Source organism: Aquimarina sp. MMG015 (genome assembly GCF_018100855.1).
Taxonomy (GTDB): domain Bacteria; phylum Bacteroidota; class Bacteroidia; order Flavobacteriales; family Flavobacteriaceae; genus Aquimarina; species Aquimarina latercula.
The window spans coordinates 1-115,343 of sequence record NZ_JAGJEB010000010.1 but is presented as its reverse complement, the minus strand read 5'-3'; the positions used below and the strand labels follow the sequence as shown (position 1 = coordinate 115,343).

The window sequence follows — 115,343 nt, the reverse complement described above, 5'->3', positions numbered from 1 at the left end:
CTGATCAAAAAATAAAAAAATCCGATACTAGCTTTTCCATTGAATTAGAGCGCACTACTGATATCCTTAAATGGATGGGTTCTGTGAAAAAAGATCAATTTTTAGTTGGTTTTGCATTAGAAACAGAGAATGAAGAACAAAATGCAAAAGGCAAACTAGAGAAGAAGAACTTGGATCTAATTGTACTTAATTCTCTTAATGATAAAGGTGCTGGTTTTAAAGGGCAAACAAATAAAGTAACACTGATTAATCATAAATTAGAAATTAAAGCGTTTGAATTAAAGACCAAGACTGAGGTTGCACAGGATATTTTTAATGAAATTAATGAACAACGTAATGCGTAAAATTTTTCCATTTGTTATACTGTTATTTGGTATTATAGTTAATGCTCAAGAGTTTAATGCCACAGTGGTGGTAAATGCAGAACAAACAGGAAATCCAAATTTACAAGTTTATAAGACATTAGAAAGATCGGTTACAGAGTTTATTAATAATACAAAATGGACTGAGTTAGATTATCGAACTGAAGAACGAATAGATTGCAGTTTCTTTATTACCATTAATGGAAATAGCAATGATAGTTTTAATGCTACGGTGCAAGTTCAAGCTTCTAGACCTATATATGGTTCTAATTATAAGACTACTATATTGAATATTAATGATAAACAGTTTAATTTTCAGTACTTAGAGTTCCAGCCTTTAAATTATAATCCTAACAATTTTGAATCAAACCTTATTTCTGTAGTTGCTTTTTACTTGTATACCATATTGGGAGTTGATGCGGATTCTTTCGAATTAAATTCTGGAACTGCATATTATCAAGAAGCTAAAAATATAGTAGGGAACGCTCAAGGAGGTAATACAGTTGGTTGGAACGGTCAAGATGGTCCCCAAACTAGATTTAGATTAAATGATGATTTATTATCTGGTACTTTTGACGGATATAGAACTGCGTTATATTCTTATCACAGAGAAGGACTGGATATTATGAGTAATGATCTTAAAAAAGGTAAAGAGTCTATTTTAGAATCAATGAAAACTCTCGAAGGACTGCATAGAACCAGGCCTAATTCATATATAATGAGAGTGTTTTTTGATGCAAAAGCGGATGAGGTTTCAAAAATCCTTTCTGGAGGACCTTCAATGAATATTGCAGAGACTATGTCGATACTAAGTAGAATAGCACCTACCTATGCTACTAACTGGGCAGAGATAAAATTATAAGTTTTTCTTCTTGAAATTGAAATCTTTTTAAAACTATAGTATCTTTACTTTCTTTAATAAATAATAAAAATATTACTATCCTTTGTTAAGAAGTCTTTCAATAAAAAACTTCGCTTTAATTGAACAACTACAGGTTTCTTTTGATGCCGGTTTAATTACAATTACTGGAGAAACCGGAGCGGGTAAGTCTTTACTTTTAGGTGCCTTAGGGCTTTTGTTAGGGAAAAGAGCCGATCTATCAAGTGTCAAAGATAATTCCGTAAAATGCAGTATCGAAGGTGTTTTCGATATAGAAAAGTATAAACTTAAAACGTTTTTCGAAGAAGAAGATTTAGATTATGAATCAGAAACTATTATAAGAAGAGAGATTCTGCCGTCTGGTAAATCAAGAGCTTTTATTAATGATACACCAGTTACTTTAAATTCTTTAAATAAGTTAGGGGTCCGATTAATTGATATTCATAGTCAGCATCAAACCTTAGAAGTTACTACCAATGATTTTCAGTTTGAAGTACTGGATGCTTTATCAGATTGTGGTAGAGAAATAGAATCTTATAAACGTGGCTTATCTTTATTAAAAATTAAAGAAAAAGAAGAAAAAGCATTAATAGAGAGTCAACAGGAGCTAACAAAAGAACACGATTACAATTCTTTTTTACTGAACGAATTAGAAGAAGCAAAGCTTAAACCAGGAGAGCTGGCTGAGTTAGAAGAGCGCTATGAGACGTTAAATAATATCGAAGAGATACAAGAGCGACTGTCTTCTTCTGTTTCATTAGTTTCTTCGGAAGAAGTTGGGGTTTCTGACCTTCTAAATACAATAAAAGCAAGTCTTTCTAAAGTGGCCCAGTATTCTGGGACTTTAAAAGAGTTATCGGATAGGATTCAAAGTGTTTCTATCGAATTAGAAGATATACATGATTCTTTGCAGAATGAACTTGAAGGTTTAGATGCAGATCCTGTGCAATTAGAAGAACTGAGTCAACGATTACAAATTATTCATAACCTTCAAACGAAACACACTGTATCCTCCATTGAAGAATTGATTGTAATAAAAGAAAACTTACAGGAAAAAGTTGCTAAAACAGAATCGCTTTCTGAGACTATAGAAAATATTAGAAAAGATATAACAACTACACAAAAACAGTTAGACGAGCTCGCAGTTAGAATTCATAATAAAAGAATAAAAGCGTTACCAAAACTAATATCTGAATTAGAAGGTATTTTAAGTGCGTTGGGAATGCCCAATGCCACTTTTAAAACAGCTTTAACCTTACAAGAAAAATACTTCTCTAATGGAAAAGAAGTTTTAGAGTTTCTATTTTCTGCCAATAAAGGAGGTGTATATGGAGAGTTAAAGAAAGTTGCTTCTGGAGGAGAATTATCTAGGATTATGATAGCTATTAAAGCAATACTCTCTAGATATACGCAATTACCGACAATAATTTTTGATGAGATAGATACTGGTGTTTCAGGAGAAATTGCACATAAAATGGCGGATTTGATGATGGCTATGAGTAAAAATCTTCAAGTGTTTAGTATTACTCATTTACCTCAAATTGCGGCAAATGGACAGAGTCAATATAAAGTCTACAAGGAAGATGTAAATGATACTACAGTCACTAGACTTAGATTACTAAATGAAGAAGATAGAGTCCGCGAAATTGCAGAAATGATAGGTGGTAAGGACATTTCTGATTCTGCTTTAACACATGCCAAATCATTGTTAAATAATTAAACTAAAGTTTATAGAGTATGGTTTAGGTTTAGGACGTTTTGTTATCTTTACCATTCATAAATCATTTATAATTGAGTATTAAATGTCTTACAATTTATTAAAAGGTAAAAGAGGGATAATTTTTGGCGCACTTGATGAAAATTCAATCGCTTGGAAAACAGCAGAACGTGTTTTTGAAGAAGGAGGAACTTTTGTGCTAACAAATGCTCCAGTTGCGATGCGTATGGGAGCTATCAAGGACCTTGCGGAGAAAACAAATTCTCAAATTATACCTGCAGATGCAACATCGTTAGAAGATTTAGAAAATCTTGTGGAGAAATCAGTGGAGATTTTAGGAGGAAAATTGGATTTTGTTTTACACTCTATCGGGATGTCAGTTAATGTTAGAAAAGGGCGTCACTATACGGATCTAAATTATGATTGGAGTGAAAAAGGATGGGATGTATCTGCATTATCGTTTCATAAAACAATGCAAACATTGTACAAGAAAGAAGCAATGAATGAGTGGGGTAGTATCGTAGCTCTTACGTATATGGCTGCTCAGCGAGTTTTTCCTGATTATAATGATATGGCTGATAATAAAGCGTATCTAGAATCGATAGCTCGTAGTTTTGGTTATTTCTTTGGTAGAGATAAAAAGGTTAGAGTGAATACAATTTCACAATCACCAACGCCTACTACAGCAGGAAAAGGAGTAAAAGGATTTGATGGTTTTATTGAATACGCCGATAAAATGTCTCCCCTAGGTAACGCATCAGCGGATGAATGTGCAGATTATACAATTACGTTGTTTTCTGATTTAACAAAGAAGGTAACATTACAAAATCTATATCACGATGGAGGGTTTTCTAACATGGGAGTGAGTCAGATGGTGATGGAAAAATTTGTCGACGAAGAATAGTATTGATTTACGTTTAAATATAACAAAAAGCTTGATTCATTATGGATTAAGCTTTTTTAATTTTAGTATTATCCTTGATAGATCAAAATCCTAATTTCTATATTACATAGGATGTTTTGTTTACTTACCTTTGCCTAATGAATATTTCTTTTTCTTTTGTTATACCTGTATATAATAGGCCTAATGAAATAGACGAGTTGTTAAGTAGCATGATCGAATTAGAATACGATCAAGCTTATGAGGTAGTAATTATAGAAGATGGTTCGTCGGAGACGTCAGAGGAGGTAATTAAGTCTTATGACAGTCAATTGCAAATTAGTTATTACCAAAAAAATAATACGGGGCCTGGTGATTCTCGCAATTTTGGGATGAGAAAAGCTAAAGGAAATTACTTCCTTATTTTGGATAGTGATGTGATTTTACCAAAGAATTATTTACGTAAAGTAAAAGATTTTTTGTCTACAAATTTTGTGCATTGTTTTGGTGGTCCTGATGATGCCCATAAAAACTTCTCGAATTTACAGAAAGCAATAAGTTTTAGTATGACTTCTTATCTGACTACAGGAGGTATAAGAGGTAGGAAAAATACGTTGGGTAAGTTTCAGCCCAGAAGTTTTAATATGGGGATATCCAAAGAAGCTTTTGAAGCTTCAGAAGGTTTTGGTAATATCCATCCTGGAGAAGACCCAGATCTTACAATTAGACTTTGGAAATTGGGGTACGATACGGCATTGATACCAGACGCTAAGGTATTTCATAAAAGAAGAATCTCTTGGAACAAATTTTATATACAGGTCAATAAATTTGGATTAGTACGTCCAATTTTAAATTTATGGCATCCTGAGACTTCTAAAATTACCTATTGGTTTCCTACGTTATTTGTTTTGTATACCATATTTGCTATGATTACAGCTTTGTTAGGATTCTGGTATTTCATTGCATTCTGGATACTATATTTTGTAATTATTTTTATAAATGCCACTATTAATTACCACAGTCTTTCTATAGGAATTCAATCAGTTATGGCTGTTTGGGTTCAATTTTATGGTTATGGAAAAGGTTTCTTGAAATCTTATTATTATATTCATCTGCTCAAAAAAAATCCTGAACAAAAATTTAAGAAGTTGTTTTTTTTAAAGTAATCACCTATGCCTAAGACCAAATTGAATAGATTTTCTTTAAAAAGAAATAATGTCAAAACATTCCTGTTTTTTTTGGCATTTACCTCTATTTTATGGCTTTTTATACAATTTTCTAAAAATTACACACAAGAAGTAGAGGTTGATATCGAATACACAAATATTCCAAATGATAGAATTCTACATGAAGATAGTGACCAAACATTAAAACTTACTTTAAATGGAAATGGTTTTAGGTTAATTAATCATACATGGAGTAAACCTAGATTAGAATTAGATATTACAAGTGCCGTAGAAACGGAAAGTAGTAATGATTATTATTTTTATGTAGATAAGGCAAATCAGTCTTTAAAGAATAAATTAAATTTTAAAGGAAGAATACTTTCTGTGCAAAAAGATACTTTAAAAGTTAAGCTAGATATTAACCTAGAGAAGAAAATTCCTATACGAATATCCAAGAAACTTTTATATGCACCAGGATATGGAAGTGATAAAGGAGTTGTTCTTTCTCCTGATTCAATAACTATTAGTGGTCCAAAAAGAATAATAGATACTATAAGTTATGTTGTAACGGAGAATTTAGAGTTAGAAGGTTTAAATACTGATTATAATACTACATTGTCCATTAAAACAGACAGTTTACCTTCTAGAATTGGTGTTGTTCCAAAGGAAATAGAGGCTAATATTTTGGTAAGTAAGTTTACAGAAGGAAGCCAAGAGATACCTATAACATTAATGAATATACCTGAAGATAAAGAGGTGAAGATCTTTCCTAAAGAAGTAAAAGTAGTTTATAGAGTTGGTTTGGATAAATACAATGAGATTAGTTTAAGAGATTTCAGGGTTATAGCTGATTATAATAAGGTGTCTGCCGATAGTCCATTTTTAATTCTAGAATTGGTAGATATGCCAACATCTATTCATGATGTTCGTTTACAAGATAAACAAGTACAATTTGTTATTTTAAATTAATGTATGAAAGTAGTTGGTCTTACGGGAGGAATAGGAAGTGGGAAATCTACGGTGGCAAAAATGTTTGCCGAGCTTGGGGTTTCGGTTTATATAGCTGATGATGAGGCTAAAAAATTGATGAATGAAGATTTGGGGGTTAAGAATCACATAGTAAAATTATTGGGAGAGAAATCTTATATCGATGGGAAATTAAATAGACCATTTATTGCTGATAAAGTTTTTAATGATAAGGAACTCCTAAAACAACTGAACAGTATAGTGCATCCAGCTGTTGCTGATCATTTTATTAAATGGAAAAATGAGCAGAAATCCGAGTATGTTATAAAAGAAGCAGCTATATTATTTGAAAATGGTGGATACAAGCAATGTGATTACACAATTCTGATAACTGCTCCTAAAGAAACCAGAATACAGAGAGTTTTAAAGCGGGATAATACTACAAAATCGCAGGTTCTTGCACGACTTAAAAATCAATGGGAGGATTCAAAAAAGATTCCATTGGCAGATTTCGTTATAATTAATACGAAATTAGAAGAAACATGGCTTCAAGTTAAAAAAATCCATAATAAAGTTATCCTTTAATTGTGTTATTTTCCTAATCTTTCATTTTGTTAACATTTGGTTAAACCCTAAAGTAGCTAAATGTTAAAGTCTTACTTTTGACCTATGAATAAAAGGTTATTCGCATTGCTGATCCTATTGATGAGTTTGTCTTTAATTGGGATTATTTTTGTTCAGGGATATTGGATACAGAATACAGTAGAGAATAATAGAGAACAATTTTCTTTTAATGCTAAGCAAATATTGATTTCTGTTTCTAATAAAATTGAGTATCGTGAGTTTGAAGAAATGTATTATCCCTTACAAGAGATATTAGATAGTATCAAACAACCGGATAACAAAACAATTCAACAGCTCTTAAACATAGGTTTTGATAAAGGATCGTTTGCTTTTGGTGATGGCGTTTTAGAAGAAGATTCTAAATTGTTTTCGTCATTTATAGACTTTAATATAGATACGGTAAGGCTTAAAGATATATTGAATAGGAATGCTGAATTGATAGATAATGAGAAAGAAAATTATCAGAAAAGATATAGATCCAAGTCTAAGTTAGATAGGTTGAGTACGCTTACAGATCTACAGAGAAGAGATTATGAAATTGTAATAGATCAGTTAGCAAACTTTATCCCTATTCATCGAAGAGTGAAAAAAGAAGAAGTAAGAAGATTACTTAAAAAGGAATTAGCAGAACGAGATATGAAAGTAGATTTCGAATATGCAATTTATAGTAATGCATTAGCTACGAGAGTACGTTCTGATGATTTTAGTGCGAATGAAAGTGATGGGAACACTTTTGCAGTGCCTTTGTTTGTAAATAATGAAGATGGTTCTAGCTTGTATCAGTTATATGTGAACTTTACAGGTAAGAATAGATATATATTATCGACTATAAAAGGGATGGCGATTTTGTCAATTATTTTTACGTTAGTTATTGTGGTAGCGTATTCGAGTGCTTTATCTCAATTATTACAACAAAGACAGATATCGCAGATAAAGACAGATTTTATAAATAATATGACTCATGAGCTTAAAACGCCCATAGCAACTATTAATCTGGCGTTAGATGCAATTAAAAACCCCAAAATTGCAAATGATGAAGATAAACGTAAGCGATATATGACGATGATTCGTGAAGAGAATAAGAGAATGTTAACACAGGTTGAGAATGTCTTACGAATATCGCAGTTAGAAAAAAATGAATTAAATATAAAGAAAGAACCACTCGAATTACACGATATTATTGAAGATGGAATAACACATGTGTCTTTAATTGTCGAGAATAGAGAAGGGTATATAAAAACACATTTAGGAGCATTGAAATCTTCTATTTTAGCCAATGATAGTCATATGACTAATGTAGTAGTAAATGTTTTAGATAATGCAATTAAGTATTCCGAAGGAGCACCTAAAATTGATATCTATACAGAAAATGTGAAGAATAGTATAGTGCTTAAGATACGTGATCAAGGAGTTGGAATGAGTAAAGTGGCTCAGAAAAAAATCTTTGAGAAGTTCTTTCGAGAGCATACTGGTGATCTGCATAATGTAAAGGGTCACGGACTTGGATTAACCTATGTAAAACGAATTATAGATGACCATCACGGTCAAATATGGGTGGAGAGCGAACGGGGAAAAGGCTCCACATTTATAACTAAATTACCGTTAATATCTTAAAATATGGAAACAGAAAACAAAAAGATTTTGCTTGTAGAAGATGATCCTAATTTTGGAACAGTACTAAAGGATTACCTTGTTATGAATGATTATGATGTCGTACATGCTAAAAATGGTATGGAAGGCTTCGAAAAATTCAAAAAGGATGATTATGATATGTGTATCCTGGATGTAATGATGCCTTATAAGGACGGTTTTACACTAGCAAAAGAGATAAGAGATAAAAATGAAGAAGTTCCTATCATTTTCTTAACAGCAAAAGCTATGAAAGAAGATGTTTTAAAAGGATATAAAGTTGGAGCAGATGATTATTTAAATAAGCCATTTGATAGCGAAGTCTTGTTAATGAAGATACAGGCAATCATGCAGCGCAAAAGCACTGAGTCGGTTGCTGATAGTAAGCAATTTGAATTTAAAATTGGTGGATTTCATCTAAACTCAAAATTAAGATTTTTGACTTTTAGAGAAGAAGATCCTATAAAGCTATCTCCTAAAGAGAATGAATTATTACGTTTGCTAGCATTACATCTTAATGATTTGATGCCTAGAGAACTAGCCCTTACAAAGATATGGAGAGATGATAATTACTTTACGTCTCGAAGTATGGATGTGTATATCGCTAAACTTAGAAAATATTTAAAGAAGGATGAAAATGTGGAAATTTTGAATATCCATGGAGAAGGATTCAGACTTGTTGTACGTAGTGATGAGTCGTAGATAACGGTAATAATATATTAAAAGTCGCTACAAGCCAAGCTCAGTAGCGACTTTTTTGATATATGATAATATGTTATCAAGATTATATAGATAATCAAACCATACTATTTTCTCATCTTTTTTAAACCAGGTAAGTTGCCTCTTAGCAAAACGTCTGGTATTTTTTTTGATTTCAGAAATAGCAAAATCTAAATCAGATTTACCATTCATATATTCAAATATTTCTTTATAGCCCACTGTATTTAGTGCATTTAAGGATTTATCGGGATACAAACTTTTCACTTCTTCTAGTAGACCTTCATTAATCATTATATCAACTCTTTCATTTATTCTGTTGTATATGATTTGCCTTTCTGCAGTAATACCAATTTTAATAATATTAAAAGATCGTTTTTTTGGTGTTTTGGTGATGAAAGAAGAATAAGGTTTTCCACTACTAATACAAATTTCTAACGCTCTCATTACACGATGTGTATTATGGATATCAACCTTTTCATAATAGAAAGGATCTAGCTGCTTTAGTTTTTGTTGTAAACTTTCGATTCCTTCTTTATGATATTGTTCCTTTAAAGCTTCTCTAATAGCTCCCGATACTTTAGGAAAACTATCTAGCCCCTTAGTAACTGCATCTACATACAATCCAGAACCTCCTACTAAAATGGCATATTTATTTTCTTTGAAGAGTTCCGTTAATTTTTCTAAAGCTTCTTTCTCAAAATCTCCAACAGAGTAATTTTCGTGTATACTTTTATGTTGTATAAAATGATGCTTTGCTTGTTGCAGTTCTTCGGAACTAGGAACTGCTGTACCAATACACATTTCTTTATAAAACTGTCTACTATCTGCAGAAACAATTTCGCAATCAAGATTTTGAGCTAGTTTAATGCTTAAGCTAGTTTTTCCTATGGCAGTAGGACCTACAACTACAATCAGGGTATTAGTCATTGAATAAAGTATGTCCACAATTATGACAGAATTTAGATCCATCTAGATGATTATCCGTATTACAATTGGCGCAATGTTGTGTATTAAGATTTATCTTTTCATCTTTAGTCTGTTGACTGTATTCCGCACTTACTATTCCTGTTGGGACGGCTATAATACCATAACCTAATACCATAACCATTGATGCAATTAGTTGACCTAAAGGAGTTTCAGGAGAGATGTCACCATACCCTACAGTAGTAAGAGTAACAATACACCAATATACACTTCTTGGGATACTATTAAAACCGTGTTCTGGACCTTCAATTAAATACATGACAGTACCTAAAATAATGGCAACAATTAAAACAGCAAATAGGAAAACTGAAATTTTGGCTCTGCTAGCTTTTAAGGCTTTTACTAAATTGTTAGATTCTCCAATAAAACGAGCTAATTTTAAAATTCTAAATACCCTTAGTAAACGTAAAGCTCTTAATGCAACTAAAGCATGAGTTCCTACAAATAGAATAGATAGATATTTTGGAATAGTGGATAAAAAATCAATAATACCATAAAAACTAAAGATGTATTTTCTCGGCTTGCTAATTGCAATAATTCTTAAAAAATATTCTATTGTAAATACAATCGTAATTACCCATTCTAGTATATTAAATAATGATGCGTATTTTTCATTTATATAAGATACACTTTCTAGCATTACTAGCACAATACTTGCTAGTATCATGGTAAGAATGATTAAGTCAAAAGACTTACCTGCTCGTGTATCAGCTTCATAAATCACTTCGTGCAATTTATGTTTCCAGCTTTTGTTGTTTGAATGATGCTCCAAAATCAATTATTTTAACTAAAATACTAAAAAATTAACTGTTCTTTTTTATTGTTATAATCGTGTTATTTTCAATATCAACTATTAAATTGAAAAATTCCTTTAATGAATCATAGTATTCGGTAGGATAATATGATGATAAAAATGTAATCGTATGATTGATAGTTAGCTTCTTACCGTGATGCTGAAAAATTATATTTAGTTTTCCTGCATTCCCAGGTAGTTTATAGCTACGGTTTTTAGGGATGTCTAGAAAATCATAGTTTTCGGGAATATCTAAAAAAACAATATGTGAATAATAGTCTTTATAGCCAAAATCAACAGGATACGTTCTTTCGTTTAAATTAAAAGGATTCTTTGTGAAAAAAGTTTTTGTAAAAGGTTTTAAATAAATAATATTGTCAATACTTTCTGCAATCTTGGTAAAACCTATTTCCTCAATAAATGGTTTTTCTACATCATTTTCATTTTGTATACTTTGTTCAAGTATAGTGAGGTTTTCATCCTCATTAAGAATGTTATTGAAGAAACTTTCTTCTGATGTTTTTTGAAACGCTTTTCTTTTAAAATAGGCGTGATATCCACCGTATAAATATTTTGATTCACCTTTAAATACTAACTCATCCGTTAATATCAGCTTTTCTCTATAATTATGTGCTGAGCGTTTTTTTGGTGCAATACCTATCCAGAAACTTCCGTTTTTAAAGTCAAGAAGTCTTCCATATTTGTTTAAGCATCTAAACGGTAGCTGACCAAATGCTAATGTTTTTTCTGTTGCATCTAGCAGGTAAGTTTTTTTATCAATAGTTAATTGCACTATTAAGTAATTAAAATCAGTAAGTACGGGATGTATCTTTGTTGCATATCCGTTTTTTCTAGTTGATAATATTACAGGTTTAACAGAAAAACCTTGCTGTTTATATAGGTTATGCAATAGGATATTCAATTCCGCAACGTTACCTACGTTAGAGCTAATAGTATTTTTTATTGAAACGTCACGGAAAATGCGATATTCTTGATTCCAGGTATATTGATCGGTAAAATATCGATATATTTCTTTGGCTTTATCTAAACCAATTGGTTTCTTTTGAATAGTATCTGGAAGAATATTTTTGGTAGCATTGATTTTTTTTAGCTGTACTCCAATTGCTTTTTCGTTTTTCAGTTCTTTATCTACATTTTTCCAAGTTTCGGTATATTTTTTATTTGTGCCATCAAACCTTTTCAATTCTTTAAGTTCATATTCGACTCGAGAAAAGTAGTTCTTTTTTGCAGTCATATACTTTTCTTCCTTAAAGGGAGGAATATCTCTCATAATATATTGATTATGAGAACAATTAGCGGAGCCTCCACGACTAACTTCTATACAATCTCTTATTAAACTAGATTCGTTAACGTCTAGTTTTAAATTACCAACAAGCCTAATGTTGTATACATAATTTCCAGGAAGATCAGTCACATATTCACTATATAGTTTAGGAATTTCATCCTGAAATTCCCATCCTTTAAAATTAAATATAAAAGGAGATTCTACTTGATAAGTATATGTAATAACTGAACCTGGTTTAATATTTGGAAAAGTGAATTTAACTAGAGTATTGTGCTCGTCATATTTTTCTTGATATATTTGGTCTTCTTCCAGTTTTGTCTTTATGATTTTGCCATCTTCTAGATTGTATGTATAAGCAATGAGGTTTCGAAATAACTCTTTTCCATTTTTACTTTTATATAAGAATATTGTTACTGTACTTTTTTCAAACCCTTCTTTATTTAGGATTTTTATTTTTGCACTGTAATCAGTGAGCAGGTTATAATTTCCACCATTTTGTATTCGACTAAATCCTTTTTCATAAATATAAAAGGCATTAGCGGTAGTATCTTTTTCGTAACGAGTTCCTTTTAAATCATATTCACTTACTACTAGGTTTTTGTGATTGTAACTTTCTTGAGATATTCCTAAAATTGAAACTAATAAAAATAGAATAGATAAAAAAGACTGATGCATCGAAAATAATTTGTGTATAGTATTTAGTGTCTGTTATAACAAAAATGTTACTCCTCAGAATTTATTTTGTTTTTATTTAATAATACAACTTTTAATCTTTTGTGCTGTCTTACATAGCTCTGTATAATGTGTTGAGCATCTCGATTATGGTTCATAGGAGTGATTATAGATTTTAATATATCGATATTATTAATCTGATGGTTTAGATTAAAATACCCGATTCCTATAAATTTACCCTCTTCAATTAAAATTACGCTTTGCTCATCAATCTCTCGACCACGATCAATAATCATCATACTTTTCTCTTCAAAAGAATTGAGAGATATAAGTTCTTGAACCCTAGTATTATAATCATCAGCTGGTTCTTCTAATAAACAAGCACCATTACATTTCTCTATACTATAGTTAAAACAATTCCCTTTACTGCTGTCCAGATCCATTAATTTAAGACACAACTTAAATTCTTCGGTCCAACGATGCATAAATGATTTGGCTTGTTGTCTGTTTGTAAAAGTGGTAATGCTTTTTTTATTCCGATCTACTTTTTTTACCACGAGATTTTTATATCCTTTTTCATCTGTAAATTGATATAGTGCCTGATCAAATTTATTTCTTTTTAAAGCTCGATTGTATTTTGGGCGGTTAAGTTTTATTTCTTCATTTTCTTTTAAAAGAGCAAGTAATTCACTTCCTGTAATTTCATACGTTACATTACTTACTTCATCCTGAATGTTTTTGGATTTTCTGTTGTCGTTAGTAAAATGTTGTGTAACTCGTTTTTTGATATTTTTACTTTTTCCTATATAAATAATAGTACCATCCTCTCGATGCATGTAGTAAACTCCGGTTGAAGCTGGGACAATTTCTATAAGCTTAAGTAGTTTATCATCTACCTTTCTTTTGGTTTCTAACTTTACTGTTTCTTTAAGAATGTTTTTTTCTAGATCTTTTGATAATAGTAATTTAAAAAGCTTTACGGTAGCTTGTGCATCTCCAGTAGCTCTATGCCTATCAGAAATGGCAATCCCTAGGCTACGAACTAGTTTACCTAGGCTATAAGACTTTTGATCTGGAATAAGTTTTTGGGATAATTCTACTGTGCACAGGGATTGACGCTCAAAATCAAAACCAAGTCTGTTGAATTCTGTTTTTAGAATGCGATAATCAAAAGATGCATTATGAGCTACGATAATACAATCAGTTGTTATTTCTACTATTCTTTTAGCTACTTCATAAAATTTAGGAGCATTTCTAAGCATTTTGTTATTAATCCCTGTAAGATTTACAACAAATGGTTGAATAGGTCTTTCGGGATTGATTAGACTAATGAATTGATCAACAACTTTATGACCATCAAATTTGTAGATTGCAATTTCCGTAATTCCTTCTTCATTATACTTTCCTCCGGTAGTTTCAATATCTAAAATCGCATACATCATAGGTTTCTGTGGGGTAGTCTTTATAAATTCATTTATTTTTGATCTAAAGTACTATTTTTTAATGACTATAATTTCTAGCTCCAAAAATAGAACTTCCGATGCGAACCATAGTACTACCACAGTCGATGGCAAGTCTATAATCTCCGCTCATACCAATCGATAATGTTTTAAAAGTAGGATTGTCGGTCGTAAGGTCATTAAAGAGAGATTGAATTTTTTTGAATTCGTTTATGATTTGTTCTTTGTTATCGGTAAAAGTTGCCATTCCCATTAATCCTTTTATGTCAACATTGGTTAATGGTTTAATATCATCTGATTTTAATAGTGCTATTACATCTGCTTCGCTAAGTCCAAATTTACTTTCTTCTTTCGCTATTTTGACCTGTAAAAAACAATTAATATTCCTATTGTTTTTAAGAGCTTGCTTATTAATTTCTTTTAGAAGTTTTAGGCTGTCTACAGCATGGATAGTATCAACATAAGGTGCCATGTATTTCACTTTGTTGGTTTGTACATGACCGATCATATGCCAAGAAATATCTTTTGGTAACTCTTCCCATTTCTGAGTCATTTCCTGGATCTTATTTTCTCCAAAAACTCTTTGGCCGGCTTCATAAGCCTCCATTAAGTCAGATATTGGTTTGGTTTTAGATACAGCAACAAGAGTAACTCCTTCTGGAAGTGTTTTTTGGATGTGTTTTAGGTTCTCCTCAATAGAATTCATAAGGTACAAAGATACCTAAAATTACAAAATTAAATAACAATTAGTCTCTATCTAGTTATAACTTTATACAGCAGGTTAGAATTCATAAATAGTAATACCACTCCTTAGTTTTGGCTCAATATATGTACTTTTTGGAGGCATCTTTAAACCTTGATCTGCTATTTTCTTCATTTGATTTACAGTGGCTGGAAATAACCCAAAACCTACCTCGAATTCTCCTTGATCTATTTTACTTTTTACATATACAATATCATTTTTTCCGTGAGAGTATTCTATTCTGGTGTCTGTCCTAAGATCATGAATACCAAGTATAGGAGCTAATACTGTTTTAAACAAAATCTGCGCATCTAGTTCCTCTAGTGCATTTGTAAATTCATAGATAGTTTTTCTAAGGTATAGTGAATAGAATTCGCCATCTAAATACATACTAAAATGATTTGGTTTCGATGGTTTATATACTTCAATACCACGATTTTCTATCCTAAACCATTCGTCTAAACGAATTAAAAACTCTTCTTTGGATAATCCATTAAGATCTTTAATTAATCTATTGAACTCATAAATTCTTAGATCTGATTCAGGTATTAAATAACTCATAAAGAAGTTATAAGGCTCAGCACCATTATGTTTATCGTTAGTTGATGCTAAATCTTTTGAAAGTAAATATGAAGAAGCAGACCTATGATGTCCATCAGCAATATATATGGTTTCCATTTTGTCAAAAGTCGACTGAATTTGCTCAATACTTTTTTTATCTTCTACTTTCCATAAATAATGTGTGTCACGATAGGTGGTTGTAAATTCGTATTCTGCTCTTTCCAGAATGACTTTTTCGATTATTTCTGTAATGGTATCGTTGTCCGGATAGGTTAGGAGTACTGGCTCTGCATTAAATCCTACGGTTTTTAGATATTGCTTAAACGTAGTTTCTCTTTCTGTTAATGTATCTTCATGCTTTTTGATGATGTCATTTTCATAATCCTCGGCACCAGCAGCGGCTATAATCCCGCAAAAGGATTCTTGCTCGCGATTCACAATTTTATATACATAGAAACATGGAGTTTCATCTTGCATAAAGATCTCATCTTCTTTAAATTCTAAATACCTGTTACGAACAAGCTTATATCGTTCTTCTCCTGAGATTTCTTTATGATATTTATATCCGGGATTAACAATGTGTAAAAAAGAGTAAGGGTTATAATCCATTCTAGAATCCCTTTCCTCTGGAGTATAGCTTTGGTAAGATCGCGATGCAATCAAACTTACCTTATCTCTTGTAGGACGAACTGCCTTGAACGGGTTTATTTTTGCCATTAATTATTGTTTATAAATTTAGTAGGGTCCAAATACCCTTTTGTATCTTCAGAATATCCACCACCAATGTCCATAAAGATATCATCTCTTATCTCCAGATGCAAATGCGCGTAATACATACCATCAGCATTTCCAATAGTTGCAATTAATCCTCCTTTTTTAACAAGGTCTCCTTTTTTTACTTTGAGGGTTTGACAATGGGCATATACAGATTCGTAATAGTTGCCTTTGTACTGATGAATAATACGTATTACATTTCCCCAGCCTCCACCAATATTATCAGCAAAAGAGATATATCCATTTCCTATAGAAAAGATGGCATCTCCAAGATCAGAATTACCACCCCCAACACCATTCCAATCGTCACCTAAATGATTATTTTCTGTGAACTTCTGAGCGTTGTAATATCCTCTAGCATTCGGTTTACCTACAGGAAAATCAAAGTCTTTGGAAATAAATTCTTCATGCTGTTTGAATAATGAATCGTATATCTCATATTTATTTTGAACCTGAATCTTAGTTTTTAGATTATTTACAGATGAAGTATCTTTAGAAACTACTATATGTTTTTTTTTACACGATAGTGATAGCAATACGATTAAAGTAATTGAAAGATATTTTTTCATAAAATAATCATATCTTTTACTTCCAATTTATACAAACTGCTTTGCTACATTTTCTGCTTTTCTGCTTTCTGAGTAATCATAGAAACCTTCACCACTTTTTACTCCAAGTTTTCCTGCCATTACCATATTAACTAACAATGGACAAGGAGCATATTTTGGGTTTTTAAAACCATCATACATTACATTAAGGATAGATAGGCAGACGTCTAATCCTATAAAATCAGCTAATTGTAAAGGCCCCATTGGGTGAGCCATTCCTAGTTTCATAACTGTATCGATCTCAGATACTCCAGCAACGCCATTATATAAAGTCTCAATAGATTCATTGATCATAGGCATCAAAATTCTATTCGCAACAAAACCAGGATAATCATTAACCTCTACAGGAACTTTGCCCAACGTTTTAGACATTTCCATAATCGTACTAGTTACTTCATCTGATGTGTTGTAACCTCTTATGATCTCTACCAATTTCATTATTGGGACAGGATTCATGAAATGCATCCCTATGACCATATCTGGTCTTTTTGTAACTGCTGCAATCTGAGTAATAGATATAGAAGAAGTATTTGTAGCTAAGATTGTGTCTTCTGGACATGCTTCACTTAGGTCTTTAAAAATTTTTAGTTTTAAATCAACATTTTCAGTAGCTGCTTCTACCACAAGACCAGCATATTCTACACCTTCTTTGATACTAGTATATGTCGAAATATTACCAAGAGTAGCTTCTTTATCAGCTTCAGAAATTTTTTCTTTAGCAATCATTCTATCGAGATTTTTCGTAATTGTTGCCAATCCTTTATCTAATGACTGCTGAGAAATATCAATTAATTGAACTTTAAAACCTTTTTGTGCAAAAGTATGGGCAATTCCATTACCCATCGTTCCAGCACCAATTACTGCTACGTTTTTCATGAATTATAGTTGTTGTGATTCACCTTTATGGTGTATTTTTGTTTGTTTATGCTTTTTATTGTTGGTCGTCTTTAAAACATCCAATAATCTGTAATGCTACTTCTAGTGCTTTTTTACCTTGAGTCAAGGATACAATAGGAGTCGTATCGTTATTAATAGCTTCGGCAAAAGTATCTAGTTCATCTAATATTGCATTATTCGAAGGAACTTCTGGATTATCAAAATAGATTTGTTTTTTTATCCCTTCTGCATTTTGCAAGATCATATCAAAATCACCAGGTTTTTCTGGCGCATCTTTCATTTTTACTACTTCACATTTTTTCTCGAAGAAATCAACAGAGATGTAGGCATCTTTCTGAAAAAATCTTGCTTTTCGCATGTTTTTTAAAGATATGCGACTTGCAGTAAGGTTAGCGACACAGCCATTTTCGAATTCGATACGAGCATTTGCGATATCAGGAGTTTCGCTTATTACAGATACTCCACTGGCACTGATATGTTTTACATCAGAATGCACAACACTTAGTATTGCATCGATATCATGAATCATTAAGTCCAAAACAACAGGAACATCAGTGCCTCTTGGATTAAACTCAGCCAATCTGTGTGCTTCGATAAACATTGGATTATCAATCTTTTTAGAAACGGAAGTGTATGCTGGGTTAAAACGTTCTACGTGGCCAACCTGACCTTTTACATTATGAATATTAGCAAGCTCAATTAGTCTTTCAGCTTCTTCAACCGTATTGGTAATTGGTTTTTCTATAAAAACATGTTTTCCAGCTTGTATGGCTTGTTTGGCTACTTCAAAATGAGCAAAAGTTGGTGTTACAATATCTACAACATCCACAGCTGCTATCAACTCTTCTACAGAATTGAATAATTGATAACCAAATTCTTCTGCAATAGCTTTTGCTTGTTTTTCACTGGCGTCATAAAAACCAACCAGTTCATAATTTTTAGATTGTTTCAGGAGACGTAGATGAATTTTTCCAAGATGTCCTGCGCCAAGTACTCCGGCTTTGAGCATAATTCAAGATTTTACACAAAAATAGTATTATTTATAAATTAAGCGATGATCCATTTTGAAAATCGCAATTTTAAATTGTTAAGATTTTGATAATGAATTTAGAGTATTCTTTTTTTGAAATATCGTAAACTATAAAAGTATCAATGAATTTAAATTTTGAAAAGATTAAAAATTATGTTATTATTTAAAAAAAAGAGATGAAAAATAGAAATGTATTGTGCTTCTTTTTATTCTCAATGATTTTTTGCTTACATGTAATAGGTCAGGATGCATTGAGTAATTTAATAGAGGTAGGGGAAAAAGATCTTCAAAATGGAATTGATTTTAAGAAAGATATAGAAGATGTATCTTTTTATGATTTGCAGGGAAATCTCATAAATATGAAGCAAGCCGATTCATTTTTAGCATCTAATAATTATTTTCCACAGTTTTATACAGATAAAAATAATGAGGTTGTTGCGATCATGATTAAAAAAATGTCCAACAAAACTCCTTCAGCTGGCGCTAAGTTTAAGAGTCTTAGGATTCTAAAAGCTAAGAAAAAGAAGAATCTGAGTAAAAAGTTTATTGATTTTTCTGCAGTAGATATGGATAATGAATCATATGTTTTATCCGATCTTAAAGGTAAAGTGGTAGTTATGAATTTTTGGTTTATACGATGTAAACCCTGTGTCTACGAAATGCCAGGTTTGAATAAAATCGTCGAAAAGTATAAAAATAATCAAGATGTAGTTTTCTTAGCTTTTTCCTTTGATCGAAAATCTGATATTGAATCTTTCTTAGAAAAACACAGTTTCTTGTATCAGATTATTCCACAGAGTAAGAAAATTATTTCCAGTTATGATGTAAGTTCGTTTCCTACGAATATGGTCATTGACAAAAATGGAAAAACTGTTTTAAGGAAATCAGGTTTCGGACCAAATACAGTTCCTGAGTTAGAAAATAAAATTGCTTCTTTGGTAAAAGAATAAGAAACATTATATACGTAAATAATCAAAGAATTTATCTATTGTGATACCATTTGTTTATGTAACTTTGAGGAGTTAATCTACCCTAATGAAATCTAAAGATACATTAAAACACGCTGGAAAAAGAAAACAGCTAGTCGATGTGTTAATCGACAAAGGAATTAAAGATGAATCTGTTCTTACTGCTATACGTAAGATACCTAGGCATTTATTTATGGATTCAGGTTTTGGTGATCACGCTTATCAGGATAAAGCATTTCCTATTGGGGCTGACCAAACTATTTCTCAACCATATACTGTTGCTTTTCAGTCAGAATTGTTGGAAGTCGAGCGAGGTGATAAAGTATTGGAAATAGGTACAGGGTCTGGTTATCAGACTGCTGTTTTGTGTGAATTGGGCTGTAAAGTTTATAGTATAGAAAGACAACAAGAGCTTTTTAAAAAAACGAAACTGTTTTTACCAAAACTAGGATATCGCCCTAAACATTTATCTTTTGGAGATGGATATAAAGGTTTGGAACAGTTTGCTCCTTATAAGGGTATTATAGTAACAGCTGGTGCTCCTTATGTCCCTAAACCATTATTGGCTCAATTAGAAATAGGAGGTAGGTTAGTAATTCCTGTTGGTAACGATCCACAGGTAATGACTTTATTTATACGTAAAAGTGAAACCAAGTTTGAAAAACATGAATTTGGAGAGTTTCGCTTTGTACCTTTGTTAGAGGATAAGAATTAGTACAGGATAATGAGAAAATTAGAACTCTATATTTTACCTATTACTATTAGTATTGGTTTTTTAATTTATTTGCTTGATTATCCTTTTGGGAGTACCATCACAATTATTTCTTTATTAGGATTTTCTTGTCTATATTTTTATTTCGGTTTTGCTATTTTTAATGAAGTACCTTTTCGAAAAGTTTTTAAAAAGGAATCTTACCAAGGTATTTCGATCTGGACGATAATTGGAGCGATATTAACTGGAGTTTCAATTTCTATTTTATTAATAGGATTGTTATTTAAAATGTTTCGTTGGCCATTTGGTAAAGAAATGCTGATTATTGGAGTTAACTTACTGAACGTTATTTTTATAATAGGGTTTATTAAAATTATAAAGGAAAAAAGACCTTTTTATCAAAGGTTGTTACCTAGAGTTATCGTTTTTCTTCTTCTAGGGTATTTGTTTTTATCGTTACCTTCTTATGCTTTCTTAAGTTTAAAGTATAGCGATCATCCAGGTTATATTGAAGCAGTAAAACGTTTAGATCAAGATCCTGAAAACCTTAAATTGCAGTTAGAGGAACAGAGAGCATATGGTGATATGATGAGTGAATAAGGTTGTTACCTAAAAAGATTACTTATAATCCTTTTTAATGCGATCTAGAGCACGTTTATTGTCTCGATCTTTAATAGTTTCACGCTTGTCATAAAGTTTTTTACCTCTAGCAAGGGCGATGTCTAATTTGGCTAAACCTTTATCATTTACAAATAATCTAGTAGGTATAATGGTAAGACCAGAATTTTTAACTTCTTTCTCTAGCTTTTTTAATTCTTGCCTGTTTAGTAATAATTTTCGTTCACTTTTAGGATTATGGTTAAAGTAGGTGGCGTGAGAATATTCTTCAATATTCATATTGATAACAAAGAGTTCCCCATTATTATGAAACTCACAGAAGCTTTCTGCAATACCTGCTTTTCCTTCTCTAATAGCTTTTATTTCTGTCCCTACTAATTTAATTCCAGCTGTATATTTGTCTAAAAATTCGTATTCGAATTTAGCTTTCCTATTAAGTATATTGATTTTATTCTTATTCATAATCTATATGTGCAAAAAGTTTGCAAAGACTACAAAAATACAAAAAGCTTTCCCTAAAGAAAGCTTTGTTATTTATATTGTAGTAAAAAGTTTTAAGGTTCTTGAAATTGTATGGTAGCAATTTTACCGTCAGAATTTAATTTTAATTCCATCACTAAACTAATATTGTCAAAAGCTGCTGTATAACTATTGATTCCTTCAGCAGACTCAATAAACGTTAGCGTATTTAAATTACCAAATTGTGAGTGACATCCTTTTATAAAACGAGTGACACCTTCTTTGGTCATTTCTTCCTGCATTTCAGCAGAATACAAGTCGAAAACTGCGTCTATGTTCTGCGCGTTAAAATTTTCCTGGAAGGCTTTAGTTGTCTTCTCATAAGTGGCAGTATCTTGAGCTAATAAGGGCTGCGAAGCGATACAAACCAAAAGCAATAATATATATTTCATAGTATTTATAAGATTTAGGGATTGCAAAATAATTATCTTTTTGAATATTTAAAAAAAAATAAACTTAAAATTGAAGCATTCGATGAAAGTTTTGTGCTTAGAATTCGCCTAATACGACATTACTATTTATGAACATATAGATGGTACGATTATGTCTTTAGTTTAACAAAATTATTGGAATTATTGATAGTGTAACAACTATTTTAGTCTTTAAGTTAATAAAAAAATTATGAAGAAATTTTCATTTTTATGCGGGATATTGTTTTTACTTTCTTTTACAACACCTACGATTCAATATAATGCCCAGCAAATTGTGGATAAAGCTATAGAGAATGCAGGAGGTGCAAAATTTGATAATGTCATGATTAGGTTTTCTTTTAGAGGAAAAGAATACAGGAGCGCACGTAGTAATGGACAGTATCAACTAGAAAGAGTAGTGTTTAGCAATGATGGTATGACTCATGATATTCTTAGCAATAAAGGTTTGTCTAGGACTATTGAAAGTTGTAAAGTTAAAGTTGTGGATTCGATGGTAACTAAAATTAGTGATGGTGTAAATTCGGTGCATTATTTTGCAAACTTACCATATGGATTAAATGCCCCAGCTGTTCATAAGAAACTTGTAGGCGAATCTAAGTTAAAAGGCTCGGCTTACTATAAAATTAAAGTTACTTTTGATCAAGAAGGTGGAGGTACTGACTATGAAGATGAATTCATGTATTGGATTCATAAAGAAAATTTCACAATTGATTATTTAGCATATAAATATGCAGTAGATGGAGGAGGAATTCGTTTTAGAGAAGCATACAATGCTAGGGTAGTTAATGGAATTAGATTCGTTGATTATAATAATTATAAGGCTGGCAATTTATCGACACCTTTATCAGAATTAGATTCCATGTTTGATAAGGATCAATTAAAACTGTTATCTAAAATAGAACTAGATGATATTTATGTTTATGATGACAATGATTGTTGTTAATTAATATTAAGAACAGTATCTGTTATTACATCCCCTGTTACTTTAATAATAAAAAGCTTACTATAGTTCTTTTCATCAATAGCGCTGTATTTCTCAACTCCCATAATTTTATTAACAAAGGTTGGAGTTGAATTGCTATGGCCAACGATTATGGATGTCTTTCCTAGTGTTTCTTTTTGAAATTTATCATTATACAGTTTTCTAGGGTCGTAGATGGACACTTCAATATTTCGGTCTTTTGATATAGGATTGGCAGTTTGCAAGGTTCTGGCATAGTCCGTACTGTATATTTTATCAATTTTAAAATCGGCTAGTATACTAACAAGGTTCTCAGATCTTTTTTTTCCTTCTTCAGTTAAGTTTGGGTTTCTATTGGTTGGATCACTAAGATCTTTTTCGGAATGTCTCACCAAAATATAAGTAGTGGTACTAACATTTTCAGATTTCTTTTGAGCACAGCTCGAAAAAACAATACCTAGTAATAAAATAGCTGTAGAGATGTATTTAGTTTTCATGATTATTTGTTTTTCAGTACTTCAAGTAATATCAATTGATTGATCTGTTCCGAAGTTGGATTAAAATTATTGTCTGAAATTAACAATAACGATTGATTTCCATTTGCTAATATAGGGCCAAAAGTAATACCTTCTATATTATCAACAATCTGATTTGTTAGTTGATTTCTAATAGTTTCGAAATCAAAAAGTAGTTGTTTAGTTGCTAATTGATATTTTTTATTCTTTAAAAATTCAAACGCCGCGGTATTAGTAGCGTCTTTTATATTTGCTAAATATATTCTTACCGTGTTACCTTGTGTACCATAACCTGCGGCATACCCTCGTTCTATAATTATAAATTGAGATTTATTAAGTTGTAATAAGCCTGTAACTCCATTTACACCAAATTTTCCTTTAGGATCTTTCGCTAGTTTATCTAGTGGATAAGTGAATTGAAAGTCAGCTGTTTTTGTTTTTACATTAAAATGAGTAATTCTTACGGGAGCTCCAGATTTATCAAAAGTTGGTTCATCGCCATCAAGTTCTAACGGAAGCTCCATTGCGGCCCAATACCCTTTGTTATTTATATCATTGACAAGTCCTTCAAAAACTCCATTATGTCTTGGTTGATTTCTAGAATTATCACCTGTTAAAAAATAGGAGGGAAGTTGTAATTTACTTTTGTAATTCCCATCAATATCTGTTATAAAAATGGTAGGATCATATTTGTTTTTTATAGATCCCTCGCTACTTAATATAAATTTATTTTTATCATATATCCTGATAGCTTCTAAGTCAGCCACATTGTTTTCCAGAAATTGATTTTCTTGATCTTTTATTTTGATTAGTTGATTTATATCAATTTTATCAATAATATTATTATCAAGAGAAATTTTTGCTTTGTAAAATCTTGGATTTTTTGCGTCATCACAGACAAGGTAGTAGGTGTCTTCTTCTTTATGATATTCTATAGCAGAAAGCCCTCCAATTTTACTTCCTTCAAAAATAGAATCATTATAAATTACGTGTTCATCCAGATATTTTATTTTTAGAGAGTTACTAACTGTGTTGTTGGGTATACTAGCACAAGAAACTAGAATTTTTGTAATTAGAACTATGAAAATAAAGCGCAAAATAAAAGTATTCATTATAAAATTAGTAAAGCCCCTAAGATAGTTCTTAGAGGCTTTACAAGTAAAATTTTTATAAGTTATTTAATAAAACTAGTGTTTTACAAATTTTGTGGTAGTCGTATTGCTATTAGAACTTACTTTTAAAATGTAATTACCTGAATTTAGAGTATTAATATTAACTTGAGGATTGTTCTCATTTGTATCCTTATGAAAAACAGATCTTCCGTTCATATCATAAATGGTTAGATCGTCTATTACGGTATTGGAATTAATAGAGAGAATTTCGTTTACTGGATTTTGATCCAGTGATAGTTTTTCATTGTTAATAGTAAAATCATCAACACTTAAGGTTGCTGCTCGTGCTAGTAAATGATTTCGAATAAAAATACCCGATGTTGTTAGGTTTCCATTTATCAATCCTTGTACTCCCATATTAGGACTTACAACGCAAGAATCTTCTGGTTTATGAGAAACTGTCCAATTGACATAACTTATGTAGTTTTCAATCATAAAGTCTAACCAGACCTGGGACTCTTGTGGATTGTATCCACCATTTCCACTAGCATCGGTAGTACCCCATTCTGTTACAAATAGTGCAATCCCACTGTTCATTGCAGCTAATGCTCGATCTCTTAAAAACTGTTTATGAGTATTAGCGTAAAAATGTAAAGTATAAGCTAGGTTAGGATCCCCAGTTATAGGGTTGGCAGCAGCCTGATCTACATCCTGCGACCAAGTTGGGCTTCCAACGATAATTAAGTTATCTGGATCTTTAGAGCGTATTCCGGCAATTACATCATTAGCATAATTTTTAACATCATTCCAAGATTGATTTATAGGTTCGTTATAAATCTCATAGATAACGTGATCATTATTCCCGTATAATTCTGCCATTTCTGTAAAAAATGCTACAGCTTCATCTTTATACACTTCCGCAGCGTGTGTATGCCAATCAATGATTACATAAACCCCTTTAGCAATAGCAGCATCTATAACAGTTCTAATTTTAGCTTTTTGGGCTGCAGTATTATCTATATAACCAGTACCTCCATCCCAATCTTCTTTAACACCAAGAGCTGCTCTAATGATGGGGTTTTTCCAATCATCGGCTAAATGGTTTATTGTTTGACTATTATAAAAATCGCCACCATCACCAGCATTACTCCAGAATAGACTCATACCGGCTAGACTGATTTTTTCTCCATTTTCTGCAGTAACGTGGCTTCCATTAACTTGCAGCCTACCATATCTTTCGACTACTGTTTGAGCATAGCTAAAAGAATTAAAAATTAAAAAGAGAATTAGGGTAGATAATTGTTTTTGACGTGTAAAGTTAAGTTTCATAATTTGTTTTTGAGGAGTTGAATATATTTAATTGTTGCTGGTTAACCAGATTTTAGCGAAACGATAGAAACTATTATTTAGTATAGCGAATATTAGCTTTTCGATGAAATAATAAGTTATTAGGATTAAAAATTAAATGTAAGATCTGCAGGAGAGAATTTTCTTCTATTTTAAGGATGTAATAAAAGAGAATTAAAAATGGCTCTGTTATCATAGCAGAGCCATTTTTAATTTCTTTACTTTTTTTGATTAATATTATATAATGGGAGTATTTGAATAACTTTCTAAATTATTAGAAAGTTATTCAAATACTCCTAATTTCCACGCTACTATTGCCATAGAAAATATTGCAATTACAAAAAATGCAATAAAAAAATATGAACTTCTCTTCTTGTGAGAGGAGCCAAGATCATCGGAAGTCTTCATAATGGTTAGATTTTGTTGATTGATGTATATATAAGACTCCTTAACTAACTATATGTTACACTTTTTGTGGTTTTAGTTCTAAAATTCTTTGATTAAAGGTATTAGCCTCTAATGGATTTAATACAGAATTAAACAATTCCATCAGCTCTGGAGTGTGATTCCAACGCTTTTGTTTTAATAAATTAAAATGCACAAAAGAACTCCACATAACGGCTTTTAGTTCAGTTTTGTTATGATTCCACATGCGTATTTCAACATGTAATTCATTTTCTGAGAATGATATAAGTTGAGAGTTAATGATAACATCTTCCATCAACAATGCGGGGCGTAAATATGCGATTTGATTACTCCCTACAACCCAACTTACACCTTGGGTTTGTGCCATTTTAAAAAGATCTAAATCGTAATAGTTAATTATTTGGTCTTCTCTAGCATTAATCATATAGTTAATATATTCTGCATTATTAAGATGGTTGAATGGATCGCAATGTTGAAATCTGATTTTTGCTTTACTTTCTAAGGTTTTTGGTAATGTTGTCATAATGTTTTTAATTTTATACCAATTGGTATATTTTGATTTAAAAAAAATGTTTATAGTTTCAATTCATTAAGAATCATAGTGTCTATTTGGTCCATAGTTTGTAATAAATAACTATTATCTTCCATGGTATGTGTCATAAATATCGCTCCAATTATCATGGTATATAATCTTTTTGAATAGATTATAGAATTTATATCAAATTTAATTTCTTTTGATTGTTTTCCTTGGTCAATGAGTAGTGCAAGATTATTTTGAATTTTATCTATTGTGTACTGCACATATTTAAAGAGAGGACTATTTTGATGTTTTGCGTCCACTCCCATATTAAGTACAGGGCATCCTCCTAATTCTTGACTATAATTATAATAGTTTCTGTAGAAATCTGTAATAAGAAATAGCTTTTCAATAGGGGAATTACTAAGTGTCTGATGATCAGTTATACGTCTTAGCATGTTTTTGACGGTCATCGTAAATGCTGCAATAGCTAATTCTTCTTTATTTTTAAAATTTCCGTAAATGGCACCTTTGGTTAAACCAGTTGCTTTAGTAATATCACTCAAACTAGTGGCCGCATATCCATTTTTGTTAAAAATAGGGGCAACCGTTTGAACTATAAATTCTGAAGTTTTTTCGGCTTTGGTAAGCATGTAAAGAAGTTTAATATGTCAAATATACTTAAAATATACCATTTGGTATATTTTAAAACTTTCTTTTAACATTACATTTTAGTTTTATTGTTTCTAGAGAATCAAATTTTTAATATAAAGATAACTTAGTACACTAAGTATTATGCCTATATTGCTATGCTAATTTTTACGATTATGAAAAATCTTTATGCTTTCTTTGTTATACTGCTTTTCGTACAACTTTCTTTTGCTCAGGTTGTAATTAACGAGCTAGATGCTGATACACCTAGTACAGATACTCAAGAATTTATAGAATTGAAATCCGATGCTCCAAATTTTTCTTTAAATGGGTTTGTTGTTGTTTTATTTAATGGTTCAACAAGTGGAGGAGATGCAAGTTATTTTACATTGGATCTTGATGGATATACCACAGATGCTAACGGGATTTTTTTAATTGGTGGCCCTGAAGTTTCTCCGGTACCTGATGTTTTGTTATCAGAGAATATTATACAGAATGGGGCAGATGCAGTAGCTATTTATATAGGAAATGATACAGATTTTCCCGAAGGAACTATTGCAACGACTACTAATTTGTTAGATGCACTAATTCATGACACGGATGATGCTGATGATACAGGCCTTATGACTTTATTGGGGGTTATGGAACAAATCAATGAGGATGAGAATAATAATAAAACTACAGAATCCATCCAACGTAAGGATGATGGCACATACGAAGTAAAAACTCCTACTCCAGGAGCACTTAATGATGGAAGTGGTACTCAATTTAATGGTATTTCAATAACTACTTCTTTTGATCAATATAATGAAGGAGATAATGTTGATATGGTATTTACGACAGAAACAAATGTAACGAGTGACCTTACTTTTGATGTTACTATTACTAATGAAAGCTTTACCATGGCAGATTATTCAGGTAATACTTCCGTAACTATTGCTGCAGGAACGAATACAGTGACTAATACAATTCAACTGATTGATGATGTCGATGATGAAGGAGATGAAGTTATGAAAATTACTTTTGGTACCATTCCATCGGGTTTTATTCGTCTGAATGATAATAAAGAACTACGAGTTATAGATAACGATTTCACTGTTGCTTCTTGGGGAACACCTTTAAATCCTACATTTGGTATTGTAGCCAGTAGGGCACCATTAGATTATTATAATTCTTTAGAAGGTTTAGCAGATGCGGCTTTGGTTCAGGCTATTCAGGATATTATAGCTGATCCGACTACAGTAAGAACACATTCGTACGCAGATATTGTAGAAATTCTAGGTAGCGCAGATCAAAGTCCAGAAAACAGTAATCAAGTTTGGCTTTTATATACAGAACAACAACGCCCTAAATTAGATTTTGCAGGATTAACCGATATAAATGAAACTTGGAACCGAGAACATACGTATCCTAGATCTAGAGGTGAGTTTCAAGATTTTAGAGAGTTTGATGATATAGCGGATGGTATTTCTGGTTTTGTTACAACAAATGCAGATTCATTACGTCACGCTAATTCTGATGCACATGGTTTAAGAGCTACAGATTCTAATGAGAATAGTTCTAGAGGAAATCAGCATTATGGAGAATACAATGGCCCAACAGGTAATCTAGGTAGTTGGAAAGGTGATGTAGCTCGAGGTATTTTTTTCCTTGTAACTAGGTATAAAGCGCTACAAGTTGTTAATGGTTTTCCGGACGATACGGATAGTACGATATCTGAACTTGGGGATTTGACTACCTTGTTAGATTGGCATAGAAACGATCCTCCAGATGATTTTGAAATGAATCGTAATAATGTTATTTATAATTGGCAGTTCAATCGTAATCCATTTATCGATCAACCAGATCTTGTAGAATATATATGGGGTAACAATATAGGAGAAGTTTGGTCTAATACCTTATCTATAGATGAAAATGAAGTGTCAGAGTTCTTATTATATCCTAATCCAGCTAATGATTATATTATGGTGTCTGCCAAAGGGAAACAAGGAGATTTAGAAATATATGATACTTTAGGTAATATGTTAGTTACTCAATCTTTTAATGAAACAACGAAGGTTAATTTAAATATATCTTCGGGGTTTTACTTAATGAAGTTTCATTATAATAATACTTCTGTGATCAAAAGAATTATCGTGAAGTGATATAGTCTTAATTCTTACCTAAACTGCTATAAATAATATCATCAGACACAATTTTCGAAATACTTCTTGGTAATGCACAAGCGTCCACAATATCGAGATCTTGATATTCTAGTAGGATGTAATATTTTTCGATTATTCTACTCGATTGATCACAATCCGTAGTTTGATTTCTTACGTAGTTGGTTTTAGGATTTTTTATTCGATTACTTCTAGTTTCAAAATCCTTGAATTGGCATTTTATAGGAACGAAATTATCGAAATAAAATCGTTCTTCTAATGTAAGTACAACATCCACTTTTTCTATTCTCTTTTTTCTATTCTTTTCATAATCTTTATATTTTACTTTATGAATAGAGAATTCAAAGAATAACTGATCATCCCAAATATAGTATTCATCTTTATAAGAAACGTGTCCCTGGGTATATTGATGAATAATATGCTTTAATTCACGACTATTATAATAGAAAGTAATGGCACCTTTTTCTAAGGATTCTTCGCAGGTATAATCTGTATGATATTGTCTAAGCGTATTATTATCCACAAGTTCTCTAATAAGAGAATATTTACTCTTTATATCAGCGAGAATTTGCTTTTGGTCTTGACCAAAAGATAGGGTAAAAGAAAGTACACAAAAGTATAATACAAAAGTTGGTTTCATTAGGGAGCAATTTACTTAAAAGTTTGTTTTTTGTAAGAAATACTTATCAACCGTGTAAGAATACATCTGTTAATAACTACGGTAAAACCATAATAAATTGACACTGTGATAGGTTATGCTATTGTTCTTTTTCTTAAAAAAAAGAGAAAAGAGCCAGTTTTCAACAGAAAACAAGCTCTTTTCTTTATGATTTAATTAACATTTCAATCAATTATAGTACAAGATCTGTTTGATTTCTAAATACTAAGTTGTTGTCAAACTCATCAAGAAGTATAATACTTTCTGTGGATATTTTACCGGCTAGAATTTCTTTGGATAATGAATTCAACACTTCTTTTTGTATAGTACGTTTTACTGGTCGAGCACCAAACTCTGGTTGAAAACCTTTTACAGATAGAAAATTAATAGCTTCATCAGTTGCATCAAGAGTTATGTTTTGTTCCTTTAACATCTGAGATACATTTCTTAATTGTAATTTTACAATTTCTTTTATGTGTGTCTCATTTAATGGCGTAAACATGATAATATCATCAATTCTATTTAAGAATTCTGGACGTACTGATTGCTTTAATAATCCTAAGACCTCTACTTTAGCACTTTCCATAGCGATATCGACATCTTTTACAGCTTCAAATTTTTGTTGAATGATATGGCTCCCCATATTACTAGTCATAATTATGATAGTATTTCTAAAATCAGCTGTTCTACCTTTATTATCGGTTAATCGGCCTTCGTCTAAAACTTGTAATAATATATTAAAAGTATCCGGATGTGCTTTCTCGATTTCATCTAATAATATTACAGAATAAGGTTTTCTTCTCACGGCTTCAGTTAATTGTCCACCTTCATCATATCCAACATATCCAGGAGGAGCACCCACTAATCTGCTTACGGAATGACGTTCTTGATATTCACTCATATCAATTCTAGTCATTGCGCTTTCATCATTAAAAAGATAATCAGCTAATGCTTTTGCTAATTCGGTTTTACCAACTCCTGTTGTTCCTAGAAATAAGAAAGATCCAATAGGTCTTTTTTGATCTTGCAGTCCTGCACGGCTTCTTCTTACAGAATCGCTTACTGCTTGTATAGCTTCTATTTGCCCAACAACTCGTTTTTGTAATTCTTTTTCTAAAACTAAAAGCTTTTCACGATCACTTTGTAACATTCTAGTTACTGGAATTCCAGTCCATTTAGCAACTACTTCTGCAATATCATCATTGGTAACCTCTTCTTTGATTAAAGAAGATTTACTCTGCTGTTGATTGAGTTGTTCTTGTAATATTTCTAAATTTTCCTGAGCATCTTTAATTTTTCCGTAACGTAGTTCGGCGACTTGTCCATAGTCTCCGTTTCGTTCAGCTCTTTCTGCTTCTAACTTATATTCTTCTATGTTTGTTTTAGTGTTCTGAATAGCATCTACTACTTCTTTTTCGCTTTGCCATTTAGAAAATATCTCATTTCGTTCTTCCTTAAAATTGGCAAGATCCGCATTTAAAGATTTTAATTTTGATTCATCATTTTCGCGTTTAATAGCTTCAATTTCTATTTCTAATTGCATAATCTTACGATCTAATACGTCTAACTCTTCTGGTTTAGAATTAATTTCCATTCTCAATTTAGACGCAGCTTCATCCATAAGATCAATGGCTTTGTCTGGCAAAAATCTGTTGGTGATATATCTTTGAGATAATTCTACTGCTGCAATTATTGCTTCGTCTTTGATTCTTACTTTATGATGTGTTTCGTATTTTTCTTTAATTCCTCTAAGGATAGAAATAGCACTTTCGGTATCTGGTTCATCAACAACAACTTTTTGGAATCTTCGTTCTAAGGCTTTATCTTTTTCGAAGTACTTTTGGTATTCATCCAATGTGGTTGCTCCGATAGCTCTTAATTCTCCGCGTGCTAAAGCTGGTTTTAAAATATTAGCAGCATCCATTGCTCCTTGTCCACCTCCGGCGCCAACTAAAGTATGTATTTCATCAATGAATAATACGATATTTCCATCACTTGAAGTTACTTCTTTTACGACTGCTTTTAATCGTTCTTCAAACTCTCCTTTAAATTTCGCTCCAGCAATTAAGGCACCCATATCTAATGAATAAATCTGTTTTTCCTTTAGGTTTTCTGGAATATCACCTGCAATAATGCGATGTGCTAGCCCTTCAGCAATAGCTGTTTTACCAGTACCAGGCTCTCCAACCAGCATGGGATTGTTTTTTGTTCTTCTGGATAAAATTTGCAAAATCCTACGAATTTCTTCATCTCTTCCAATTACCGGATCTAATTTGCCATTCTCTGCTAATTCATTAAGGTTTTTAGCATATTTACTTAAAGACTGATATGTTTCCTCAGCACTTTGCGAAGTTACACGTTCTCCTTTTCTGATTTCATTTATGGCTTCTTTTAAATGTTTTTCGGTAACACCTTGATCCTTTAAAATTTGACCAATTTTGCTTTTAGATTTAAAAATGGCAATTACTAAATGTTCAATGGATACATATTCATCTTCCATGGATTTAGCAATAATGTTGGCTTCATTTAAAGATTTTCCCGCCTCACGTGATAATTGGATATCTCCGCCACTTACTTTAGGAAAGCTTTCTAATGTACTATCTAATACTTGTTGTAATATATTGATATTTACATTCAATTTTTTCAAAAGAAAAGGGAGTACATTTTCATCTACATTAAATATGCCTTTAAAAATGTGTTCGTTCTCGATTTGTTGATGGCCATAACCTTGAGCAAGCTGTTGAGCTTGCTGGATAGCCTCTTGTGATTTTATAGTGAAATTATTAAAATTCATGAGTAATCTTTTTATTTTGATTCAGTAGGATCAAATAGTATTCCGATGAAAAAAAGATGTCAAAATGTCTTTAAAACTATTGTTTTTGCTGACTTTTTGACTTATTGTAAAGTTACTGATTCTGTTTCGACAAAAAAGCATAATTATCAATTAAATAGAAATCATTTAATTAAGTTTGTAGCTGTATTAAGAAAAGAAATGTATGGGATTATTTGGTAAAATATTTGGATCAGAGGACAAAGAACCTAAAGAAGAAAAGCAAGCACTACCTTGGCAAGAGTTGAAATCATTAGAGCAGTTAGATACGATTGCTAAAGCCTCTGTGACTAAAACACAAGCGATTTTTAAGCATTCTACTAGATGTGGAATTAGTAGAATGGTTATTAAAAATTTTGAAAGTAGTTTTGATCTTTCCGAAAATGAGGTTGATTTATATTATTTAGATTTATTAAATCACAGAGATATATCTTCAGAGATTTCGGCTAAGTTTCAGGTATTTCATGAATCTCCTCAATTCATAATAATTCGTAATGGAATAACAGTACACCATGCTTCGCATAGTGCTATTACACCACAAGTTTTACATCAATTTGTTTAAGAAATGCCGTTGTTCTTTTCGTTAAGAAAAGGACATGTAGTTTTTTGTAATATTCTGGATTCATACATTTTTATATACAGGTGTGTCGACATTTTCCTTGCTCTTCTTTTAGCAGTTTGGGCCTTTTCTCCGTAATACAATTCATCAATTGTTGCAAACCATAAATTTAACCAGATACCAAAATGTTTTTCTGTTATATTCCCATGAAAAGTTGCATCAACTTTTTGATGCACTCGGATAGGATTTCCTTTATATTTGGCTACAAATAATAGATTAGTTTCCCAGAAATCAGTTAATATATTAAGGTGTTCATCCCAATTACTTATTACTTGATTAAAGATTGGGCCTAATATATTTTCCTTTCTTATTTTATCATAGAACTGTGATACTAGGTTAAAAATATCTTCTCTGGTTTCAATATCTCTTTTTTCTATTTGTTTCATAATATTATCTTATTAAGAATAATACCCAAAGTTTAGTAGTACTAAAAGTGTATTGATTGTTAGACTAGCGATTAGTAAATTAAAAACGAGTTTTGGTTTCATTTGAGCAAGAATAGATGCATTAAATGTCATGCAAATAATAACACAGATGGTTAATTCAATTACTTGCATTGAGGATCGTTCTTGCATTAAGATATACATCGCAGCTACAGATCCTAAACAGCTAGATAAAATGATCATTAATGGTATATAGGCCATATACATTTCTCTGAAATCTTTTAATAATTTGGAATACATAACGTATTGTTTTAAAGTTATGTGTAAAGTTATTTCAGGAAAGGAGCTCCAATTTATGATCTCAATCATAAAGGGAAGAAGATTATCGATATATTTTTCGTTCTATGATTACCAATTCTTCTTTTTGTTCTAATTTTTTAACAGCTCTAATCACAGTTTCAACTCTTAGGCCAGTTAAATCTGCCAATTGTTGTCTAGTGAGCTCTATTTTGTAAAGAGAAGAGTTTGTAGAACCATCCTGATTATTTTTTTTGAAATGGTCTAAAATTCTTAGAATTCTGTGTTCCGGTTCTTGGGTTGAAATTTCGGACACCATCATAGCCTTATAATAAAGACGTAAAGCAAGTGTGCTCGTAAATTTATGATGAATAGATGGATTGTTTTCTAAAACTTTAAGAAATGTATCTTTCGGCAATAGCCATACTTTTGCATCTGAAATAGCTTCTGCATTCGCTGGGTAGCTGAAATCTGCAAATAATGGAGGTTCTCCAAAACTTTTCCCTGTATCAAAAATACCTTGTATGTATTCTTTACCATCATCATTATAATTATTCATTTTGATTTCTCCGGAGAATACTTGAAAATAATAACGCGCATTATCACCTTCTTTAAAAAGCTGTTCACCACGGATATATTCTTTTAAGGTGGCTCCAGCTTCTAGTAAGATGTCCTTTGATATCATTCGCTATAATTATTTTAGATCAATTAAAACGATACCTTGTGATAATACCTTTTAACTTATTCTTTAGGTCCTGTCCAGAGTCATAAACCATCTGTTCATTGGTAGGAAATTGAACTGCTTGTAATCCTAAATAACGAATTAAATCATCATCTAGAGCTCTCTTATCTCCATTATAATTGGCGTACACATGTTCAAAAACATAGGTGCTAGATAGTGGGAAAGCATCTAGTAGTTGTTTTGTTTTTAAATTTTTATATTGAACATTACCAGCTACTTGCGCTTCTTTAAACTGTATGAATTCGTAGTATTCACATCGTACAGTAACCATTTTGTCAACTTTGATTTTATTACCTTCTTCATCACGCACAAATTCATCATTTTCGTCTAAAAGATATTCCCATCCATCTTTTATCAATTTTTCTTTTTCTAATTGTCTTTCCCTAATTTGCTCAGGTGAAATGTTTATTTCTCTAAAAGAAACTTCCATTAAATAATCATATTGAATAGAATTTTGCGGTTCATTATGATACACTGTCCAAAGGTCATTTAATCCGTAGGTACTAAAATTTAATAAGTCATCTTCTAGTCTTCTAGGTATAATAACATTGGTGTTGTTTTTCATAGCTACTTTAACAAAATCAGTTCCTTTATAGTGCGCTTCTTCTATTAAATCATTTGTGTTTTTATAATTTGGGCTTATCTTATTTAGATATATTAAATCATTATAAACATTACGATAGTCTGATTTTCTTCTTGCTTTAGATAACAATGATTTCGCACTATCATATAAATAGGTAGATAATTTTTCTTTAGTATCTAAAATTCTTTGATCATAATTATCAAAAGTAAAATTAGCGTTACGTCCTTGTTCTACGTGATAAAGAGGTAATAATGGACGAATTCTTTCTTGTCTATTTTTTAATGTATTATAACAATTATAAATTTTTTCTAGATTAGCTGGATTTCCTTCTTTTTCAAGAAAAGTAATAGCATTTATATCACGATCAACAGCTCTTACGAATGCTTCTTCTAGTATAATAACGTAGTCTTGTCTTCCTTTTTTATTTTTATTTCCTCTCAGTTTTTTTATAGAAGTATTAATTGCCTGATCATAATTACCAGAGTCAAGGTTTTCAAAAGCACCTTTCTTAACTCCGCAAGAAAATGTAAAAACTGTAACTAAAAATAAAAGTAGAATTCTTTTCATAATGTAATACGTTTGGGGGACACCTATTCAATTTTGATGCCAAAAGGTAATAAAAAAACCTCAAAGTAAATTTTGAGGTCTTTTATCTAATGATAGTTTTTTCTATTTCTTGAATACAGGAAGCAGTTTTGTAGATACCTCGCCAAACCCAATTCGGACACCATCTTTTTCGCAATGTCCTCTCATAATAACGGTGTCATTATCTTCGATAAACTTACGGCTACCACCTTCTTTTAGTTGTACAGGTTTTTCTCCTCTCCAGCTTAACTCGAGCATAGAACCATAAGAATCTGAAGTAGGACCTGATATTGTACCACTACCCATCATATCTCCGGAGTTAACAGGACATCCGTTTATCGTGTGATGTGCTAATTGCTGAGACATATTCCAATACATATGTTTAAAATTACTTTTAGAAACAATTGTTTCTTTAGCTTTTTCTGGCTGTATCGCAACTTCTAGATTAATGTCAAAACTTTTATCTCCTTTATATTGTAAATAAGGAAGTTGTTCTTTAAGAGGTTTTGGTCCTGCAACACGATATGGTTCTAAAGCATCTAAGGTTACGATCCAAGGTGATATAGACGAAGCAAAGTTTTTAGCTAAGAAAGGACCTAAAGGAACATATTCCCATTTTTGAATATCTCTAGCACTCCAGTCATTAAATAAAACTAAACCAAAAATATAATCTTCAGCTTCTTCAATCGGAATGGGTTCTCCAAGATGATTAGCATCTGTAGTAATAAACGCCATTTCTAATTCGAAATCAACTAATCTGGATGGCCCAAAAATTGGTTTTTCTGTTCCGTTGATTAATTTTTGACCTTGTGGTCGGTGTACCGGAATTCCTGAAGGAATAATAGAACTACTACGACCGTGATATCCAACAGGTATATGTAACCAATTAGGAAGTAAAGCATTATCAGGGTCTCTAAACATTGTGCCTACATTAGTAGCGTGTTCAATACTACTATAGAAATCTGTATAGTCACCTACAGTGACCGGCAGTTGCATTTCTATTTCATCTAAAGTAAAAAGTACAATTTTACAATGTTCTTTATTTGTTTTTAATGCATCATTTTCAGCATCAAAAATTTCAGCTATTCTATTACGAACTAATCTCCAAGTTTTTTTTCCATCGGAGATGAAATCGTTTAGAGAATCCTGTAAAAATATGTCATCGGTCAATGGAATTTCATCAAAATAACCAAGTTGATGAAGAGCGCCAAGATCAATAGCAGTGTCTCCGATTCTGGTTCCTATAGTTATTACATCATCTCTGGTAAGAAAGACTCCAAAAGGTATGTTTTGAATAGGAAAATCCGTATTCGTTGGAGTTTTTATCCAGGTTTTTCTATTTGGGTTATTTGCAGTTATGGGCATTGTCGTTTTTTTAATAAGTTGTTGGTACTTCTTATGATCAAATATATAATTTTAGAATGTTTTAGATATGTTATTTATGTGAAAGTTAATTAAAAAATGTGATATTTCTAATTGTGAAGAAAATGTTCATATTTATTAATATTCCATTAACTTATTTTAAGGAATGTTCCTATTTTTGGGCATCTATTTTATAAAAGAATAAACATGCAACGCGACGAACAAATTTTTGATTTAATACAGGACGAAAAAGAGCGTCAGATTAATGGATTAGAATTGATTGCTTCAGAGAATTTTGTAAGTGAACAAGTTATGGAGGCTGCCGGTTCGGTATTAACAAACAAATACGCAGAAGGGTACCCTGGAAAACGATATTATGGAGGATGTTCCGTAGTAGATGTAGTAGAACAAATTGCAATCGATCGTGCGAAGGAATTGTTCGGAGCCGAATATGCAAATGTACAACCACATTCTGGATCACAGGCAAATACAGCAGTGTATCACGCTTGTTTAAAACCTGGAGATAAAATACTAGGATTTGATCTTTCTCATGGAGGACATCTTACTCATGGATCTCCTGTAAACTTTTCTGGTAAATTATACAATCCTGTTTTTTACGGAGTAGAGAAGGAGACAGGAAGATTAAACTATGATAAAATTCAGGAAATTGCTACTGCAGAGCAACCTCAGTTAATTATCGCGGGAGCTTCTGCATACTCTAGAGAGATTGATTATAAAAGATTTAGAGAGATTGCAGATAGTGTAGGTGCAATTCTATTAGCAGATATAGCACATCCAGCGGGTATGATTGCAAAAGGAGTAATTGCAGATCCTATACCTCACTGTCATGTTGTGACAACTACTACACATAAAACATTAAGAGGACCAAGAGGAGGATTGATATTAATGGGTAAAGATTTTGAAAACCCATTTGGATTGACCTTAAAAAGTGGTAAGAAGAGAATGATGTCTTCTTTATTAAATAGTGCAGTATTCCCAGGAAATCAAGGAGGTCCTTTAGAGCATATTATTGCTGCTAAGGCAATTGCTTTTGGAGAAGCATTGACGGATGAGTTTTTACATTATATTATCCAGGTAAAGAAAAATGCTGCTACAATGGCAGAAGCATTTGTTAAGAAAGGATATCAAGTAATTTCTGATGGTACTGATAATCACATGATGTTGATTGATCTTAGAAATAAGAATGTAACAGGAAAACAAGCAGAAGAAGCATTAGGAGTTGCAGAGATTACTGTGAACAAGAATATGGTTCCATTTGATGATAAATCACCATTTGTAACTTCTGGTATCCGTATTGGTGTTGCTGCTGTTACTACACGTGGATTAAAGGAAGATGATATGCTGGCAATCGTAGAATTGATTGATAGAGTTATAAATAATGTAGAGAACGAAGAAGAATTGCACAATATAGCAAATGATGTAAATGCAATGATGGCTGATAAACCATTATTTGTGGTATAATATAATTCTTAAAAAGATGTATTTTTAAAATGCGTGGCTAGATGTCACGCATTTTTTTGTAAGAGTGATTTTAAGTTTCTTCTTCCTGCAGGAACAGACATATACTATAGGAAGTGAAAGTATTCTTAAATTTTAAGGTGTCCAAGAGATCCTTAATACTTATTTTGTAATTTCAGATCCGCTTCTTTTCAGCAGCATATTTTATTCAACTAATAAAACCAAAATAACTCACACAAATGAATCTTTTTTTCAAATTCATTATGCTTTTTGTAGTAACATTTAGCATAACTTTTAATGTACATTCTCAAGAAAAACTTAAGGAGAAATCCAAAAATCCATTTAGTGGATTAGCATTTAGAAATATTGGTCCAGCAATGACCTCAGGAAGAATAGCAGATATAGCTATTCATCCAGAAAATGAAAACATATGGTACGTAGCTGTAGGATCAGGTGGTGTATGGAAAACTTCAAACTCTGGAACAACTTGGACTCCTTTATTTGATAAACAAAAGGTATACTCTATAGGATGTGTCACTATTGATGCTAATAATCCTAATACGATCTGGGTTGGTACCGGAGAAAACGTTGGTGGACGTCATGTTGGTTTTGGTGATGGTATTTATGTAAGTCATAATGACGGTAAAACATGGAAAAATATGGGTTTAGAAAACTCTGAACATATTTCTAAGATCATTATTCATCCTGAAAATTCTGATATTATATGGGTTGCTTCCCAAGGTCCACTTTGGAGTAAGGGTGGTGATCGAGGTGTTTTTAAAACAAGTGATGGTGGAAAAACTTGGAAACGTACACTTGGAGATCAAGAATGGGTTGGTGCTACCGATATGCTTATAGATCAAAATAATCCAGATGTTTTGTATGCAGCAACTTGGCAAAGACATAGAACAGTCGCTGGTTATTTAGGAGGTGGTCCTGGATCGGGGCTTCATAAAAGTACCGATGGAGGAGAAACTTGGCAACCACTCAAGAATGGAATTCCTAAATCAAATCTTGGTAAAATAGGATTAGCAATGTCTCCATTTAATGCTGAAGTTATTTATGCAGCTATCGAATTAGATAGAAGAAAAGGAGGTGTATATATGTCTGCTAATGGAGGTACAACTTGGCGTAAACAATCAGATGCTGTTTCTGGAGGTACTGGACCTCATTATTATCAAGAATTAATTGCATCTCCTCATCAGGAAGGAACACTTTTTATGATGAATAATAGTGCTTTGATTTCAACAGATCACGGGAAAACATTCACGAATATGCCTAGATCTAATCAGCATAGTGATAGTCATGCTTTGGTTTTTAAAAAATCTGACCCTAATTATTTATTAATCGGAACTGATGGTGGTTTATATGAAAGTTTTGATCATACCAAAAGTTGGAAATATGTTAGAAATTTACCAATTACGCAATATTTTAAAATAGCGGTAGATGATGCTCTACCTTTCTATAATGTTTATGGAGGTACTCAGGACAATGGATCTCATGGAGGACCATCTAGAACTATTATTTCTAATGGTATCGCAAGTGCAGATTGGTGGAAAACATTAGGGGCAGATGGGGCGCAGACTGCTACGGAACCTGGAAATCCAGATATAACGTATGGAGAATTCCAACAGGGTGCTCTGTGGCGAATAGATAGTAAAACAAGAGAGACTGTCTTTATTCAACCTCAAGCGAGAGAAGGTGATCCATTTGAACGTTTTAATTGGGATGCTCCTATCGTAGTAAGTACACATAATCCCAAAAGACTTTATTTTGCTTCTCAACGTGTCTGGAAATCAGAAAATAGAGGAGATGGTTGGGAACCTATATCCAAAGATTTAACGCTGAATCAAGAACGTGTTACTTTTCCGTATTATGATAAACCACAGAGTTGGGATAATGCCTGGGATGTTTATGCAATGTCTAATTATAATACAATTACCTCATTAGCAGAATCTCCAAAACAAGAAGGATTGTTGTATGCAGGTACAGATGATGGTTTAATTCAGGTAACAGAAGATGGAGGTGCTTCTTGGAGAAAAATTACACTAAATACAATTAAAGGATTACCTACGACTCCTTTTGTTAATGATGTACGGGCAGACCTTTTTGATGCTAATGTAGTTTATGCTGCGTTGGATAATCATAAATATGGTGACTATAAACCTTATATTATAAAAAGTAGTGATAAAGGAAAAACTTGGACATTAATTAATGGGAACTTGCCAAATAAATTACTGATTTGGCGATTAGTTCAGGATCATGTTAAGAAAGATTTATTGTTTGCTGCGACTGAGTTCGGAGTTTACTTTACTTCTAATGGCGGTGTTAATTGGACTAAATTAGAAGGAGGGATGCCAACAATTCCAATTAGAGATATCACAATCCAAAGACGCGAAAACGATTTGGTAGCAGGTTCATTTGGTAGAGGAATATTTATTTTGGATGACATTACGCCATTACGTAATTTTAATAAAAGTATGAATACTACAGAAGCTACTTTATTCCCTGTTAAGAAAGTAGATTGGTATCGACAAGCAAGTAGAGTTGGCAGTCAAGGAGATGCAGAATGGATTGCTAAAAATCCACCCTTTGGGGCTAATTTTACGTATTATATGCCAGCTAAAATCAAGTCTAAAAAAGAGATAAGAAAACAAAAAGAAAAAAAAGGAAATGCTAAATTTCCTGGATGGAAAGCTCTTGAAGATGAAGAAAGACAGGATGGTCCTTTATTGCAATTGGTTATCAAAGATGAAAATGGAAAGATAGTAAATACTGTAAAAGGCACGAACAAAAAAGGTTTTAATCGTGTTAACTGGAATTTAACCTATCCTCGTAAAAATGGAGAACGTTTGAGAGCACCACGAAATACTCGTGGTGGATTTCGTAGAGGAGGAATTATGGTTACACCAGGAAATTATACGGTGACATTATTAAAGCGAATTGATGGTGTCACTACCGTATTACAAGGTCCGGAATCATTTAATGTAACTCCTTTGTTTGAAGGGGCATTACCTAGACAACCATATGAAGAAATGGATAAGTTTAGAGAAGCTACCTTTGCATTCCAACAGGATTTAACCGCAACCAATATCTCATTATCAAGGAGCCAACAAACAGTTGCTGCTATGTTAAGAGCTTTCAACAAAGCAACTACTTCATCTGATGATTTGTATAAGAGATTAAATGAAACTAAAATAGCTTTACTAGACATTGATAAAGAACTTAACGGTGATAAAATAAAGGATCAAATTGGAGAACGATCTAATCCTACGGCTAGTAATGGAGGTTCGTTAGGAAGATTTTTAGGTAATACATATGGTCCAACAGAAGAACATAAGACTTTCTTGAAAACAGTGCAGAGTCAGTTAAAGAAAGTGAAAGCTAAATTACAACCCATTATAGATTCTACGTTACCAGCGCTTGAGAATGAGTTAAAAATTGCTGGTGCACCTTGGATAGAAGGCCAAGGATTAATTAAGAATTAAGTAATAGTTGCTTACATTTCAAAAACTTGGACTTATTTCCATTTTGTTGATGTAATTAAATTTTTAAATAAGAATATCCCCCTTTATTTTTTCAATTTAGGGGGTTTTTGATAGAAGAATTACCCATTAATAAGAAACTAATTATACAATGACCAATGGATAAGGTTAGATATATAGGTTAAATATCCGTAATATTACATTTGTAATACTATTGTTAAAATTATGATGACTAAGGAATATTTTGAAGAATATGCTGAAAATTTAGGTCAATCCCTTCGTTCAGTTGATTCTATAATGAAATTTACCAAAAACACTGCCTTAATTGGACAGTACACTGAAAAAGTTGTTATGGAATTCATTGAAAAATCAATATTACCCTTAAAATTATGTACAGGTGGAATTATTTCTCCTGAATCTTTTCAAAAGGATAAATTACCTCAATTAGACATTATTATATATTCTTCAAATCCATTACCTCCAATATTTAAAATATACGATTTTGCCCTAGTACCTAAAAATAGTGTTTTTAGTATTATTGAAATAAAAAAAACGGATTATGATAAAGGATTAGACGATCTTAAAAAAAAACTTACCAAGCTCAATAAAATAAAACCAAGCCACTGTGGAAAACCCTTAGGTATTATATGTGTTGTAGAAAAGAATAAACCTAGTGGAGAGAATAAATTAACAGAATTAATTAAAAATGAAAACTGTATATATTTAATTGAAAAAAAAGGTGATGAATTGATAATTAATCTTAAAGGAATATTTGAGCTTATAAATTATATAATTGATTGTAGAGTATTGCATTCAAATAATATTAACAACAGTAAAATTTCTGTTGATCATTTATAAAAGTTACTTAACGATAATTAAACTTAATGTAGTTTTTAGAATTTCTCTAAGTTTTATTTTTTTTACTTTGTCTATTTAAACTTATTTGATTGGTTCTAACCTAACGAACTTAAAAATATAAGATAAGCTTAACCAAACACGATAGTTATATAAATATTTAACATAAATTAATTATAAACACTAACTAGATTATCTAATAATGATTATTGTACCATTTCAGTTTAAAGAAGCGAACAGATATTTACTACACATTGTATTTGTCGGTTTGGGTATTGGGACAGCTAATTATATCATGAATGGTAATTTAAATTGGATTCAATGGAGTATTCAGGCTTTAGCGACAAGTTTTATAGTAGGATATACATTAGTAGTTATCATATTGAATAAATCGTGGCTTAAACATTATTTTAAATCAAAAAGTAAATTATATATATTTATACTTATCACTTTTTTTCTAATTGGTGTTTTAGCTACAGAGATAGAACATATTATCAGATCATTAGTTTTTCAAAGTCAACAATTTCTACTCTTTTCTTCAGGTAAAATGTATTTGTATAATGGAATTATCTCTTTGGTTTTAGGTGTTAGTTTTTTTAAAAATAATTTAGTAAAAAATAAAAGTTCCAATTTTGTTGAAAATCAAGTGCCTTTAGATACTTTGAAAAGCAAGGAAACTGAACTTTTAGATTCTGAAAACTGTATTACTAGTATTCCTGTAAAACAAGGAGATAATATTCTTTTATTTCCAATCGAGGATGTGGTTTATTTTGAAGCCTCTGATAATTACTCTTTTGTGTATATCTCAACAGGAGAAAAAAGGCTTTGTGATTATTCGTTACTTTTTCTTGAAAACAGATTAAGTAAAAATTTTTCTAGAGTGCATAGAAAATATATTGTTAATGAAAGTCATATTAGAAAAATAAAACCTCATTTAAATGGTCGGTATATGATCATATTTGAGAGTAAGTTAGCTTCCATTATAAGTAGCAAAGGATATTCGACAACAATTCGAAAGTTAATTAAAATTGAATAACAAGATTAAAAGAAAAAAAATCTCTTTGGTGAGATATTATTAATTTTATTAAAATCGTTCACCCAACTTTATCTATCACTCACCAATAATTTCGACCATTCACCATATTTAACTTTTACAACTGTTTATATTTTAGTTGTTTAGACTCAGTTTAACATTGAAGACGAATTAGTCTAATTAAATAAGTTTAAGATATGGATATATTACACAGGTCAAACATTCTGCTTCATGTCGTAGCAGGCTCAATAGCGTTGTTACTGGGGATTATCGCTTTAGTAACGATCAAAGGAGGTAAGAGGCACAATACAAGTGGGAAGTATTTTTTAGGATTTATTTCTATAGTTATTTTTACTGGTTTGATTGGAGTCTTCGTTTTTGGGAGAAACACATTCTTACTTGTTGTAACGATATTAAGCGGCTATGTTTCTTTTTCTGGATATAGAATATTGCTATTAAAGTCAAATACTCCTAAAATAATTGATGTTATAGTTGCCATAGTTAGTGTTTTGGTTTTGGCTTATTTTCTATATTATTTTAAGTCAATTGGAATGATTTGGTCTCCAATCATAATTTATAGTACAGTAGGAGCATTATTATTTATCGTTACTTATGATTTCTTACGATATCTAATTCCTAAGAAAAAATATAAGAAACATCGAATTTGGGTATATGAACATATTTATAAAATGACGAGCGCTTTTGCAGGGATTTTATCAGCGTTTATCGGAACAGTATTCGAAAAATATCAACCACATAGTCAGTATATTCCATCTGCTCTGGGAATGTTGATAATAATTGGATTTATGGCGTATGTTTATAAATACGGGTTAAGAAGACTACCTAAACAATGAAATTATAATGAAATAGTAAACTGAAATAGATGTTAATAGCCTAAATAACTTCATTTAACTCTATGTTGTAATTTCCTGTTAGAAAAACACGTATAAACACTCATAGCTTCTCATATACCTGTTTATTACCTTGGATATCACTAAAAAAATATAACTACTGATTACCATAATTTGTGAAATATAAAACTGACTTTATGAATTATCAAAATCTATATATGATATTGATATTACTATTTTCTTCGAGGATCATTGCTCAGAATACTCTTCCATCTAAAACCACAGCATATGTAAATTTTAATGTTGGTGCTTCGGAAATTATACCACAAGAAAAATATAAACAACAAGGAGTAACCTTATTAGGATGTAATACTATTATTTCAAATGAAGATATTGAATACTGGAGTGATGCTCCAAGCGGTTTAGAGTGGAACAAGAAGGATCAGGTATTTAAGAACTTACCTTATGGGTATCAAATAGATAAAAAAACAAATGCACCCTATTATGTTTCTAAATATTACATCGCTTCACCACCAGTTTTTCATAGAGATGAAAATGGAAAACCTACAAAAAACACAGAATACGACATTGGTATTGTGACACCAGATCAATTTGTTTTTGAAGGAGAGAAACCGGTACAGCAGGTATATCTAGATTATAATATTCTAAAACTTGTGAAAATAGTATATATTCCTGTTGTTTTTGATGCTTCTTTTGATTTGTGGAATGTTGATGTTGTACCTTTTACGGTAACGTGTAAGGATTTTCCTTGGCTAGATAAAAAACTTTATGAAGATGCTAGGAATGCTTCTGGGATTGGCTCTTTGAACAGGCAAATATCTGAATTAACAAATTTGTTTTTGCCTTATTATGAAGATAATTTTATTACTAATCAAGAGAAACATTTTTTAGATTTTGAAGTGACAATTTTGAATGATATTCTTTTTCATCACGAAATATATTTTAAGGTTGATGGAGAAAAAAGGTATTCTATTAATTTAAAAGAATTTTATAACAAACACAAAAAGGATAAAAAAATGTATATCACCTTATACTGCGATTATCGCGACGAATTGCCATGCGGGTGTAAAGAACCTAACTTAAGTAAACTAGTAAAAAAGACCGAATAGATATATAATTAGGGTAAATCTAGTTGATAGACGGAAAATATTTTTTCTAGTTAAACGGAACCTTGCAAAACGCTATATATTTTTACGAATGTCCCCAGTTTTCTGGATCATCATTATCATTAGGAGATAAACCAATGATATCTCCTGTTGTATTTACTCCAAGCCCAACTACGGTTCTATTTACATAATTGAAATAACTTACTACTTGATTAATTTCTAATATTTCTCCATCTGTTAGTTTATGATTCCTAAGATTTTCGATATCAGATTGGGTTATAGTGCTGTGCGATAATGTCAATTTGTAAGCATATCGTATTCCTTCTAAATACTGATCACTAAATACAAGATCCATTTGGTTCTTTTTAATAGAATCAATCACCATATCGTATTTAGCGTTATCCTTTAACAAACGTTTTAAACCTGCAGCATGATGCTCTACGCAGTACTCGCATTGATTTAAATTACTTACATATACGCCTAGTGTTTCTAAATACCACTTTGGCAAGGTATTATTGGCATTGTGCAATACATTTTTGTATAATCCCATATGTCCAACTAGTGTATGAGGTCTTAGACTATGTATTGATAGTACATTATCAATATTATTATTAGGTCCTTTGACCCGATCATATATTCGTTTTAACTGACCAGTAGCATTTTCGAATGAGATTTCTTTAATCCAACTCATATTAATTGTTTACTTCTTTAAAAAAAGAACTTTGTTTACTAAAAATGGATACGATAATAATGATAAATGATCCTATCATTATAGAAACATCTGCCATATTAAATATTTCAGTTTTTATAATACCCAAATCCATAATCATAAAATCGGTAACTGATCCATATACAATGCGATCGTACAGATTACCAATACCACCACCAATAATGAAGGTGAAGCCTAATATAGTCTCTTTAGAATAGGTAGTCTTGATTAGTATTAATCGCAATAAAAAAACTAAAACAAGTATTGGTAATAGTTGTAATAGAATGACTTTTAAAAAAGGAGCTAAGTCGGATCCAAGACTATAAGCTGCACCACTGTTTTCTACTTTAGTTAAAATAAAATTATCTTTAAACACTTTAATTTTTTGATCAGAAGCAATGGTTTGTCTTACCACGGTTTTAGAAATTTGATCACAACCGATGTTAAGCATTACTAATGATAGTATAAGTAGGATTCTTATTTTTCGAGTAATATTTTTCATACTATAAATAACGATATAAATTATTACATGTATCAACAAGAAAATATCAATCCTTGATTTTCCAGTATTTTTGATAATCTGAAAGAGAAAAAGCAGCATCGTAGGATTGCTTGTTTATAGTACCTTTTTCATCAGAGTCATAATCGATTAGTATCTTCCAAGTATTATTTTCTAGTCGTAGTAATACATGAAACTTTCCATAGAAAAATTTCTTTTCGTTTTTGTCATTGGTATATGATGCTCTATATATTCCACGATCAGAAACTAAAGTATCTGAAGTTATCCTTTCTAACAGTCTAAAATTTATAATTGAAACAGTTGTTTTTGGATTCTTCCATCTTTTTTTATAACCATTTAGGTAATCTTGCACTTTTTTAATTTCTCCTCCACTTCCAGATATTCTGATCATTTCTTTACTATGAATAGAAGCAAATAAAGAATAATCTAAATTTTTAAAGGCTTCAGAAAAATTACCATACATATCTTGATTAATCTTTTGATGGAATATTTCTTCTTGTCCATAGGAATAAAATGTTAGGAATAGAAATGTAAGACAAGTTATTAGGTGTTTCGTTTTTGGCATAACTTTATTTTTTAATCAATTAAAGCATATTTAAGGAATAGTATGAAGCTTTCTTTTATAATATTACTAAAATTATCTACTGGACGATTCGCTAACATTACATAAGTAATTTCTTTTTCTGGAAATGAAATATAGAATGCCCTAAAGCCTCCTTGAGATCCAGTATGTGAAACAATAGGAGTGGTAATTTCTTTATCGATATTAGATCTAAGAATTCCATTTAATCCTAAAAACCAACTATAACCGACATTAGGAGTTGTGGTATCATTCCAATTTGGAGGATTAAAAACGGTTCTAGATTGTTTCACTGTTTCTGCTGATAAAAAAACTTGATTCTGTAGTGCTTTTTCATAATTAACTAATTCATTAATATTACTCCATATTCCACCATTACCAGATGCAGCAAAAGTAGGTACTTCACCATAATCAGATTCTTGGTAAACCCCTTTTTGGTCTTTGTTATAAGCATGAGCAACTCCTGTTTTTGGATGATCTCCATCCGTAATCTTACTGGTATTCATTCCTGAAGGAATAAAGATATTATCAATTATAAATTGTTGCCATTTTTGTTTTGCTACCTTTTCTATGATTAATGCTAATCCGTTATATGATGGGTTGGAATACTTGAATTTTTCGCCTGGTTCAAATAATAGGTTATCTGCCTGCTTTATAGGTTCAAAATTAGCTGTGTCTTTAGCGGTAATGAAATATTCTGGATTTTCTCTAACGTTTCTTAGGTCCGGTAATCCTGAAGTATGTGATAGTAAATGTTTTATTGTTACTTTTTTTGCAATTTCAGGGTTTACGAAATCAGGAAAATATTTATGAATAGGGTCATCAATAGATAATCCTCCTCTTTCTTGAAGTATCAAAATTCCATTAGCTACAAATGTTTTAGAAATAGAACCTGTATTAAATACTGTATTAGGAGTAATTTTTTCCTTTGTTTTTATATCGGAAATACCATATGCTTTCTCAAATATTTTTCGTTTTCCTTTTATTAAAAGTACAGCGGCACCTGGTTCGTTAGTAGGAAACTCCTTAGAGAAAAGAATATCTAATTCCTTACTAATACTATTATCATCTAATAATTCTTCTTGTCCATAGGATTGAAAAACAATTGTTAGAAAAGTAATAACTAAAAATAAGGAGTAGTTTTTAGAAGACATAATAGAATAATTTATGAAGTTACAGAAAACAAAACACAAGATACTAAATCAGGATAGTTAACTAATTTGGGATGATCAAATGTTTTAATTTGTTGCATTCCAATTTTCTTCATTACAGCAATGGAGTTTATATTTGTCTCAGAAGCTACCGAATAAATTGTATTCAACCCTAGATGCTTAAAACCGTATTGTAAACAAGCTACTGCACCTTCTGTAGCATATCCTTTTCTCCAAACTGATTTTTTAAGCCTCCAACCAATATCAACAAAAGTTCCTAGTTCTTTTATGTAAATTTGTTCGCTAAGACCGATAAAACCAATTAATTCTTTAGTTTCTAATAAGTCTACTGCGAAATAACAAAAACCGATTTTACTATACATATGTTGCATACGTAAAATAAATTCTTTTGTTTGTTCTCGTGTAGGTTTAAACGGGAAGAATTCCATGACATCGTCATCGTTATTGATTTCACTAAAAAAAACATCTACATCACTAACATCCCAGTTTCGGAAACCAAGTCTCTCTGATTGAAATAAATATGAATTCATGGGCACTAAAAATAAAGAATGAGAAGGTACATATAATTTAGATAATTGAGAATAAAAGATATTATATTTGATAATTAACGGTTATGGAAAAGAAATATTTAATAAGAACATATTAATGAGAAAATTACAATTTGTTACTTGCTTCTTTCTATTTCGAATTATATGTTTCGCGCAAGTTGATAAAAAAACATCTATTGCAGAAGTTATTAGTGCAGGAGGTCAACTAACCTCTTTATATCTCGATTGCAATGAGTTGGAGGATTTTTCTACGAAAATAAAGAAATTAGAACATATACAATCCTTATATCTGACTGACTGTAATCTAGCGCAAACCCCAAAGCAGATTGTACGATTGAATACGTTAAAACTCTTAAACCTAAAAGGTAATAAGCTTTCTACGATACCCATAGAATTTAGGCAATTACATCAGTTGTCAGTATTAAATTTAAGAGCAAATAAATTAGAACAATTACCTGAATTCTTGATTCAGTTATCGAATCTTAGAGAAATTGATTTGGCTAATAATCCGGATTTAGACATAGCGCAAGCTACTGAAGTTTTAATAGGGCTAGAAAATCTTGACTTTCTATATTTAAGCGAAAATAAGTTAAAGAATATCCCAGACAATTTTATAAATTTAAATAAACTTACAGAATTACATCTTAAAAAAAATCCAGATCTAGATTTAGAGCAAGTATTCAGTGTTTTAAGTGGTATTAATTCGCTTAAAGTTTTGGCATTATCTGAAAATGATCTTACTGTAATTCCTAAAAAATTAAATTCGTTAAGCAGTCTTGAAGGTTTGATGTTAGACAATAATCCTAATCTTTCTATTTCAAAATTAGTTACTGTTTTAAAAGACTGTCCAAATGTTAAAGTGGTATTACTTAGAGATAACAATTTGAAGTTTTTGCCAAAAGATTTAAAGGGATTTTCTTCGCTTAAGGTTTTAGAATTAAGTAAAAATAACTTTTCCCAAACGGAAAAAGAACGTATCAAAAATGAATTATCAGATACTAAAGTTATTTTTTGAAGAATATCTATTATCTCCAAAAACACTTAATGTTATTCTTTTTCTTGATGCTTGTTTTTTAATATTGTTTAATTCTCATCCATTTCAAAGATAACACTTTCATAGGCTCCAATATCCGGAGCGGTAGCACTACGCATAGTTCCTAAGATATCTGTACCCATAGTAGGAGTAGAAGCTTGCCCATTAGCAGCAGAGTCTTCTCCAATATTTAATAGATTATCAAATGGATCTTTAAAGTCAGGATTTTCACTAAAAATAGTATTTTCATATAAACTATTGTTTGTGAAATCATACAACGGGTTATCTAAGAATTGTCCTGTAGGATCTTCAAAACGAATAAGAGAATTGGTAAAGTTGTAATTAAAAATTGTTCCTTCAGCTCTAGTGATACCTAATTCAATATTTTCATTACCATAAATAATACAATTAGTAAAGTTTGCTTCTAAAAGGTTTTCTGTACGAATATCCGTTATAGTTCCATTTTCATCTGTGACCACAAATATATTATCAAATGCTACTGCTGGAGTATCCCTAAAACTAGTATTCCAATAGTTGGCAAATGTACAGTGATTAAAATTATAAGTACCACCAAAAGATGCGTATAATGAATTTATTCCTGAGTTGTTGATGACTAAGTTCTCTCCCGAAATATTAGCAGTTCGTGCTAATATTCCATATGCGGAATTATTGTAAATCTGAGAATTAGTGATAGTAAGTGTAGGATCTGCTCCTCCATCATTAGAGTCCATAATAATACCTGCAGAGCCATTCTTTATAGTTGCATGATTAATAAGGTGTCCAGTACTTCCAGCAGTGAGCCAGATAAATGCCCATTGACCAGGAATATCACTAAAACCAGGCTCTAATCGATCACTTTCGAAAATTACTTCGTTTTCTAATAAATCAGGATCACTACTCACATCTCCATTTACCAATAACGTAGAGTTATTGGCTGCTATTATTCCAGATTGATCATGAAAATGTATTCTTGCTCCTGCATCAATAGTTAAGGTTCGATCTGGAGGTATAGCTGCGAAACCATAAATCACATAAGGCTTTTCGTTAGTAAAATTTAATTGATCATCTTCTAGGAAAAAGCCTTCTATCCTTATTTCTTCCATATTATCATCTTCTCCTAAAAGCAATGTCTCTACAATACCGTTTTCATCTCTAGATGGAAATAGAAATACAGCGTCTTTAACTAAAGTAACTAGATCTACGTCTTGCTGACTTCCATTAGGGTCAAAAAGAATACGATCTGTATATATAAACTCTAAATCCCCTGTCTGTTGTGCTATATCTGTTGTGGTTTCTACAAAAACAAAAATACTGTCTTTAGCTAAAACCTGAATGTCTTCAAAAGACTTACCAGGAATTCCATCTACATTTAATCTATAATTGGAAGTTTCTCCACGTTCTAAAGCAATACTAGGAATCGTAAAATCATCATTAGTTCTATTATATACTTTAAAACTATATGTACTAGATCCAATATTAGTAAAAATAGTATCTAGAAATAGAGTATCTGTAGAGAATTGTAGATTTCCAGTACTTGGTCCAGATTCAAAATCTTTACGACAAGAACTCCACAAAACTATTATAGCAAGAAGAAAAAGAGATGATAAGTAGCGCATTATTTAATAGCTGTTTTTTATTAAAATTTGATTGACAAACCTACTCAGAGAAATTACTAATTTCTAATAAGTTTATCAATGGACTAAATGTATAACTTTTTAATCACTACTAATATTGCTTTTTTAATAAAAATTTGACAAGATCTTCGCTTCTGTAAGAAGCAAAACATTTGTACATTTGTTATTCGAATTTAATATGCCAACGTAAAAATCTCTTATGAGTACATATGATGTAGCCGTAATTGGCTCTGGACCTGGTGGGTATGTTGCAGCTATCCGTTGCGCACAACTGGGAATGAAAACTGCAATAATCGAAAAATATTCAACACTTGGTGGGACTTGCCTTAATGTAGGGTGTATTCCTAGTAAAGCATTACTAGATTCTTCTCATCATTATGAGCATGCGGTAAAGCACTTTGCTGATCATGGAATTGAAATTCCGGGTGATGTAAAGATCAATCTTGAAAAAATGATTGCTCGTAAGCAAGCTGTAGTTGATCAAACCACAGGTGGAGTTGATTTCTTAATGAAAAAAAATAAGATTGATAGGTATGAAGGTGTTGGATCTTTTAAGGACGCTACACACGTAAATATTACGAAATCTGATAATTCTGTAGAAACAATTGAAGCTAAGAATATAATCATAGCTACTGGTTCTAAACCATCTTCTTTACCTTTTATCAAGTTAGATAAGAAACGAGTGATCACTTCTACAGAGGCTTTAAAGCTTAAAGAAGTACCTAAACATATGGTTATTATCGGTGGAGGTGTAATCGGATTGGAGCTAGGACAAGTATATCGTCGTTTAGGAGCTGAGGTTTCTGTTGTAGAATATATGGATAGAATTATCCCTGGAATGGATAAAGCATTATCCAGAGAACTACAAAAGGTAATGAAAAAACAAGGAGTGAAGTTTTATACATCGCATAAGGTTACTGGAGTAAAGGCTACAGCAAAACAAGTAACGATTACTGCTGATGATAAAAAAGGAAATCCTGTAGAGTTTAAAGGTGATTATTGTTTGGTATCTGTTGGTAGAAAACCATATACCGATGGATTAAATACTGAAGCTGCAGGAGTAAAGTTAACGGATAGAGGACAGGTAGAAGTAAATGATCATTTACAGACTTCTGTAAGTAATATCTATGCCATTGGTGATGTAATAAAAGGAGCAATGTTAGCTCATAAGGCAGAAGAAGAAGGAGTTTTTGTTGCAGAAATATTAGCTGGACAAAAACCACATATTGATTATAACCTGATTCCAGGAGTAGTATATACTTGGCCAGAGGTTGCTGCAGTTGGTAAAACTGAAGAAGAACTTAAAGAAGCTGGAATTAAGTATAAATCTGGACAATTTCCGTTTAGAGCATTAGGTAGATCAAGAGCAAGCGCCGATTTAGATGGGTTTGTGAAAATTCTTGCAGACGAGAATACAGATGAGGTATTAGGAGTTCATATGGTTGGTGCACGTTGTGCTGATCTAATTGCCGAAGCTGTTACTGCTATGGAGTTTAGAGCATCTGCAGAAGATATTAGTAGAATGTCTCATGCACATCCTACCTTTACAGAAGCTATTAAAGAAGCAGCATTAGCTGCAACAGATAATAGACCATTACACGTTTAAAAAGAACTTTTTTAAATCTTATATATCATCCCACTTTTAATTAGAAGTGGGATTTTTTTATATGTTCTCTAATCTATTTAGAACTTCAGTTTTATAATTTCTACTAATAGGAATTGATTTGTTATTAAGAACTAATTCTTCATTAGAGAAAGAATCTATTTTTTTAATGGAAATAATAAATGATCTGTGGGTTCGCATGAATTGTTTTACGGGCAGTTTAGCCTCTATGTTACTAATAGTTTCTCTGGTAACAATAGTTGCATTATCGCAATGAATTTTTAGATAATCATTATAACTTTCTATATAAATAATCTCTGAGAAATCTATTTTTTTCATTCTTCGGTCCGATCTTACAAAAATGAAATCGTTTACTACTGTTTCTGGAGTTTTTGTTAAAGATACTTTATGATGAGTTTCAAAATAATTATTTACTGCATTTAATAATCGTTCGAAAGAAATTGGTTTTAGTAAATAATCTACTGCATGTAGATCAAAACCTTCTATAGCATATTCTCTATAAGCAGTGGTAAAAATAATCTTAATTTCTTTATTGATAGATTTAGCAAATGAAATTCCAGATATTTCAGGCATATTAATATCCAGAAAAATAAGATCCACTTGTTTCGAATTAATGTGATTAAATGCTTCTAAAGCGCTATTACATATGGCAACAACTTCTAAACGATCGATTTTTGCTATATGACTTGCAATAATATCTCGAGCGGTAGGTTCATCATCTACTATGATGCATGATATTTTAGAACTCATTAGTAGGTGCTTTTAAGTTTTTTAATATTAATTGTACGGTATACCAGTTCTGATTCTCTAAAATGGTAAGTTCATGATTATCTTTATATACTAATAATAATCGCTTTTTTATATTATTTAACCCGATTCCTTTTTGGCTTTTTTCTGTAAAAGAGTGAATAGAATTTTTTATTAAAAAATGAATTTCATTATCGATATATTTTAAATGGATATAGATAGATAATTTTTGATCTACAATTTGGCCGTGCTTAAAACTGTTTTCTACAAATGGAATTAATAGCATCGGAGCTATTTGTATAGTGTTTTTTATGTTTTCTACCTGTAAAGAAATGTCTAGAACATCACTAAATCGCATTTTTTCTAAGGCTACATAGTCTTCAATATGATTTATTTCTTCTTGTAATGAAACCAAAGGTTTGTCGGATTGATACAATAAATAATCTAATAAATTAGATAGTTTTAGTATCATTTCTGGAGTGTCATCGGATTTCTTTAGTGCAAATCCATATAACGTATTTAAAGTGTTAAATAAGAAGTGAGGATGTATCTGCATCTTTAGATAATTCAATTCTTGCTCCTTTAGTTTTAGTTGAGCTTCTAGAATTCTGTTTTTAAGTTCTTGATTAGCTGTTCTGGACTTATAGTTATGTTGCGCTAGATTTAATGCACTTGCTATAAAAACAACAAAATAGACTGCAATAAATAGGAAAAAAGGACTTCTGGTCATAGGTGCCATTCCTTCATATTTTAGTGATGATAAAAAAATCAATCCATAAAAAAAGGAAATTACTATAAAAAAGGTAGAAATGATAATTGTATAAATACAATAAATTATAAATAGAATATATTTTTCATTAATTAAATATTTAGGTATTAAGATGTCTGTTACAGCATATGTAGTTCCTATTGTTACTGGCATTAGAAATAGAGAAAAGGAGAAAACATAACTGATATCATCAGTGTTGTAACCAAAAAAATAGGTATAGGAAAACAATACTACCACCCAGAAAATAACGTGTAGTAATATGGAAGCAATTTTTTTAAGAATTGTATCTTTAGAGATCATATTGGAGTACAATATCAGTATTTTTTACTTTTCATAATGTATTTTTGGGCGAATAACCATTTTAATGACCGTTATAACATAATAAAAATGGATGTTTCTCTAGTAAGTATTGATTATGTTAAAAACACAACAAATTTGGTAAACAAGCGCAAAAAAAATATTTCAGAGAATTTAGATACTAGTTTTGAGTATGTTTAATTTAAAAAAATATACACTATGATATCATTATCCATTATTCAATCACAAAATCCAATTCTTTTTTTTCAATTTTTCCAACGTTTAGAGGAAGGAGGGATGTTTTTTATGTTTCCAATTTTAATAATGTTATTACTAGTATTTTTTTTAATTGTTAAAGCAATCATTTCGATTCGTAAAAATCATGTAGGACTTAATAAGAATATTCAATTACTAAATTCGATTGGTCTTTTTTCTGTAGTATGGGGTATGCTTGGACAACTTATCGGTATTGTTGGTATGTTTGACAAAATGGAGGCAATTAGTGAAATATCTTCTGATGTTTTTGCAGGAGGATTAAAAGTATCCGCACTTCCTCCAATTTTTGGTTTTTGTGTATTTATAATTTCTAGAGCGGCTTCTATAGTATTTACTTGGATTAGTAAAGAATCCGAATAAATAACAGTAACCTTACCTACCAAAAATAGTATAACCTCACTAGGTTATCAATATCAAAAACACTTAATAAACATGATGTTATTATAGATCAAAATGTTTTTTGATCAGGTATTAACGTGTGTTATTTTTCAAACAAATAAATAAGATAGATATGATTAGAAAAGTAATAATAACAGTTCTTTTGATAAACATTGTGACCATACAGGCACAAACATTTAATAAATCTACATTAGACAGTTTTTTTGAATTATTGGATGCTAATGATAAAGGTATGGGAAGCATTTCTATTTATAGACAAGGAAAAGAAATCTATAAAAATTCCATTGGTTATCTTGATTTAGCACATAAAACAAAGGCAAATTCTGAGACGATATATAGAATTGGGTCTATTACAAAAACTTTTACAGCAACAATAATCATGCAATTAATAGAAGATAATAAGTTGGATTTAGAAACCTTATTAAGTGATTATTTCCCAAAAGTTTCTAATGCTGATAAAATAACAATTGGACATATGTTGCGTCATCGTAGCGGTTTATTTAATTTAACAGAGGATGAAGATTTTATGAAATGGATGATTGTACCTAATACTAGAAAACAGATGATAGATAGATTGTTGAAAAAAGAAGGGAGTTTTGAACCTGGAGAAAAGACAGCATATTCTAACACGAATTATTTGTTACTCTCGTACATCGCCGAAGAAATTGAAGGTAAAACATATTCAGAAATTTTGCAGTCGAAAATAATACAACCTTTAGGTCTAAAAAGAACTGCTTATGGAAAAAATATTGATACAAGTAACAATGAAGCTCTTTCTTATGTTAAGAATGGTAATAAGTGGGTTAAAATAGAAAAACATACAGATATGAGCGTACCGATAGGAGCTGGAGCAATAGTATCTACACCAACAGAGGTTAATATTTTTTACAATAGTTTATTTTCTGGGAAACTAGTATCAAATGCCTCTTTAGAAATTATGATGGATACATCTACAGGAATGGGAATCGGTCTAGGAGGAGAGACCTTTTTTGGAAAACAAGCCTATGGTCATAATGGAGGTATTGATGGTTTCCAATCCCTTACAATGTACCTGCCAGAGGAAAAAATAGTGGTTTCTTATATAGGTAATGGAGTAGTAATGTCACCAAATAATTGTATTGTAAATGTATTAAAAAGCTATTATGATCAGGATTATAAACTTCCAGTGTTTAATGCACCATTAGAGTTTGCTACAGAAGAATTGGATGTTTTTTTAGGGGTTTATATTAGCAAGTCCTTCCCTTTTCAAATTACTTTTACAAAAGAAAATACAACGTTGATTGCCAGTGCTAAAGATGGTCCTACATTTCCATTAGTTGGATATCAGAAGAATGGATTTAAATCAGATAGAGCAGGAGCGACTATTAACTTTAATACAGATGAAAGTACAATGGTATTAGAGTTAAATGGAAATAAAGTATCTTTTAAAAGAAAATAAATAATATAAAAAAAACCTCTGTTTCTCTAGTTACAATAATAAACAGAGGTTTTTCTATTATTTATGTGATCCATCGCAATATGGTGGGTTACTAGTTAATTTACAGGTACATAAATATGCTTCCTTTGCTTCTTCCACAGTGAAAATAGTTGGAGGAGTGCCTCCAGTTGTTTTATGCGCTCCGTTACAAAAAGGTTGGTTTTCACTATGACCACAGGTACACCAGGCGTAATTTTTATTAGCTTCTAATTGACAAGGAACTGGTGAGTCACCACCTCGTATGTTATTCTCCATAATCTTAATTATTTTGATATTAAAATTATTAATTCCTAAATTAAGATTGATTTTAAATTAAGAATGTTTAAATAATCTTCTTTTAATGCTGTTTTAGGAGTGTCATCAGATTATTTAAAGTATTTTTATGTAGAATTAAAGTTCTTTAGATAAAATTTTATATCAACCAATATAGGTTTTGCTTAATTGTGAATTAATAGGGAATCGTGTGAGAATCACGAGCTGTCGCGCAACTGTAAGTAACCATATAGTTTTTATCAATTTATATCCACTGTTTTATTATAAAAAATGGGAAGGATGATAAAAATGTTATAAGTCAGGAGACCTGCCTATTATTGAATTGACTATGCTTTCGCGAATTGAAGTTTTGGTTAAGTTTGATGCACACTAAAAGGGTTTTTAACTTTTTTTGGTGATATAACTATATGCATTATTTTAATTCTCTTCATTTCTATAAGCACACTAATTTATACAAAGAGCTTTAAAAATTAATATTAATTTTTAAAAGTTTAAAGTTATGCTTACACACAATCTTGGCTATCCGCGTATTGGTAGCGAAAGGGAATTAAAAAAAGTTTCAGAACAATATTGGTCTGGAAAAACTAGTAGGAAGAATTTACTACAGGTAGGAAAAAACATCCGAAAAGAGAATTGGTTATTACAAAAAGAAGCAGGTATAGATTTAATACCGTCTAATGATTTTTCATTTTATGATCAAGTTTTAGATATGTCATTGATGGTTGGAGCGATCCCCAAAAGATATCAGAGCCTATTAGTTAATAAGCTTAGTTATTTAGACTTGTATTTTGCAATGGCTAGAGGATATCAAAAGGATAGTTATGATATTACAGCGATGGAAATGACAAAATGGTTTGATACTAACTATCATTATATTGTTCCAGAGTTTTATAAAAATCAAGAGTTTACCTTGTCTTCTACGAAAGTAATTGATGAGTTTTATGAAGCAAAAGAAATTGGTATACAAACAAAACCAGTATTAATTGGTCCTGTGTCTTATCTGTTATTAGGAAAAGCAAAAGGAGAAAGTTTTGAAACAATTGATCTAGTGGATAAGTTAATACCAGTATATATAGATTTAATAAAGAAATTGGTTTCTTTAGGGGTTGAATGGATACAATTCGATGAGCCTTTTTTAGCACTTGATCTAACCAAAAAAGAGAAAGAAGTATACAAACAAGCATATCTTAAATTAAAAAGCTCTTTTCCGGATTTAAAAATAATGATAGCAACCTATTTTGAGAGTATCCAAGATAATTTAGAATTAATAGCAAATAAACTTCTTATTGATGCGATTCATATTGATTTAGTCAAGTGTCCAGAACAATTAGATAGTGTATTGGATAGTATTCCCGAACGGATACATCTTTCATTAGGGGTTGTAGATGGAAGAAATATATGGAAAAACAATTATCAAGAGTCATTATCATATATAAATAGAGCGAAAGAAAAGAGAGAAGAAAACACTATTTTGATAGCACCTTCTTGTTCATTACTTCATTCACCATGTGACTTAGATTTAGAAGCAAATAATGAGAAATTATCCTTAGAGGTTAAAGACTGGTTATCTTTTGCAAAACAAAAATTAAAAGAAGTAGTTACTTTAAAGGAGGTTACTCTTTTAGAAAAAGAAGATAAAGTATTTGAAGAATTAGAAAAAAACATAATTTCTCATGCGAATAGGAGTAGTTCAGAAAGAATTCATAATTCAGAGGTTGATGAAAAAGTCAAAGCAATTTCGAAGCAGGATATAGTAAGAAAAAATTCTTTTAACCTTCGTAAAGAAGTGCAACATAAAAATTTAAACCTACCTGTTTTCCCAACTACGACTATTGGATCGTTTCCACAAACAAAAAAAGTAAGAAGTTGGAGATATCAATATAAAAAAGGAAATATTTCTTTAATGCAGTACGAAGAATACATAAAAGAAGAAATCATAAAAGTAATTCGTTGGCAAGAAGAAATAGGGTTAGATGTTTTAGTTCACGGGGAGTTTGAGCGTAATGATATGGTAGAATATTTTGGAGAAAAGCTAGATGGTTTTACTTTTACTAAATTCGGTTGGGTCCAGAGTTATGGATCTCGTTGTGTAAAACCTCCTATTATTTATGGTAGTGTAAAGAGACCAAATCCAATGACGATAGATTGGACTTTATTCGCACAATCATTAACTTCAAAACCGGTAAAAGGCATGCTTACAGGGCCTGTAACTATTTTGCAATGGTCTTTTGTAAGAAATGATCAACCTGAATCTATAACTTGTAATGAGATAGCTTTAGCGATAAGAGATGAGGTAAAGGATTTAGAAGATAATGGGATTAATATAATTCAGATTGATGAACCAGCATTAAGAGAAGGTCTTCCTTTAAAGAGTAAATATCATAGTGATTATTTTGAATGGGCAATTCAATCATTTAAAATTGCCTCATCTATAGTATCCAATACTACACAAATACATACCCATATGTGTTATTCTGAATTTAATGATATTATTGATCAAATAGCAAATTTAGATGCAGACGTAATAACAATTGAATGCTCTAGATCTCAAATGGAGTTGTTGGATGCTTTCGCAGATTATAAATATCCTAATGAAATAGGACCAGGCGTTTATGATATTCATGCGCCAAGAGTTCCTCATAAAGATGAGATTATAGAATTAATGCATAAAGCACAAAAATACCTTCCTGTGGATCAATTATGGATCAATCCAGATTGTGGATTAAAAACCCGTGGTTGGGAAGAAACAGAAAAAGCTCTTAAAACTATGGTAGGTGCTGCTAAACAATTGAGGAAAGAAGCGTTACAAGCGGTTTAGTTCTTTTTAGTCAGAAGTAATCTTAATCAAAAAATGGCCTCCTAAAAAAGGAGGCCTTGTTATTTAATCAATTTTGTATCGGGAAAAGCAGCTTTGTATCCAAACCAAAACGCATTATGTGTAGGTAAACGATATGCTATTTCTTTAGTTTTATTATTTTCTAAACGATCTTCATATATGGTCCAGGTATTTCCCTTTTGATCGGTAGCGGTAGATTGCTTATTATAGGAGATAAATTTAGTTTTTGCTGTGAAGTATACTCTATGTGATCCACTTTTATCCGTAAATACAGTAATGTTTTTATTATTAATTTGATTTTGATATATGTTGTTTTTCTTAAGAAATTTAGAAGAAATTGCAATGTTTTCATCAGTTTCAGTAGGTAATCTTATTGCTAGTATTTCTTGTTTGTTTTTTAATCGTTTATCTTTTTTGGGAACGGAAAACATTAGTTGATCTGTTGAAAAATAGTTTTTATAAGCAACACCTTCTCCATAATCTCTTTTATGGCCAGTTTGTAAAGATAAAACGGTAGTATTAGGATGTCGCTTTTTCCAAGCTCCCCAGGTTGTAGTAACTACACTTAAGTATTCTAGTTCAATTCTTTTTTCTACTAATGGTCCTATAACAGGCTTTCCCCAAAGAGTATTCCAAAGAGATTGTGTTTTTTGATCATACATTAGTTTGTTTGATCTATAGAGAAAGCCACTGGTTCCCATTTGATATTGGATACCATCTTTTTCGGTTTTGTATAGAATAACAGTTCCGCAAAGTGTACAATATACCCCAGCAACAGGAGTATCTCCAACTGTGTCAGTAAACATTTCATGCCAAGCTAGAATGCGTTTAGGATATGCTCGGACATCTCCATTAACAGAAATACCAAAAACAATATCATTGTTGTTAAGATATCTTGCGTTATTTGCACTAATCATTTTAGGGTTTCTAAGTGGCGGAATTCCGTCTTGTATAACACCTCCCCATCGAACCTCATCTAATCTAATAGTAGATAAATTTTCACGATTTAAAAAATAAGTATTAAATCGACTATCTAATGATTTGTGCAATGCTGCTTTAAAGGAATAGTATTCTTTGGTATATGTAGGTTTTTTATTCCAGATATATTGATACCATTTATTAAAATCATATCCATAATTTTTTCTAGTTTTTTTATTTAGAATATTAAATAATTTAAAAGTAGTTGATTGATGGTTAAGGAAATAAAGAGATTCTATAGCTAGAATCTCAAAACTTTCTGACCAGTTAGTTTCAATATGTTTTATAGCAAGCTTGTGTACTTTGGGGTTTGTTGATGTAAACAAGTCTAAAAAATATTGATGATCCTCTTTGGGAACTTTCTTTAGTGTCCTTTGTTGAGATATTAGAATGTTATGACTTAATAAAACAAGTAATATTATAAATATATTTTTCATCGGACCAATTTTCTAAATCAGTCGCATGAATTAGTTAATCACGACAAGTTTTGATAAATTTTAGTATTTATGTTCTTATGTATTATATGTTAGATTATCAATAGGTGTATTTAGACACTTTTTAATGCATCGGAGGCAAGTATATCTAATGTTCTCTTTGTGCCTAATAATGTAAGCCTATACAGGTAATAATATTTAGCGTTTTATATGTAATATTTTAGATTCTAGCCTGATAAGTGTATAAATCAAAATATCTTCCTTCTGCTTGGATAAGTTCTTCATGAGTTCCTCTTTCTGCAATACCTCCTGATTCAATAACCAAAATTTGATCCGCTTTTTTGATAGTACTTAATCTATGAGCTATTACAAATGTCGTTCGACCTTTCATTAATTCGTTTAAACTTTTTTGAATCAGCGCTTCACTTTCAGTGTCTAAATTGGATGTAGCCTCATCTAAAATAATGATTTTTGGATCTGCAAGAATAGCACGTGCTATAGCTATACGTTGTCTTTGACCACCAGATAATTTAACTCCTCGTTCGCCTATCAACGTATCCAGCCCGTCATCAAATCGATCAGTAAACTCATTTACATAAGCAGCTTTTACCGCTTGCTGTAATTCCTCTTCAGTAGCATTAGGTCTCGGAAAAAGAATATTATCTCTAATACTACCTTCAAATAAGAATTCGTCTTGCAATACTACTCCTAGGTTACGACGATAACTGCTAAGGTTCACTTTAGAAATATCGTGACTATCTATTGTGATAAGACCAGATTTTGGATTAAGGAAAGTAGCAGATAAGCCCGCAATTGTAGATTTACCAGAACCAGAGCTTCCTACTAAAGCGGTAACCGAACCAGAAGATGCTTTAAAACTAATGTTATGTAGTACCTCTTTTCCTTCTTCGTATGAAAAGGATACATTATCAAAAATAATATCTCCTTTTATATTTTCGAGTTTGATCGTTCGATTTTTTTCATCTTCTTCAGGGTCCATATTCATTAACTCTTCCGTTCTATCCAAACCTGCTAATGCTTCTGTAAGTTGTGATCCTATGTTGCTCATTTGAACAATAGGAGCAATCATAAAAGCCAAATACATAGTGAAAGATAGAAATTGACCAGCAGTCATAGTTCCTTCCATCATATAATAACCACCAATACCCATAATTCCTGTAGAGGCAATACCAGCTAACAAAAAAGTAGAAGAACTGGTCATTAATGCAGTTGCAGTCAAACTCTTTTTTACATTTTGAAACAGTCGATCAACACCTTCTTCGAAAACCTTACTTTCTTGTTCTTCTGCACCAAAGCCTTTAATAACTCTAACACCAGCAAGTGTTTCTGTTAATCTTCCTTTCACTTCGGCATTAATAACACCTCTTTTCCTGAAAATAGGGCGGATATATTTAAAGGCTTTTAGAGCTACAATACCAAATAAAGTTATAGGAATAAGAACAAAAAGAGTCATCCATCCGTTGATGTCAACAAGTAAGACTACAGATACAATTGCTGTAAATATACCACCAACTAGTTGAACCAAACCAGTTCCGATCAAATTACGAACCCCTTCTACATCACTCATTATTCTAGATACTAAAGCACCGGATTTAGTATTGTCAAAGAAGCTGATTGGTAGGGAGAGTACTTTTTTCTGAACCTGAGCTCTAAGCTCAGAAATCAGATATTGAGCCTGTACACTTAAAACTCTAGTTAGTAAAAATGATGTAGTTGCCTGGATTAATATTGCAGAACCCACAATGATAAGTAATTCATACAATTGTCCCATATCTTTACTTGGAACGACGTCATCTAATAAAGTTTTACTTTTCCAGGGTAATATTAAACCGGCAACTCGATTAAAAAAAATTAATATTAACCCTATAAAAACTAAACCACGTCTGGGCCAAATAATAGTTTTAAATGCTTGTAAAATAGTAACTTTTGGTTTCTTTTTATCGTTGGAAGTGTTATTGCTTTGGAATTCTCTCATAAGTTAGTTTTCGGCATTAAAAAGGGAAATAGTATAGTCCAAAAGGCTTTGGTCTCCATATGAACCATGTCCAGGAATTACAACTTCGATATTAGGATACGCTTTTTTTATTTTACGAACAGTGTTTGACCATTCTGAAACATTGGCATCCAGAAGGTTTCCTTTCGAAGCTTTCAGGCTTTTTATCATACATCCACCAAAAAGAATTTGATCTTCAGGAAAATAGGAAACGATATTGTCTTTGCTATGCGCTTCACCAAAAAAGGTATTTACAATTTTTTTGTTTCCAACGTTTAAAATCAATTCATTTTCGAAGACTTCGTCCGGTTGATTATATTTCTTTTCTAACATTAAATTAGCTGTCTTTTTTGATGCAATAGATGGAATACCATATTTCTTAAAGACATCCATCCCTTCATTACAATCTCTATGAAAGTGATTAAAGACAACTCCCTTTATTGTTGTGTTTTTTTCTTTTTGTAGCCAGTTTATTAATTGTTTAGAAGCAACGTCATTAGCAGGAGTATCAAATACGTATGCTTCGTCATCATTTAGGAATATAAAGCCATTGCTATCATATTGCTTGCCATTATCTAGAAAAATTTTAGAAATATGAACATAGCTATGATCATTTATTTTGGCAAGCTTTAAGTTATCAGAAACTTTTATTAGATCCCCTTCTTCTTTAGGCTTACAGGACATAATAAATACAAGTAATATATAAGTGATCGATTTTATATGCTGTCTAGTCATGTATTTAAAAGGACTTTTTTCTTTTTAAAAAACGCATAGCTAATATATAAATACCTGACGGAATTCCGATCCATACTAATTCACTTAACAATACTTTAATGCCCCAAGTACTAAAGAATTTACTAGCTCCAATGGGTGATACTTGTATCGGTTTCCATGGTAAAAAGTATCTTGTATTATCAAAAGGTGAAAAGAAAGCAATACCTAAACCACCAGAGGTCATAGCATCCAAAACTCCATGTGAAGCAGTACAAATAGTAAAATAGAGTATAAGAAATATTCCAGTTCTGGAGTTTAGTTTTTTATTATAAAATAGTGCTGTTATTAAAAAGCCAAGGATTAATGCAAATACAAGCGAATGGGAAAACCCTCGATGCCCCCAAAAATCTTCATAGGCTATTCCGAATTTAAAACCAACTACATCAGCGTCCGGGAGTATAGCGCAGAGCATACCTAATCCCCAAAGCTTAAATGTTCCTAATTCTTTATTGAAACTTTTTCCAAAAGCATAGGCTGTTAATGCATGTCCAAATACTGAAGCCATTAATTATTTGTTATATATTGAAAAGGGATATTCCATTTGGAGTTATGTTCTTTGTCTTCGTAGTTTTTTTTAATTGTAATTATCTGTTCACCTTCCTCAATATCTGAAAGCTTTATATAAGCCAAAACACCAAATTGATTTGTTCGAGGGTGATAATATTTTCGATATTTCGGAGTAAGTTTTATGTTATTTAGAAAAACTTCATTGTATAAATGATAACAATTGAGATAATTAATCTTGTTGTTTAAACTGTTTTCTTTTTTTGAAATACTATCATTATTCTCAAAGTCAGGGCAAGTATTTTTTCTTATTGTTTTTTCGTGTTCAAATATTGGGATAAACAATTTTAAAACTTTTTTTTCTATGATATCTGATTTAATTTCTGGAGTTAATAGAAAGTCTATATTTTTATTTTCGGTTTCATAATAACCGGCGTAGTTTTTTGTACTATCGAAATAATAACTTGTTTTGGCCAGATATAGAATATTAGTATTAGAAATTTGATAAGAAGCAACAAAAATTCCGGATAGTACAAACAAAATAACATAGCGAATTAGCGCTTTATTTTGTTTGAAATTAGAAGCAAAACTCATGGTGATCTGCAATAGATACTTATAAAGTGGCCCTAATATTATGATAGAAGTTAGTTTCACAATTTTGAAAAGCCATATTTGCATTTTTTCATTTTGCTTATATTTTTTTAAATTGGCAACCATTACAAATATTGATTGAAATAATGCTAAAAAAAGTGAAGCTATTGCTGGAATTAGAGCGATACTAGGAGGTATGAATTTTACAAGAAAGTTATAAAGAAATAAATAGAAAGTAGTGAGTACTGCCAAATAGGTATAGATGAGTAAGATTGCAAAAGCAGCAGAAAAGGTTACACTACATAAATCATCTATTTTTTGAATAGAATCCTTTAATTTAGGTAGAATAGCTAATATTCTTTTAGTGTAAATTTCTGAATATACACTATCTTTTAGACTATAATCTGGGAATACTGAGTTTAATCCTACTAATCCAATCCAATAAGCTCTTAGTAAAAAATGAATTACAAACATGGATACTAGAATACTCACGGCTAAAAGTCCCATAAATGATATGAAATAACCAACAATATATTGTTCTGGGACTAACCAATCAATAAACATATTTGTTACCCAATTAATAACTTTAAATAATTGGAATGTACCAAAAATTGCTATTGCAGAGACTAATAGCTCAGCTTCCCAACTTTCATCTTTTAATCGTTGTAACCAATTATTAGGATTTTTAGGAGGCAAATTTTCACTGTTAGTTTCATTCATACAATCATCATTTATTTAATCATATTGGTTTATAGGAATTCATTAATTTTCTTTCAAGAAATTATTTTTTCTTTTTTTTATGTTTCAGGTTAAAAGTTTTATCACCTTTCGTTTTCGGTTTTTTATACTTCTTTTTGATTTCTCTTTTATACTTTCCTCCTAAATTGACTTTACTATTTTTTGCAGATTTCTCGTGAAATGCAGCACCAGCTTCATCATCATTAGGACGTTTGTGAGGATTGTATATTTCTTTAACTTTAGGTTGTTCTTCAGGTGTCAATTGATCGGATACTTCTATCGAATCAGGCAGAGGTAGTTGTGCTATTTCCATCTCCATTAACCCTTCAATTGCATCTAAGAACTCTTCTTCTTTTTCTGTAGTAAGAACAAAGGAAACTCCTTCTTTTTCTGCTCTACCAGTTCTACCAATTCTATGCATATAGTTTTCTGGATATTCAGGCGTATCTAAGTTGATTACTTGACTTACATTCTCTATATCTAATCCTCGGGCCATTACATCCGTAGCAATAAGAATTCTATTTTCACCCTTTCTAAATTGCTCAATACTTCTTAGTCGATAGTTCTGTGTTTTATTAGAGTGTATGATACAAATTTCTTCTTTGTATTTTTTTTCTAATGCTTCGAATAAACGATCAGCTATCTTTTTATACCCGACAAATATTAATGTTTTATGGTAAGTTTCTTTATCAGCTAATAAGTGTTCTAATAGGTTTACTTTGGTATAGAAATTTGGAACTTTATATCCAAATTGTTTAATATTTTCTAAAGGAGTACCACTTTTGGCAACTGATATTTTTTTAGGATCTCGGAATATCTCAGAAATCATTTTATCCACTTCTTCCGTCATAGTCGCGGAAAACATGATGTTTTGACGCTGTTGAGGTAGTATATCGAAAATATTCATTAATTGATGTCTAAAACCAAGATCTAACATTACATCGACTTCATCTATCACTATTTTTTGAATAGATTTTAGCTGTAATGCTCTACTTACTGCTAGATCATATAAACGTCCAGGCGTAGCTACTACGATATCTAAACCTTCTGATACTGCTTGTTTTTGAGTATTAATATTTGTCCCTCCATATACTCCGGTAACTCTAACATTAATATATGTAGAAAGTTTTTGAATTTCATCAACTACCTGAACTACCAATTCTCTTGTTGGAACTAATACTAAAACTCGTGGATTTTGTTGTACCGAATATTTTAGCATTCTTAAAATAGGTAACATATAAGCATATGTCTTACCAGTTCCCGTTTGTGCAATTCCTACAACGTCTTTTCCTGACATTACTACAGAAAATGCTTGCTCCTGAATAGGAGTAGGGGTTTTAAACTCCAAGTCATCCAATGCATTTAGGAGTTGTGTACTTAAATTTAGATCTCTAAAAGTCACTATTATACTAATTTTATACGCGAAAGTAATTTATTTGATATCAATAAATAACAATACACGAATAATATAATATTTTTAATCTTATAATTGGACTTAAAATTTTGTATTTCGTGCCCTTAGGATAAACGACTCAGTTAATATATACAAGTATTTTGAGATAGTGATTTCTTTTAAAACCGTATCTTTATCTACTTTTTGGTAATATGGCAGAACTAATAAAATTATATAACGAGAATCCTCATCCTCGTGAAGTGCAAAAGGTTGTTGATAGCCTAAGAAGTGGTGGATTAGTAATTTATCCTACGGATACAGTATATGGTTTAGGTTGTGATATTACGAATAATAGAGCTTTAGAGCGTATTGCAAAAATTAAAGGAGTTAAGCTGGCTAAAGCGAACTTTTCATTTATTTGTAGTGATCTTAGCAATTTATCGGATTATGTAAAGCAAATAGATAATAGCACATTTAAATTGTTAAAGAGAACACTTCCAGGTCCTTATACATATATACTTCCCGGAAGTAATAACTTACCTACAGTTTTTAAAAAGAAAAGAACCGTTGGGATTCGAGTTCCAGATAATAATATTTGTAAAACTATAGTAGAAAATTTAGGGAATCCTATAGTATCTACATCTATTTATGACGAAGATGAAGTTATAGAATATACTACTGATCCAGAACTGATTTTAGAAAAATGGGATAATCTAGTAGATGTGGTTATAGATGGTGGATATGGTGGTAATATGGCATCTACCGTTATAGATCTTACTAGTGGAGAACCTGTTCTTGTACGAGAAGGAAAAGGGGCAATTGATATTATTTAAGAAACTACATATTTTAACTCATTTCTATAAGTACTAGGTGTTTTTCCTGAGAATTGTTTGAAAAGTTTATTAAAGTGTGAAAAATTACTAAATCCACTTTCATAACAAATATCTGTAATACTAGTTTGTTTTTCGTGTAACAACTTTGCAGCGTGTACTAATCTATATTCATTTACAAATTGAATAAAAGTTTTTCCAGTGTTTTTTTTGAAATATCTACAAAATCCTGGTACACTCATACTTACTTTATCGGCAATTTCCTCTAGTGGAATTGGTCTAGTAAATTCTTCTTGTACAAAATTAAAAATTAGATTAATCCGATTATTATCTTGCAAAGAGGTTTCAATTACAAAACCCTCTGCATTAAGAATAGAGTAGTCCTTAGTTTGTTGCATTTCTTTAAATACCTTCAATATCCCTAATAACCTATCAAATGGATCTAACATTTCTAAAGCTTCAATGCGGGCACCAATTCTACGTTTAGTATCTCCATGAAATACAATACCTTTTTTTGCCTGTTCTAGTAATTGATTTACTCCAGCCATTTCTGGGATATTAAAAAAAGAGTTTCCTAAAAAATCGGGTAACATTTGTATAATTGTTTCGCTCTTATTTAGGGTTAGACTGTCTGTAAAACCGCAATGAGGTAGATTAGAACCAATGAGCATTAAAGCTCCATTCCTATAGTAGGACATATGGCTACCTATTTGACGTTTTCCTGTACCCCCATTGACATATACAATTTCAATTTCGGGATGGTAATGCCAAATAGGGGCTTTGTTCATTTTTTCTTGAGAGAAGTTTTCATAAAAAAATGAACTACCAAACTCAGGAAGAATTTTTTCTAAAGAAGGTTTAATACTTTTTTTCATTTCGAGGGAATTTTCTCCGTATTAGATTTTTGTAAATATAAGATATTTAAAGTATTAATTTATTGTTAAATATGTAAAATCATATGTTAAATTAGCTTTAAGGGGGTTTTTATGATTTTTATAGGTTAATATAGAACATATATATGCAAAAATAGATGTATTTATAGACATATTCTCTGTCATATATTTGCAGTGTAAAATATTAACAACAACAAAAACCTTAAGTTATGAAGAGAGTTATTAACCTATGTTTGATTGCACTAGTAATCATTACAAGCAGCGTTGCTAACGCAGCAGGAAGAGTTTCAGTTGAGATCACTAATTCGTCGATGGTTAATGTATCATTGACAGAAGTTATAAAAGGAGAAAAATTATTCCTTAAGGATTACCACGGTGAAGTATTATTCAATGTTACTTTAGAAGCAACACCAAGTTATCAGAAGTACTTTAACCTAGGAAATGTACCAGATGGAGTGTATTTTGTAGAAACAGAAGCTGAATATGAAATAAAAGTAACCCCTTTATTAAAAAACCAAAAAGGAGTTTCATTGATTAACACGTCAGCAGTAACAGTATTTAAACCATTGGTTCGCGCAGAAAGTAAATTTATTAAAGTAATGTTTAATAATACTGAAAAGTCACCAGTTAATCTTACCATCTATGATAACGAGTTTAGAGTATTGGAAGAAGTAATAGGAAATGAAGAAGAAGTATTAAAAAGAACATATGATTTTTCTAAAATGCCTAAAGGAGAATATCAGTTTTACTTCGCATTAAAGGACAGAACGTTTATAAAGAAAGTTAGTATTTAATTGTTTTATTATTAACTCAACCACTTGAAAAGCAGCACTAACCACGCTGCTTTTTTCATTTTATATTTTGGTTAAAATAGCATAGATAATGGTCAATTTTGATGTTTTTATTCTATGCTATATAAAGTACCTTTAAAAGATAAATGAATCGATAAAAACGTATAATTATGAATAAAGTAGTAGAAGTTTATTTAGTAGTAGCAGCAATTTTTATAGTTTCTTTTTCTAATACAGTAAATGAGTTCTCTTTTGAAATAGAAGAGTTTTCTTTAGAAACGGATGAATTTTTAAATGGATAATACCTAATTTAAACCTAGTATTTTTAAAAGTATCCAAGTGTTTCTTTTACTGATTCTCTGTAGTTTCGACCTACCGGAATTTTGATGCCTTTAATTTCAATTTCAGTAGTAGAAAAAGCGTCGATATTATCAATAGCAATGATAAAAGATCGATGTACTCTTAGAAATTTTTTACTAGGAAGTGTATTTTCTATGGTACTAATACCTTTGTACGCTATTATTTCTCTCTCAGAGGTTTTAATTTTGATATAGTTTTTTAGACTTTCTATATAAAAGATATCTTTTAGAAATATTTTTTGCATTTTCTTTTCCACCTTTAAATAAATAAAAACATCTTGATAGTCAATTTCTTCTGTATTGTTAATTGTTGGAGGAATGTTATTAGCAGAGTCCAAACGTTTTAATACTTTATTAATTGATTTTAAGAATCGTGAAAAATCTATAGGTTTTAATAAGTAATCTATAGCTTCTAAATTAAAAGCATCTACTGCATAATCACTATATGCTGTTGTAAAAATAACTTGAGTAGAAGGAGTTAGATCTTTTAAGAAATCAATTCCCGTTACTTCGGGCATTTGGATATCTAGAAAAATTAAGTCAATATTCTTATTAGTAATAATATTAAATGCTTCTAATGCATTAGCGCAAGAAGCTATATGTTCTAAATGATTAATTCTAGAGATATAATTTTCAATTATTTCTCTAGCTAATGGTTCGTCATCGACGATAAGACATTTTATTTTGGTATTCATCTAGAGATTTTTAGTGAGATTTAATTTTAAAATAACTTCATATGATAATTCGTTATCATCTATTTTTAATGAGTATTGATCAGGGTATAACAATTGTAATCTCTTTTTTACATTATTAAAACCGATACCTCCAACTGAATCATGATCTGTATTGGTATCGCTAAATTTAGAATTTTCTACTTGTAATATGAGTTCTTTTTTCTTGGTAAATATATTAATGACAATCCAGGATCCTTTTGAAGAAGAAGTTCCGTGCTTAAAAGCATTTTCTACAAATGGGATCAATAAAAACGGTGATATTTGATAATCTTTGTCAGATTCAGAGTTAAAACTAATATCTATAGAATCTTCGAACCTTAATTTTTCAAGATCTATATAATTTTTTAAATATTCTATTTCTTTTACTAATGAGACTTTAGGGGTATTGGCCTCGTATAACATATATCGCATGAGTTTCGATAATTTTAATACTGCGGTTTCTGCTGTATTCGATTTTTTTATGATTAATGCATATAAAGTATTAAGTGTGTTAAATAGGAAATGCGGATGTACTTGATTACGCAATTGTATAAGTTCGGTTTCAATTTTTTCTTTTTCTAGAGTTAAGGTTCTTTGTTGTGAGTTATAATAGAATTTAAAAAAACTAAAACCTAAGGGAATGATAGCGGCAATATTAACATCTAAAATTGTATTCATTAATTCTGTTATTGTAAAATAGCCTTCACTGTTCCAACTAGGAAAGTAGATAGGTTCTACATAAAAATAAATTATAGGTCTTTGGATGCAAATACTAGTTACTAATAACAAAATGAGGTAAGAAACTATAAAAGAAATAAACTTTCTTTTTAATAGAAATTTGGGGATTAGCATGTATATAGATATGTAGACAAGTACCATTCTTGCTGGTAAACCAAAAGTTTGAATAGTAAATGAACGAACATAATCATTATCATATGTTCCCCAAGTAATTCCAAAAAATATGATGAGGCCTACCCAGTAAAGTATATGCTTAGATAATCTGTGAGAAAATATATTTTTAAAAAATGTGTTTGTCATTAAGTTGTTTACGAAGAGCTAAAGTCTCAAAAATTTTAATGAAATAACAAAGTTAAGGACGAATTACGTTCAATTTATTACGTACAACATTAATTATTCTTCGAAAACGCTAAAAATTTATATTTCAATCATTTGTTTAATTCTTAACTGTTTATACTTTAGATCACGCTTTCTGTATAATGAAGTTGTCATTTTTTTTGAAGCTTGGTAATTAGCTGTTTATTAATTAAAAAAATGATATTTATGAGTACATACTTGATAAAAGTGTTTTTACGTTTATTTCTTTTAACCCTAGTTTCCTTTTTAGGGCAAGCACAGAAATCGGAATTATTAACTCACGTAGAACCGCCATTTTGGTGGGTAGGAATGGAAAACCCTGATTTACAATTATTGTTACATGGCGAGAATATTAGTGCTTATAACGTTACAATTCAATACCCTGGAGTTCAATTAAAAAAAGTCAATAAAGTAGAAAACACAAATTATTTGTTTATAGATCTTGGCATTTCTAAGAATACTCAGCCTGGAACTATATCCATAAAATTTGAAAATAAAGATCAATTTTTTAGTTATAACTATGAACTAAAACAAAAGGTAAAAGATAGAAAAGTAGGACAAAAAATTACACCTGCTGATGTGATTTATTTAATTACACCAGATCGTTTTGCAAACGGAAACACTTCGAATGATTCTACAAAAGACACCAAGGAAAAGATAAAGAGAAATAATGAAGATGGTAGACATGGAGGTGATTTGAAAGGAATACTTGATAATTTTAATTATTTAGAAGAACTGGGAGTTACTACATTATGGTTAAATCCATTTTTGGAAAATGATCAGCCAACATATTCTTATCACGGATATGCAATTTCTGATTTTTATAAAACAGATACTCGTCTAGGATCAAATGAAGAATACAAAACCTTTGTTGATGTAGCGCATGAAAAAGGTATGAAAGTAATTATGGATCAAGTTTTTAATCATTGTGGTTCCGGACATTGGTGGATGCAAGACTTACCATCAAAAGATTGGGTAAACCAATGGGATACGTTTACTAAAAGTAATTTTACAAATATAGCCGCTTCTGATCCTTATGCTTCTGAAAGTGATTTTAATTTACTAACAAAAGGGTGGTTTGATATTAATATGCCGGATCTAAACTTAGAAAATGAATTTCTAGCTACTTATATGATTCAGAATTCTATTTGGTGGGTTGCATATTCCAAAATAGATGGAATTCGATTAGATACATATCCATATCCTAATAAACAAGCAATGTCTAAATGGATGAAAGCGCTTACAAAAGAATATCCTGACTTTTATATGGTAGCAGAAACCTGGGCAGAAAGAGCATCTTATTTATCTTATTGGAATAATGATAGAGCTAATAGAGATGGATATGTTTCTAATGTAAGCAGTGTTAGCGACTATGCTTTATATTATTCAATGTTAAGAGCTTTTGGAAAGAATGGAGATATTTCTGAGTTGTATAAAACGCTAGCAGAAGATTTTGTATACGGAAACCCTGAAAATAATAAAGTTTTTAATGGTAATCATGATGTAGATCGTTTATTGGCTTTATTAGATAATGATGTAAATAAACTGAAGCTAAGTATGGTGTTTACGCTTACTACTAGAGGAATTCCCCAGATATATTATGGAGATGAGATTCTTATGAAAAATAGGAGACCAGATGGTAAAGTAAGACAAGATTTTCCTGGTGGATGGAAAGAAGATGATAGAAATGCTTTTACTAAAGAAGGTCGAACTACAGAAGAAAATGATCTGTTTGAATATGTGAAAACAATCCTTAATTGGAGAAAAAATGCATCATCTATTCATAACGGAAAACTAGTGCATTACCAACCGATTGATAATATATATGTATATTTTAGATATACAGATACAGAAAACACAATGATTATTATTAATAATAGTGATAAAGATTATAAGAGTTTTAAGTTAGCTCGTTTTCAAGAATCATTAGAAGGCTATAGTAAAGGAAAAGATATTTTATCAGGAAAAAAGTTTGATACTTTAGAACAAATAAATTTAGCTAAGCATACCGCAATGGTTATTGACTTAGCTAAATAATATAAGTTTTAGTTATAGAAGACCTTTAGGTATAGATTATTCAGATTCAATTTCTTCTAGATCTCCTTCGATCTCTTCAAGTTCATTTTCTATTTCCTTAAGTTCTTCTATAGCTTCTTCTTTACTTTGTTCTTCTTTTTGCTCAAATTCTTCATCAACAGCAATTTCATCTTTTACCCATAATGATTTAGATCCACTAGCTACAATTACTAAAACTCCAATAGTTAAAAATAGGAGTGATAGTTTTTGTGGTTTTTGTTTCTTCTTAGAAATATAAAAAGCTCCAATACCAGCTAACAAAGAAACAATACCAGGCAATACACCTATAGTTCCAAATGGCAGTATTGCCATTATAATTCCTAAAAGAGCAGCTATGGCAGCTATAGATATTAGTACAATTCTCATATGATTTAATTTTTTAATCCAGAGGCTTGAGTTAGGCTTAGTTGTCCGGTTCCGGCTGGAATACTAAATTTAATTAATACAGGAACTTTATTATTATCCGCAGTAAGGTAAACAATGTTTTTATTAGTTCCTTTAAGGGAGTTATTATTGACTGCTATTTTATAACATTCTTTATTTCCCATTGTTTTCGTGCTAATAGTTTCTTTACCCAATAGTTTTAGATATGCAGTTTGAGGTTTTCTATCAAATAAAATTGTTATTTTTTGGTTGGTACCTACCGGTGCTTTTTCTATGTCCATATTACGAATATGATATAAAGTAGAGACTACATCATACGTACTACCACTCATTTTTAAAACCTTTGTATTCGGTTCTTTTTTCTTTTGCATAGTAGCTTTTATAGTCTTTTTTTTATGACTATAAACATATTTTTCCTTCTTTATATATCCACCTTCATTGATATCTCTTTTATATAAATAAGGTGTAAGATTAGCTGGGTTTACATATGCTTCATATACATCTCTAATTTTAAAAAAAGAGTCCCATTTAGAATAAGTAGAAGCGCTACATTTTAACCTAAGATAATTGCTTTTTCCTGTATTAACACGAGTGGTTTGCATGGTTACTTGTGCCAAATTAGTTAATAAGCCAGACATATTATAGGAAGCGGTGTATACAAGTTTTTCATTTTCACCGATAGAAGTGTTCGAGTTCTTCTGAGCTTTTATGGTTGTAAAACAAAGAAGAAGTGCGACAATAAATAATTTTCTCATTATTTTTTATAAATATTAATAACTAATAAGCTCAAGGGCTTTTTTATTCACTAAAATTCAATTTTCATACCATTCTTAAAATAAAGAATAAAAAAAGGGTTAATAGTAACATTAACCCTTTTCAAAAATACTTTATATTTTTTTAATTACCGCCTTCGGTTGCTTTTTTCATTCCATCCTCGATCATATTATAGAATTGATCTAATTTGGGAAGTACAACAATTCTTGTACGTCTGTTTTTAGCTTTATTAGCTGCACTATTGTTATCAGCTATTGGCACATAATAACTTCTTCCTGCAGCAGTCATACGTTTTGGATCTACACCAAAATCTTTTTGTAAAACTCTGACTACAGAAGTAGCTCTTTTTACACTTAGATCCCAGTTATCAAGTAAAACTTTGTTCTTAATTGGCACATTGTCTGTATGACCTTCTACTAAGAATTCGATATCAGGTTTATCATTTACTACTTTAGCAACTTTACCTAATACTTCTTTTGCTCTTGTAGAAACATTGTAGCTACCGCTCTTAAATAATAATTTATCAGAAATAGATACATAAACTACACCTTTCTCCACATTTACTTCAATATCTTCATCAGCAAGGTTTCCTAAAGCTCCTTTTAAACTAGTAACCAATGCTAATGTTACAGAATCTTTTTTATTCAGTGCATCATTCATTGTTTTTATCTGTAGATCTTTTTCTTTAATACTTTCTAAAGATCTCTCTAGGTTCTCAGCCTCTTTGGTAGATAATGTAGCTAAATTACCAACATTATTTAAAAGGGCTGAATTTTGATTTTTAAGATTACTTACTTGATCTCTTAAAACTTTTAATTCAGAACTTTCACTTGCTTTCTCTTCTAAACAATTATTTAATTTAACTGTTGCGGTATTTAAAAGATCTTGGGTTTCTTTTTGCTTGGCTTCTAGATCTGTAAATTTCTTCTGTGATACACAAGAAGATAATAATACAGCCATTGAAGCTCCGATAATCATTACTTTTTTCATTAGAAAATCTGTTTTTAGTCTTATTCTGGTTATATAACTCAAAATTATTAAAATTGTGACGCATTATCGTACCATTAACAATAATTTAATGAATATAACCCTACAAATGGTTAAATAGTTTTTTGTTTAAAATATAATACTGCCATACAACGGAAGAAACGGAATAATATTTCCTTGTAGCCCTTGATTTTTTACGTTTTTTAACAAAAGTTGGCAAATTTTTGTAAAAGCTGAAATGAGCTTTAAGAATTGCTAAACAATGTGAGGGTTTTCCTTCTAATAAAAATTTAACACCTGCAATTCCATCTAACAGTAATCTAACTAAAATAATATACCAACTAAAAACTCCAGAAGTGTTTTTTACTATCATAAGTAAACTATTTCTGAAGTTAAGAAATGTTTTTTTTGGATTCATAGCGTTTAGTGTAGCACCACCGAGATGGTATACTTTTGATGTTCCTATATATTTAATTAGGTAGCCATTATTTTGTATTCGCCAACAAAGATCGATTTCTTCTTGATGCGCAAAGAAATCTTCATCTAGTTTGTCAACTTCTTCAAAAACTGATTTCCTAATAAATAAACAGGCGCCACTTGCCCAAAATATATCTAAAGTATCATCATATTGACCTTTATCTTCTTCAAGTGTATCAAAAATTCTTCCTCTACAATAAGGGTACCCGAATTTATCAATAAACCCTCCTGCTGCACCTGCATATTCGAAATAGTTCATCTTTTTATAATCTAAAATTTTTGGCTGTATTGCACCAATTTTTTTAGAATTTTTAAAAGCTTCAGCAATAGGGGTAAGCCAATTTTTAGTAACCTCTACATCGCTATTTAGCAGGCAATAAATATCAGCATCGACCTTGCTTAAAGCATCATTATATCCTTTAGAATATCCTCCATTGCTGTCATTTTGGATAATTTGTACTTCAGGAAATGATGTTTTAATATATTCTATAGAATCGTCAGTTGATGCATTATCAGCAACATACACTGATGCTCCTTCTGAATGGTTTACAACAGATGGTAAGAATTGTTCTAATAACGAACGCCCATTCCAATTTAATATGACAATAGCTATATTCACTGATGCAAATAAAAAGCAAATAATAATAAATAGCTATTTATAATCAGGAATATCTTTTAGAAAAGTGTAACATTTTTCTTGATAATTCATTTGACAATAATAATGGTCCAGACCATTAGTGATCATAAGATATTCTGAGTTCAAGACTAAGTTGTATCTGGCTATTTGATCAAACACCTCTTGCGTAATTCTTACAGAATGTGATTTACATTCAATAATCAAATAGATACTGCCATCTGGGTTAAAAACAATAATATCATAACGCTTGTTAAGATCATTAACTTTGATCAGCTTTTCTACATTAATAAGGCTTTCTGGATATTTCTTTTCTTCAATTAAATAATGAATTGTATGCTGTCTTACCCATTCTTCCGGAGTAAGAATGATAAATTTTTTGCGTATTCTGTCAAAAATAGAAACTTTATTTTCGCTACTTTTGAACCTGAACTGATATGCTGGAAAGTTAAGGTTTTGCATAGCACAAATTTGATGATTTTTTCTGAATGGATGAAGTAAAACAGATAGTAAGCGATATTAAGAATGGAAATATTAAGCCTATTTATTTTTTAATGGGCGAAGAACCATACTATATTGATAAAATTTCAGAATATATTGATAAAAATGTGCTTGCAGAAGAGGAGAAAGGTTTTAATCAAATGGTTTTATATGGTCGTGATGTTAGCGTAGAAGATATCGTTTCTAATGCTAAGCGATATCCAATGATGGCAGAACGTCAAGTAGTTATTGTAAAGGAAGCACAAGATCTTTCTAGAACCATTGAGAAATTAGCGGATTATGCAGAAAACCCTCAGCCAACTACAGTTTTAGTAGTTTGTTACAAATATAAAAAGATAGATAAACGAAAAAAACTATATAAAATAGTTGCTAAGAATGGTATTATCTATGAAAGTAAAAAACTATATGAAAATCAGGTAGCTGATTGGATAAGAAGAGTTTTAGCTGGATCAAAATACACTATAGAACCAAAAGCGTCTCAGATGTTAGTGGAGTTTTTGGGGACAGATCTAAACAAAATCAATAACGAGTTAGAAAAACTAAAACTGATTATTCCTAAAGGGCAACCTATTACAGCTGATAAAATCGAAGAAAATATTGGAATAAGTAAGGAGTTTAACAATTTTGAATTAAGAAAGGCGATAGGTACTAGAGATGTTATGAAGGCATTTAGAATTATCAATTACTTTGCCCAGAACCCTAAAGATAATCCATTAGTAGTTACCATATCATTGCTTTATAGTTTTTTTTCTCAGGTTTTACAGTATCATGGATTACCGGATAAATCTCAGCGTAGTGTTGCCAGTGCACTAAGAATCAATCCATATTTTGTAAGTGATTATTCTGATGCCAGTCGTAATTATCCTATGAAAAAGGTGAGTCAAATTATTGCGCTATTAAGAGAAGCAGATGTTAAAAGTAAAGGAGTAGGAGCTACAGGTCTTCCTCCAGGAGATATTCTGAAAGAATTACTTGTAAAAATAATGAATTAAATTTTTGCTCGTTTATTAGAAACGGTATGCGATATTAAATGTACCATATCCATGATTTTCTGTACTATTTAATACTCCTGTTGACCAGTGATAAATAAAATTGATTGATATTTTATTCAAGGAATAATACAACCCACTTCGTAGATGCCAAGAAATATTATTTAGATCATCTATACCATAAGCTTTTTCATCGAATAAATTACCTTGTATAGTTGCATTATATGCAATAAAACGTGTTTCTGCATTAAATTGAAAGAATAATTCGGAATGTTTTTTAGGTAATAATAATGAGTTTTGAAAACTACTAGATTTAGTAATACTTTCAAATTCTCCAATTCTAAAACCAGCCTGAGGAGTAGCTCTAATGTATAGATTTCCTAGATAAGCATTACCACCCACGTAGGTACTAAACCATTTAGAATTAGGGTGTAAGTCATAGGTGAAAGAGCTTTTTAAATTAAATATGAATTGATCTTCTAATTGAAACTGCCAACCATCATACACGGGATCATCAGTAATATTTTCATGAAACCAAGTTTGTATCTCTCCAGCTTGTGATGACGGCCCAATGATACCGGTCAAAATTTCAGATTTTAAGAAAGATCTTTCAAAGGTATACGTTGTTCCTAATGATACATATAAGAGTCCAGCAAATGGACGATCAAAATCATCTCTATCTTCTATTTCTGGAGTAGCAGCAAATATTCTTACTAGCGACGGAGTGTATCCTTCAATTTTTGCACCCAGCGAATAAAACACATCTTTTTTATTTTTAAATAGTTTTTGTAGTCCTAAGAATTTGGTAGTGTTAAAACTATATTCTATTCCCATACCATAAGAATAGTATCGATCAGAATCACGAAAAACTGCAAAAATATCGTTGTCTACAATCACTTTTAATTCTGATTTAAAAGCTTCTTTCTTAGCCTGGGATAATAGGTTAGAAATAGTTATTAAAGAAATTAAAAATAGAGATATAGTAATTTTTGAATTCATTTAGACTTACTTTTTATTCTTTTACCTGTAAAAATAAAAAATCAGTCTTTTTGAGTATGTACTTTTTAACTTTTAAAATTATCCCAAACAATTTTATGTTTTTTAGTATTCTATTTTCTGATCTTTTATGAAACATACATATTAATACTAATTAATGGTATTTTAACTAAATTAGGAATTGAATCAATTACATTTAATAAATGAAAATGTTTCGTTTCTTTAGGAAATCAATTTTTCCAATACTCTTAGTTAATTTCATAGGAATATTAGGATATAGTATTGTCATTCCTATTCTTATATTTATCGTTACGGATCTTGGGGGCAATGGATTTGTTTATGGAATTTTAGGTGCTACGTATCCTTTTTTTCAATTTATTGGAGCTCCAATTTTAGGTAGACTTTCTGATAAAATAGGAAGAAAAAAAGTATTAGTAATTAGTCAAACAGGAACCTTTATTGCTTGGTGTCTATTTTTGATCGCATTAATACTACCTGAGACTAAGTTGTGGTCATCTAATTCAGAATTTACGGGTAATTATATTATGACACTTCCTTTGATATTACTCTTTCTAGCTAGAATTTTTGATGGTTTTACAGGAGGAAATGTTTCCGTGGCGAATGCTTATTTATCTGATATTTCTACCGATGAAGATAGGGATAAGAATTTTGGGATGATGGGTGCTTCTACAAGTTTAGGTTTTGTTTTGGGACCTGCTGTTGCAGGAATATTAGCTTCAACAATTTTAGGAGAAATATTACCAATTCTTCTTGCCGCAATCATTTCATTAATAGCAATTTTAGTGATTGTTGTTAGATTACCAGAGAGTAACCCTTGTATGGTAGATACAGGGAGTTTAAATCTTAAATCTTTTAGAAGGTTTTTTCAAGTAGAACATAAAGATTGCTTTTCTGACGAGACTGTTGTTAATGATACTTCAAAAAACATAAATACTTTTAGAGGTGTATTGAAACAAAAAGGAGTTTCGTTATTATTCTCAATTTATTTTTTGACTTTTTTAGCTTTTAGCCTGTTTTATGCTGGTTTACCGATATATGCTTCTACTATGTTAGAATGGACCGCAGTTGATTTGGGGATTTTTCTAGCATATTCTAGTTTTATAATGATTCTTGTACAAGGACCATTATTATCCTTTTTATCGGGTAAGGTTTCCAATATTATGTTAATTACATTAGGTGTATTATTGTTGTCATTAAGTTTTTTCTTACTTTCTTTTAATGACCTTATTGTACTCTATATAGCGAATACAATACTATCACTAGGTAATGGATTAATGTGGCCAAGTTTTTTGTCACTTTTATCGAGAGCAGGAAATCGATCTATACAAGGAGCAATTCAAGGATATGGGAATAGTATGGGAAGTTTAGCAAGTATATTCGGACTTGTTCTAGGAGGAATTATGTTTGAAAGTATAGGAGTAATTATTTTTATTATAGGTTCTTGGATATTTTTAGTGATTCTACTTTTGTTGTTTATAAATTATATCCGAACTAGGAATACTAAGACAATAGAGAATCCTACTGCAGAGGTATTATAGATGCTTTTTCTAAGGAATTGGTAAAAACGAAAAATCTTTTACTTCAGTCATCACAAACGAGCTTTGTACTTTAGAAATATTTTCTAGTGAAGCTAATTTATTAGAAAGAAAATACTGATAGCTTTCCATATCTTCTGCATATATCTTAATTAGATAATCAAACATTCCGGCTACGTGGTAGCATTCTACAACTTCTGGAAATTGCTGAATGTCTTTTTCAAATTTTTTAAGATAATCTGTTTGGTGAAGGTTTAAAGTTACATTGCAAAACACCATAAGTTGTAAACCAGCTTTTTTTCTATCGAGAATCGCTTTATACGATTTGATAAATCCTTCACGTTCTAATTTTTTTACTCTTTCAAAAATAGGAGTGGTAGTAAGGTTTAATCTTTCTGCAATCTCTTTGATTGTTATTTTTCCATCTTTTTGTAATAAATTTAGAATAGATCGATCTGTTTTATCCATAATATTTTTCTTTTTCAATTGTCATAAGTAATCAAAAATAGAATAAAATTCTTTTTAAGTTATAATAATGTGTTTTATTTCTAAAATTTGACATTAAAACAGTTTTTATTTCTTTTATGACTAATTTTATATAGTTATAAACGCTAATTATTTCTTCTATAGAAATTCATTAGAACAATTAATAAATACAGTAAACCAAAGAAATGAAAGATCACAATTTTAATCCAGAGAGTTTAATGATGACATATGGTTATAAGCCAGAGTTGTCTGAAGGAGCCATTAAATGTCCAATATTTCAAACATCAACTTTTGTTTTTAAAACAGCAGAAGAGGGGAAAGCATTTTTTGAATTAGCTTATGGTCTAAGAGAGAAATCAGAAAAGGAAGAATTGGGATTGATCTACAGTAGAATTAATAACCCTAATCTAGAAATTTTGGAAAACCGATTATGTCTTTGGGATAAAGCAGATGATTGTGCTGTATTTGAGAGTGGAATGTCTGCTATTAGTACGGTATTATTAGAATTCTTAAAGCCAGGTGATTTATTGGTATATAGTAATCCAGTTTATGGAGGAACGGATCACTTTATTCATCATTTCTTAGATAAAATAGGAGTTGATACTATTGGGGTAATGCCAAACCAGAGTATAGAAGAAGTGGAGCAAATGATAGAAGCTTCGGGTAAGGCAGATAAACTTTCTATGATTTATTTAGAAACCCCGGCAAACCCAACCAATGATATTGTAGATATAGAAAAATTTAGTCAGATTGCTGCTAAATATAGTACAGAGGATCGAAAAGCACTGGTTGCTGTTGATAATACATATATGGGGCCTTTATGGCAACATCCATTGCAGTGTGGTGCGGATCTGGTATTGTATTCTGCTACCAAATATATAGGAGGTCATAGTGATCTTATTGCTGGAGCGGTTTTAGGAAATGCGGAATTAATGATCCGAGTTAAAACTTTACGTACTTTTTTAGGTAATATGGTAAGTCCGCATACAGCTTGGTTATTGTTAAGGAGCTTAGAAACACTAAAAGTACGTATGGATCAGCAAACTAAGAATGCTCAGATTGTAGCTGATTATTTGGATAAACATCCTAAAGTAGAAAAAGTGTATTATTTAGGATTGTTAAAAGAAGGAACAGAGGCGCATAGTATTTATACGAAACAATGTTCTGCTCCAGGAGCAATGGTTTCTTTTGATATTATCGGTGGTGAGAATGAAGCATTTATGTTTCTTAATAATCTTAAATTAATGAAACTAGCAGTAAGTTTAGGGGGGACGGAAAGTTTATCAGAACATCCTAAAACTATGACACATGCTGGTGTAAACGAAGAACAGCAACAACAGATGAATATTACGGATCAATTAGTGAGATTGTCTATTGGAGTAGAAAGTGCTAAAGATTTGATATGGGATCTAGAGCAAGCATTAGAAAAGGTTGATATAGCCAATGCTTTAGAAGTAGAAACTGTTTAAAAATAGTTATCCAAAGTTAAAAAGCCCAGGTACAAAGTGTCTGGGTTTTTATATTTTACTGTTATTCTGAAAATTTCTCATTTAATAAATCCCATAATTCCGTATAACCATCATCATATCCTAGTGCCCAAATACCAACGCCTCCTATTTTATTGCTTTTTATCCAATCATATTTAATCGATAGCGATGTAGTGTCTTCGAAAAATAATTGTCTGTATTTTTTGCTGCTATCTTCAATAATCAGGTAACTTGAAGAACTTTTTTTATCAAACTGAACTGGTATTTTTAGTGAGTCCATATATATATTCTTTATCGTATGATACCTTGGATGGGATTTAAATTTATTAACTATTGCACCTATTTCAGAACTATTAGTATACCACTCAGCTCCGTAGTAAGGCAATCCAATAATTAGTTTACTAAGGAGTATCCCCTTCTTGTTATAATAATCAACAGATGTTTCTAAGCCATTTCCAAATAGTTGACTTGTTTTAAAAGGAGTTACAGGTCCTGTCGTTTTACTAAAACTACCATAATAATCATATCCCATTAATGTATAAAAATCTATATATGGATCAATAGCTTGTATGTCAAAAACATCATTCCAGTCAATTGCATAAAGACATAGAGATATCATGTAATTAGGATTATCTTGTTTTAGGCTTTTAGAAATTTCGATAATAAAATTAGTATAGTTTTCTTTATCTTCTTTTGATACTCCTTCAAAATCAATATTTATACCATCTGCAGATCTAAAAGCGAGTAAACTTGATATACTATCTATTAGTGTTTTTTGAGCTTTTGGATTTTTTAAGAATGTACCGTTGTTTTTACCACCAAAATTAGAAACTGATAAGAACACTTTACAGCCTTTTGTTTTAGCACTATCAATTAGCGGTGTAGTTTTCCATTGATGAATACTTTTGTAGCAGCCCGTTTCTGGTTGTATCTCATAAGAAAAATAGGAGAGCCCCCATAACATGGAAAAATTATAATTTTTATAGGAAGAGCCGTTAGCGTATATATGCCAGCCAAATGTTTTTATATCTGGATGCACCTTTCCTTTTTTGTGAATTATTTTTTTGTGTACTCTTTTATGTAAACTATCCCATTGTGATTCTTTTTTAAAGCTATAATTTTCGAATTTCTGATTTTGTAATTGACGATCACTAATGTAACTACTATTATTAGATTGTATTGGGCTTCTATTCTTTTGCTCAGGTTCGTTATTAGTATTACAGCTGATCAAAAGAATAAGTGTGCTAATGATAAAGAATAGTTTCTTCATAATATTTTAGAATTACTTACATAATAAATAAAAATAGCTTTATGTTTTTCATTAAAACACCTGAAATTATAATAGATTTTATAAAAATGATGCTATTTTAAATATTTTTTTAATACAATAAAACAACGTAAACAGCTGTTTGTTAGTGTTTTGGTTGTTGTTAGGGGATATCTCACTATGCATTTCGGGTGTTTTCCCCCATTGCGCTGTTTGTATTCCTGAAGTATATTTGTACCGGAAATAATTAATAAGGACAAACTAATAATTTTTACACATACAGCATTATGAACTTACTGGGCATTAACTTTCGTTTTATTTTAGATTTTTTACAAGAACTACCTAAAGCAAGCAGTCACGCTATTCATAGATAATATAATAGCTAAATATGAAATAATAAATAATATCATTATTTCATATGATTAAAAAGACCACTTAAATTTATTTTTAAATAAAAATTCAGATCATATAAAACAATTTTACACAAAATATTATGAAACCATTTCGTATAAATTTCAAATTTTTAAAAAAATTTTTAAAAGAACTTCCGAAGGCTTGTAGCCATGCGATACACAGATAGGATGTGATTGTCAATTGGAAGAAACAGTATATTAGAATTTTGGGGGAAATTCTAATACTTAGTTATAATAATGGGGACAAAAACCGGATGTTTATACATCCGGTTTTTTATTTATTTTCTTCAATTCTTAGATCACTGAATGATAAATTTCCTACTAGTTTTATCCGATTTAAGGATGTATAGTCCGCTAGATAGTTCTGATATGTCTATGTTTAGTTCTTGAGAATTTACATCTAATTTCATTATTTTTTTTCCAGTAATATCATACAATCTTAGGTATAGATTTCCTTTTTGATATATAGTAATATTTGATCCAGTTGCAGGATTTGGAGTAACCATAATAGCTCCTGTATTATCTTTATCAAATCCTGCATCTCTTAATGCTGTTGGTAATACATTAAGTACGATAATTTTTTTAGTTCTTTGACCTGTATTATCTATGGCAACTACCTTAATTCTATAACGGCCCTCAGTAACATTTTGTAAGGAAGAATTACCTCCCCAACTATAAGGAGCTTCAGTGTCTATTCTTATTAGCTCACCGTTAACATATAATCGGACTTCTTTTATTCCATCTGGATCATTTGCCTCGGCTCTGACTATCATATCATCTCCAGCGAATAGTGTGGTTGCTTCCGTAGGTTGCAGAACAGTTAATTCAGGCTCATCACCCGTTCGATAGTCTTCAGCATTAAGCCCTATAATGTTAATCCTAATATCTATACCAAAAGTTTCCCCGGTTGCTCTATCCGATATAAATTCTGTTATTGTAGTGTAAGTACCTCTAGAATCTTCTGCAATACCGTATTGTCTTACATAATTTTCTAGAGTTTCCTTATTTGTAAAGTCATATGTTCTGTTTCTTATAGTAGGAAATCTATCTGTATATCCATGCCCAAAAGGGTATGTTCCTAATCTATCTGTAATCATTCCGCTCACTAACACAGTGTAGTCGTTAGTGTTTACATCAATTCGAGTATCCATATCACTATCACGTGAAAAGGTTACATCTACACTTGATTCTAATACAGAAGTATCGAATACATTTTCATTACTTCGATCCAATTGTCCATAAATTCTATTTCTATTAAATCCTGGAATACGTACATTCACAAAATTCAATTTATGATCAGGGTTAAAATTGGTTCCACGACCATCTGTAAATCCATCACCTCTCCAATTATGGAACGTAGTATTTACTAAACATAAATTGTCCATATCACCACCTACAAGTCCAGCACTATCCCCATTGTAATAATTTGCATTACGAATCATATAACCAAAATTGGTGGTTATATACATTGCTCTACCAGTATTCCAAGTGGTGTGGTTGTCAATGATAGATAAATTGTGATGAAATGCTTGAGCAGCTCTATCTTTAGATCTGAATCCGCTACTACAACCATAGGCTTCATTGTTGTTAAATTCTAATAATGGTGCAGCTGCAGGATCTATGTATTCTTGCAGTGGAAAGATATCTTCAGGGTACACATTAGTTCTTACTTTATCTCTTAAGCTTAAAACCGTTCCACCTCCATCATAAGCGTAGGCTTCTCTGGATGAGGCAGCTACATTATTTATCATTCGTACGGCTCTTCCTTGTAAACCATATGCTTCTCCAATTCTAAAATCATCATCTAGGAGGTCTGATACTATTGAGTTAAGCGCACTTGGAGCATCTCTATCCATATCGGCAAAATAATAGTTTCTTCCATCTGGTCTAGCGGTGGTAACCAGATTGTTCTCCCAAATTCCCGTTTCAGAACCACTTTCTGCTACCATACCGGATCCATCCACAAAGTACACAACATTATTAGCAAAAGAAGCATGGCTGTCATGATGTACCATACCCCAACCAGGAGAGCCCCAGACGGCTAATCCATGTGCTTCGGCCATTTTGGTTTGTGAGTCTTTCATTCTATGAAAATGCATTGCATATCGACCCCTTTGATTTTCGATATCTGTAGAATCTGCTTTTTCTTCAACAAAATCTCTTATTTGAACAAATGGTTTTCCATCTTCATCTACTCTGCCTGTTCTTCTTAATCCATATTTAAAATCATCGAGTATATTATGTTTGTTACTTCTACCAAGATCCTTGAAGGCTGTAAAATGAATTTTAACATCTGTTGTTCGCATAAACATGGTATGGCCTCTGCGAGTAATATCATCATTTACATTATTATTACCATCGGTAAAATCTATTGATTTAAATGTAATGTTTCGGGTTAAGTTTGATAAATGACAAAAAAGATTTTTTTCTGGGATTCCTTGGTGCGAATTTCTTGTTTGTGCATTAAAAGTTACTTCATTGGTTTCTTCATTGATGGCTTCTATTACGAATTCTTCGTCCTGTGTTCTGATACCATCATTTCTAACTCTAAATATACCTTGAGTACCTGATAAAACCACATCATCTCCTATATTCCAATTTGTAGGAGTGCCTTCAAGAGTTGTTTTATTTCTTCTTCTAGGTGTAGGTCCTGTAGTTCTTAGGAATGGTGTTTTTTCTTGCCCAAGAATAGTTACTTCATTCATAGTCATCAATCCTAATGTGGCTTGGGTTGGGTCCCATTGATATCTGCCCAATACACCTGGACCATCGCTAAACAATCGATTTCCAAAATGATCATTCATCCGTTTTTCATCAGAATAATGACTTCTAGCTTGTGCATTCCATCGATTTCCTCCGATTTCACCTCTTTTCTTTTTTTCTATGTCAAACGCTTTAAAATGGATATCAATAGTACCATCTGTTGGTCGATTTGCTTTAATATCTAAATTAGACTTCATACCACAAAAGAAGGTGTCTACAACTAATTTTCTTGTAGCGCCTCCTGGGGCTCTAAAAACCATTGTACCTTCGTTACGTATTGCGAATATATGAGCATTACTATTTACATTGTATGTTATAGTGTGTTCATTTTTGATTACTACAATGGCTGCTAAACCAGGGATTGATCCTGTATTCCAAGTGTTTGGATCGTTCCAGTCGCCAGTTTTCATAGAAGTATGAGTTGCAGTATTGTCAGGAATAATGTCCGACATAATTATCATTTGTGCATATCCTGAAGGTGAGAAATAGATTAGGGTAAGTAACAGATAGAAATATCTATTGAGATTAGTTTTTTTCATGATTTTGTAAACGTTAGTATTAATGTTAAGATCCTTATAGGAAAGGACTAGTGAATTTTGAAAAGAACAATCATATTAAATGAATAGAAACATAGCAATTATTTAAGTTTAACTATATCAGATTGTTCAATACTTTTTAATACTAGAGGGAGAAAAGATTGTATTTATAAGCTTTAAATTTTTTTTACATAGGCATTATTTTATAGTTAAATGATGTAGAAGAAATTAACTGAAATTAATTCTGGTTTTAATAATAGATAATTACTTGAATTGTAAAACTATTTGTATTTAAAAGAAAATCAATTATTAAAAGGTTGATTTTGTGTAATCAGAATGATTCATTGGAGTTGATAAAAGGTAAACAAAAGATTGTTTTTTAGGATGTAAAATATTGTTTATCAGTGTGTTGTTGGCTGTTAGTTTTGTTTTGGTGTTTTTTTTGAAAATAAAAATGACTTTTTTACCTTATTAATATAGAACAAGGAATATCTTCATAAAAAGATAATTCGAAAACTAACATACTATCAAAAAGAAATATCATTTAAATAAAATAACAGGAGATAATGGAAGATTGAGAGTGATTTTCTTTCTGTTTTTTTATGCCACTTTTTCGTTTGCACAAACAGGAAATAATATTATTAAAACTAATGAAATTGATAGTTTGATATCTGTACTAGATAAAAATTATAATGAACCAAAAAAGTTATACAATATTCTTGATGCTAGCACTAAAATAGATTACCCTAGGGGAATTAGTAAAATGCATCTAATACTAAGTTTTTATTATAGAAAGTTGAATGAAATTGATAGTGCTTTTTACCATATCAATAATTCTATAAGAATCAGCAAAAAAAATAACTTAGATAAACAACTGTACAATTCCTATTTATCATTAGGAAGTATATATGGTAGAATTAAAAATTATAAAAAATCATTAGAGTTTTATCTTAAATCATATAATTATTATAAGAAACAGGGTAATGATAAACATAATGTCATACTACGTGCATTACAAATAAATATTGCCTCTACTTATAGTTTGTTAGGAGATTATGAGCTAGCTAACAATTATTATATGCAAAATCTTATGGATCCAGATTTTGAAAAAAGTTCTATTCATTATTGTCAATTACATCAAAATATTGCTTTGAATTTAAAGAGACAAAAAAAATATGAAGAAGCTTTAATCTGGTTAAATAAAGGTTTGGTGATTTCAGAAACGTATCAGCATCATCTTATTAAGAATAATGTTTTAATTAGCATTTGTGATGTTTATTTACTTATGAATAAAAGTGAAGAAGCAGAAAGAGTTTATTATTTAGTTGATAATGATTTTAATTGGGACAAAGATTTCTATTTAGGTATGATTTACTTAGGTATGAATAGGTTGAAAGAATCGGAGATACTATTTTTAAAGCATATAGAAAGAGAAAAAGATGACCGGAAAAGCATGGAGAGCTATCTAAAGCTTTCAGAAGTTTATTCTAAAGGAAATTTTTGGAAAAAGGCTAAAGAAAACAAAGATAGATATTATGCTATTAAGGATAGTTTAACTTCATTAAATAATAAAACTGTTATCAAAAATAATGAGATCGGTTTTAAACTTATTGAAGAGGAATTACTAAACAAACAATTGGATATAGAGAATAAGCTTTTAATTTCAAAAAATAAAAGACAGAGCAATATAATTACAGGAGTAGCAATTATATCATTAATAGGAGTTTTATGTTTTTTCTTATTACTCAAAAATATTAAAGTCAATAGAGAATTAAAGGAGACAAAAAAGAACGAGAAACAACTTTTAGAAGATAAGGTTGAATTAAGAGAAAATGAGTTGCATATGACTTTAGTCGCAATAGCTAACCGTCAAAAGATGTTTGCAGAGATCAAAAAAGAAATTGATAAGTTTGATAAATTTGACCCAAATACAAAAATTTTAAAAAAGAAAGTAAAGGACTTAATGGTGTCTGGAGATAACTTATCTGCTATTAGTGATAGAATAGAATCGAGATATCCAGGTATGGTTACTCGTCTTAAAAGTGTTCATCCTCAACTTTCAAATACAGAGATTAAATATTGCATATTCACAAAACTTAATTTAACCACCAAAGAAACAGCAAGTATTCTTGGCGTATCTGCTGATACAGTAAAGACTTCTCGAAGTAGGATTAAGAAGAAAATGAACGTGTCAGAATCTTTAAGCCTGAAAGAATATTTAGATCAGTTAAACAGTACTTAGTAAGCCGATTAGAAAAAAATGATATTTATTTTTTCTGAATCTTTATACTAGTGTTTCCAATATTTAAAAAGTAAATAGTAGACGATACAAGATGCGAAACATCAATGGTGTTATTCGTAATTGATATAGTTCCTTTAGAAGTTAGTTTTCCTTCAATTGTGAAAATAGAATAATCTAAAGGTTCCTGTATTTTAAGATCTACTGTAATAATAGAGCCTACAGGATTAGGATGAATACGTAATGTTCTATTATCACCATTAACTTCAGCAATACTCAATGTTGTAATTTCACCATTTATATCATATTTCGAAAAGAAATCCCAAATTAAAGCAGAAGCATCAATGTCGTAATTAGTTCCGGATGAGTTGAAATTAGAACCGGGCCATTTGTGTCCGCCATTATTTATTTTATAATGTTCAACACGTGCTCCATTATCTCCATTTTTAAATACTTGATATTCTACAGTAGAACCATCATTGGGAGCAGTATCAGGAAGGTTAGTAATTTCTGCTGAGGTTTCGCAATTATTAAAATTTGCCCAGAAACTCATTACATCCGGAGTAGATTCTATCCAATTAGCTCCTTCATAAGGTACCGTTGGATCTGATGTCCCATGAATTTCCATTACAGGGATTTGATGTGATGGATTACAGGTAGCAGGTTGGTTTTTATTCATTGTACCTGTAACCGAAGCTATAGCTGCAATACGCTCACTAAGCTCGCAAGCTAATTTATAACTCATAAAACCTCCATTAGACATTCCGGTACTATAAATCCTACCAGCATTGATAGTATAATTTGAAGATATTTCATCGATTAATGCTTCAGTATAGCCAACGTCATCAATAGCACTGGTTCCCCAACCTACATTAAAATGAGTATTTCCGGAGTTATCGACCGTACCCATAGGATGGACAATTAAGAATCCTTCTGTATCTGCAATAGATCTAAAATCTCCATAAAACATTTGATCATTTGCATTCGATGTATATCCATGAAAATTAAACACTAATGGAGCCGGTTTATCTGAAGAGTATATTGCAGGAACGTATAAAATATAATCACGAGTTAGACCATCGTGTTCTATGCTTCCGTTAATGGTTTGTTGTGCATTTCCAGTTATTGAAACAATAAAAAGCAGCCAACTTGTAATAAGTATTATTCTTAAAAACTTTTTTCTATTTACGGTATTGTCGGTCATAATATTTGAGTTTGTGTAAATCCGAGTGTGCAAGGTAGATTATTTTATGCATAGGCAATGTTTCATTGGGTTAGTGTAATGTTAAAATCTCTTAACAAAATCAAAAAAGTAATCTATAAAAGAACCTATTATGAGCATAGTATCTTTATTTATATAAAATTATTACATAAAAAAACCAGATGTTTTAGCATCTGGTTTTTATTATTTATGTTGGTTCTTATTATTTTAAGGCACCAACCATATCTTCTGGTTTAACCCATTGATCAAACTCTTCTTCTGTTACATAACCTAAGGCAACCGCTTCCTGTCTTAATGTAGTTCCATTTTGGTGAGCAGTATTTGCAATCTCTGCGGCTTTGTAATAACCTATTTTGGTATTAAGAGCAGTAACTAACATTAATGAATTATTCAATAACTCTGTAATCCTCGCTTGATTTGGTTCTATTCCTTGCGCACAATGAACATCAAAAGAAACACAAGAATCACCGATTAATTGAGCACTCTGTAATAGATTTGCGGCCATAACAGGTTTAAAAACATTTAATTCAAAATGTCCTTGCATTCCACCAACATTAATAGCAACATCATTACCTAATACTTGTGCACATACCATAGTTAGCGCCTCACATTGAGTAGGATTTACTTTTCCTGGCATAATAGAACTTCCTGGCTCATTCGCTGGAATAATTAGTTCTCCAATTCCACTTCTAGGCCCTGATGCTAGCATACGAATATCATTTCCTATTTTATTTAAAGAAACAGCAATTTGTTTTAATGCTCCATGTGTTTCTACAAAAGCATCGTGAGCTGCTAGTGCTTCGAATTTATTTTCTGCAGTTATGAACGGTAATCCTGTAAACTGAGCAATGAACTCAGATACTCTTTTAGCATATCCTTTTGGAGTATTTAAACCGGTACCAACAGCAGTTCCACCTAAAGCGATTTCTGCTAAATGTGGTAATGTGTTTTCCAGAGCTTTAAGTCCGTGATCTAACTGAGAAACATAACCAGATAATTCTTGTCCTATTGTAAGTGGAGTAGCATCCATAAAATGAGTACGTCCAATTTTTACAACATTTTTAAAAGTTTCTGATTTCTTTTTAAGTGTATCTCTTAATTGAGTAATACCAGGTATTGTAACTTCTAGAATTTTTTTATAGGCAGCAATATGCATACCTGTTGGAAAAGTATCGTTAGAGGATTGAGACTTATTTACGTCATCATTTGGCTGAATTGTTTTTTCACCTTCTCCTATTGTTTTTCCAGCTATTTGATGCGCACGATTAGCAATAACTTCATTGACATTCATATTACTCTGTGTGCCAGAACCAGTTTGCCATATTACTAAAGGAAATTGATCATCGTGTTTTCCTTCTAGAATTTCATCACATACTTGTGCAATAAGATCCCTTTTTTCTATGGGAAGTACTCCTAATTCACAATTGGTAAAAGCAGCAGCTTTCTTTAGATATGCAAAACCATATACAATTTCTAATGGCATTGATGAAGGTGCCCCAATTTTAAAATTATTTCTGGAACGTTCCGTCTGTGCTCCCCAAAGTTTATCAGCAGGCACTTTTACTTCGCCCATTGTATCTTTTTCTATTCTATATTCCATAGCGGTGATGATTTGTTTTTCGAACGGCAAATTTAAGAATTTGTAGAGCTTTTTCTGAATAAAGAATGTACTTTTTAAAAAGGAAATTGATTAAAGTTTTAGTTTTAAAAATAATTTATATTAATGCTATGAGATAAAAAGAAGAGTTGTTATCTTTGGCAAAAATTGAAATTAGATTACTATTATGTTCGAATTTGATCAATACCTTGGTTTCTTAGCATTTTTAACAATCCTTACTATTGGATTTTGGTTAATGATATTCTTGTTAACATTTGTTGTTCCTTATTGGATTTTTGGAGCTACTATTGAAAATTTTAAATTAAAACAAGAAGCTAAAAGAAAAGCTAGAGGAGAAGCTTAGATAATAGTTTTAGTTATATATATTAAAAAGAGGGAAATGATTTAATCATTTCCCTCTTTTTAATTTTATCGAGTTCTAATTTAATTTATACCTATTAAGAATCCTTTTAAACAAAGTAACTATGGTTTACCTTCAAATTCTTCACCGCCACCATTATTAAAGTTATTCCTGGATCGTTGTCTTTTCTTTTTTTGATTAAATCTATATGTAAAAGACATGGTAAAACTTCGTTCTCTCCATTGAAATTCACTGTCCGTAATAAAAGTTTCTGTAGTGGATACGCTTTGACGTTTTCTACTATTAAATAAATCACTTACATTAAATGTTAAGGAGGCTTTCTCTTTAAAAAGGTCCTTGCTAAATGCTAAATTTACACTTAGTAATCCTTCGCTTTTGGTTTGTGCATTTTCATTAGGTCCAGAATAAAAAGCAGTGGTTTGCCAATCTATCTTAGCAGGTAACGTGATCTTATTATTTAGACGAGCAAACCAACTAAAGTTATCTGCATCAAAATTTTGCCCATTAAAATCTCCTTTTATATTATTCTGAAAAGCATTAAAATTACCATTAATTCTCCATTTTTTAGTTGGGTTATAAGTTAATGTAAATTCAAAACCATAACGATCAGAACTAGATAAGTTTATAGGAGTTCTTCTAATAACAGGAACTATAGTTCCATCTCCGATAGTAGCGGTGTCACCAGTATCTTCTGCGATAAAAGTAAATATTTGGGTAGAACGATTGTAATAAATAGATGAATTAAGAGTAAGTTTTCCCATTCTATTTAAATACCCAAGATCAAATACATTGGAATAACTAGGATTTAGATCCGAATTTCCTTGAAATATGTTGGTAGCACTGGACCTAGAGGGGAAAGGATTGATAAATCTAGATCGAGGTCTTCTTATTCTTCGGTTATAACCAAGTGTTACACTCTGTTTTTCTGATAATTTATATCCTAAATTTATGGTAGGGAATATATCGGTATATATTTTTTTATTAAAATCACCACTTGTTTGTTGATCGATAGTTATTCTTGTGCTTTCTAATCGAAGTCCTAGTAAGTAAGAAAATTTTCCTGCTTTACTTCCAAATTGAGTATAAGCAGCATTTACTTGTTCTTTAAAAATTAGATTGTTAGATAAATTAGTATCTGTTGTTACAATACCATTATCATCAAATTGAACCAAGAATTCAGTGTCTAATTCATTAAAGTTTCCTCTATAACCTAATTCAAATTGACTTTTCTTTCCTATAGGTAATACGTAATCGGATTGGATAAGAATACGATCTTGTTTTTCTAAAGTATTTACCAATTCTATGGTAGAAATATTTTGTTGAGTAATTCTAGAGTCTTCCTCTTCTTCACTGTTTTCTATCTGAAAATCAAAAGTTAATTTATGACCACTGTCATTAAAATTTTTGTTGTAATTAATAGAATATTGTTTAGTGATGTCATCTTCTACCTCAGGATCAAAACGCAGGTTACTGCTTAAAATATTACCATTAGCATCAGGTTCTGTTATTAAATTAGATGTGTTACTTTCATTATCACTAGAACGATATAAAAAGGACCCTGTAATGGATGAGCTATCATTTATATACCATTCTAATCCTACATTAGTGTTAAGACCCTTACGTATTCTGTCGAAATCTCTTTTTTCATTTAAAAAAGTATCGGGTTCATCAACCTGAGTATCAGAATCAAAATTGAAAAATTGTGTCTCAGATAATGAATTACCAGGAACTTCACGATAATTGTACCCAGAAGTCGTGAAAAAATTTAAGTCTCCTGTCCTATAATTTAAATTTCCCGAAACACCAGCTTGTAAAGGATAGCCAGTGTTAAATGTAAGAGCTCCATTTAATCCTTGTAATTTACTTCGTCTTAATATGATGTTTAAGATTCCTGCAGTCCCTTCGGCATCATAACGAGCAGAAGGAGAAGTTATAACTTCTACACGCTCTATAGATTCTGCGGGTAGTTGTCTTAAAGCATCTGTGCTATTTAATCCTACTAAACCAGATGGCTTTCCATTAATCAATATCCGTACATTGTCATTTCCACGCAGAGCAACATTTCCTTCTACATCAACGGAAACAGAGGGAACGTTGTCTAAAACATCACTTACAGTACCTCCGCTAACTGTAAGATCTTTACCAACATTATATATTTTTTTATCAAGTTTTATTTCGACTGTAGTTTTCTCTGCGATTACGACAACATCATCTAAAGCTTCAGTATCGAGTCCTAGACCAATTGTTCCTAGAGCAGTGTTTTTAAAGACTCTTTGCTTTAGTAGTGTTTCTGTTTTGAATGAGATAAATTCTATAGAAATATTGTATATTCCTGCTGGTACTTGAATATTAAAACTACCATTGGCTTGAGTAATTCCACCTGTGACAATTTTATTCTCTTTAATACTAAAGAAAGAAATTGTTGCATATTCTAAAGGTTCATTAGTTTCTTTATCAATGACTTTTCCTGTTACTTTTACTTCTTTTTGTTGCGCAAAAGACGAAAATCCTAAAAATACGACTAATAACACTAAAATATATTTTCTCATACTTTCTGTTTTGATTGGGTGCCCAAAAATATAATTAGGCTATATGCATAAGGGTTAAATACGTGTTAAATAATGTATATTATTTATAATCAAAGCATTATGAGTTATAATAATTAAGTTAATTTAACAAAAAGTTGATTATAGTGCATATTTATTGGGATTTGAGCGAATTTAGTTACAATAATGAGGCAATAATTATAGTGTGAAATACGTTAGGGTTTTTTAGTTTTGTAAACAAATTTTGCTAAAAAAAAAGCTAAATAGATAGTAATACAAATTAATAAATTAGGGTTTATGAAAAAACTTTTGACGAATAAGTCTCTATTGGTAGTAGCGTTTATTCTTAGTTCTTCGATTTCAATGTATGCTCAAAGTCATAAAATGGCGCTGTCTTTAACAGGTGGTTATGTCGACGGAGGTTTTGGAGGTTTAGTAACGTTGGATTATAAAGTAAATGAATTCGATTATTTACAATTTGGTGTCCAAACCAACTTTACAAATTTAGATTTTAATGAGATAGAAATACCGGTAAACCTTTACGCATTTAATGCAGGTTTCTTTTTTGATGTTCTTAGGAATAATAAAAGAACATTCGCACTTTCATTAGGAGCAGGAGGTACTGTAGGTAGTGAAGTTATTAATAATGGTGATGAAGATTTAGAAACCGGAGAAAAATTAAATATAGAACCTAGTAGTGTAGTTTTCGGGGCTTATGCAGGTTTGGATGCGGATATTTTCTTAATTCCTACGGTAGCCATTAACATAAAAATTCAGGAAACATATCATTTCAATAGTGAAATAGGGGAGCTTACTCCATACTTTGGTGCTGGAGTGAAATTAATATTGAAATAAGTATTTAGAAGATTTGTTTTAATAAAATTGTTTAAAATTATAATATAAATAAGAGATGAAAAAGTCTTTACAATATATAGTATCAGGACTAACCTTTGTATTTTTAGTATTTGCTTGTACTAAAGAAATTACTGAGGATTTAGTTGTTTTTTTTAAAGTTGAGTTTAGTGAAACTAATATCGATGCTTTCGTTGATACTAAAGAAGAATCAAGTTTTTCAATTGTTGGTGCTGGAGATATAGAGGCAGGAGATTATCAAATAAAATATAATGTAACAGAGGGTACAGGTTCTTATTTTTTAAATACTATTGAAGTAGTAGAAAATGAATTTGTAGACTTGCCTGAAGGACCTGAGTATACCATAGAATATCTTGCAACATCAATAGGTACGAATAAAGTTACAATTACAATTAAAGATGGGTTAGATAGGGAAGAGGAATTTATACTAACATATAATGTAAATGATACTGATTTTACATTTGATGTAGTACCTTCTTCTGAAGGTACATATGTAAATGGAGAGATTGACTTAAATTTAAGTATAGCAGAAATTAGCGAAGCTACTTATGAAGTACAATATGTCTTTAAAGCTCCTGTAGATATAAGTACACAGGGGACAGGTAGCATTGGTGTTGATGGTACATCAATAGAACCAGAAACCTTAGTAGAAATTCCTGTAGGTGATACCTCATGGCAATTTACGGGTCTTACAGTTGGAATGGTAGAAATAGAATTTACTGTAACCAGCAGTTTAGGTGTTTCTAAGACTAAAACGCTTCAAATTGAAATTGGAGATACACCAGATTTTACGTTTACCGCAACATTAGATAGTGATACAGTATATACAACAAACTCAGGTGCTGTTATAAATTTTGTTATTACAGAAACTACAGGTACATCTAGTTATGTAATGAATTATAGAACTTCTAATACAGGTAATATAATGTATAATGGAGAAACTTATCAAGCTGGAGATAATATTCCAATTCAAGCTGGTGCAAGTATTGGAACTTATATAGGAACTTCAGAAGGTGAGCATACCTTGGATTTTAGAGTTGATAATTCTAATACTGTAACAGTATCAAGAGAAGCATCTTTAATTTTGAATTTCAGAGACCCTGATGGAACTCCTCCGGTTATAGAATTAATTGGTGCTAGCGAAATAACGGTTAATATTGGAGATTCGTTTACAGATCCTGGAGCTACAGCAAGTGATGATATTGATGGTGATATTTCTGCGAACATTACAGTTTCTGGTTCGGTTGATACAAATGTTCCTGGTTCATATACTTTAGTGTATAGTATAGAAGATTCATCAGGAAATACAACTTCAGTTGAACGTATTGTTAATGTAGTGGATAATATTCCTCCTGTAATTACAATTATAGGGGATAACCCTTTTGTGGTTAGGTTAGGTGATGCTTTTAACGATCCTGGAGCTACAGCAACTGATAATGTGGATGGAAATATAAGTTCTGGTATTACTGTAACAGGTTCTGTTAACGTAAATGTTGTTGGTGAGTACGTGTTAACCTACACGGTTAGTGATACTGCTGGTAATGAAGTTTCGGAAACAAGAACGGTTAATGTTATTAGCGATAATCCACCAGTAATTACTCTTGTAGGTGATAATCCTTTAGAATTAAGTTTTGGAGTGGCTTTTAGTGATCCTGGAGCAACTGCTTCAGATGATATCGATGGTGATATTACTGATCAGATACAAACTTCTGGAACTGTTGATGTTAATACACTTGGAGGGTATATTATCACATATAGTGTAAGTGATTCTTCTGGTAATACTACAGAAGTAACGAGAACCGTAAATGTTGTGGATAACACAAGTCCAGTTATCACTTTAGAAGGTACTAATCCTTTTCTAGTAAATATTGGTAATGTATTTAATGATCCAGGAGCAAATGCAAATGATAATGTTGATGGTAATTTAACAGCGGATATTACAGTTTCAGGAACTGTTGATGTTAATACACCGGGAGATTATGTATTGACTTATAGTGTGGAGGATTCTTCTGGAAACTCTGCTACAATTACAAGAACCGTAAGAGTTATTGATAATATCCCTCCAGTTATTACTTTGGTAGGGGCGTCTACTATTACAATATTACAAGGAGGTAGTTATACCGATTCTGGAGCAACTGCTTTGGATAATGTTGATGGAAACATAACTGCTCAAATAGTTACAACAGGTAGTGTTAATGTAAATATTCCAGCTTCTTATACAATAGAATATAATGTACAGGATGCAGCAGGAAATAATGCGATAGAGGTAGTTAGAACAATAATAGTAGAATCTAATATTAATTTTAATAGATTAACAGGTGTTCTTACTGCGCCGGCTGGAGCAACGGTCCAAGTTTCAATGAACTCTGGTGGAACCGGAAGTGGTAATGCGGTAATACAGGCTCGTAGTACTACTAATACTAATCTAGGTGTAGGAATCACTTGTTGGGGACTTACAGGAGGAGTTCAATGTTTAGATTCTGATGGAGATGGTGTAGATGAAACAAGTGGATTTACATTTATAATGCCCACAGACGGAATAGCAAATTTCACAGGATCACATACTCCAGATGGAACAAGTATAAATAGTGGAACCAGTTTTAGTATTCAGGTAGCTGGAGAGACATTTAATGAAAACATGGGGCCTGGAAATGAAATACCCCAATAATGATATAGTTGAATAATTCAATAAAAAAATGCTGAAAACTTATGTTTTCAGCATTTTTTTATTTTATAAGATCTGGATTACATTTTCGGGTGGTCTCCCAATAATCCCTTTTTTATTTTTTATTACAATTGGTCTTTCAATTAGTTTAGGATTCTCGCACATAATTCGAATTAATTCAGAATCTGTCAAGTCTTTATTTTTAAACTCCTGTTTCCAAATAGCTTCATTTTTTCTTACTAAATCAATAGGCTTTATTCCCAAAAGGGTTATTATTTCGGTAAGCTTTTTTTCAGTTATTGGAGTTTCTAAATATTTGATAATTTCTAGATCTTCTTTTTTTTCCTCAAGTATTGCAAGACATTGTCTAGATTTACTACATCTTGGATTATGATAAATTGTTGTCATAGTTTTAATTTTTAGTCTTCATTTTTTTGCCCCATCATCATAAGATATGCTTTTAAGAAAGCGTCAATATTACCATCCATTACTGCATCTACATTCCCAGTTTCTTCTGCAGTTCTTACATCTTTAACTAGTTTATAAGGATGCATAACATAATTACGAATTTGAGATCCCCATTCAATTTTCATTTTAGAAGCTTCAATTTCATCACGTTGCGCTTGTTGTTTTTTGAGTTCAAGTTCAAAAAGTTGTGATTTAAGCATTTGTAATGCTTTTAACCTATTTTCTTGCTGTGATCTAGTATCTGAACAAGATATCTGAATTCCGGTAGGAAAATGCGTAAGCTGTACTTTTGTTTCTACTTTATTTACATTTTGTCCTCCAGCACCACTTGATCTAGATGTTATGATTTCATAATCGGCAGGGTTAATGTCAATTTCAATTGTGTCATCTGCTAATGGATATACATATATAGAGGCAAACGAGGTATGTCTTTTGGCATTACTATCAAAAGGAGAAATTCGTACTAAACGATGTACTCCATTTTCACCTTTTAACCAACCAAAAGAATACTCTCCTTCAATTTCTAATGTTACAGTTTTAATTCCAGCAACATCTCCACCTTGGTAGTTAAGTTCTCTAATTTTGTAACCCTGCTTTTCTGCCCACATCATATACATTCGCATAAGCATGCTAGCCCAATCGCAACTTTCTGTCCCTCCTGCACCAGCTGTAATCTGAAGAACAGCACTCATATTGTCTCCCTCTTCACTTAACATGTTCTTAAACTCAAGATTTTCTATAAGATCTAAAGCTAAGGAATGACGTTCATTAACTTCTGTTTCAGTAGCATCCCCTTCTTTATAAAACTCGTATAGTATTTCTAAGTCGTCAACAAGAGTAACGCTCTTTTCGTACTCAGAGACCCATTTTTTTTCAGCATTTAATGCTCGCATTAGCTTTTCCGCTTCTTGAGCATTATCCCAAAAATTAGGAGCATATGTTTTTTCTTCTTCGTTAGCTATTTCTATTAATTTGGCATCAATGTCAAAGATACCTCCTTAACGCAACCAGGCGCTCCCTAAGATCCTGTAAAGTCTCAGTATTAATCATATTTTAATTATTTTTGACAAAAATAGGATTTAACACTTCAGTAGGAAATAATTTTACTATTATTTTATAGTTTTAATGCTTTTGCAAATCACATAAATCATTTTCAATGAAAATAAATATCACCTGCTTGTTTTTAGTAGTTAGTCACTTTCTCTCCGGACAATTTTTAGAAAAACAAAAAGATTTGAAACCGTTTAAGGGTTATTTTAATTTTTACTATAATCAAAGTAAGGATGAAATATACTTAGAGGTAAATAAATTGGATTCTGATTTTTTGTATGTTCATTCACTTGCTACTGGTTTAGGATCTAATGATATTGGTTTAGATAGAGGGCAGATAGGAGATGGGGTTATAGTAAAGTTTAAAAAGGCAGGAAACAAACTATTATTGGTACAGCCTAATCAAAGATACCGAGCAATTACAGAAAATAAGTTAGAGAAAAAAAGTGTTGAGCAAGCATTTGCGAAATCGGTTTTGTTTGGTTTTCCGATAAAAGAAAAAAAAGGGGATAGTTATATTATTAATTTAACACCTTTTTTATTGCAAGATACGCATGGGATTGTAAATCGATTGAAAAGTCAAAATGAAGGCTCTTATAGCATAGATAAAACCAAAAGTGCATTAAGTCTAGAAAGAACTAAAGGTTTTCCTAAAAATGTAGAGTTTGAGGCATTGATAACTTATAAAGGATCCCCAAAAAGAGGTAATATTTGGTCAGTAGCACCGGACTCAAAATTACTTACGGTAACACAACATCATTCTTTTGTAGAATTACCTGATAATAATTATAAGAAACGCAAATTTGATCCAAGGAGTGGTGCATTGTCTATATCTTATTTAGATTATGCAACTCCAATACAAGAACCAATAGTTAAAAGATATATTAAAAGACATAGGTTAGAGAAAAAAAATCCTGAATTACCAATTAGTGAAGCAAAAGAACCTATTGTTTATTATTTGGACCCAGGAACTCCGGAACCAGTAAGATCTGCTTTGTTGGAAGGTGCTAGATGGTGGAATCAAGCGTATGAATCGATTGGTTTTAAAGATGCTTTTCAGGTAAAAATGCTTCCCGAAGATGCCGACCCAATGGATTTAAGGTATAACGTGATTCAATGGGTGCATAGGTCTACTAGAGGATGGAGTTATGGAGCAAGTGTAGTAGATCCTAGAACTGGAGAGATATTGAAAGGTCACGTAAGTTTAGGTAGTTTAAGAATTCGTCAGGATTTTTTGATCGCTCAGGCGCTATCTAATAAACCTTATGCGAACGGAGATAATAATTATCAACCAATGTTAGAAATGGCTTTGGCTAGAATTAGACAGTTATCTGCTCATGAGGTTGGGCATACTATTGGGTTTGCCCATAATTTTGCGGCTAGTTCAAGTAATAGAGCTTCTGTAATGGATTATCCTCACCCATTGATAAAAATTAATGATGATGAGATAGTTTTCTCCGAAGCTTATGATACTAAAATTGGTTCGTGGGATAAGGTAACAGTGGCATATAGCTATTCTGAATTTAAAGAAGATGCAGATGAAGAATCAACATTAAATAGAATTTTGGATAATGCTTATGCTTCTGGATTGCGTTTTATATCAGATAGTGATGCTAGACCGCAAGGGGGAGCTCATGGTTTAGCTCATTTATGGGATAATGGGAAAAATGCTTCTGCTGAATTAGAGAATCTCTTGTCAGTAAGAGCAAAAGCAATTGATAACTTTTCTAAAGATAATATAAGAACTGGTGAACCATATTCGGTTTTAGAAGATGTATTCGTTCCGCTATATTTTTTTCATAGATATCAAACAGAAGCGGCAGTAAAATTAGTAGGAGGACTAAATTATAATTATACTATCAAAGGAGATCAACAAACAATTGTAGAAACTATTTCTGCAAAAGAACAGAAAGATGCCCTAGAACAAATATTAAAAACTTTGTCGCCGGAAGTATTAGCTATTCCAGAGGATAAACTAAAGTTGTTTCCTCCAAGAGCTTTTGGATATAATCGTACCAGAGAATCCTTCGGAAGTAAAACAGGAGTTGGATTCGATGCATTGAGTGCAGCTTCGACTGCAAGTGATATGAGTTTATCACTTTTGCTACATCCAGAAAGAATTTCTAGATTGATTCAACAAAAAAGCTTAGAATCCAATAGTTTAGGTGCTGAAGAAATGTTCGATAAAATTATTAATACAGTTTTTGAAACTGCATCCAAAAATAATTATCACAATGAAATTAGGTATGTTGTAAAAAATAATGTACTTAAACATTTAATGAATCTTACAAATAGTAAGAATACTTATCCGCAGGTGAATGCGGTTGCATTTGGAACTCTAAAGAAAATAAGAACTTTGCTTAATTCTGAAAAACAAAAAGGGATAAATAAAATATATAATGATTATTATATAAAGCAAATTGATGATTTTATTTCTAGACCTGAAAAATTCAAAGCATTACCTTCACCAAAAATCCCAGACGGATCTCCAATTGGAAGTTTTCAATGTAGTTTCTAAAAAAAACAGGTGTTAATAATAAAATAACAAAATAATTACAGTAGTACATGATAATAGACCTTAGAAGTGATACAGTCACTAAACCTACTCCAGAAATGCTTAATGAAATGATGAAAGCCGAGGTTGGTGATGATGTGTATAAGGAAGATCCAACGGTCAATGCTTTAGAAGAAAGGATAGCAACAATGTTTGGTATGGACAATGCACTGTTTTTTCCAACAGGAAGTATGGCTAACCAAGCAGCAATTAAAATGCACACGCAACCAGGAGAACAGTTAATCGCTGATAAGTATGCGCACGTATATAATTATGAGGGGGGAGGAGTGTCTTTCAATAGTGGAGTTTCTTGTAAATTAATTGATGGGCATAGAGGTATGATTACTACTAACCAGGTTTTAGAATCAATTAATCCGCCGGATTTTTACCACAGCCCTTTGACCAGTTTAGTGTGTTTAGAGAATACTACTAATAAAGGAGGAGGAGCTTGTTATAATTTTGAAGAAATAAAAAAAATAAAAAAGATTTGTGATGATCATAATTTGGGCTATCATTTAGATGGAGCAAGGTTATGGAATGCTTTGGTAGCTAAAAATGAAACTCCAAAGGATTATGGACAATTGTTTGATACTATTTCTGTATGCTTAAGTAAAGGACTCGGTGCTCCTATGGGATCTGTGTTGATTGGTAATGAAGAAATCATGCAAAAAGCAATTAGGATTAGAAAAGTTTTGGGCGGTGGTATGCGTCAAATAGGATATATGGCAGCAGCGGGATTATATGCCATTAATAATCATATAGATCGATTGCAAGAAGATCATAAAAAAGCTCAAGAGATTGGTAAAGTTCTAGAAAAATTATCTTTTGTAACCAACGTAGAGCCAATAGATACCAATATTATTATATTTACTATTGATGGAAATGAAGAAGAATTTATTACAAAAATGGCGGAAAAAAATATTCATTTCTATGGAATGGGACAAGGTAAGTTAAGGTTTGTTACCCATTTAGATTATACTCAGAAAATGCATGAGTATTTTTTAGAAGAATTAAAAGCAATATAAAAAAAGCCACTCATAATAAATGAGTGGCTTTTTTATGTTTATTTAATAAACTCTATACCTCTTTAGTATCTGCGCCAGGAGCATTTTCTTTTACTGAGTTGATGCCATTTTCCATTCCAGATTCAGAAGAATACATCTGACTACTTCCTATAACCTGACCATTCATTGCTTTAAGATTAAAAAAGAACCTACCGTCTTTAGCAGTTTTTCTTTCATATCTACCATCTTCAGCAGCATTTTTTTGTACGGATGCAATTCCATTTACAGCGGCAGCTTTACTATTGTAAACCTCACTACTTAAAATTACTTGCCCATTTTTAGCTTTTAAAGTAAAATGGTAACTATTTCCCTCTTTATTTTTGAGTTCAAACATATTGTCGAGTTTTTTAAAGAATATTAGAATGATTTTGATAAAAATATAGAATAATACGCAGAAAGAAAAATAGATTAAAATTCAAATAAGTTTTTTTAAGCCTTTTATCGAGAAAAAAAACAGTACGTCGAAAAACGGATAGTTTTTCTAAATGATCATTTTAACATTTCCTTTTGATATATATAATTTCGTAACTTTAAGTGTAACATAATAATAACCACTAAATCATCAAAACATGAAAAATCGTTTTTTATTAGTACTTCTTGCAATCGCTGGAATTTCTGCTCAGGCTCAAGATTTGCCTGCTAACCCTGAACCAGGAAAGTGCTATGTACGTTGTACGACACCTGATGTTTACGAAAATCAGAATGTACAAGTTCAAATTACACCAGAGTATAGAAAGCTAAAAACTTATCCTGCTACTTTTGAGACAGTAACTGAAAAAGTATTAGTTAAAGAAGAATCAAAGAAGTTAACTGTAATACCTGCAAAATATAAAACAGAAACAGTAACTTTTATCAAAAAGCAAAAAGCATCTGCATTAAAAGTAATTCCTGCTAAATTCGGAACAGGAGCAGAAACGGTAGAAATTAAGCCAGCGTATGCTCAATGGGAACTTGGATCTCCAGCACCTGATTGCGCATCAAGTAATCCAGATGACTGTCGTTACTGGTGTTATAAAGGATATCCTGCAGAATTTACTACAGTGCCAATCAAAACATTGAGTAGTGATGCAAGTACTACCAGCAGTGCTATAGCTGAAAAATCTAGTTCATATACAAAAAGAGTAGTTTCTGAGCCAGCTAGAACAATTGAAGAAGTTATACCAGCAGAATATGCTACAATAACTAAGACTGTTATGGTTAAAGATGCTTATTCTGAAGAAGTTGTAGTTCCTGCTACGTTTAAATCGGTAAGTAAAGAAGTGTTAACACAAAAGGGAGGATTAACTACTTGGAAAGAAGTAGAGTGTTCTTTAGTTGAGTATTCTGCATTACCAATTAATTGGAATCTAGGTAGTGCTACCTTAACTTCTCAAGCTAAGAGTATTATTGATACTAGGTTAATGCCGGTATTAGCAAATAACCCTGGAGCTAAAATGGAAATCGCTTCTCATACAGATGCTAGAGGATCTAAATCAAGTAATAAGAGTCTTTCTGAAAGAAGAGCACAGGCCGTAGTTACTTATTTATTATCTAAAGGAATAAATGGAAGTCGTTTGGTAGCTAATGGTTACGGAGAAAACAGATTAAAAAATAGATGTGCAGATGGTGTTTCTTGTACAGAGCGTCAGCATGCAGCTAACCGTAGAACTGAGTTTAGATTAATTAATAACTAATAGGTTCTTTATTAATAAGCACAAAAAAAGGAAGCAAATTGCTTCCTTTTTTTGTGCTTATTATGTTTTATTTAAACATATCCAGACCAGGAATATCGGGCATTCCTTCTTTTGCTACTGCTGCTAATTCAGCTTCGTTTACAGAAGTTGCCTTGGCAATAGCTTTATTTAGTGTAAGAATTAAATAGTCTTCTAACTGCTCCTTATCCTTTAGTAGCTCGTCGGCAATAGAAATACTTTTTATTTCTCTGTTAGCGGTTATTGTGACTTTAAGAAGATTATCAGTGCTGTTTTCGTCTACTAAAACAGTGTCTAGTCTTTTTTTTGTTTCTTCTACTTTTTTCTGGGTTTCTTTTAGTTTACCCATCATTCCCATCATATCTCCAAACATTGATATTTTTTTTAATGATTTATTAAGAACAAAATTACTGCTTTAACTGTTAATAAACTAAGAGATTATTGTGAAAACTCTATGAATTATATTGTTACTAACGATTACTTTTGCAACTTTGCGTAACTATTATAAATTAAATACTTTGGAGATAGAAGTTCAAAACCCAACTGCAGATATAAAAGCTACACATCTCGAAAAACATGGAGATATCCGTGTCGACAATTATTTTTGGCTTAATGATAAGGAAAATCCAGAAGTAATTGATTATTTAGAACGTGAGAACGATTACAACGATAGGGTGATGGGGCATACAAAAGATTTTCAAGAAAGTCTTTTTGAAGAAATGAAAGGACGTATTAAAGAAGATGACGCATCAGTGCCATATAAAATGAATGGGTATTGGTATATTACTAGATATGAGACAGGAAAGGATTATCCTATCTATTCTAGAAAAAAAAACACCTTAGAAGCAAAAGAAGAAATATTATTTGATTGTAATGAAGAAGCAAAAGGACATGCTTATTTTAAAATGGTTGGACTAAATATAAGTCCAGATAATACATTAATTGCTTTTGGTACCGATACTTTAAGTAGAAGAAAGTATACAATTCGTATCAAAAATTTAGTGACTGGTGAGATATATCCAGAAGTAATTGAAACTACTTCTGGTGGAAGTACTTGGGCTGCCGACAGTAAAACTTTGTTTTACACTAAGAAAGATGAAGCTACTTTAAGATCACATAAAATTTTTAGACATAGCCTCGGTTCAAATTCATCAGAAGACGTAGAGATCTATGAGGAGAAAGATGATACCTTTAATACTTTTGTTTATAAAACAAAATCTAAACAGTACATAGTAATTGGATCTAGTAGCACATTAACATCAGAATACCATATTTTAAAAGCTGACGATCCAAATGGAGATTTTGTTGTTTTTCAGCCCAGAATTAGAGGGTTAGAATATGGTATAGCTCATTACAGTGGAGATTTTTATATATTGACAAATGCCGATGAAGCTAAAAACTTTAAGTTAATGAAGGTTTCTGAGAAGAATACCTTAAAAGAAAATTGGATAGACCTTATTCCTCATCGTAAAGATGTTTTATTAGAAGACGTCGATATTTTTAAAGATTATCTTGTTATAAGTGAAAGAAGTAATGGTTTGAATAAAATTAATATCAAAAGATGGGATGGCACAGATGATTATTACCTTCCTTTTGATAATGAAACATATACCTCCTATGTAAGTACAAATGTAGATTTCGATACTAAAGTTCTTAGATATGCATATAATTCTTTAACGACACCAAATTCGGTTATTGATTTTGATATGGAATCTAAAGAAAAAGAGGTAAAAAAGGAGCAAGAGGTTTTAGGAGGTAAGTTTGATAAAAGTAATTATGTGTCAGAAAGAGTTTGGGCTACCGCTACTGATGGTACAAAAATACCGATATCTTTAGTCTATAAAAAAGGAATTAAAAAGGATGGAACTAATCCTTTGCTCCAATATGCTTATGGATCTTACGGTTCTACTATAGATCCGTATTTTTCAAGTGTTCGATTAAGTTTGTTAGATAGAGGATTTATTTATGCAATTTCTCATGTAAGAGGAGGAGAATATCTAGGACGTTCTTGGTACGAAGAAGGAAAACTTTTTAAAAAGAAAAATACGTTTACAGATTTTGTTGATTGCTCTAAATTTTTGATTTCGGAAGGGTATACTAATGTAAATCATCTTTATGCTATGGGAGGTTCCGCTGGAGGTTTATTGATGGGAGTTATTGTAAATATTGCTCCAGAATTATATAATGGAGTAGTTGCTGCTGTTCCTTTTGTTGATGTAGTAACCACGATGTTAGATGATAGTATTCCTTTAACCACAGGCGAGTATGATGAATGGGGTAATCCAAATAAAAAAGAATATTATGATTATATGAAGTCGTATTCTCCTTATGACAATGTTACAGCTCAGAATTATCCAAATATGTTGGTGACTACAGGTTTACATGATTCTCAGGTTCAGTACTGGGAACCAGCTAAATGGGTCGCTAAATTAAGAGAGTTAAAAACTGATAAAAACCTCCTGTTATTACATACTAATATGGAAGCAGGTCATGGAGGAGCCTCTGGAAGGTTTGCAGCTCTGAAGGAAGTTGCAGAAGAATATGCATTTTTATTAGATTTGGAAGGTATAAAGAATTAATTAAAAAAATTAACGTAACTTCGTAGCGTTTTTGTGACGGTTTGTAGACTCCCCTTTTTCAGTTCTATAAATTTGTTTAAAACACAACCTTATGAGAGAAGATATACAGGCTTATGATAATGTTTTAGAGCTTATAGGTGATACTCCACTTGTAAAATTAAACAGAATTATGAAAGGCTATCCAGGTAATTTCTATGCTAAAATAGAATCTTTTAACCCAGGGCATTCCACTAAAGATAGAATAGCACTTTATATTATAGAAGAAGCCGAAAAAAAAGGTATTCTAAAACCTGGTGATACCATTATAGAAACTACCAGTGGTAATACTGGTTTTAGTTTAGCGATGGTAAGTGTAATTAAAGGTTATGAATGCATACTTGCAGTTAGTTCAAAATCATCAAAAGATAAGATTGCCATGCTTAAAAACATGGGAGCTAAGGTTTATGTGTGTCCAGCACACGTTAGTGCGGATGATCCAAGATCTTATTACCAAGTAGCCAAAAGGCTTCACGAAGAAATACAAGGTTCAGTTTATATAAATCAATATTTTAATGAACTGAATATTGATGCTCATTATAACACAACAGGACCAGAAGTTTGGAACCAGACAAATGGAAAAATTACCCACTTTGTGGCATGTTGTGGTACGGGCGGGACGATTTCTGGAACTGCAAAATACTTAAAGGAAAAGAATAGTGAAGTTCGAGTACTTGGTATCGATGCTTATGGTTCGGTATTAAAAAAATATCATGAAACTAGAGAGTTTGATGAAGAGGAAATTTATCCTTATCGAATTGAAGGTTTAGGTAAAAATCTAATACCAACTGCTACAGATTTTGATGTTATTGATAAGTTTGAAAAGGTAAGTGACGAAGATAGTGCGCATACGGCTAGAGAATTGGTGAAAACAGAAGGAATGTTTCTAGGATATACTAGTGGAGCAGCTATTCAAGGAGTAAAGCAATTAGCTGAACAAGGAGAATTTGACGAAAATAGTAATATAATTATTATTTTACCCGATCACGGATCTCGCTATATGAGCAAGGTTTTTAGTGATGAATGGATGACCGAACAAGGATTTTTTGATAGTGTTCATGAAGAGGATGCTACAAAAGTTCAGTTTATTAAGTAAAATTATTTAATGTAAAAATATGAGCATCTGATATTTTACAGGTGCTTTTTTTGTGAAAAAATAGGTAGAGGTAGTGATTTAGAATATAATTATGCAATCACATCAATTTTCTGTATTTTCGCAAACTTAAAGAAATCAAATTAGCGGTAGATGAGAGATTTATTTGATAAAATATACGAAGACAAAGGACCTTTAGGAAAATGGGCGGATCAGGCAGAAGGATATTTTGTTTTTCCTAAGTTAGAAGGGCCAATATCAAATAGAATGAAGTTTCAGGGTAGAGAAGTAGTTACCTGGAGTATCAATGATTATTTGGGGCTTGCTAATATGGAAGAAGTTCGTAAGGTTGATGCAGAAGCTGCAGCTGCTTATGGATCAGCATATCCAATGGGAGCTAGAATGATGAGTGGTCATACAGATTTGCATGAGCAATTACAAAATGAATTAGCTCAATTTGTAGATAAAGAAGCCGCTTATTTGTTAAATTTTGGATACCAAGGAATGGTATCTACTATTGATGCATTAGTAAGTAAAAATGATATTATAGTATATGATGTAGATGCACATGCGTGTATTATTGATGGTGTTAGATTACACCAAGGACAACGATATACGTATCGACATAATGATATTGAGAGCATAGAGAAAAATTTAATGAGAGCTACAAGAATGGCTCAAAAAACTGGAGGAGGAATTTTATTAATCTCCGAAGGTGTTTTCGGTATGCGAGGTGAGCAAGGAAGGTTGAAAGAAATAGTTGCGCTTAAGGAAAAATATAATTTCAGATTATTTGTGGATGACGCTCACGGTTTTGGTACTCTTGGAGCAACAGGTGCTGGAACAGGTGAGGAGCAAGGAGTGCAAGATGATATCGATGTCTACTTCGCTACATTTGCGAAATCAATGGCTAGTACAGGAGCCTTTATAGCTGCTGATCAAGAGATAATTGATTACCTTAAGTACAATTTACGTTCTCAAATGTTTGCAAAATCCTTACAAATGCAATTAGTTGTAGGAGCGCTTAAGCGTTTGGATATGTTGCGAACAATGCCAGAATTAAAGGCGAAACTTTGGGAAAATGTAAACGCATTACAAAATGGTTTGCGTAATAGAGGTTTTGATTTAGGAACAACTCAGAGCTGTGTTACTCCTGTTTATTTAAAAGGGAGTATTCCTGAGGCAATGGCATTAGTTAAAGATCTAAGAGAAAACCATGGAATTTTTTGCTCGATAGTTGTATATCCGGTAATACCAAAGGGAATGATTTTATTAAGATTGATTCCCACGGCTTCTCATACTATGCAGGATATAGAAGATACATTAAATGCTTTTTCTGCGATAAGAGAAACATTGGAAAATGGTACTTATAAAAAGATGTCTGCGGCCCTAGCAGAAGCGATGGGAGAATAAAAATACCTTTAAATAGAATAAAAAAACAGCTACTCTTTTAAAGCAGCTGTTTTTTTATGATTTTTATTATCTACAATGATATTCAGGACCTTTAACGCATCTACCATTAACACAGGTACATCGTCCATCAATATTCGTAGAACAATCTAATGTCAATGGTCCAAAACTGCAAAATGGACTACTTCCTCCGTTGATAGATAATTTTTGTTGCTTTTTAAGTTCGCTAACTCCTTGTAAGTTTAAAATTTTTTTGATCATAATGTTATGGTTTTAGAGTAAAAATTAGTTGTCTAAAAATAACAGTATATCGGGGAAATAATAGTTTTTTTTGTATTAAATGTTTGCTAAAAAAGATTTAATATAATTTAAGACTTGTTTTATCTATAGATTTTTTCGGTAAGTTCTGCGCATTTTGTGTTGCTCGTGCTCGTAATCATTCCATAAAGCTTGTATAGCTTTATTTTCTTCTAATTCGGGATTTGTTTCTACCATTTCTATACCATTACGTATAAATGTTTCATTCATTTCCTTGAAAATAAGAGCGGTAACTCCTTTGTTTTGATATTCGGGATCTACTCCGATAAGATAGAAAGCTGCAGTGTCATTTCTTCTTTGTGCTTTAAGAATATGCAAAAATTTTAAAGGATAAATTTTACCATTCATCTTTTTTAAGGCTTTGGAAAAAGAAGGCATAACAATAGAAAAAGCAATTAATTTTCCATTTTTATCAGCTATACATGTGATATATTCAGGATTTAAATATGGTAAGTATTTTTTCTTGTACATTTCAATCTGATACTGTTGTATCGGTACAAATGTTTGTAAACTACTATATGTTTTATTAAGTAAATCAAACATATCATCAGCATATTTTAAAAGTTCTTTACTTTTTTTGAACTTAAGTAATTGAAGTTGATAGCGTTCTTTGATTATTTTAGCGAACTTGATTACTTTATCTTTAGTTTCATTAGGGACTTTTATTTTATATTCTACCCAAGTAGCTGCATCTTCGAAACCTAATTGTTCCATATGTTTTTGGTAATATGGATAATTATACCAAGTAATCATGGTATTAAGTTCTTCAAATCCTTTTATTAAAATACCTGCTTTATCCATATTGGAAAAACCAACAGGTCCTTCCATATACTCCAAATAATTTTGTTTACCAAAATCAACAACTTTTTCGAGAAGAGCTTTGGTTACTTCAAGATCATCTATAACATCAAACCATCCGAAACGGATTTTTGGCTTTTGTTGTTCTTTTACTTCAATCCAATTGATAATTGCCGCTATTCTTCCAACAATTTTATTGTTTTTATATGCAAGAAAATATTTAGCTACGGCATTTTTAAAAACAGGATTTTTAGCCGGATTCATTACATCTAACTCTTCTTTAATAATAGAAGGAACGTAATAGGGAGAGTCTTTATATAATTCAAAAGGAAACTTAACAAATGTAGTTAAATCTGCTTTAGAGGTAATTTCTTTAATCGTAATCATACAACTTCGCTAGTTCGTAACAAATATATAACCCTTTTGTCAAACATCTTAAAGTAAACAGGTCATTTTAATAAATCAATCGATAACTTGATCATTATAATAGTTGACTGTAATGTTTTTCTAAAAAAAATACTCCACTGATCAAACTAATGATCAATGGAGTAAAGGATACATAACAAACAATAATTTTACTTATTATTTATACACACACAACTTTAGTATCCAGGATTTTTACTAATTTTAATTAATTGCATTTATTTCACTAATTGAAGCTTTATAAACTAATTCGACGATGATTTTAAAAGGCTAATTCAATTCATCATTTATCAGATTATATGTCTTCATAGTGGTTATATATTTATAATATTGTGACTTTTATTAATACCCTGGATTTTGCGGTTCTAAGTTTGGATTTCTAGCTAATTCTTCTGATGGTAATGGGAAC

At 31.2% G+C, this 115,343-nt stretch carries 104 protein-coding genes and 1 riboswitch (1 of these 105 running past the window's edge); of the genes, 44 read left to right on the top strand and 60 right to left on the bottom strand.

What is annotated here, in order from left to right; translation table 11 throughout:
- The 9 genes from coaBC to J8L88_RS18125 all read left to right on the top strand — a co-directional run.
- A protein-coding gene (coaBC, locus tag J8L88_RS18165) for a bifunctional phosphopantothenoylcysteine decarboxylase/phosphopantothenate--cysteine ligase CoaBC (RefSeq protein WP_118385880.1) crosses the window boundary here: on the top strand, positions 1-344 show its final stretch. It extends 871 nt beyond the left edge of the window; 344 of the gene's 1,215 nt are visible here — the last part of the coding sequence; its start codon lies beyond the left edge, outside the window; its stop codon occupies positions 342-344.
- Complete coding sequence (locus J8L88_RS18160; RefSeq protein ID WP_027393593.1) at positions 337-1,224, top strand: DUF4835 family protein; 888 nt, start codon at positions 337-339, stop codon at positions 1,222-1,224. Before coaBC ends, J8L88_RS18160 begins: the two co-directional genes overlap by 8 nt.
- Positions 1,225-1,306: 82 nt before the next feature.
- Positions 1,307-2,962 carry a DNA repair protein RecN gene (recN, locus tag J8L88_RS18155; protein WP_211061489.1) on the top strand — a complete coding sequence of 552 codons (1,656 nt, stop codon included), beginning with the start codon at positions 1,307-1,309 and terminating at the stop codon, positions 2,960-2,962.
- A gap of 82 nt (positions 2,963-3,044) precedes the next feature.
- On the top strand, positions 3,045-3,863 hold the full coding sequence (locus J8L88_RS18150; RefSeq protein WP_027393595.1) for an enoyl-ACP reductase: 819 nt from the start codon (positions 3,045-3,047) through the stop codon (positions 3,861-3,863).
- Positions 3,864-4,000: 137 nt separating this feature from the next.
- Positions 4,001-5,005, top strand: coding sequence for a glycosyltransferase family 2 protein (locus J8L88_RS18145; protein ID WP_118385882.1), 1,005 nt, complete (start codon positions 4,001-4,003; stop codon positions 5,003-5,005).
- Positions 5,006-5,011: 6 nt separating this feature from the next.
- Complete coding sequence (locus tag J8L88_RS18140; RefSeq protein ID WP_027393597.1) at positions 5,012-5,974, top strand: CdaR family protein; 963 nt, start codon at positions 5,012-5,014, stop codon at positions 5,972-5,974.
- A 3-nt stretch (positions 5,975-5,977) separates the two neighbouring features.
- On the top strand, positions 5,978-6,556 hold the full coding sequence (gene coaE, locus J8L88_RS18135) for a dephospho-CoA kinase (protein ID WP_027393598.1): 579 nt from the start codon (positions 5,978-5,980) through the stop codon (positions 6,554-6,556).
- An 84-nt stretch (positions 6,557-6,640) separates the two neighbouring features.
- Positions 6,641-8,209, top strand: coding sequence for a sensor histidine kinase KdpD (locus tag J8L88_RS18130; RefSeq protein WP_027393599.1), 1,569 nt, complete (start codon positions 6,641-6,643; stop codon positions 8,207-8,209).
- Positions 8,210-8,212: 3 nt separating this feature from the next.
- Entirely contained in the window at positions 8,213-8,926 is a 714-nt protein-coding gene (locus tag J8L88_RS18125; RefSeq protein WP_027393600.1) for a response regulator transcription factor, read from the top strand.
- Between the two features lie 27 nt (positions 8,927-8,953).
- Here J8L88_RS18125 and miaA read toward each other — a convergent pair whose 3' ends face one another.
- The 9 genes from miaA to J8L88_RS18080 form a co-directional block, all read right to left on the bottom strand.
- The gene (miaA, locus tag J8L88_RS18120) at positions 8,954-9,871 is read right to left on the bottom strand and encodes a tRNA (adenosine(37)-N6)-dimethylallyltransferase MiaA (protein WP_027393601.1); all 918 of its coding nucleotides are present in this window, start codon (positions 9,869-9,871) and stop codon (positions 8,954-8,956) included.
- Positions 9,864-10,700, bottom strand: a complete 837-nt coding sequence (locus J8L88_RS18115) for an ion transporter (protein WP_211061488.1) — start codon at positions 10,698-10,700, stop codon at positions 9,864-9,866. Before J8L88_RS18115 ends, miaA begins: the two co-directional genes overlap by 8 nt.
- A 31-nt stretch (positions 10,701-10,731) precedes the next feature.
- Positions 10,732-12,702 carry a DUF3857 domain-containing protein gene (locus J8L88_RS18110; protein ID WP_211061487.1) on the bottom strand — a complete coding sequence of 657 codons (1,971 nt, stop codon included), beginning with the start codon at positions 12,700-12,702 and terminating at the stop codon, positions 10,732-10,734.
- A 47-nt stretch (positions 12,703-12,749) separates the two neighbouring features.
- Positions 12,750-14,138 (bottom strand): exonuclease domain-containing protein, encoded by a 1,389-nt coding sequence (locus tag J8L88_RS18105; protein ID WP_211061512.1) that lies wholly within the window; start codon positions 14,136-14,138, stop codon positions 12,750-12,752.
- Between the two features lie 61 nt (positions 14,139-14,199).
- Entirely contained in the window at positions 14,200-14,865 is a 666-nt protein-coding gene (locus J8L88_RS18100) for a YggS family pyridoxal phosphate-dependent enzyme (RefSeq protein ID WP_211061486.1), read from the bottom strand.
- Positions 14,866-14,940: 75 nt separating this feature from the next.
- Positions 14,941-16,179 (bottom strand): DUF1015 domain-containing protein, encoded by a 1,239-nt coding sequence (locus tag J8L88_RS18095; RefSeq protein WP_118385886.1) that lies wholly within the window; start codon positions 16,177-16,179, stop codon positions 14,941-14,943.
- Positions 16,179-16,805 carry a M23 family metallopeptidase gene (locus J8L88_RS18090; protein WP_118385887.1) on the bottom strand — a complete coding sequence of 209 codons (627 nt, stop codon included), beginning with the start codon at positions 16,803-16,805 and terminating at the stop codon, positions 16,179-16,181. The genes J8L88_RS18095 and J8L88_RS18090 overlap by 1 nt, the downstream gene beginning before the upstream one ends.
- A gap of 27 nt (positions 16,806-16,832) precedes the next feature.
- Complete coding sequence (locus J8L88_RS18085; protein ID WP_027393607.1) at positions 16,833-17,720, bottom strand: 3-hydroxybutyryl-CoA dehydrogenase; 888 nt, start codon at positions 17,718-17,720, stop codon at positions 16,833-16,835.
- 55 nt (positions 17,721-17,775) lie between these two features.
- Positions 17,776-18,750 carry a Gfo/Idh/MocA family protein gene (locus J8L88_RS18080; RefSeq protein ID WP_027393608.1) on the bottom strand — a complete coding sequence of 325 codons (975 nt, stop codon included), beginning with the start codon at positions 18,748-18,750 and terminating at the stop codon, positions 17,776-17,778.
- Positions 18,751-18,947: 197 nt separating this feature from the next.
- Between J8L88_RS18080 and J8L88_RS18075 the strand changes: the two genes are divergently transcribed.
- The 3 genes from J8L88_RS18075 to J8L88_RS18065 all read left to right on the top strand — a co-directional run bounded on the left by J8L88_RS18075 (position 18,948) and on the right by J8L88_RS18065 (position 21,051).
- Entirely contained in the window at positions 18,948-19,721 is a 774-nt protein-coding gene (locus J8L88_RS18075) for a TlpA disulfide reductase family protein (RefSeq protein WP_211061485.1), read from the top strand.
- An 85-nt stretch (positions 19,722-19,806) separates the two neighbouring features.
- The gene (locus tag J8L88_RS18070) at positions 19,807-20,454 is read left to right on the top strand and encodes a protein-L-isoaspartate(D-aspartate) O-methyltransferase (RefSeq protein ID WP_027393609.1); all 648 of its coding nucleotides are present in this window, start codon (positions 19,807-19,809) and stop codon (positions 20,452-20,454) included.
- A 9-nt stretch (positions 20,455-20,463) separates the two neighbouring features.
- On the top strand, positions 20,464-21,051 hold the full coding sequence (locus J8L88_RS18065) for a hypothetical protein (protein WP_211061484.1): 588 nt from the start codon (positions 20,464-20,466) through the stop codon (positions 21,049-21,051).
- 18 nt (positions 21,052-21,069) lie between these two features.
- Here J8L88_RS18065 and smpB read toward each other — a convergent pair whose 3' ends face one another.
- Positions 21,070-21,531 carry an SsrA-binding protein SmpB gene (gene smpB / locus J8L88_RS18060; protein ID WP_027393611.1) on the bottom strand — a complete coding sequence of 154 codons (462 nt, stop codon included), beginning with the start codon at positions 21,529-21,531 and terminating at the stop codon, positions 21,070-21,072.
- A 92-nt stretch (positions 21,532-21,623) separates the two neighbouring features.
- The gene (locus tag J8L88_RS18055) at positions 21,624-21,980 is read right to left on the bottom strand and encodes a DUF3887 domain-containing protein (RefSeq protein WP_027393612.1); all 357 of its coding nucleotides are present in this window, start codon (positions 21,978-21,980) and stop codon (positions 21,624-21,626) included.
- Positions 21,981-22,209: 229 nt separating this feature from the next.
- On the opposite strand from J8L88_RS18055, the gene J8L88_RS18050 reads away from it, so the two are divergent.
- Entirely contained in the window at positions 22,210-22,962 is a 753-nt protein-coding gene (locus J8L88_RS18050) for a DUF6503 family protein (protein WP_027393613.1), read from the top strand.
- Here J8L88_RS18050 and J8L88_RS18045 read toward each other — a convergent pair.
- From J8L88_RS18045 to J8L88_RS18025, 6 genes are all read right to left on the bottom strand, one after another.
- On the bottom strand, positions 22,959-23,477 hold the full coding sequence (locus J8L88_RS18045; RefSeq protein WP_118385892.1) for a histidine phosphatase family protein: 519 nt from the start codon (positions 23,475-23,477) through the stop codon (positions 22,959-22,961). The two genes, J8L88_RS18050 and J8L88_RS18045, sit on opposite strands and share 4 nt — an antisense overlap.
- Before the next feature lie 2 nt (positions 23,478-23,479).
- Positions 23,480-24,607 (bottom strand): esterase-like activity of phytase family protein, encoded by a 1,128-nt coding sequence (locus J8L88_RS18040; RefSeq protein ID WP_211061483.1) that lies wholly within the window; start codon positions 24,605-24,607, stop codon positions 23,480-23,482.
- Between the two features lie 75 nt (positions 24,608-24,682).
- Positions 24,683-25,936 carry a cellulase family glycosylhydrolase gene (locus J8L88_RS18035; protein WP_211061482.1) on the bottom strand — a complete coding sequence of 418 codons (1,254 nt, stop codon included), beginning with the start codon at positions 25,934-25,936 and terminating at the stop codon, positions 24,683-24,685.
- A gap of 300 nt (positions 25,937-26,236) precedes the next feature.
- Positions 26,237-26,362: a hypothetical protein gene (locus J8L88_RS23690; RefSeq protein ID WP_255411842.1), complete on the bottom strand. Its 126-nt coding sequence runs from the start codon at positions 26,360-26,362 to the stop codon at positions 26,237-26,239.
- A 55-nt stretch (positions 26,363-26,417) separates the two neighbouring features.
- On the bottom strand, positions 26,418-26,903 hold the full coding sequence (locus J8L88_RS18030) for a thioesterase family protein (RefSeq protein ID WP_027393616.1): 486 nt from the start codon (positions 26,901-26,903) through the stop codon (positions 26,418-26,420).
- A 50-nt stretch (positions 26,904-26,953) separates the two neighbouring features.
- Positions 26,954-27,550, bottom strand: coding sequence for a TetR/AcrR family transcriptional regulator (locus J8L88_RS18025; protein WP_027393617.1), 597 nt, complete (start codon positions 27,548-27,550; stop codon positions 26,954-26,956).
- A gap of 174 nt (positions 27,551-27,724) precedes the next feature.
- Between J8L88_RS18025 and J8L88_RS18020 the strand changes: the two genes are divergently transcribed.
- The gene (locus J8L88_RS18020; protein WP_211061481.1) at positions 27,725-29,692 is read left to right on the top strand and encodes an endonuclease; all 1,968 of its coding nucleotides are present in this window, start codon (positions 27,725-27,727) and stop codon (positions 29,690-29,692) included.
- Positions 29,693-29,699: 7 nt separating this feature from the next.
- Here J8L88_RS18020 and J8L88_RS18015 read toward each other — a convergent pair whose 3' ends face one another.
- Together J8L88_RS18015 and clpB are read right to left on the bottom strand one after the other, a co-directional pair.
- Positions 29,700-30,350, bottom strand: coding sequence for a hypothetical protein (locus tag J8L88_RS18015; protein ID WP_027393619.1), 651 nt, complete (start codon positions 30,348-30,350; stop codon positions 29,700-29,702).
- Between the two features lie 211 nt (positions 30,351-30,561).
- Entirely contained in the window at positions 30,562-33,162 is a 2,601-nt protein-coding gene (gene clpB, locus J8L88_RS18010; RefSeq protein ID WP_211061480.1) for an ATP-dependent chaperone ClpB, read from the bottom strand.
- Between the two features lie 45 nt (positions 33,163-33,207).
- Between clpB and J8L88_RS18005 the strand changes: the two genes are divergently transcribed.
- Both J8L88_RS18005 and ytxJ read left to right on the top strand, forming a co-directional pair.
- Positions 33,208-33,381, top strand: coding sequence for a hypothetical protein (locus J8L88_RS18005; protein WP_155839699.1), 174 nt, complete (start codon positions 33,208-33,210; stop codon positions 33,379-33,381).
- The gene (ytxJ, locus tag J8L88_RS18000; RefSeq protein ID WP_027393621.1) at positions 33,365-33,760 is read left to right on the top strand and encodes a bacillithiol system redox-active protein YtxJ; all 396 of its coding nucleotides are present in this window, start codon (positions 33,365-33,367) and stop codon (positions 33,758-33,760) included. The genes J8L88_RS18005 and ytxJ overlap by 17 nt, the downstream gene beginning before the upstream one ends.
- On the opposite strand, the gene J8L88_RS17995 is transcribed toward ytxJ, so the two are convergent.
- The 5 genes from J8L88_RS17995 to fahA form a co-directional block, all read right to left on the bottom strand.
- Complete coding sequence (locus J8L88_RS17995) at positions 33,757-34,203, bottom strand: group III truncated hemoglobin (protein ID WP_051336163.1); 447 nt, start codon at positions 34,201-34,203, stop codon at positions 33,757-33,759. The genes ytxJ and J8L88_RS17995 overlap by 4 nt on opposite strands.
- A gap of 12 nt (positions 34,204-34,215) precedes the next feature.
- Positions 34,216-34,500, bottom strand: a complete 285-nt coding sequence (locus tag J8L88_RS17990; protein ID WP_035085628.1) for a hypothetical protein — start codon at positions 34,498-34,500, stop codon at positions 34,216-34,218.
- An 82-nt stretch (positions 34,501-34,582) separates the two neighbouring features.
- On the bottom strand, positions 34,583-35,182 hold the full coding sequence (locus J8L88_RS17985) for a Crp/Fnr family transcriptional regulator (protein ID WP_027393623.1): 600 nt from the start codon (positions 35,180-35,182) through the stop codon (positions 34,583-34,585).
- 19 nt (positions 35,183-35,201) lie between these two features.
- Positions 35,202-36,389 (bottom strand): hypothetical protein, encoded by a 1,188-nt coding sequence (locus J8L88_RS17980; RefSeq protein WP_118385899.1) that lies wholly within the window; start codon positions 36,387-36,389, stop codon positions 35,202-35,204.
- 102 nt (positions 36,390-36,491) lie between these two features.
- Entirely contained in the window at positions 36,492-37,772 is a 1,281-nt protein-coding gene (gene fahA / locus J8L88_RS17975) for a fumarylacetoacetase (RefSeq protein WP_027393625.1), read from the bottom strand.
- A 204-nt stretch (positions 37,773-37,976) separates the two neighbouring features.
- On the opposite strand from fahA, the gene glyA reads away from it, so the two are divergent.
- The 6 genes from glyA (at position 37,977) to J8L88_RS17945 (ending at position 46,602) form a co-directional block, all read left to right on the top strand.
- On the top strand, positions 37,977-39,251 hold the full coding sequence (gene glyA, locus J8L88_RS17970) for a serine hydroxymethyltransferase (RefSeq protein WP_118385900.1): 1,275 nt from the start codon (positions 37,977-37,979) through the stop codon (positions 39,249-39,251).
- A 236-nt stretch (positions 39,252-39,487) separates the two neighbouring features.
- A complete protein-coding gene (locus tag J8L88_RS17965) occupies positions 39,488-42,736 on the top strand; it encodes a sialidase family protein (RefSeq protein WP_233557639.1) in 3,249 nt (1,082 codons plus the stop codon).
- A gap of 222 nt (positions 42,737-42,958) precedes the next feature.
- Complete coding sequence (locus J8L88_RS17960; protein ID WP_155839700.1) at positions 42,959-43,591, top strand: DUF6602 domain-containing protein; 633 nt, start codon at positions 42,959-42,961, stop codon at positions 43,589-43,591.
- 199 nt (positions 43,592-43,790) lie between these two features.
- Complete coding sequence (locus J8L88_RS17955; protein WP_051336164.1) at positions 43,791-44,624, top strand: LytTR family DNA-binding domain-containing protein; 834 nt, start codon at positions 43,791-43,793, stop codon at positions 44,622-44,624.
- Between the two features lie 194 nt (positions 44,625-44,818).
- Entirely contained in the window at positions 44,819-45,475 is a 657-nt protein-coding gene (locus J8L88_RS17950; protein WP_118385901.1) for a hypothetical protein, read from the top strand.
- Between the two features lie 194 nt (positions 45,476-45,669).
- The gene (locus J8L88_RS17945; protein ID WP_211061479.1) at positions 45,670-46,602 is read left to right on the top strand and encodes a hypothetical protein; all 933 of its coding nucleotides are present in this window, start codon (positions 45,670-45,672) and stop codon (positions 46,600-46,602) included.
- A gap of 82 nt (positions 46,603-46,684) precedes the next feature.
- On the opposite strand, the gene J8L88_RS17940 is transcribed toward J8L88_RS17945, so the two are convergent.
- From J8L88_RS17940 to J8L88_RS17920, 5 genes are read right to left on the bottom strand one after another with little or no spacing between them, the layout of a single operon-like run.
- On the bottom strand, positions 46,685-47,290 hold the full coding sequence (locus J8L88_RS17940; RefSeq protein ID WP_027393630.1) for a carboxymuconolactone decarboxylase family protein: 606 nt from the start codon (positions 47,288-47,290) through the stop codon (positions 46,685-46,687).
- 1 nt (position 47,291) lies between these two features.
- Entirely contained in the window at positions 47,292-47,810 is a 519-nt protein-coding gene (lspA, locus tag J8L88_RS17935; protein WP_211061478.1) for a signal peptidase II, read from the bottom strand.
- A gap of 46 nt (positions 47,811-47,856) precedes the next feature.
- Entirely contained in the window at positions 47,857-48,393 is a 537-nt protein-coding gene (locus tag J8L88_RS17930) for a nuclear transport factor 2 family protein (protein WP_211061477.1), read from the bottom strand.
- An 11-nt stretch (positions 48,394-48,404) separates the two neighbouring features.
- Positions 48,405-49,562: a serine hydrolase gene (locus J8L88_RS17925; protein WP_211061476.1), complete on the bottom strand. Its 1,158-nt coding sequence runs from the start codon at positions 49,560-49,562 to the stop codon at positions 48,405-48,407.
- Positions 49,563-49,573: 11 nt separating this feature from the next.
- Positions 49,574-50,110: a GNAT family N-acetyltransferase gene (locus tag J8L88_RS17920; protein WP_118385906.1), complete on the bottom strand. Its 537-nt coding sequence runs from the start codon at positions 50,108-50,110 to the stop codon at positions 49,574-49,576.
- Between the two features lie 115 nt (positions 50,111-50,225).
- On the opposite strand from J8L88_RS17920, the gene J8L88_RS17915 reads away from it, so the two are divergent.
- The gene (locus tag J8L88_RS17915) at positions 50,226-51,143 is read left to right on the top strand and encodes a leucine-rich repeat domain-containing protein (protein ID WP_211061475.1); all 918 of its coding nucleotides are present in this window, start codon (positions 50,226-50,228) and stop codon (positions 51,141-51,143) included.
- A gap of 68 nt (positions 51,144-51,211) precedes the next feature.
- Here the strand turns inward: J8L88_RS17915 and J8L88_RS17910 are convergent, their stop codons facing one another.
- The gene (locus J8L88_RS17910; protein WP_211061474.1) at positions 51,212-52,777 is read right to left on the bottom strand and encodes a hypothetical protein; all 1,566 of its coding nucleotides are present in this window, start codon (positions 52,775-52,777) and stop codon (positions 51,212-51,214) included.
- Between the two features lie 217 nt (positions 52,778-52,994).
- On the opposite strand from J8L88_RS17910, the gene lpdA reads away from it, so the two are divergent.
- Positions 52,995-54,401 (top strand): dihydrolipoyl dehydrogenase, encoded by a 1,407-nt coding sequence (lpdA, locus tag J8L88_RS17905; protein ID WP_118385909.1) that lies wholly within the window; start codon positions 52,995-52,997, stop codon positions 54,399-54,401.
- A 57-nt stretch (positions 54,402-54,458) separates the two neighbouring features.
- On the opposite strand, the gene J8L88_RS17900 is transcribed toward lpdA, so the two are convergent.
- Entirely contained in the window at positions 54,459-55,169 is a 711-nt protein-coding gene (locus J8L88_RS17900) for a LytTR family DNA-binding domain-containing protein (protein WP_211061473.1), read from the bottom strand.
- Positions 55,159-56,235 carry a sensor histidine kinase gene (locus tag J8L88_RS17895; RefSeq protein WP_211061472.1) on the bottom strand — a complete coding sequence of 359 codons (1,077 nt, stop codon included), beginning with the start codon at positions 56,233-56,235 and terminating at the stop codon, positions 55,159-55,161. Before J8L88_RS17895 ends, J8L88_RS17900 begins: the two co-directional genes overlap by 11 nt.
- Positions 56,236-56,451: 216 nt before the next feature.
- Here J8L88_RS17895 and J8L88_RS17890 point away from each other — a divergent pair, with 216 nt between their 5' ends.
- Both J8L88_RS17890 and J8L88_RS17885 read left to right on the top strand, forming a co-directional pair.
- Positions 56,452-56,868, top strand: a complete 417-nt coding sequence (locus tag J8L88_RS17890) for a MotA/TolQ/ExbB proton channel family protein (protein ID WP_051336166.1) — start codon at positions 56,452-56,454, stop codon at positions 56,866-56,868.
- Between the two features lie 151 nt (positions 56,869-57,019).
- Complete coding sequence (locus J8L88_RS17885; RefSeq protein ID WP_211061471.1) at positions 57,020-58,345, top strand: serine hydrolase; 1,326 nt, start codon at positions 57,020-57,022, stop codon at positions 58,343-58,345.
- A gap of 57 nt (positions 58,346-58,402) precedes the next feature.
- Here J8L88_RS17885 and J8L88_RS17880 read toward each other — a convergent pair whose 3' ends face one another.
- Positions 58,403-58,639, bottom strand: coding sequence for a CDGSH iron-sulfur domain-containing protein (locus J8L88_RS17880; protein WP_118385913.1), 237 nt, complete (start codon positions 58,637-58,639; stop codon positions 58,403-58,405).
- A gap of 156 nt (positions 58,640-58,795) precedes the next feature.
- A riboswitch (cobalamin riboswitch) is annotated at positions 58,796-58,987 on the top strand.
- 169 nt (positions 58,988-59,156) lie between these two features.
- Between J8L88_RS17880 and metE the strand changes: the two genes are divergently transcribed.
- Positions 59,157-61,475 carry a 5-methyltetrahydropteroyltriglutamate--homocysteine S-methyltransferase gene (gene metE, locus J8L88_RS17875; RefSeq protein ID WP_211061470.1) on the top strand — a complete coding sequence of 773 codons (2,319 nt, stop codon included), beginning with the start codon at positions 59,157-59,159 and terminating at the stop codon, positions 61,473-61,475.
- Between the two features lie 59 nt (positions 61,476-61,534).
- Here metE and J8L88_RS17870 read toward each other — a convergent pair whose 3' ends face one another.
- From J8L88_RS17870 to J8L88_RS17845, 6 genes are all read right to left on the bottom strand, one after another.
- Positions 61,535-62,908, bottom strand: coding sequence for a DUF3179 domain-containing protein (locus tag J8L88_RS17870; RefSeq protein WP_211061469.1), 1,374 nt, complete (start codon positions 62,906-62,908; stop codon positions 61,535-61,537).
- A 217-nt stretch (positions 62,909-63,125) separates the two neighbouring features.
- Positions 63,126-64,901, bottom strand: a complete 1,776-nt coding sequence (locus J8L88_RS17865; RefSeq protein WP_118385916.1) for an ABC transporter ATP-binding protein — start codon at positions 64,899-64,901, stop codon at positions 63,126-63,128.
- 3 nt (positions 64,902-64,904) lie between these two features.
- Entirely contained in the window at positions 64,905-65,654 is a 750-nt protein-coding gene (gene bla, locus J8L88_RS17860) for a subclass B1 metallo-beta-lactamase (RefSeq protein ID WP_211061468.1), read from the bottom strand.
- Between the two features lie 4 nt (positions 65,655-65,658).
- On the bottom strand, positions 65,659-66,198 hold the full coding sequence (locus J8L88_RS17855; RefSeq protein WP_211061467.1) for a metal-dependent hydrolase: 540 nt from the start codon (positions 66,196-66,198) through the stop codon (positions 65,659-65,661).
- The gene (locus J8L88_RS17850; protein ID WP_211061466.1) at positions 66,198-67,508 is read right to left on the bottom strand and encodes a hypothetical protein; all 1,311 of its coding nucleotides are present in this window, start codon (positions 67,506-67,508) and stop codon (positions 66,198-66,200) included. Before J8L88_RS17850 ends, J8L88_RS17855 begins: the two co-directional genes overlap by 1 nt.
- Before the next feature lie 61 nt (positions 67,509-67,569).
- On the bottom strand, positions 67,570-68,928 hold the full coding sequence (locus J8L88_RS17845) for a DEAD/DEAH box helicase (RefSeq protein ID WP_211061465.1): 1,359 nt from the start codon (positions 68,926-68,928) through the stop codon (positions 67,570-67,572).
- Between the two features lie 203 nt (positions 68,929-69,131).
- Here J8L88_RS17845 and J8L88_RS17840 point away from each other — a divergent pair, with 203 nt between their 5' ends.
- Positions 69,132-69,752 carry an L-threonylcarbamoyladenylate synthase gene (locus tag J8L88_RS17840; protein WP_027393648.1) on the top strand — a complete coding sequence of 207 codons (621 nt, stop codon included), beginning with the start codon at positions 69,132-69,134 and terminating at the stop codon, positions 69,750-69,752.
- Here the strand turns inward: J8L88_RS17840 and J8L88_RS17835 are convergent.
- On the bottom strand, positions 69,749-70,624 hold the full coding sequence (locus J8L88_RS17835; RefSeq protein ID WP_027393649.1) for an AraC family transcriptional regulator: 876 nt from the start codon (positions 70,622-70,624) through the stop codon (positions 69,749-69,751). The genes J8L88_RS17840 and J8L88_RS17835 overlap by 4 nt on opposite strands.
- 227 nt (positions 70,625-70,851) lie before the next feature.
- Here J8L88_RS17835 and J8L88_RS17830 point away from each other — a divergent pair, with 227 nt between their 5' ends.
- On the top strand, positions 70,852-71,436 hold the full coding sequence (locus J8L88_RS17830; RefSeq protein ID WP_035085634.1) for a hypothetical protein: 585 nt from the start codon (positions 70,852-70,854) through the stop codon (positions 71,434-71,436).
- 167 nt (positions 71,437-71,603) lie between these two features.
- Complete coding sequence (locus tag J8L88_RS23685; protein ID WP_255420148.1) at positions 71,604-71,735, top strand: hypothetical protein; 132 nt, start codon at positions 71,604-71,606, stop codon at positions 71,733-71,735.
- A 23-nt stretch (positions 71,736-71,758) separates the two neighbouring features.
- Here the strand turns inward: J8L88_RS23685 and J8L88_RS17825 are convergent, their stop codons facing one another.
- The gene (locus J8L88_RS17825) at positions 71,759-72,487 is read right to left on the bottom strand and encodes a LytTR family DNA-binding domain-containing protein (protein ID WP_027393651.1); all 729 of its coding nucleotides are present in this window, start codon (positions 72,485-72,487) and stop codon (positions 71,759-71,761) included.
- Positions 72,488-73,543, bottom strand: a complete 1,056-nt coding sequence (locus J8L88_RS17820; protein ID WP_211061464.1) for a sensor histidine kinase — start codon at positions 73,541-73,543, stop codon at positions 72,488-72,490.
- Positions 73,544-73,786: 243 nt separating this feature from the next.
- Here J8L88_RS17820 and J8L88_RS17815 point away from each other — a divergent pair, with 243 nt between their 5' ends.
- Positions 73,787-75,637, top strand: coding sequence for a glycoside hydrolase family 13 protein (locus tag J8L88_RS17815; RefSeq protein ID WP_211061463.1), 1,851 nt, complete (start codon positions 73,787-73,789; stop codon positions 75,635-75,637).
- Between the two features lie 36 nt (positions 75,638-75,673).
- Here J8L88_RS17815 and J8L88_RS17810 read toward each other — a convergent pair whose 3' ends face one another.
- The 5 genes from J8L88_RS17810 to J8L88_RS17790 all read right to left on the bottom strand — a co-directional run bounded on the left by J8L88_RS17810 (position 75,674) and on the right by J8L88_RS17790 (position 79,394).
- Positions 75,674-76,042, bottom strand: a complete 369-nt coding sequence (locus J8L88_RS17810; protein WP_027393654.1) for a hypothetical protein — start codon at positions 76,040-76,042, stop codon at positions 75,674-75,676.
- 5 nt (positions 76,043-76,047) lie between these two features.
- Positions 76,048-76,815, bottom strand: a complete 768-nt coding sequence (locus J8L88_RS17805) for a DUF3108 domain-containing protein (RefSeq protein WP_118385924.1) — start codon at positions 76,813-76,815, stop codon at positions 76,048-76,050.
- Between the two features lie 142 nt (positions 76,816-76,957).
- Positions 76,958-77,824, bottom strand: a complete 867-nt coding sequence (locus J8L88_RS17800; RefSeq protein ID WP_027393656.1) for an OmpA family protein — start codon at positions 77,822-77,824, stop codon at positions 76,958-76,960.
- Positions 77,825-77,924: 100 nt separating this feature from the next.
- Entirely contained in the window at positions 77,925-78,917 is a 993-nt protein-coding gene (locus J8L88_RS17795; protein WP_118385925.1) for a glycosyltransferase family 2 protein, read from the bottom strand.
- 33 nt (positions 78,918-78,950) lie between these two features.
- Complete coding sequence (locus J8L88_RS17790) at positions 78,951-79,394, bottom strand: type I restriction enzyme HsdR N-terminal domain-containing protein (protein ID WP_118385926.1); 444 nt, start codon at positions 79,392-79,394, stop codon at positions 78,951-78,953.
- Positions 79,395-79,420: 26 nt separating this feature from the next.
- Here J8L88_RS17790 and holA point away from each other — a divergent pair, with 26 nt between their 5' ends.
- Entirely contained in the window at positions 79,421-80,425 is a 1,005-nt protein-coding gene (gene holA / locus J8L88_RS17785) for a DNA polymerase III subunit delta (RefSeq protein WP_027393659.1), read from the top strand.
- 15 nt (positions 80,426-80,440) lie between these two features.
- On the opposite strand, the gene J8L88_RS17780 is transcribed toward holA, so the two are convergent.
- Positions 80,441-81,421, bottom strand: coding sequence for a lipid A deacylase LpxR family protein (locus tag J8L88_RS17780; protein ID WP_118385927.1), 981 nt, complete (start codon positions 81,419-81,421; stop codon positions 80,441-80,443).
- 206 nt (positions 81,422-81,627) lie between these two features.
- On the opposite strand from J8L88_RS17780, the gene J8L88_RS17775 reads away from it, so the two are divergent.
- On the top strand, positions 81,628-82,977 hold the full coding sequence (locus J8L88_RS17775) for an MFS transporter (RefSeq protein WP_211061462.1): 1,350 nt from the start codon (positions 81,628-81,630) through the stop codon (positions 82,975-82,977).
- A gap of 9 nt (positions 82,978-82,986) precedes the next feature.
- On the opposite strand, the gene J8L88_RS17770 is transcribed toward J8L88_RS17775, so the two are convergent.
- Positions 82,987-83,442, bottom strand: coding sequence for an Lrp/AsnC family transcriptional regulator (locus tag J8L88_RS17770; RefSeq protein WP_118385929.1), 456 nt, complete (start codon positions 83,440-83,442; stop codon positions 82,987-82,989).
- A gap of 203 nt (positions 83,443-83,645) precedes the next feature.
- On the opposite strand from J8L88_RS17770, the gene J8L88_RS17765 reads away from it, so the two are divergent.
- Positions 83,646-84,929 (top strand): cystathionine gamma-synthase family protein, encoded by a 1,284-nt coding sequence (locus J8L88_RS17765; protein ID WP_118385930.1) that lies wholly within the window; start codon positions 83,646-83,648, stop codon positions 84,927-84,929.
- 61 nt (positions 84,930-84,990) lie between these two features.
- On the opposite strand, the gene J8L88_RS17760 is transcribed toward J8L88_RS17765, so the two are convergent.
- Together J8L88_RS17760 and J8L88_RS17755 are read right to left on the bottom strand one after the other, a co-directional pair.
- Positions 84,991-86,217 carry a glycosyl hydrolase family 18 protein gene (locus J8L88_RS17760; RefSeq protein ID WP_211061461.1) on the bottom strand — a complete coding sequence of 409 codons (1,227 nt, stop codon included), beginning with the start codon at positions 86,215-86,217 and terminating at the stop codon, positions 84,991-84,993.
- Between the two features lie 709 nt (positions 86,218-86,926).
- Entirely contained in the window at positions 86,927-89,929 is a 3,003-nt protein-coding gene (locus tag J8L88_RS17755) for an Ig-like domain-containing protein (protein WP_211061460.1), read from the bottom strand.
- Positions 89,930-90,506: 577 nt separating this feature from the next.
- On the opposite strand from J8L88_RS17755, the gene J8L88_RS17750 reads away from it, so the two are divergent.
- Positions 90,507-92,168, top strand: coding sequence for a tetratricopeptide repeat protein (locus tag J8L88_RS17750; protein ID WP_371813698.1), 1,662 nt, complete (start codon positions 90,507-90,509; stop codon positions 92,166-92,168).
- Positions 92,169-92,193: 25 nt separating this feature from the next.
- Here J8L88_RS17750 and J8L88_RS17745 read toward each other — a convergent pair whose 3' ends face one another.
- Both J8L88_RS17745 and fumC read right to left on the bottom strand, forming a co-directional pair.
- The gene (locus J8L88_RS17745) at positions 92,194-93,369 is read right to left on the bottom strand and encodes a T9SS type A sorting domain-containing protein (protein WP_211061458.1); all 1,176 of its coding nucleotides are present in this window, start codon (positions 93,367-93,369) and stop codon (positions 92,194-92,196) included.
- 220 nt (positions 93,370-93,589) lie between these two features.
- On the bottom strand, positions 93,590-94,987 hold the full coding sequence (fumC, locus tag J8L88_RS17740; RefSeq protein ID WP_211061457.1) for a class II fumarate hydratase: 1,398 nt from the start codon (positions 94,985-94,987) through the stop codon (positions 93,590-93,592).
- A 184-nt stretch (positions 94,988-95,171) separates the two neighbouring features.
- On the opposite strand from fumC, the gene J8L88_RS17735 reads away from it, so the two are divergent.
- A complete protein-coding gene (locus J8L88_RS17735) occupies positions 95,172-95,348 on the top strand; it encodes a hypothetical protein (RefSeq protein ID WP_091412127.1) in 177 nt (58 codons plus the stop codon).
- Between the two features lie 119 nt (positions 95,349-95,467).
- Here J8L88_RS17735 and J8L88_RS17730 read toward each other — a convergent pair whose 3' ends face one another.
- Positions 95,468-97,915: a TonB-dependent receptor domain-containing protein gene (locus J8L88_RS17730; RefSeq protein WP_211061456.1), complete on the bottom strand. Its 2,448-nt coding sequence runs from the start codon at positions 97,913-97,915 to the stop codon at positions 95,468-95,470.
- A 294-nt stretch (positions 97,916-98,209) separates the two neighbouring features.
- Here J8L88_RS17730 and J8L88_RS17725 point away from each other — a divergent pair, with 294 nt between their 5' ends.
- Both J8L88_RS17725 and J8L88_RS17720 read left to right on the top strand, forming a co-directional pair.
- A complete protein-coding gene (locus J8L88_RS17725; RefSeq protein ID WP_118385938.1) occupies positions 98,210-98,767 on the top strand; it encodes a conjugal transfer protein TraO in 558 nt (185 codons plus the stop codon).
- A gap of 55 nt (positions 98,768-98,822) precedes the next feature.
- Positions 98,823-101,453, top strand: a complete 2,631-nt coding sequence (locus J8L88_RS17720) for a DUF5011 domain-containing protein (RefSeq protein WP_211061455.1) — start codon at positions 98,823-98,825, stop codon at positions 101,451-101,453.
- Between the two features lie 63 nt (positions 101,454-101,516).
- On the opposite strand, the gene arsC is transcribed toward J8L88_RS17720, so the two are convergent.
- Entirely contained in the window at positions 101,517-101,858 is a 342-nt protein-coding gene (arsC, locus tag J8L88_RS17715; protein ID WP_118385940.1) for an arsenate reductase (glutaredoxin), read from the bottom strand.
- Positions 101,859-101,869: 11 nt separating this feature from the next.
- A protein-coding gene (gene prfB, locus J8L88_RS17710; RefSeq protein ID WP_108805411.1) for a peptide chain release factor 2 occupies positions 101,870-102,968 on the bottom strand; the annotation gives its coding sequence in 2 pieces (ribosomal slippage) (positions 101,870-102,904 and positions 102,906-102,968; 1,098 coding nt in all).
- A 106-nt stretch (positions 102,969-103,074) separates the two neighbouring features.
- On the opposite strand from prfB, the gene J8L88_RS17705 reads away from it, so the two are divergent.
- Both J8L88_RS17705 and J8L88_RS17700 read left to right on the top strand, forming a co-directional pair.
- A complete protein-coding gene (locus tag J8L88_RS17705) occupies positions 103,075-105,486 on the top strand; it encodes a zinc-dependent metalloprotease (RefSeq protein ID WP_211061454.1) in 2,412 nt (803 codons plus the stop codon).
- 47 nt (positions 105,487-105,533) lie between these two features.
- On the top strand, positions 105,534-106,547 hold the full coding sequence (locus J8L88_RS17700; protein WP_027393673.1) for a low specificity L-threonine aldolase: 1,014 nt from the start codon (positions 105,534-105,536) through the stop codon (positions 106,545-106,547).
- A 52-nt stretch (positions 106,548-106,599) separates the two neighbouring features.
- On the opposite strand, the gene J8L88_RS17695 is transcribed toward J8L88_RS17700, so the two are convergent.
- On the bottom strand, positions 106,600-106,920 hold the full coding sequence (locus J8L88_RS17695; protein ID WP_027393674.1) for a YegP family protein: 321 nt from the start codon (positions 106,918-106,920) through the stop codon (positions 106,600-106,602).
- A 235-nt stretch (positions 106,921-107,155) separates the two neighbouring features.
- Between J8L88_RS17695 and J8L88_RS17690 the strand changes: the two genes are divergently transcribed.
- Complete coding sequence (locus tag J8L88_RS17690) at positions 107,156-108,259, top strand: OmpA family protein (protein ID WP_108805415.1); 1,104 nt, start codon at positions 107,156-107,158, stop codon at positions 108,257-108,259.
- A 67-nt stretch (positions 108,260-108,326) separates the two neighbouring features.
- Here the strand turns inward: J8L88_RS17690 and J8L88_RS17685 are convergent, their stop codons facing one another.
- Positions 108,327-108,650 carry a YbaB/EbfC family nucleoid-associated protein gene (locus J8L88_RS17685; protein ID WP_118385943.1) on the bottom strand — a complete coding sequence of 108 codons (324 nt, stop codon included), beginning with the start codon at positions 108,648-108,650 and terminating at the stop codon, positions 108,327-108,329.
- Positions 108,651-108,795: 145 nt separating this feature from the next.
- On the opposite strand from J8L88_RS17685, the gene J8L88_RS17680 reads away from it, so the two are divergent.
- The 3 genes from J8L88_RS17680 to J8L88_RS17670 all read left to right on the top strand — a co-directional run bounded on the left by J8L88_RS17680 (position 108,796) and on the right by J8L88_RS17670 (position 113,398).
- Complete coding sequence (locus J8L88_RS17680) at positions 108,796-110,856, top strand: S9 family peptidase (protein WP_247666510.1); 2,061 nt, start codon at positions 108,796-108,798, stop codon at positions 110,854-110,856.
- A 91-nt stretch (positions 110,857-110,947) separates the two neighbouring features.
- Positions 110,948-111,988: a PLP-dependent cysteine synthase family protein gene (locus J8L88_RS17675; protein WP_118385945.1), complete on the top strand. Its 1,041-nt coding sequence runs from the start codon at positions 110,948-110,950 to the stop codon at positions 111,986-111,988.
- Positions 111,989-112,138: 150 nt separating this feature from the next.
- A complete protein-coding gene (locus J8L88_RS17670) occupies positions 112,139-113,398 on the top strand; it encodes an aminotransferase class I/II-fold pyridoxal phosphate-dependent enzyme (protein ID WP_211061453.1) in 1,260 nt (419 codons plus the stop codon).
- 66 nt (positions 113,399-113,464) lie between these two features.
- On the opposite strand, the gene J8L88_RS17665 is transcribed toward J8L88_RS17670, so the two are convergent.
- On the bottom strand, positions 113,465-113,656 hold the full coding sequence (locus J8L88_RS17665) for a hypothetical protein (RefSeq protein WP_027393680.1): 192 nt from the start codon (positions 113,654-113,656) through the stop codon (positions 113,465-113,467).
- A gap of 123 nt (positions 113,657-113,779) precedes the next feature.
- Complete coding sequence (locus J8L88_RS17660; protein ID WP_211061452.1) at positions 113,780-114,898, bottom strand: GNAT family N-acetyltransferase; 1,119 nt, start codon at positions 114,896-114,898, stop codon at positions 113,780-113,782.
- Between the last annotated feature and the right edge of the window lie 445 nt (positions 114,899-115,343).

Coding starts and splice junctions, on each gene's coding strand:
- J8L88_RS18160 (WP_027393593.1), top strand. CDS start 337: ATGCGTAAAATTTTTCCATTTGTTATACTGTTATTTGGTATTATAGTT.
- J8L88_RS18150 (WP_027393595.1), top strand. CDS start 3,045: ATGTCTTACAATTTATTAAAAGGTAAAAGAGGGATAATTTTTGGCGCA.
- J8L88_RS18145 (WP_118385882.1), top strand. CDS start 4,001: ATGAATATTTCTTTTTCTTTTGTTATACCTGTATATAATAGGCCTAAT.
- J8L88_RS18140 (WP_027393597.1), top strand. CDS start 5,012: ATGCCTAAGACCAAATTGAATAGATTTTCTTTAAAAAGAAATAATGTC.
- coaE (WP_027393598.1), top strand. CDS start 5,978: ATGAAAGTAGTTGGTCTTACGGGAGGAATAGGAAGTGGGAAATCTACG.
- J8L88_RS18130 (WP_027393599.1), top strand. CDS start 6,641: ATGAATAAAAGGTTATTCGCATTGCTGATCCTATTGATGAGTTTGTCT.
- J8L88_RS18125 (WP_027393600.1), top strand. CDS start 8,213: ATGGAAACAGAAAACAAAAAGATTTTGCTTGTAGAAGATGATCCTAAT.
- miaA (WP_027393601.1), bottom strand. CDS start 9,871: ATGACTAATACCCTGATTGTAGTTGTAGGTCCTACTGCCATAGGAAAA.
- J8L88_RS18110 (WP_211061487.1), bottom strand. CDS start 12,702: ATGCATCAGTCTTTTTTATCTATTCTATTTTTATTAGTTTCAATTTTA.
- J8L88_RS18105 (WP_211061512.1), bottom strand. CDS start 14,138: ATGTATGCGATTTTAGATATTGAAACTACCGGAGGAAAGTATAATGAA.
- J8L88_RS18100 (WP_211061486.1), bottom strand. CDS start 14,865: ATGAATTCTATTGAGGAGAACCTAAAACACATCCAAAAAACACTTCCA.
- J8L88_RS18095 (WP_118385886.1), bottom strand. CDS start 16,179: ATGGCAAAAATAAACCCGTTCAAGGCAGTTCGTCCTACAAGAGATAAG.
- J8L88_RS18090 (WP_118385887.1), bottom strand. CDS start 16,805: ATGAAAAAATATCTTTCAATTACTTTAATCGTATTGCTATCACTATCG.
- J8L88_RS18085 (WP_027393607.1), bottom strand. CDS start 17,720: ATGAAAAACGTAGCAGTAATTGGTGCTGGAACGATGGGTAATGGAATT.
- J8L88_RS18080 (WP_027393608.1), bottom strand. CDS start 18,750: ATGCTCAAAGCCGGAGTACTTGGCGCAGGACATCTTGGAAAAATTCAT.
- J8L88_RS18075 (WP_211061485.1), top strand. CDS start 18,948: ATGAAAAATAGAAATGTATTGTGCTTCTTTTTATTCTCAATGATTTTT.
- J8L88_RS18070 (WP_027393609.1), top strand. CDS start 19,807: ATGAAATCTAAAGATACATTAAAACACGCTGGAAAAAGAAAACAGCTA.
- J8L88_RS18065 (WP_211061484.1), top strand. CDS start 20,464: ATGAGAAAATTAGAACTCTATATTTTACCTATTACTATTAGTATTGGT.
- smpB (WP_027393611.1), bottom strand. CDS start 21,531: ATGAATAAGAATAAAATCAATATACTTAATAGGAAAGCTAAATTCGAA.
- J8L88_RS18055 (WP_027393612.1), bottom strand. CDS start 21,980: ATGAAATATATATTATTGCTTTTGGTTTGTATCGCTTCGCAGCCCTTA.
- J8L88_RS18050 (WP_027393613.1), top strand. CDS start 22,210: ATGAAGAAATTTTCATTTTTATGCGGGATATTGTTTTTACTTTCTTTT.
- J8L88_RS18045 (WP_118385892.1), bottom strand. CDS start 23,477: ATGAAAACTAAATACATCTCTACAGCTATTTTATTACTAGGTATTGTT.
- J8L88_RS18040 (WP_211061483.1), bottom strand. CDS start 24,607: ATGAATACTTTTATTTTGCGCTTTATTTTCATAGTTCTAATTACAAAA.
- J8L88_RS18035 (WP_211061482.1), bottom strand. CDS start 25,936: ATGAAACTTAACTTTACACGTCAAAAACAATTATCTACCCTAATTCTC.
- J8L88_RS23690 (WP_255411842.1), bottom strand. CDS start 26,362: ATGAAGACTTCCGATGATCTTGGCTCCTCTCACAAGAAGAGAAGTTCA.
- J8L88_RS18030 (WP_027393616.1), bottom strand. CDS start 26,903: ATGACAACATTACCAAAAACCTTAGAAAGTAAAGCAAAAATCAGATTT.
- J8L88_RS18025 (WP_027393617.1), bottom strand. CDS start 27,550: ATGCTTACCAAAGCCGAAAAAACTTCAGAATTTATAGTTCAAACGGTT.
- J8L88_RS18020 (WP_211061481.1), top strand. CDS start 27,725: ATGAAAAATCTTTATGCTTTCTTTGTTATACTGCTTTTCGTACAACTT.
- J8L88_RS18015 (WP_027393619.1), bottom strand. CDS start 30,350: ATGAAACCAACTTTTGTATTATACTTTTGTGTACTTTCTTTTACCCTA.
- clpB (WP_211061480.1), bottom strand. CDS start 33,162: ATGAATTTTAATAATTTCACTATAAAATCACAAGAGGCTATCCAGCAA.
- J8L88_RS18005 (WP_155839699.1), top strand. CDS start 33,208: ATGAAAAAAAGATGTCAAAATGTCTTTAAAACTATTGTTTTTGCTGAC.
- ytxJ (WP_027393621.1), top strand. CDS start 33,365: ATGGGATTATTTGGTAAAATATTTGGATCAGAGGACAAAGAACCTAAA.
- J8L88_RS17995 (WP_051336163.1), bottom strand. CDS start 34,203: ATGAAACAAATAGAAAAAAGAGATATTGAAACCAGAGAAGATATTTTT.
- J8L88_RS17990 (WP_035085628.1), bottom strand. CDS start 34,500: ATGTATTCCAAATTATTAAAAGATTTCAGAGAAATGTATATGGCCTAT.
- J8L88_RS17985 (WP_027393623.1), bottom strand. CDS start 35,182: ATGATATCAAAGGACATCTTACTAGAAGCTGGAGCCACCTTAAAAGAA.
- J8L88_RS17980 (WP_118385899.1), bottom strand. CDS start 36,389: ATGAAAAGAATTCTACTTTTATTTTTAGTTACAGTTTTTACATTTTCT.
- fahA (WP_027393625.1), bottom strand. CDS start 37,772: ATGCCCATAACTGCAAATAACCCAAATAGAAAAACCTGGATAAAAACT.
- glyA (WP_118385900.1), top strand. CDS start 37,977: ATGCAACGCGACGAACAAATTTTTGATTTAATACAGGACGAAAAAGAG.
- J8L88_RS17965 (WP_233557639.1), top strand. CDS start 39,488: ATGAATCTTTTTTTCAAATTCATTATGCTTTTTGTAGTAACATTTAGC.
- J8L88_RS17960 (WP_155839700.1), top strand. CDS start 42,959: ATGATGACTAAGGAATATTTTGAAGAATATGCTGAAAATTTAGGTCAA.
- J8L88_RS17955 (WP_051336164.1), top strand. CDS start 43,791: ATGATTATTGTACCATTTCAGTTTAAAGAAGCGAACAGATATTTACTA.
- J8L88_RS17950 (WP_118385901.1), top strand. CDS start 44,819: ATGGATATATTACACAGGTCAAACATTCTGCTTCATGTCGTAGCAGGC.
- J8L88_RS17945 (WP_211061479.1), top strand. CDS start 45,670: ATGAATTATCAAAATCTATATATGATATTGATATTACTATTTTCTTCG.
- J8L88_RS17940 (WP_027393630.1), bottom strand. CDS start 47,290: ATGAGTTGGATTAAAGAAATCTCATTCGAAAATGCTACTGGTCAGTTA.
- lspA (WP_211061478.1), bottom strand. CDS start 47,810: ATGAAAAATATTACTCGAAAAATAAGAATCCTACTTATACTATCATTA.
- J8L88_RS17930 (WP_211061477.1), bottom strand. CDS start 48,393: ATGCCAAAAACGAAACACCTAATAACTTGTCTTACATTTCTATTCCTA.
- J8L88_RS17925 (WP_211061476.1), bottom strand. CDS start 49,562: ATGTCTTCTAAAAACTACTCCTTATTTTTAGTTATTACTTTTCTAACA.
- J8L88_RS17920 (WP_118385906.1), bottom strand. CDS start 50,110: ATGAATTCATATTTATTTCAATCAGAGAGACTTGGTTTCCGAAACTGG.
- J8L88_RS17915 (WP_211061475.1), top strand. CDS start 50,226: ATGAGAAAATTACAATTTGTTACTTGCTTCTTTCTATTTCGAATTATA.
- J8L88_RS17910 (WP_211061474.1), bottom strand. CDS start 52,777: ATGCGCTACTTATCATCTCTTTTTCTTCTTGCTATAATAGTTTTGTGG.
- lpdA (WP_118385909.1), top strand. CDS start 52,995: ATGAGTACATATGATGTAGCCGTAATTGGCTCTGGACCTGGTGGGTAT.
- J8L88_RS17900 (WP_211061473.1), bottom strand. CDS start 55,169: ATGAGTTCTAAAATATCATGCATCATAGTAGATGATGAACCTACCGCT.
- J8L88_RS17895 (WP_211061472.1), bottom strand. CDS start 56,235: ATGATCTCTAAAGATACAATTCTTAAAAAAATTGCTTCCATATTACTA.
- J8L88_RS17890 (WP_051336166.1), top strand. CDS start 56,452: ATGATATCATTATCCATTATTCAATCACAAAATCCAATTCTTTTTTTT.
- J8L88_RS17885 (WP_211061471.1), top strand. CDS start 57,020: ATGATTAGAAAAGTAATAATAACAGTTCTTTTGATAAACATTGTGACC.
- J8L88_RS17880 (WP_118385913.1), bottom strand. CDS start 58,639: ATGGAGAATAACATACGAGGTGGTGACTCACCAGTTCCTTGTCAATTA.
- metE (WP_211061470.1), top strand. CDS start 59,157: ATGCTTACACACAATCTTGGCTATCCGCGTATTGGTAGCGAAAGGGAA.
- J8L88_RS17870 (WP_211061469.1), bottom strand. CDS start 62,908: ATGAAAAATATATTTATAATATTACTTGTTTTATTAAGTCATAACATT.
- J8L88_RS17865 (WP_118385916.1), bottom strand. CDS start 64,901: ATGAGAGAATTCCAAAGCAATAACACTTCCAACGATAAAAAGAAACCA.
- bla (WP_211061468.1), bottom strand. CDS start 65,654: ATGACTAGACAGCATATAAAATCGATCACTTATATATTACTTGTATTT.
- J8L88_RS17855 (WP_211061467.1), bottom strand. CDS start 66,198: ATGGCTTCAGTATTTGGACATGCATTAACAGCCTATGCTTTTGGAAAA.
- J8L88_RS17850 (WP_211061466.1), bottom strand. CDS start 67,508: ATGAATGAAACTAACAGTGAAAATTTGCCTCCTAAAAATCCTAATAAT.
- J8L88_RS17840 (WP_027393648.1), top strand. CDS start 69,132: ATGGCAGAACTAATAAAATTATATAACGAGAATCCTCATCCTCGTGAA.
- J8L88_RS17835 (WP_027393649.1), bottom strand. CDS start 70,624: ATGAAAAAAAGTATTAAACCTTCTTTAGAAAAAATTCTTCCTGAGTTT.
- J8L88_RS17830 (WP_035085634.1), top strand. CDS start 70,852: ATGAAGAGAGTTATTAACCTATGTTTGATTGCACTAGTAATCATTACA.
- J8L88_RS23685 (WP_255420148.1), top strand. CDS start 71,604: ATGAATAAAGTAGTAGAAGTTTATTTAGTAGTAGCAGCAATTTTTATA.
- J8L88_RS17825 (WP_027393651.1), bottom strand. CDS start 72,487: ATGAATACCAAAATAAAATGTCTTATCGTCGATGACGAACCATTAGCT.
- J8L88_RS17820 (WP_211061464.1), bottom strand. CDS start 73,543: ATGACAAACACATTTTTTAAAAATATATTTTCTCACAGATTATCTAAG.
- J8L88_RS17815 (WP_211061463.1), top strand. CDS start 73,787: ATGAGTACATACTTGATAAAAGTGTTTTTACGTTTATTTCTTTTAACC.
- J8L88_RS17810 (WP_027393654.1), bottom strand. CDS start 76,042: ATGAGAATTGTACTAATATCTATAGCTGCCATAGCTGCTCTTTTAGGA.
- J8L88_RS17805 (WP_118385924.1), bottom strand. CDS start 76,815: ATGAGAAAATTATTTATTGTCGCACTTCTTCTTTGTTTTACAACCATA.
- J8L88_RS17800 (WP_027393656.1), bottom strand. CDS start 77,824: ATGAAAAAAGTAATGATTATCGGAGCTTCAATGGCTGTATTATTATCT.
- J8L88_RS17790 (WP_118385926.1), bottom strand. CDS start 79,394: ATGCAAAACCTTAACTTTCCAGCATATCAGTTCAGGTTCAAAAGTAGC.
- holA (WP_027393659.1), top strand. CDS start 79,421: ATGGATGAAGTAAAACAGATAGTAAGCGATATTAAGAATGGAAATATT.
- J8L88_RS17780 (WP_118385927.1), bottom strand. CDS start 81,421: ATGAATTCAAAAATTACTATATCTCTATTTTTAATTTCTTTAATAACT.
- J8L88_RS17775 (WP_211061462.1), top strand. CDS start 81,628: ATGTTTCGTTTCTTTAGGAAATCAATTTTTCCAATACTCTTAGTTAAT.
- J8L88_RS17770 (WP_118385929.1), bottom strand. CDS start 83,442: ATGGATAAAACAGATCGATCTATTCTAAATTTATTACAAAAAGATGGA.
- J8L88_RS17765 (WP_118385930.1), top strand. CDS start 83,646: ATGAAAGATCACAATTTTAATCCAGAGAGTTTAATGATGACATATGGT.
- J8L88_RS17760 (WP_211061461.1), bottom strand. CDS start 86,217: ATGAAGAAACTATTCTTTATCATTAGCACACTTATTCTTTTGATCAGC.
- J8L88_RS17755 (WP_211061460.1), bottom strand. CDS start 89,929: ATGAAAAAAACTAATCTCAATAGATATTTCTATCTGTTACTTACCCTA.
- J8L88_RS17745 (WP_211061458.1), bottom strand. CDS start 93,369: ATGACCGACAATACCGTAAATAGAAAAAAGTTTTTAAGAATAATACTT.
- fumC (WP_211061457.1), bottom strand. CDS start 94,987: ATGGAATATAGAATAGAAAAAGATACAATGGGCGAAGTAAAAGTGCCT.
- J8L88_RS17735 (WP_091412127.1), top strand. CDS start 95,172: ATGTTCGAATTTGATCAATACCTTGGTTTCTTAGCATTTTTAACAATC.
- J8L88_RS17730 (WP_211061456.1), bottom strand. CDS start 97,915: ATGAGAAAATATATTTTAGTGTTATTAGTCGTATTTTTAGGATTTTCG.
- J8L88_RS17725 (WP_118385938.1), top strand. CDS start 98,210: ATGAAAAAACTTTTGACGAATAAGTCTCTATTGGTAGTAGCGTTTATT.
- J8L88_RS17720 (WP_211061455.1), top strand. CDS start 98,823: ATGAAAAAGTCTTTACAATATATAGTATCAGGACTAACCTTTGTATTT.
- arsC (WP_118385940.1), bottom strand. CDS start 101,858: ATGACAACAATTTATCATAATCCAAGATGTAGTAAATCTAGACAATGT.
- J8L88_RS17705 (WP_211061454.1), top strand. CDS start 103,075: ATGAAAATAAATATCACCTGCTTGTTTTTAGTAGTTAGTCACTTTCTC.
- J8L88_RS17700 (WP_027393673.1), top strand. CDS start 105,534: ATGATAATAGACCTTAGAAGTGATACAGTCACTAAACCTACTCCAGAA.
- J8L88_RS17695 (WP_027393674.1), bottom strand. CDS start 106,920: ATGTTTGAACTCAAAAATAAAGAGGGAAATAGTTACCATTTTACTTTA.
- J8L88_RS17690 (WP_108805415.1), top strand. CDS start 107,156: ATGAAAAATCGTTTTTTATTAGTACTTCTTGCAATCGCTGGAATTTCT.
- J8L88_RS17685 (WP_118385943.1), bottom strand. CDS start 108,650: ATGTTTGGAGATATGATGGGAATGATGGGTAAACTAAAAGAAACCCAG.
- J8L88_RS17675 (WP_118385945.1), top strand. CDS start 110,948: ATGAGAGAAGATATACAGGCTTATGATAATGTTTTAGAGCTTATAGGT.
- J8L88_RS17670 (WP_211061453.1), top strand. CDS start 112,139: ATGAGAGATTTATTTGATAAAATATACGAAGACAAAGGACCTTTAGGA.
- J8L88_RS17665 (WP_027393680.1), bottom strand. CDS start 113,656: ATGATCAAAAAAATTTTAAACTTACAAGGAGTTAGCGAACTTAAAAAG.
- J8L88_RS17660 (WP_211061452.1), bottom strand. CDS start 114,898: ATGATTACGATTAAAGAAATTACCTCTAAAGCAGATTTAACTACATTT.